Genomic DNA, 106,832 nt, shown 5'->3' on the forward strand with positions numbered 1-106,832 from the left:
AAATACAGAGCCCTTCCACACATAATGATCCCCTAAACTCCTTTACGGAAACATGAAAATCTGCATAATACTTTGATGACCATAGCGCGATAAAATCATCGTTATGATAAATCTTCCCAAATGCTTTCGCAAATGCACCGCTTGGAAAATGAATCCGGATCTCGTCACAGTGTATCCAATGAAGCACCTGCCTAACAATATGCTCCTTCTGGAAAATCTTGAAGTAGTTTCCATTAACACCACGGAATATTGAGCAATCATCGGATTTAAAAACAATCGAATGCCCGTTAAGCTTTTTTCCTGCTTCCAAACCTGTAAGCAAAACTATTTCATCCTGATATAATTTCATTTTTTGTGAATTTTAAGATTGATAAGTAAAAAGGAGGTAGACATACATCGCATGTACTACCGTATATATAGTCATCCCTCCTTTTTCAATTGTTATAGATCCATCCCGCAAATGGGGTCTTCGGGGTATGGGCTTGAAGAAGAATGTCTTTATTTAATCTTTGCAGAACAACCTCGATTTACCACTGCCCCATTAAAGTTTCGGCAAACCAGCATGATCAAGCACGCAAAGTTGAGCCAGAACGGAAGCTTTAATTTGAGCATATTCATCAAGGTTGATACAAAATTGGCGCATCGGTTTTAAATCCAACATTTCCTCCAAAGGCAGTACTTCTGGTTCCAAAGGAGCGAATGAGAAAAAAGGAGTGAATCCTAACCTAATGAACTTTTGCGCAAAAATCCATGCAACATTCTTTTCCTTTTTGGTGACCAACATAGCTGCTTTAATTGCTGATGAAAATAAGTGTCCATCAGAATACGCAGAAATTGTTGACCAAAATCGCCCAGGTGACATTTCAACTGGCCTACCAAAAATTTCTCCGCTAATAAATTCAATAAACTCGTCTTCTGAAGTCTCAAACTCTGGATGACAAATGAAATACCAGAAATCAAAAAACTTATTGCTTTTGTAAATACTTCCAAAGACATCAGCACAAAACTCATAAGGCAAATGCTTTCTTAGTTCTTCCTCGTTCAGCCAATATTCGACCTGTTCATAAAGAAAATTGATGTTGAACTTTAGATAGTGTTTACCATTCGACATCTGTTGAATGACCGAAAATTCTGATACTAGATCTATGCTGCCTTCAGATGCAAATGTGAAGTATTCTTCAGCATTGACCTTTATTATTTTTTTTGATGTTGTGACATGGTTTGTAAAGTGTAGGTTTTATAGTTGGAGAGACTATCCAGCTTGTTTGAGAGCCCAAGTTAAATCTCCCTTGACTTGAATAGTAGTCATAGAACCATCCATTTGCTGGGTCCTTCCCAGGATGGTGAAAAAAGGAGAATTCTTAGTTGTTAAGTATTCGTTCTTTTTCCTCCTCTGCCCTAATTTGAGCGCACATTTCTTCCATCTCGGTGTCCCTATCTACCATTTGGTCATAGGAACCTGGAAAAGTATGCCAGTCTGTAGCATACCATGCCAGAATTTCGAGTCCACGGGGTGAGTCAATCGGAATCTGCTTCCGATTGAGATGTCTGTCAAACAAACATGAAAGTTTGAAATAGTGGTGATTTGGATACTGACCAGGCTTTGGCTCATAGGTGAGGAACCTATACCCCTCTTCCAATAAGGAATCTGCCTTGCTTTTAGCGTAGTCATACCGAAGTATCCTACATTTGACTTTTGAACTATTTTTTATCATAAGTTATTTGACCTTATTCCCTGGTCATGGGGTTTTGATCTTTGTGACTTTTTTCAATTTTGGGTCTAAAAGGCCTCTATCGCTCAAGAATTTCGAGAAATAGGGAATTCCTGTTTTGGCAATTATTCTCGGGATAACCGCCCTTTTCCTTCCATTTCGATATTGTTCAGTTTGATAACTCATGTATTTAAACAGAAATTCTTCACAGGGCATATTATCTGGTTCCAATATCCCCTCATCTCTTAATAGAGCGATGAATTTGTTCTGGCCATACCTACTTCCCACCAGATCGACAAAGTATTTGATGGAAATTGTTCCCGGTTCGTACTGCTTCATAATGTTCGAATTTAGTTTTGAGAATAATTAAGTGCTGCGATTGCCACTTCGGCGTTGGTCATCCTTTTGTTCGAAGGCTGGAGTACAAAGTCCTCAAGCTCAGTTTTGTCAAAATAGACTTTACGTCCGATCTTGTAATAGGGCAGCTCTCCTTTGCTAACCTTTTGGTACACACTTCCCTTCGCCAGGTTCAAAAGCTCTGCAGTCTGCTCGACGCATAAAAGGCGGGAATGTGTATTCAAGCGATCCATGAAAGTGTCTTCAGGAAGTTTGCCATAAATGGCTGCCAAATGAATTAGCATCTCGTTAAGTTGGATGATTAAGGACTTTAACGCTATGCGGCCTATATCATCTGAAATCGTCTTTTTCTTCATAATTTCATTAAGAATTACAACACAAACCAAATCCAAATAACGCACAATTTCAATTTTTATAATATAAATATTTTTATGCGTTATTTATTTGTCTGACAAACAGTCATTTAACTTAAACCCATATTTTGGGAATACGAATATTACGTTTGATTCAGCTACACAATTGGTCGAGGATTAGTCCCAGAAGGACTTCACTTAAAAAAAAATCTCAAGTTGTTGGAATTAGTCATAAAAGACGCGTGCACTAGATAAATAAAGTAGCTACGTGACCTTCTTCATCGCATGGTAAAAATTGGTTTAAAGAAGGAAAAACACGATTAAAAAATATCTTGCGGATTACTAATGACGCTTCCTTGTTAGATAGGCCGCAGATTTCAGGATTTCTTCCCACTACCCATCGCGCCCCTTCGTTTCATTGCGTTCACAGACTTCAGCCGTTTCTTCAAAACTTCATACCCGTCACTTGAATCAAGAATTTCTGATTTGAAAATTCCTTCAGAGTAGTCGGAAAGGTTACGTGATAGTTCCTTCAACTTTTCGTGGGTCAAAGGAATATCACGGACCTGAATGTGACTACTAAGGCTTTTCAAGGGGAACCTTTTCAGGGTCAACTCCAAGTCGTCCTTGATTAACTTAAAAAAATGACCTAAGCGGGATGATGTAGAAAATGACACAACTTCTTGTTGCCCGGATGGTCTAAAAAGTGATAAAAAGGAGTCCTTCGATGAGTGCAGATAGCCATTTCTTACCAAGAAACGATATAATTCGTCAAAAATCGCCTCCAATCCTTCGATATTTTGGCATTCTATAAAAGGCTTTGTTTTCGGTTTTTTTTGAACGTTTCTCGTAAGGTCCAGCATCCCAATTTCATACCACCAAGGCATTGCTTCGAACGAACCAAATCCCACTGTGACAATCCTGATAATCTCTTCCATTGTCCGGAGCGAAAAAACTTCGTTGTCAATCGCATGATAGGCGGCAACAGTTTCTTTACTGTCAATTTTTATGGTTTTTACATTATCCTCCCTATAGGATTCTTGTTTGATCGTTTCCCAGTTCCCAAAAAAATAAGATTCGGATAATTCACGGGCATTCTCCAAATCTAAAAAATTCTCCGTTCTTGACCGAAGTAATCCTTTGAGTAGATTCCTATAGCCAATAATCCAATAAGATTTTACAGATTCTTCTAATAGTTTCTTTGAAAAGATGCCGTCTACGTTGTACACAAACCCCTCATTGGTGTCGTTTCCGAACTCGTATTTCACAACCTTTGCCTTTTTTAGGAAATCAAACAATTCCCGGAATGATTCCGCAATAAGTCCTGACACCATTTTATCCTCATCATTCATAGACCTTGTATTTTGATTTTTTCAACCGCTTCCCTCTTTTTCTCATCCAAAACTTTGGCGTATATCTGCGTGGTTCTGATGGATTTATGCCCCAATAATTTGGATATCACGTGTATATCTGTTCCCTTAGAGAGCTGCAACACGGCATGGGTATGCCTGGCGGAGTGAAATGTGATTTTTCTTTTGATCCCGGCTTTTCCCATCCATGCCTGAAGTTTATGGTTGTTCCAAGCACTGTAATGCAGTCCAGTGAAGACTGTGCCCTGATCCCTGTCCCTTTCTCCCATCAAACCGACTGCCTGGTCCGTGATCATCAGCGTTTCTTCTGCTTTTGTCTTTTGCTGTCTGAATCGGATGAAATGACCGTGACTGGAGCCATAATGCACATCTTCCCACCTGAGCCTATAAATATCGCTAAATCTGAGACCTGTAAGGCATGAAAATAGAAAAGCCCTTTTGAGTACATCCACTTCACATTCTGTAACCACCAAGCTCTCCAGTTCTTCCATTGTAAGAAACTCCCTTCTCGTTTCGGCAGGTTTAAAAGGGATCACCCTTTCTCCTGGATTGACAGGTATGATTCCATCTGTCTTCGCCTGTTTCAGGGCGGCCAAAAATCTGTTGAAATACGAAACCTTTGAATTTATAGATAAACTTTCCCCGTTTGACTTGGTAGCCCTAGTTAGGTGACGTTTGAACCCCTCAATGAACTCCAGCGAAACATTCTCAAAAGTTACTCCCGGATGGGCGTATTCCTTGAGGTGTTTGATCATGCTTTTCCAGTTTCCGTCGTTACCTGTGCTGGTGTTTTTGTTGACAGCCAATTTCTCCAAGTAAGGAATGAACAGTGACTTTTGCTTTTTGATATCATGGACGTTGTAAATGCCCGATAAAAAGTCCAGTTGTTTTTGGTGGCAAATCGCCTCGGCCAAGCGTAGTCTCTCTTTGTTGTTCGCGATTTGGGCGGGGGTCAACTTCCCCTTGTCGGGTTCGGGAACCAAATAAATATCCAAGTACTCAGTTTTCCTGAATCCTTTTTGGTAATAATCCAAATATAGGGCCACTCTGTTGCCCTTCTTGCGTCTTCTAAGTGTGACCTTCATAACCCGAGCATTTTATTGATACTTTCCCTTGGGACAATTACACGGTGTCCAAGCCTGACAACCTTGAGGTTTCCTGATGCAATGCTTCGCTCAATTGTCCTTTTGCTTACCCCCAGATAGATTGCCGATTCTGCGATGGACAGGTAGTCCCTTTTTTGGATCTCTTCGAACTTTTCCAAATCCGGTTTCGATTTATTCGTGTCCTCAAGGGGGACATGGCCGGCGACAGTACCGGAAAGAAATTTTTTTAGCTTTTCTTCCCGCTTTACCAATTTGTAGTGTTTTCGGTTACAATCATGGGAGCAGTATCTGGTTTGAAGTGTTCGTGCTTCAAATTCCTTCCCACAATGATGGCAAACTCTCCTTATTCTTAGATTTGAACTCATAGCTATTTGTTTCATTTGACCAACATAACATGCCAAAAAATGCCAATATATAACATGTACTGACATATACCGACATAATTTCCCACTATTTTGATTGGCAACAAAAATTGGGAATTTTGGCAACAAATTAGCAACAAAAAAACGTGAAACACTATCAAAATAAGTACAATAAAATGGGTTAAAAGAGCCAAAAATAAAGTAAAATCAAGCTTTGTCAAGGTAGCTACTTCCCGATGCAAAACTTCGAAAAAATATTGGCGAGGAGGTCGTCTGTCGTGATTTCGCCCGTGATCTCGCCGAGGTAGTGCAAGGACCTGCGGATGTCCATCGCGAGGAAATCATTGGTGACCTCGTGGTCGAGACCGGCGAGGACGTCGAGCAGGGATTGACGGGTCTTGACCAAGGAGTCGTAATGGCGGATGTTGGTAACGATGGTATTTCCGGTGCGGAATTTGTCCAAGTTGACCAATTCGAGGATCCGGTTTTTCAATAGATCGAGGTTTTCTTTTTGACCTGCCGAAATGAAAATGGTATCGGGATGTTTTTCCCTTAATTTGTTGATAAAGAGAGGATTCGCCTTATCTATCTTATTGGCCACTTTCAGAAAAGGTACGCCCAAATTCTCCAGCTTGTTGATGTCCCTATTGATCTCTACCATGTCGGTATCGCTGAGGTCAAAGAGGTAGAGAATCAGCGAGGCGGTTTTCATTTTTTCCTGTGTACGGCTGACCCCGATGGCCTCGATGGTATCTGTCGTCTCCCGAAGGCCTGCTGTGTCGATGAACCGGAAAATTACACCTCCGAGGTTGATTTCGTCCTCGATAAAGTCGCGTGTGGTGCCGGCAATATCGGATACAATCGCTTTTTCCTCGTTGAGGAGGGCATTGAGCAGGGTGGATTTCCCGGCATTGGGCTTACCGGCGATGACGGTCGGCACCCCGTTTTTGATCACGTTGCCAAGGTCAAAACTGGCGATCAACAGTTCGATTTCGCGCAGCAGCTTCTCCACCAATACCCGCAAATCCTGACGGCTGGCAAATTCCACGTCCTCTTCCGTGAAGTCCAATTCCAATTCGATCATGGATGCAAAGTGGATGAGCTCGGAGCGTAGGTGTTGGATTTCGTTGGAAAAACCTCCCCGCATCTGACTGATGGCTGCCTGGTGCGAGCTTTCTGAATCCGAATGGATCAAATCCGCCACCGCCTCTGCCTGCGCCAAATCAAACTGTCCGTGCAAAAATGCCCGTTGGGTGAACTCACCGGGTTTGGCGGGCCTAGCACCTTGGCGGATAAGCAACTTGATGACTTGGTTGACGATGTAGGAGGAACCGTGGGTGGATATTTCCACGACATTTTCCTTTGTAAAGGACTTGGGTGCAACAAATATGGAAACCAAGACCTCGTCGATGATTTTTTCCCCATCCCTGATGGTCCCAAAATGGATGGTATGGGACGCTGCTGTTTCGAGGTTTTTACCTTTAAATACTTGGTTGACGAGGCGGATGGCATCCTTTCCGGAAAGACGTATCACGGCAATCGCACCAACTCCCTGCGGGGTGGCCAAGGCTACGATCGTATCCTCTCGCTCATGCAGGGAAAAAGACATGCTATTTGCTGAATTTATTGACGATGCCGGAAAGTCCGTTCAAAAATGGGTTGGGTTCACGGTAGCCGGGATACTGCGTGATGTTTTCCATCAGCGGATCCATGATGATGAAGTTGGGATAGGAATTCACCCGCATCGCTTTGGCCATCGTGGCTTCGGTGTATTGCTTGCCCCGGAAGTCAAAGGACCGCTTTGTGTTCTCCGCGTTCATTTTGACCGCATAAAAATTCTCGTTGATATAGGCGATCACTTTGGGGTCGGAAAAGGTATCCTTGTCCATCTTCTTGCACCAGCCACACCAATCGGTGTAGACATCGACAAAGACCATCTTCGGGTTTTCGGCTGTTTTGGCCGCAGCCTCTTCGAAGGTCAGCCAATTGATTTTTTCCTGTGCGGAAGCAATTTGGGCGCTGATGAGGGTGATGAGCACCGCTCCAAATAACTTTTTCATAAGGGTCTGCTTTTCAATAACCCAAATGTAACGAGTTGTGGGGAAATCCAGTTCATTTTGAAGTACGAAGTTAGAAGGACGAGGGACGAAGTCGGAAGTATGAAGGATGAGGTTAGAAGTACGACGTATGCTGCTGCCAACAGAACCCTGCTATTGCCAACTGACCTCTGCCAACAGAACCCTGCTATTGCCAACTGAACCCTGCCAACTGAACCCTGCTACTGCCAACTGACCTCTGCCAACTGAACCCTGCTACTGCCAACTAACCTCTGCGCACTGATCCCTGCCACCGGCAACTGCCTACAACTTCGGTTCCCAGCCTTTCTCGTACTCCCTGGACCAGAGGGCCATGCCTTTTTTGTTTTGGATATGTCCGTTTCTCGGATCGCAGGCGAAGCTTTCACCGATGCGGTAGGAGATATTGGCCAAGTGACAAAGCAAGGTACTGGTGGCGCCTTCCTCGATCGTGGAGTTTTGCTTTTGCTTTCCGCGGATCGCTTCAAAGAAGTTGACCACGTGGTCGGTAGTATTGTCGCCACCGCCGCCGAGGTTGGTGCTTCCCTCCTCGCCTCGTGCCTTTGCTTCCTTGATGAGTTTACCGTTGCGGTCAAAATGCCTGTACAGGCCTCTGTTCACAAATACGGATCCTTCGGTGCCATAGATGATGGTACCCCTATCTGAACCGTAGGTTTGGTAATTGTTGCGGCTTTTGCCGTCCCAAAGGATGGTTTTGTCTCCGTCAAACTGGAAGGTGGCCAACATGGTATCGTACATGGTCCAGCCGTCGTCGAGGAAGTGGTATTTGCCCGCATCGACGTGCACGTGTTTCGGAAACTCTACCTGCAATGCCCATCGCGCTACGTCGAGTTCATGGGTGGCATTGTTGCCGGTTTCGGCGGTGCCATAATCCCAACCATACCAGTGCCAATTGTAATCCCAGGTGTCATGGGTGTACTTACGCCTTGGTGCTGGTCCTTGGAAAAGGTCCCAATCCAAGCCTGCAGGTGGTGCTTGTTCAACCTGCAGCGGAACCGGTCCGCGGCCGTTGGAATAGAAGGCGATCGCACGGAATGCTTTTCCAATGGCCCCTGCGTGTATTTCCTTGATGATTTCGATGGTATGAAAAGATGAGCGCTGCTGGTTGCCCATTTGGATCACCTTTTTATACTTGTTTTTGAACTCCACCAATAACTCCCCTTCGCGTGGATTGTGGCTGCAAGGTTTTTCGACATAGACATGTTTGCCGGCGGCTACCGCAAGCCATGTACCCGGGGCATGCCAATGGTCCGGCGTCGCGTTGATGAGGACGTCGATTTCCTTGTTGTCGATTACCTTCAGAATGCTGTTTTCGAGTTGGGGTGTGTAGTCGATATGCTTCGCAAAACTGGCAGCAGCTTTTTCCCTTTGGGACTGCATCACGTCGCACAAGGTGTGCAGCATGACATTGCTTTCTTTTCTCTTGATCGGGTCATAAAACGCGCCCAAACGTCTTCCAAGACCTGCGATGGCCACATTTAACCGTTCATTCGCACCGATGATGTTGCCATAGCTTTTGGCTGAAAAACCCAAGGCACCCAAGGAACTCAGGCCGATGGTTGCGAGGGTGGTCTTTTTGATAAAATCCCTTCTGGGTTGGTTGTTGGATTCCATGGTCATGGGGTTTATTTGAGTTTTTTGACTTTCAGGTTTTTGAAATGCACTTCATTGCCGTGGTCTTGGAGCAACAGGTGGCCTTCGGGCGCTTCACCGAAGTTTTCCCAAACCTTGTACTTGCTGATGGCCACCAAATCACGGAACTCCTGCGATCCACGTACATATTCCACGACTTTGACGCCGTTGAGGTAATGTTCGACGCGGTTGTCGGGATAGACCACGATGCGGCCTTTGTTCCATTCCCCGGGTCCTTTGACAAAGCGTGCCTGCTTGTTGGCCTTGATCAAATCATAGAGCGAGGCCAAGGTACGGTTGCCCTCCCGTCCCATCTTGGCATCGGGATGGCGCTCGTCGTCGAGGATTTGGTATTCCAAGCCGATTGCCGAACCGGAATTGTTTTCTTTCAAGGTGACAAAATATTTCACCCCGCTGTTGGCGCCTTCGGTAATCTTGAAGTCAAAGGCAAAATCAAAGGCAGCGTATTTTTCTTTCGTCACGATATCCCCAAAATTGGAGGATTCGCCACCATCGGTGCCTTCCACCTTCAAAATCCCGTCTTTGATTGTCCAGCCTTTTTGTGGAAAGGTCTCTTTGTAGGCGCCTACCCAGGCTTCTGTGCTTTTCCCGTCAAACAACAGTTTCCAGCCGTTCGCTTTTTCGTAGGCGGTCAGCTCGTTCAATCCTGTATTCACCACAAAGAGGTCTTTTTTGAAAGCCTTGGGTTTTAGGTTTTCCGTTTGGATGCGGATATTCCTGAAATAGGTCTTATTGCCGGCATCCTTGGCATCCGAAATGCTGTGTACCTGAAGTCCAACAAATCCACGGGCATCCATGTCGTCCACGACGTAGGCGACTTCCTGTCCGTTTATCCAGGTTTTGATTTCCTTTCCGATTACTTCGATCCGGTAACTGTTCCACTCTCCCATCTTGAAGGCTGATTTGGCCGCCGGATTGAGGTCTAAGGGATACAGCCAACCACGGCGCGCCTCGTCGTAAACTCCGCCCGACCAAGCCCTGGATGTTGGGTCTGCTTCGATTTGGTAGCCGAAGACGAGCCCTTGGCCTTCCCTGGCCTTGGGATCATACTGTCCGCGTGCCATGATGCCTGAGTTACTTGAGAGGTTTTCGATCTTCAGGTCCAATTCAAGGACAAAATCCCCAAATTGCTGTTCGGTAATCAAAAAGGTATTGGGTGTATTCGCTTTGGCATAGCCAACGATGATGCCATTTTCCACTTTGAATTCGGCTTCACCTGCCACTGCCTTCCACCCGCTAAGGTCCTTTCCGTTGAAAAGTGTCCGCCATTGGGTATTCTGGGCGATGGATTCGGTTTGGAATGATAGATAGGCAAATGCGAGGAGAAACAGCTGCGCTACCAAAAACAATGGTCTATTTCGGGGCATGGTCTTGATTTTATATGGTCCAAATTCCTGATTTAGGCAGGTTTATTCAACATCCTATAGGTGCAAATACGGAAACGATTGCGACTTCGAGGTACAATTCTCTCTTTTGATTCTTGAATTTATGGATTATCTTGGAAACATGCCTTCACAATGTGACGGCAGGAAAAATACAGAAACCCCTTCCGACAATAAATCCTCAAACCCATGAAGAACCTTTCCCTTTCGGCTTTGCTGCTTTTGTTTACAGCAATCCTATCGGTCCATGCACAACAAATCCAAACAAATCCCATCCTAAGTCCCTGGGCCGAAAAAGTGGACAAGCAGGCCCCCCACCCTGAGTATCCCCGGCCACAGATGGAACGCGGCAATTGGCAAAACCTGAATGGTGCCTGGGATTATGCGATTGTGGACAAAGGCGTGCGACCAAATACTTTTGAAGGAAAAATCCTAGTCCCCTACACGGTCGAATCCTATCTATCCGGAGTCGCCAAACCTGTCGGCGCTGCCAAAGAACTCTGGTACCAAAAGGCTGTTTCCGTTTCTTCGAAAAATAGAAAAGGTAGAGTGCTGTTGCATTTTGGAGCTGTCGATTGGGAATCGGAGGTATTTGTAAACGGAAAATCCGTAGGTACCCACCAAGGCGGCTATGACCCGTTTCAATTTGATATCACGGATTTTCTCCTCAAAGGCGAGTCCCAAAATATCCAAGTCCGAGTTTGGGATCCGAGCGACGATGGACCACAGCCCATTGGGAAGCAAACAAAGCGACCACGTGGTATTTGGTACACGCCTGTCACCGGGATTTGGCAGACAGTTTGGCTGGAGTATGTACCGCAGACCTACATTTCCCAACTCAGGATCACGCCAAATTGGGACCGGGGGTCTTTCGAAATTGAAACCACAACCGCGGGCAATACCGCTGGATTGGTCCTGTCCTTACTTGCAATGGACAATGGAAAAGAAGTCGGTAGGCTTAGCGGCGCTGTGGGCGAAAAGCAGGTATTGACGATCCAAAACCCGAAAAGCTGGACTCCCGATTCACCACAACTCTATGATTTTGTTATTGAATTGAAAAAGGGAAACAAGGTGGTCGACGCAGTCAAATCCTATAGTGCCCTGCGGAAAATCAGTGCCAAGCCAGACACAAACGGCATGCTGCGCATGGAATTGAACGACAAACCCCTATTTCAATACGGTCCGCTTGACCAAGGCTGGTGGCCTGATGGTCTTTATACCGCCCCCACAGATGAGGCACTGGCTTTTGACATCATCAAAACCAAGGAAATGGGCTTCAACATGATCCGGAAGCATGTGAAAGTCGAACCCGCACGTTGGTATTACCATTGTGACCGTTTGGGCATCTTGGTGTGGCAGGATATGCCAAGCGGAGATATGGGCAATGTCTGGGAACCGAAGCCGGGAATTCTTCGAAAGAACTTGGACAAATATCGAACGGCAGAATCCGAGGCTATCTATAAAAAAGAATGGAAAGCCATCATGGATGCTTTTCACCATTTCCCCTCTATCGTGGTTTGGGTTCCGTTCAATGAAGCTTGGGGACAATTCAAAACAGCCGAAATTGCTGAATGGACCAAAAAGCATGATCCTAGCCGGCTGGTCAATTCCGCTTCAGGGGGAAATTTCGAGTTGAATGGGAATAAGATCGCGGGGGATATTTTTGATGTCCACAACTATCCCGATCCGGTAATGCCCTCGCCGGACTTGTTTGGCAAAGTGAATATTCTGGTTCTGGGTGAATACGGTGGACTTGGGCTTCCTGTAGAAGGGCATACTTGGCAAAACAAAGACAATTGGGGCTATCAATCTTTCAAGACGGAGGCTGAATTGCTCGAGCGTTACAAATCACTGATCAAAGACCTCAAGGATTTGATCCCGAAAGGGCTTGCCGCCGCAGTATATACCCAAACCACGGACGTGGAAGTAGAAGTGAATGGCTTGATGACCTATGATCGGCAGGTTATCAAGTTTCCCGCAGCTGTACTCAAATCGCTGCATATGGAACTTTACCGATGATAAAATCCAACAAGGGTATGGAGCGATGAATCCAGAAGCAAATATTAACGAAAACTTGACAGGAAATCCTTGAGCCAACTAGCAATATCCCTTGAAAAAACAGTAATTTAGGGGTTATTAAAACACTTATTTTATGAAAAAACTCTTCTCACTTTCCGTTTTCATCCTGCTAATTGCCTTTGTAGGAACTGAGGCAAAAGCGCAAAAACTCAAAGTACCAGGTGCTGACCTTGCCACGCAAGTACTCGGCATACTCGACAAAACCGACGGTCTTGGATTAACTGCAGACCAAACATCAAAATTGAAAGCCAATAACAAGTCTTTTGTAGACGACGTGTTTGGCGTCCTCAACGGCAATCTTTCCGACGATGCCAAGAAAAGCAAGTTCCTCGATCTGAAGAAAATCCGGCAAAACTTCCTCATGGGCCTTTTGGGCCAGTCACTGTTGGGCAAGTACAACGGTAGTGTCAACAAGTTGCTCGGACCACTCAAAAGTCAGCTTGGACCCGCAGCCTTGGCGTTCTAAATGAACCTGACCAACCATTTTCAGAGCCATGAAATTTCACGTAATTTCATGGCTCTTTCTTTTCCCCATGAAGCATCTCCATAAGATTATCCTGATTCTAGCCATTGGCGTTTTCGGCTGCGATAGACCAACCAAAAACGCCCAGTTCTGGCTTACCGACCCATCCCAAGGAATACACTTTCTGCAACAAGACGATCTCTTGCTAGCTGAGATGTCAACCGAACTGCCCACCATCGAGCTCAATCACTCGATCAGCTATCAGGCGATGGATGGTTTTGGTTTTACTTTGACGCAGGGCAGCGCGAAGCACCTCCTAGGGATGACTAATGAATCGCGAAATGCAATACTCCAGGAGCTTTTTGGGCAAAATGTGGGGGAAATCGGTGTGAGTTATTTGCGCCTGTCTGTCGCCGCATCCGACCTCAATGAGTATCCTTTTTCCTATCATGATGTTGAGGACGGACATTTGGATTCGCTATTGACCAAATTCAGCTTGGGGCCCGATACCTTGGATATGATTCCGGTTTTGAAGGAAATCATGGCAATCAACCCGGAAATCAAGTTGATGGGCTCGCCTTGGTCGCCTCCGGCGTGGATGAAGGACAACAAAGACACGCGGGGCGGAAAATTGCTGCCGCAGTACTACTCCACCTATGCGCTTTATTTCGTAAAGTATATCCAGGCGATGGCGGATTTGGGTTTCAAGATTGATGCCGTCACCATACAAAATGAACCCCTGCATCCCGGCAACAACCCAAGCCTGCTGATGCTGCCCGAAGAGCAGGCGGAATTTGTGAAAAACCATCTTGGGCCTGCGTTCGAAAAAAACAGCATTTCCACCAAGATCATCATCTACGACCACAATGCCGATCGACCTGATTATCCGATCAGCATTTTGGATGATCCCGAAGCCAAAAAGTACATCGACGGATCTGCTTTCCATCTTTACGGTGGGCAAATCGATGCGCTTTCGGAAGTCCACCGTGCCCATCCGGACAAAAACATCTATTTCACCGAACAGTGGATTGGAGCACCCGGGGATCTTGCGGGCGATCTTCGCTGGCATGTCAAAAATCTGATCATCGGTGCGCCCCGCAACTGGGCCAAAACTGTCCTAGAATGGAACCTGAGCTCGGCACCGGACCTTCAGCCCCATACCGACCGGGGCGGCTGCGACCAATGCCTCGGCGCGATCACGATCAAAATCAACCATGTACTCCGGAATCCTGCCTACTATGTGATTGCCCATGCGTCGAAATTCGTAAGCCCGGGATCGGTGCGGATCGACAGCAACGAACCCGAGGGCTTGCCCAATGTGGCGTTTACCAGACCGGATGGAAAACAGGTATTGATCGTTTTGAATGATGGTCAAGCGCAACAAACCTTCGCAGTCAAAAACAACAAGTGGGTCGGTGCGGTGACGCTTTCAGCGGGTGCTGTCGCGACGATTGTATTTGATTAGATTAACCTAGCTTTGTCAAGTTAAACATTGAAAGGATTAAACTGACCGGTTATTTTCAAAGCCCTGAAAGGGCGATATAACCAAACGTAGGGTCTTGGCCCTACGATAGAAAGAGCTGAAAACCTCAACCTAGCCCTGAAAGGGCGTAATACCTTGAACATGGGACAGTCACTGGTTCAAAATTACCTTCACACCATATTCAGCACCAAGCATAGGCAACCACTGATCAAAGGTGCGATAGAGCAGGAACTACATGCCTATTTGGGGGGTATATGTAACAGATTGGAGTGCCAATCTATCATAGTGGGAGGATATGTAGACCACGTACACATCCTCTGTAAATTATCAAAGAAGATCGCACTTGTTAAGCTAATAGAAGAAGTGAAATCCCACTCATCCAAATGGATGAAGACAAAAGGTGGGGAATTTTCAGACTTTTATTGGCAGGATGGGTACGGTGCTTTTTCTGTTAATCCGTCACAGGTAGATGCCGTAGTTGACTACATAGCGAATCAGCACGAACATCACCAAAGGAAGACATTCCAAGATGAGTATCGGGCATTTCTGAAAAAGTACAGGGTTGAGTATGATGAACGCTTTTTGTGGGATTGACGATCCCGCCCTTTCAGGGCTTAGAGAACCTCATCCATTCTGACTGCACAGGGCTTCACCCTGTGTTAAGGTATCACCGCCCTTACAGGGCTATGTCCAAGAAAATTGTCTCCGCTCCTTTTAGGTGTCTATAGCTTTGCGAAATATTATAAAATAGGGTTGGAATTGGGAAGTTTCAAAGCCTCTTTCCCTCTCTTGAATTGGGTCCAATTGCGAGGGAACTATTGGCAAAACTAATAGTAATCTCGCATGACGGCAACCTAGCGCTTTACTAAAGCACTTGAATCCGGTTCAAGGGGATTTTGGTGAGAAAGGAACGGAAAATGTACCGAGTATCGGGAATGGGCTTTACTTTTTGAAGGCGGTCCAAGACGGCTTCGCTGCCAGAAAAATCTTCGTCCGTTCCAAGGAAGCCGTAGGCAGCAAACACCCCATCCAAAAAATACAAGGCTACCTGTTGGTCCTTCGAAATGCCTCGATCCTTGATCAGAATTTCCCCTTTTTGGGAAAATGAGCGGATTGCTTCGTCAAATCGGGCGGCATATTCCTCCGCGCTTTCGGCCCCACAACAAGCGCCGCGGCATTTCCCATCCGCAAAATCATAACAAGGTCCTGCGGTTTTCTGGATTCCTGACAGTTTGGGGCAAAGTTCGTGGGCTTCCACTTTTTCCTTGAGAAATTTCCAAGCCTCCGCGTGGTTCATAAACTCAGCAATGGGCTTCAGCGAAGCCGCATATTTTCCCACATGCAACCTATAAAAACCATTTCCATCCTGATAATGGTAAATGGCCCAAGAGGAAGATTGAAACTTGGATGCTTGGTTATACTTCGGCCAAATGCGTTTGATTTCGAGGATTTCGAGCAAATAAGCGAGCATTTCGCTTCCCGTCAGTGTCCAGGAAATGTCGTGGATTTCGGTCTTGAGTGAAAGTTTGTCTTTTGAATTACCCGAAAAATGACCCTTGAAGCGCTCCCGGATGTTGTTAGCCTTGCCGACGTAGATGACATGTCCTTGGCTGTCATGGAAATAATAGATACCCGTGGCCTCGGGGATTTCCAGGTACCTGCTGAGGGAGATGTTTGGCGGAAGAAATGAACCTCCTTGGTTTTGCTTCAGTGCGCCCAAGACAGCAGATGCATCCTTTTCCATCATCATCCCAAAAAGCGTCGCCGTAGCTTCCGCATCGCCTAGGGCCCTGTGGCGGTTTTCAATTTCGATGTGCAGGTGGCTGCAAATCCTTCCCAGACCGTAGGACCTCAATCCCGGGAAGACCTTCCGCGACAGCCGTACGGTGCAGAGTTTGCGGGCCTGGAAGTTCCTTCCCAGGGCCTCAAAAGCGGATCTGATAAAGGAAAAATCAAAATTGACGTTGTGGGCCACGAAGACTGCATCCTCCAAAAATTCCCACAACTCGTCCGCGATTTCCGCGAAGGTGGGCGCGTGTTCGACCATCTTTTGGTCTATGCCCGTGAGTCCCGTGATGAAGCCCGGTATTGGCCGCTGCGGATTGATGAGGGTATGATAGGTATCCACCACCCTGCTGCCATCATGCAGGATCGCGGCAATCTCCGTGATGCCACCCAATCCCGGGTTGCCGCCTGTGGTCTCGATATCTACGATGGCAAAAAGCATGTGTCAATGTTAGTGATTTTTAGGCTTTATTGGACAATCCAAGGCCATGGATGTCAATCATTGTCGGAGAAACAACAAGCAATACTTTGTGGAACAACAATGATTTCGCCAAAGAGGATCGGATCGAAGGCAAAAGATTTTCGATATTTCTACAACAAAACCTAAAGACCTTGAAAAGAAGAGATTTTGTAAAGTTGGGCGCCTTGTTGTCTGCATCGACGGTGCTCCCTATCATGGCGGGCACATCCGAAAAGCGGGTTTTCTCTGTGGGAATCTTGGGATACGGCGATCGCGGTTCCGGTCTTCACCGCGTACTCAACGGGATGCCGGATAAATTTTTGGTCAAGGCCGTTTGTGATGACCTTCCCTTACGGCTCGAACAGGCCAAGTCAAAATTTCCCACGGGTGTTTCGTTTTACGATGACTACCGGATGTTACTGGACCAAAAAGACCTGGACATCATTCTGGTCGCCACCCCCATCTACCTGCACTTTGAGCATGCAAAGGCTGTCTTGGAATCGGGAAAGCATCTTTTCCTGGAAAAAACCATGGTTTTTAATGTGGACCAGGCACTTTCCTTGAGCAAAATACGGCAGCAATACCCCCGTCAGGTGGTACAAGTTGGGCACCAATACCGTTATTCCCCACTTTATTTCAAGGTCAAAGAAATGGTACAGGACGGTTGGTTGGGAAAAGTCACCCAGGTGGAAGCCCGCTGGGACAGGAACCACAATTGGAGAAGGGATGTGCCGAGTCCTGAACTGGAGCGAAAAATCAACTGGCGGATGTACAAAGAGTATTCCGGGGGATTGGTGGCCGAACTGCTTTCCCACCAAATGGATTTCATTCATTGGGTGTTTGAGACAAGGCCCAGTTCGGTCTACGGGGTTGGGGGGATCGACTTTTTCAAAGACGGAAGGGAGACTTTTGACAATGTCCAAGTCACCCTTCGGTACGACAGGGAAGGCATGATCGGGAACTTTGGTGCTACCTGCGCCAACCAACAAGATGGATATTCCTTCAAGATCAAGGGCAACAAGGGCATGATTTCACTTTTGACCAACGAAGGGGTTTTCTACCCCGAACCTGAAACCCGCAAAGAATTGGAGCAGGTGGATGGGGTATCAGGTGCCACCCGGCTGACTTGGTCAAGCGACAAACAGGGGATCAAAATCCTCCCGCAGCCCACCCTTGATGGTTCGATTTATGCCTTGGAGGATTTTTATCGCTGTTTGGTGGAAAAAGCGGAACCGAATTGCAACGTCATCAATGCTGGAAGGACAGCCATCACAGTCGCACTTGCCAACGAATCCGTCTACACAGGCCAACGAATGGTCTGGAGACCGGAATTTGACCTGGTTTAAAATTCCTGCGCGTCGCGGGCGGAAAGGACTTGGCACCGGGGGATGACGGTACGAATTGATGCCAAATTCATGAAATGCCTCCTCCAGTCCTCACACTGCTGGATTTCCGGGATTTCTTCAACCCAGGAAATGCTTTAGTCTGTCATTTGGTTGCGCGAGCCTGTCCTCACATACTGCTCTATCAACTTCTCCGCACATCTTTCCCCGTCCATGGCAGCAGAGACAATCCCTCCCGCATAACCTGCGCCTTCCCCGCAAGGGTAAAGACCTTTGATGATCAGGTGTTCAAAGGTTTCCCGGTCGCGGGGAATCCGCACGGGAGATGAAGTCCGACTCTCAACGCCGATGATTTGGGCATCGTTTGTCAGGTAGCCTTTCATCTTTTGCCCGAATGCCTTGAAACCTTGCCTCAAGCGTTCGGCGATGAAATCAGGCAAAACCGTATCCATATCCACCGAAAGCAAGCCTGGCTGATAGGAAGTATCCAACAGGTCAGCCGAAACCTTCTTGTTGACAAAATCCAGCATTCGCTGTGCAGGAGCCGTTTGGGTTTGACCGCCGGCAAGCCAAGCCTTTTGCTCCACTTCGGCTTGGAACATCATGGCGGCAAGGGGACCATACTTTTCATATTGCGGCAAATCCTCCAATTCCACGGCGGCAACGATGCCCGAGTTGGCAAACTTGCTATCGCGTCGGCTGGGGCTCATCCCGTTGACGACGATCTCCCCTGGGGAAGTCGCAGCGGGCACGATGAATCCACCGGGACACATGCAAAAGGAAAAAACGCCCCGTTGTTTCCCTTGCCATTGGGTTTGATGGACCAAAGCGTACGCGGAAGCAGGCAAATAGGGTCCGCGGTCTACTTCGCAGTGGTATTGGATACGGTCAATGAGGTTTTGGGCATGCTCGATCCTGACACCAAGGGCAAAGGGTTTCGCTTCAATGAGGATGTTTTTTGATTTTAATAGATGAAAAATGTCCCGCGCGGAGTGGCCTGTAGCCAAGATAACACCTTGGCCAAGGATTTTTTCTCCATCCTGGGTGATGACACCTTTGATCTCGTTTCTGTCCAAAATGAGGTCCACTACTTTGGTCCCGAAGAGCACTTCCCCACCCGCTTGAAGGATGCTGTTGCGGAGTTCTTCCACAAGCTTGGGAAGCTTGTTGGTACCGATATGTGGATGGGCGTCGACGAGGATTTCTTCGGTGGCACCGTGGGCAACCAAGATTTCCATGATGCGCCGGATATCCCCGCGTTTTTTCGAACGCGTATAAAGTTTTCCGTCGGAATAGGTCCCCGCCCCTCCTTCTCCAAAGCAGTAGTTGGACTCGGGATTGACGATATGGTCCTTGTTGATCGCAGCCAAATCGCGCCGCCTCGCCCGTACATCCTTGCCTCTTTCGATCAAGATGGGTTTCACGCCGAGCTCAATTGCCCGCAAAGCGGCAAACAAGCCTGCGGGTCCTGCGCCGACGATGATGATTTGGGGGGCTAGGCTGACGTTGGGGTAATCTCTGCCCTGTTCCAACAAGGGCGTTGGAGGCTCGTGGACAAAAACTTCCGCTTCGACCAAAACTTTCACTTGCCGCCCACGGGCGTCTATGGAACGCTTTGTTTGTCGTGCAAAAATTTGTGGATCGGCGACTGGCAATTTCAGCCTTTTCAAAACTGTCTCGCGAAACAAATCTGAGTCATAAGCCTCAGCCGGGCTCAGTTGGAGCTGCAATTCTTTTTTCATGGTAAGGTATTTATCCTTAAAGCATTGCAAAGCTACGAAAAAGCGGACGGGATTTACTCAAGACATCATAATCCGGTCCAGACCGATAGACGCTGCAACAGTTTGTCCAATCAATACTTATTCTTATCCTTAAAAATGGAGTAGCCCATCTGCAGCTCAAAAATGTCCGCCTTGAATGCATGGGCTTTCAAGGTAATGGCAGTGAACAATTTGTTTGAAAATCGGTATTTGACACCAATGCGCTCATAGTACCAATTCGGCTCGTCGTTGGCCGGATTTCTGTGGGCATATACTCCAATACCCAGGGGAATAAAGAGGTTGGGTTTAAGGACCAATTCACCGGATAAAACAAAAGCTAGGGAAGCCTTATCCCAAAATGCATCCTTCTGCCAATTTGGGTCCATCGATCCGCCTGGCGCATAAAAAAGGTCCATCCCGAGGCCGTAACGGAATTTGTATCCCGCCTGCCTTAGGAAATTCACACCAAGCGCATACTTGACGTATCTTTCACTGCCGGGCAGATAGTTTTTTCCGCCCACAGTACCCCATATATTGACTTGGTTGTTGCGAATAAAGGCGGGAATCTCAGGCTTGGTATTTTGCTCGGGATACCATTTTTGCAGATTGGTGCGAATCCCTATTGAAAAGGGAATAAAGTTCAGCCCTGAGTTAGGCTTTTGAAAGGAGCCGTTGGAGAAGTGTTTCAATCCCAAGGATCCATCCAAAGAAACCCACTCATTGACGCGATAGGTCACCGTGCTCGCCACATGGACGTAGCCGTTGTTATAGGAGCCGATGAATTGATTGAGAGGATTATCCTCGGCATCCCATGGTTTGAAGTTAAAGGCCAAACCAAATGCCAGATAGACACTAAAGCTTAGTCTGTTATCTACAAAGGTTCGTCCGATTGGAAGCTCCCCAAACATGTACACCGCGTTGGGTTTTCCGATAAAGTCGTTTTTGAACGTGGTACGGAAATAGCCAAACCCATATGTCGGATATTTGTAAATGACATTGTAGAGTTTGGGCTGGGTGTTTCGGAACCCCAGGCGTAAATCAATCGCCGAAAAATCAATTGTGCTACCCACCTGCTGACCCCATTCGGTGTTTTTGGGAAGCATAGGCCCTTGTTCCATGATGAAGCTGAACTGTTTTTGGAATTTGGGTTGCTTCTTGGTTTTATTGACAGAAACTGAATCAGAACCGCATACGGGAAATGCCAAAACAGCAAAAATCACGAATGAGAACAGAAAGGCTTTCCACATGAAAAAAAATTTCATTTTTTTTTGCGTCAAAGTTGATCAACTCATTGTGAAATTCAAAGCGATTAGGCGAATTAAACAAAAAAAACCGTCCAATAGTCAGGACGGCTTTTTTTCACACTTTTGTCAGAAGATCTTATTTCTCCATCCAATCCTTGCCGAGGATAGAGATCAATTTTTGGTTCATTTTCTCAGCCTCAGCGGTATTCTTTAGCCTACTGTGGATGTTGAAAAGGATTTCCATGATGTCTGTGCTCTCAGGTTTGATAGCCAAAGCCTTGTCGAAATAAGGAACTGCATCTTTGTACAATTGGTCAGCCTCTTTGCCCATACCTTCAGCTCTTTTTTCCCATTCAGCGTCGGAGAGATTGTTCACTTCAGCCAAGATTTTTCTGGCTTTGTCCAAATAAAGCGCACCCGTGTAGTAGTTTCCTTCGAAGAACTCTGGATTTGCCTCTACAGATTTCTTGTATTGAACAAATGCACCGTCGATGTCCCCGGATTGCTCCAACAAGTAGCCATATCTCAAGAGCAGACCAGCATTGTTAGGGTCGCCAGCCAAAGCTGCCTTCACAGTAGTCATCGCTTCATCCATTTTGTCCATTTGGAGTAGCAACTGTACTTCAAATTCAGAAAGCGTCTTGTCTTCAGGATAGTCTTTTCTAGCCTTGGTCACATAGTTATATGCTAATTCCGGATTCTGGTCTTCAGAACTTGCAATTTGGATCAAGAGGTAATATGCATTCAGTTTGTTGTATTCAGGAATTTCTATCAACCTCTCGAAATATTTCTTTGCTCCTGCATAGTTTCCGATATCATTTGCCAAATAACCTGCATTGAATGCAGAAGTCGTATCCGTTGGATCGATGTCGGCAGAGAGTGCAAAAAACTCATATGCCATCTCATAGTCGTTTTCATTGTAGCGGTTGATCGCTTTGTTAAATGCGTCATTTCTCAATGACATCATGGAATACGGCTTCAGGTTTTCTGGCAATGGAATTGAAGGATCTTCATTTTTGTAGACTTCTTTTCCAACTTTGCTTTCCTTGTCATTTCCGACCATCTCCATGGTCTTGTTGAAATTGTCGAATGCATTTCTACCGGTTTCTACACTTGCAGCAGAATACGAACTATCTTGGATAAACTGCTTGGTTTGGATTCTCGCCTTCAGTAACCTGGTATTTGGGTCATCCTTGGTTTCCGGATTTTCGAGTGCAGCATCTATCTCGGTCAAGGCGGTTGTTAAGTCTCCTTTCTTGAAGTTCTTTTCAGCTGAGCTAACTACCTTCTTTTGGGCAAAAGCAAAAGTCGCCGAAGCCACCAATGCCATTGAGAGGATTAACTTTTTCATTTTGGTTTTGATTTGTCTATTTGTTTGGTTCGTTTAAGTTCAATATCCCTATTCATTGGCGGGAGCCGGTGCCGGGGTCTGCCCCTCTTCTGCTTCCTCCTCTTTCTTTATTTTCTCTACCGAGGAAATCTCATCTCCTTCGCTCAGTTTGATGAGCCTGACGCCTTGTGTGGCACGGCCCATTACCCTAAGGTCAGCGACGGGAGTCCGGATCGTGATGCCTGATTTGTTGATAATCATCAGGTCATCGCTGTCTACCACTTCCTTGATTGCGACCAAGTATCCGGTCTTGTCCGTAATGTTCATGGCTTTTACACCTTTTCCACCACGGTTAGTGATGCGGTATTCATCAAGCGGAGAACGTTTGCCATAGCCCTTTTCGGAGACCACCAACAGGCTGGCATCTTCCCGTTGTGCACAAACCATGCCAACCACCTCGTCTTTAACATCACTTAACGTGATCGCCTTCACGCCTGTAGCTGTGCGGCCCATCGGTCTTACCGTAGATTCGTGAAAATGAATGGCCCTTCCAGATTTGGCTGCAATGATGATGTGCGAGTCGCCATCTGTCATGTCCACGCGGAGCAGCTGGTCATCCTCCCTGATATTCAGGGCGATGATGCCATTGGTGCGAGGTCTGGAATATTCTTCCAAGGTGGTCTTCTTGATGATGCCTTGCTTGGTAACCATCACCAAATAATGATTGTTGATATAATCCGCGTCGTTGAGGTCACCGACTTGGATGATCGAGCGGATCTTATCCTCAGAATCAATATTGATCAAGTTTTGGATCGGCCTTCCTTTCGAAGCTTTGGAGCCCTCCGGAATGGCATAGGTTTTCAGCCAAAACAGTTTCCCGTGGTCGGTGAAAATCAAAAGGTAATTGTGCGTTGAAGCCGTAAACAGGTACTCTGTCCAATCGTCTTCCTTGGTCACCGCGCCCCTTGAACCGACTCCTCCCCTTCCTTGGGTCCTATACTCGGTAAGGACGGTACGCTTGATGTATCCCTGGTGGGAAACGGTGATCACCACTTCCTCATTCGGGATCATATCCTCGTAGCTGAAGTCCTCGGCATTGTGCTCGATGGTGGTCCTACGTGGGTCGTTGTATCGCTCCTTGATCTCAGTGAGTTCGTCCTTGATGATCTGCATCCGCTTTTCCTCGCTTTCGAGGATGCTTTTCAATTCTTCGATCAAGGCCATGATCTCCTTGTATTCTTCCTGAATCTTCTCGCGCTCCATGCCGGTGAGGCGCTGGAGTCGGAGATCCAAAATGGCCCTGGCTTGGATTTCGCTCAAGCTGAAGCGCTCCATCAAGCCGTTTCGGGCAGTCTCAGGGTCGCGGGAATTTCTGATCAGCGTGATCACTTCATCCAAATGGTCCAAAGCGATCAGGTAACCTTCCAAGATATGCGCCCTTTTCTCCGCTTCCTTCAGTTCAAACTCAGTCCTTCTGACGACCACCTCATGTCTGTGGTTGACATAATGAAGGATCAAATCCTTCAGGTTGAGCGTTTGCGGACGCCCTTTTACCAAGCAGACGTTATTGACTGAAAATGAGGTCTGTAGCTGTGTTTGCTTGTACAGGTTGTTCAGTACAACGTTGGCAATTGCATCCCGCTTCAGTTCATAGACGATCCGCATCCCTTGTCTGTCGGATTCATCCCTGATGGCTGAAATGCCTTCTATCTTTTTCTCGTTGATCAGCTGCGCGGTCTTTTCGATCATGCTCGCTTTGTTGACCAAGTAAGGAATCTCGGTGATGATGATTGCCTCACGACCGCCTTCCTTGGTTTCTACTTCGGCCTTGCCGCGGAGGATTACCCGTCCACGTCCGGTTTCGAATGCCGCCTTTACGCCATTGTATCCATAAATAATACCTCCCGTTGGGAAATCCGGGGCAGTGATGTGCTCCATGAGTTCCGAAACGGTAATATCCTTGTTGTCAATATAGGCAATGATGCCGTCGACGATTTCTCCGAGGTTATGTGGGGCCATGTTGGTGGCCATACCCACGGCGATACCCGAAGTTCCGTTGAGCAGCAATGCAGGAATCTTGGCGGGAAGAACGACCGGTTCTTTGAGCGAATCGTCAAAGTTAAACTGGAAGTCAACCGTCTCTTTGTTGATATCGGTAAGTAACTCTTCCGCAATTCTCTTCAGCCTTGCCTCGGTATAACGCATGGCCGCAGGATTGTCACCATCGACCGAACCAAAGTTCCCTTGGCCATCTACAAGTGGGTACCGCAAAGACCAAGGCTGCGCCATCCGCACCATGGTTTCATATACTGCCGAGTCGCCATGTGGGTGGTACTTACCCAAGACTTCCCCAACGATCCTTGCTGACTTCTTAAATGGCTTGTTGTGTAACACGCCCAACTCCTGCATTCCAAAAAGTATCCTGCGGTGAACAGGTTTCAATCCATCCCGCACATCTGGGAGGGCTCTCGACACGATAACCGACATCGAATAATCGATGTACGCGCCACGCATTTCCTCCTCTATGTTAATGGGAATAATATTCTCGTTTTCTCCTTGCGCCATATTTTACTGGTGATCAATAGGCGGGCAAGTTACTCAAAAAATACTGTTTTAAAAAGATTATTCGGCCATAGGAACTACCGAAAACAGCCTGTCAATACCATTGGCCGATCTTTCGGTTCTGTGGACTGAAGATGGAACTCCCCCGGTATTCGATACCGTCGTGTAAGTGCTTCATTACCACCCCGCAACCCGGCACCTTGCAGCGTTTGGTACTTGGCAGGCTGATGGATATTCCAGCCTGCACGAAATATAGATTTTGTGTGAACGGCATGATCTCGGCAGCGGCTTCTGCTTTGTATTCAAAGTTCCTGAACTCGACGCCTCCCTTTACGAAGAACCGCGCATATTCCGAGAATTCTTTGTCGACACGAAGTCCTATGTTGTAAAAAGGATCGACCGAAGGAGTTACATTCTCATCAAATGTCTGGCGGATAAACAATTTCCCAAAATCGGCTTCGGCAGTAAACTTCCAAGGATACAATTGACGAATGCGTTGCTTCGCTTCGGACTGCATGTAAAGGTTGTTGGAATCGTACCTTTTATAGCGCCAGGCCAGGAACTTGGCACGTTTAGAAGCGTCGTACAGCACCAATCCGACCGACCCAAAAGCCTTATCAATGGTGTAGGAATTGTTTTGAAACCGAAACTCAAAATCACCTCCGGCTGGGTTTGTCATATTTCCCCACTCCCGACCATAGCCTGCACCAATGGTGAGTGTGTTGAAAAGATTGATGCGCGCTGCCGCCTGTATCGGAATCGCATAGCTGCTTGCCCTGAATGCCACTGTATCATCCGAAGTTATCGATTGGGGATTTTCCAAATTCTGGACCTGAAATAAGGGGTATTGCGAAGGGTTTTCCGAATGAAAATCGAATTGTGTTGTATGGAAAGCCCCACCTCCGGCAAATTCAAAGCTCACGTTTCCAATGGCATTTCTAAAGGTATTCCCAAATCCACTCTTGGCCTTTCTGGTTTTGTCCTTGGATTTGGTATCCAGCCCGAATATATCTTCCTGTGCGTAGCCTGACAGGCAAATGAGCAACAGAAGGGAAACGATCAAACTTTTTCTCATACAAACTCTTAACGAAGACGAAATTAAAAACAATACCTCGAGGAAAACAAAAATGACCTTCTTTTTGGGAAGGCCATTTTGATATTTAGGATTCCAATTTCAATCAATCGACGACACCGCCACCTTCAGCAGCACGTTTTTCCTTCAGCATGGCGATCGCCTCAGTTACTTTCTTCTTCAATTCAGGGTCTGCACTCATGGCCCTGTTCACTTTGTTGTATGTCGCGGCACCCAAAACCTCAGGGTTTTTGATCTGCTCCAATTTGAACTCCTTAACTTGGTCCGTCATGGAGTTGATGTAGTCCTGAACCTTTTGAAAGGCCGCGCGCTCGGCATCGGTGATCTTAATTTCGGCGAGCTTATCTTCCTTGCCCCATGCAGCTTTGATTTCGTTGTACCTCGCAGGTCCACCCAAAGCCTCATCATTCTTCACCATTTCGACTAAAGCGTCCTGTTTTTCCTGTAGAAAATGTGCCACGGATTCCTCCATTGCGGCAAATTTCATGATTTCCTCCTCCGTTACAGGTTCAGCCGCAGCGTCTTGTGCTTTTGCCTGCATGTTCAACATTCCCAAGCTTAGGAAAGCCATTACGATCAATCTTTTCATCATCATTTTAAGGTTGTTAGTGAATACTTGATTTTACTTTAACTTTCAATTAATCAATTTTCGGACCTAAATCATACCCAAAAAATGTTAAAATCCCCAAAATATGTTCAACGGGGAAATAGTTTGGTCAGTGGCGGATACTTTGGATTCAGGGAACAATTGCTATTCCATACAAAAAATCAACGCCATCCCTGTCAAATAGACTTCGTCTACTCAAAAATGAGCATTCCAGAGAATAGTTGATAAAAATCTCAAAGGAGTTTCAAATCCTGGATCGTCCCGATTGGATTGGAGGAGCTAAAAACAAAGTTTCCAGCCACCAACACATCCGCTCCCGCCTCAACGAGCAATGGGGCATTCTGGAGGTTTACACCTCCGTCGATCTCGATCAGGGCCTTGGATCCCGAAATGTCAATCATCGATTTTAGCTTCCTCACTTTATCAAAAGTCCTAGGAATAAACTTCTGTCCACCAAAACCCGGATTGACCGACATCAGGCAGACGAGGTCCAAATCCTCGATGATATCTTCCAAAAGGGAAACGGAAGTATGCGGATTCAGCGCCACGCCGGCCTTGCATCCCAAGGCCTTGATGGCTTGGACCGTGCGGTGCAGGTGTGTACAAGCCTCCAAGTGCACCGAAATGACCGTAGCCCCCGCGTTTGTGAAAGCCTCCAAATACCGATCCGGGTCGACGATCATCAGGTGGACATCAAGGGGTTTGGTGGCATGCCTGTGGATGGCTTCCGTCACGGGTAGGCCAAAAGAAATGTTGGGGACAAACATCCCGTCCATGATATCCACATGGATATAGTCAGCTTGGGAAGCATTGAGCATCTCAACCTCTCTCTGGATATTGGCAAAATCTGCTGCTAAAATGGATGGGGCGATCTGAACGGACATGGCGGATTATTTTGCTGCAAAGGAAACAAAAAAACACCAACACTTTCCCCTTTGCCCAGGGTTTTGAAACCCCGATCGAAAGAAAATTCGGGAAATCGCTAGCGCTTCAACAGCTTGGAACGGTTGATCTCCCTTCCTGACTGCATCTGCACCAAGTACATGCCGCGCGGGATGGTCTCCAAAAATACATTGAAAGGCTCCCGTACCGAATTCCGCGACACTTCGATTTTTTGGATCGTATTTCCCTTCAAGTCGATCAGGGAAAACTCCCCCTTCAGGTGATTTCCAAATTGGACAAACAAGTCGGTACCCTCAATAGGGTTGGGATAGATTTTCCAATCACTTTCTTTTCCCGGAAGGCTAATAGCCAATATCTCTCCATGGAAAGCATTGAAGAAATCGGGAATGCCGTATCCGAGTAGGTTATCGGGGTTCTCGTATTGCGTGGAACTCTTCAGGATAAACTCAATCAGTTCGTCTTTTGTCCATTCTCGCCTTCCTTGCCATAGGCCTGCTGCCAAGGCCGCAATCTGCGGCGCGGCGAAACTCGTCCCGTTTGCGGGACCCAAGGTTCCGTTGGAACGAATCAGTTGAACCGAAGCACCGAAGGCGGCGACTTCTGGCTTGAACCTGCCATCCGCCGTGGCGCCCTGCGAACTAAACGAAGACCTTGTCAGGTTTGAACCCACCGAACCAACTGACAGGATACCCCTTGCATCAGCTGGCACGGTCAATGAACTTTGACCTCGGGTCCCATAATTGCCCACGCTGTTGACGATCAAAATGCCCTTATTGGCCGCAATTGTCGCTCCTTTGGTGACCGCTGCGGTTTCACCATCCAAATCGGCAACCGTGTAATTCATGCTGGGGTCATCGAAATCCCAATAGCCAAGCGAACTGTTGATGATATCCACTCCAAGGCTGTCGGCATATTCGGCTGCCCTGACCCAATTGTATTCCTCAATCCAATATTCTGTAGGCACATCTTCGGTGATACACAAGATATAATCTGCCTCGGGTGCCCCCGCCACCAATTGCTCAGGCCTGTTGGCTGCGATCAGCGACAGCACGTTAGTGCCGTGTTGGTGGTATGAATAGACGTTGCTGTTGTTGAGGTGGACAAAATCCCGGGTTCCTTTGATTTGTCCATTGGTAAAAAGATGCGCAAATGCTGGAATGGTATTCACGCCGGGAAATCCAGCATCAAACACCGCGATTCGGATACCTTTTCCTTTGAGGTTTTCTTCATGCATCTGTGGAATACCCAACAGTTCGTTCTGGAAATCATAGGCCGTAGCCGTTTTCGACAATAAATCCACCGGATATCCCTGCCCTACCGAAGCCCTGTTTCCAAATTCCAAGCGACTGTCGTTGAGTCCCGGTGCCACCAAGACCACTTTCTCCACAAAAGGGAGTTCGGCCAGGCCGGCGATATTGCCCGGTTTGGCGACGACCACGGATGCATTCAGCCAATTGCTGCTGTACAGCACATTGTCCACCAAAGGCGCTATTCCGGCAATATATTTCTCGGAAACAGGCAAATCTAGGCTATCCAAGGCTATGCTTTGGCGGGTACGGCGTTCGATGGACTCCGCAGTCAAAAATTCCGTAGGCCTGTTGAGTGAAAAAGTCTGTTGGGGTTTGAACTTGAAATACACCGCATACCGGTTTTGGGCAGTCGCCAAACCAGCCTGCAATGCCAAAACAAGCACCAACAATCGCTTAAAGTTTACCATATGCCGATAATTTCATGTGGGTCTTACGGCCCGAATCCAATAACTTTTTCCCCAAGCAATCATTTCTGGAACAATAGGTATGCACTTCGTAATAATGCTCCACCAAGCCTACGCCGCGGGCAAATACTTCATATCGATTGTCCCTGAAGGTAATCTCATCATCTTCCTCTTCCTGTAGCACCCTTACCACTTCTTGGTAATTCCGCCCGTTGAGGCTTAGGTTTCCGACAAACACGACCTCAAACTCGTCCGATTCATCGGCGTTGTAGATTTCCGCGTCCCAGGTTTTTTCCAACCTTGGAGGGAAAACCAATGGAATCTGCTTCTTGTTTTCAAATGTCCGCAGCAATGCCTGATTGGTCCTTTGGATACCGTAGGTAGTCACTGCCGTCCAGTTGGTCCCGTCGGTGGATTTGTCCCGGTTGACCACAAAGACTTCGTCCCCTTCCGCATTTCTGAAGGTGTATTCGATTTTGTCCCGCAGCTGATAGGTACTTGACTCTTGGTCGTTTTCCCCAAACACGATGGTTTCCTCAACTGCATACTGCCAAAACAAACCCACTTGGAGCGGCTGAAATTCAAAACCAAAATCTGTTTTTGGTCTTTCTGTTTCTTGGCAAGCGAAGAGAAAAAATAGGACTGATAAGAGATAGATAGGGTGATAGACTCGATTCATACGAGGTAAAGCATTGGTCAAAAATACTATTTTCAATGTAAAAAGTTTACCTTCGCCCGAAAAATCAACAAAAAAAGCCATGAGTCTCAGTGCTTTTGTCAAAATAAATGCCGTCAACAACCTCAGCGACGCAAGGTACTGCGCAGGAATGGGGGTTCAGTTGATGGGATTCTGCCTCGAACCGGGCCATTCAAAATCCATCACCGCCGACAAATACAGGGAGATGACAGGTTGGATTTCAGGCGTCGAATTGGCCGGGGAATTTGAACACAGCCATCCGGAACAAATCCTCGAAATCGTGCAGGAATGTCCCGGATTGGGGTATGTCGAAGTCAGGGAAGAAGCGTTTCTGCCCATGCTGATGCATGCCGGATTTCAATTGATTTGGAAAGTCCAAGTCGAGCATCCCGAGCATCTGGATGCACTGATGCCAAAAACCGGCTACCTCAACACCCACAATATCATGCTTCACCTCGTTTCGGAACACCTGCTGCTGGATGATTCGGTGGTTGAGAAAGTCGGTCATTTGTGCAGAAACTGCGAAGTTCTTGTTGGCTTTGACATCAATGCAGCAAACGTCCTAGACCTATTGGAAACTGCCCAACCCAAGGGAATATCCCTCGAAGGCGGCGAGGAAATCAAGCCGGGGTTCAAGGATTTCGACGAGCTGTCCGAGATTTTAGAAATATTGGAGGAGGAAGAATGATGCAGGAAAACACCAAAGTGCTCCTCGACAAGGATTTGATTGCGAAGGAATTCAAGGAAATCCAGGACCATATCTGCCGGGAATTGGAAGCCGAAGATGGCCTTGCCAAATTCAAGGAAGACCTTTGGGAAAGACCCGAAGGAGGAGGCGGGCGTACCCGAATCATTCAGGATGGGGCAGTCTTGGAAAAAGGCGGCGTGGCGTTTTCAGCCGTGTCAGGACCTACGCCCGAAAAGATCCTCTCCAAACTCGAACTGGAGCAGGCTGACTTTTTTGCGACCGGCGTATCGATCGTCATCCATCCCAAAAGCCCCATGGTGCCGATCATCCACATGAATATCCGCTACTTCGAAATGAGCAATGGCGTGTGGTGGTTTGGCGGGGGAATCGACCTGACGCCCCATTATGTGGATTTGGCTGATGCACAATACTTCCACCAACAGGTCAAGGATTGCTGCGACCAATTCGATCCAAGCTACTATCCGAAGTTTAAAAAATGGGCGGATGATTACTTCTTCCTCAAACACCGGACCGAAACCCGGGGTGTTGGGGGAATATTCTTCGATAGGTTAAATGCCCAAACCAAAGCCGAGGCAGAAAAACTCCATGCTTTCGTGAAATCCGTGGGCTACCTTTTCCCAAAAGTCTATCGCCACTTGATGGCAAAAAACAAGGCCCTGCCGTTTGGCGAAGCCGAGAAAAAATGGCAATCCATCCGACGCGGCCGCTACGTGGAGTTCAATTTGGTATGGGATGCAGGGACCAAATTTGGATTGGATACCAACGGCAGGACGGAAAGTATCCTCATGAGTATGCCGCCCATGGCCCAATGGGAATACATGCACAGCGTCGCAGCCGGATCAAAGGAAGAATTCACGCTCAAGCATCTCAAAAAAGGGATCGATTGGATGAATATCCTCTAATTTTGAATTTCAGTCAAAAGAAGTTTTCGCCAAAAACACTATGCTCGATCAAATCGCCAAATGGGATGAGGAACTCTTTCTCTGGCTCAATGGATTCCATGTGGATTTCCTTGATCCCGTGATGTTGTTCCTTACAAAAACCTACCCATGGATTCCCATGTATGCGTTTCTGCTTTTCTTGGTCTTCAAGACCTATGGAAAAGCCTCTTGGTGGGTGGTATTGGCGATCGGATTGACGATTTTGTTGGCGGACCAAACGGCTTCGGGCTTGATGAAGCCCTTCTTCGCCCGGCTTCGGCCCTGCCATGAACCAATGTTGGAAGGCATGATGTACAATTATGGGGGCTGTTGGGGAAGGTTTGGATTTGTGTCTTCCCATGCTGCCAATAGCTTTGCCGTCGCGACTTTGATGACCTTGACCTTGGGTCAACAGTATCCCAAGATCAAGTGGCTGTTTCTTTGGGCGGGGATTTTTACTTATACGCGCATTTACCTCGGTGTACATTATCCGGGCGACGTAATCGTCGGTGCCATGGTAGGTGTATTGTCGGCGATCGTTGCTTTTTACCTTTTCAGGTGGGTGTATTCCTTGGTTGCAAAAAAACAGGCGGCTTAATTCCCAAAGAAAACGTTCAATTTATCGCTTTCTTATTTTCCAAAAATCCCCGTTTGCATACCAATTACCAACCAAATTTTCACGCAGCGAACGCAGCCGGCTCGGGAAGGTTATTTTCCGAATCTGAAACTGCACAAAGTATTTGGTTAGATCGGGCGCGGGGAATGAAAGTCCGCCGGGCCGGCCGGGGCCTTGAGCGATGGCCTAGGATTGGACTTTCTTGTCTCCCGATAATTATCGGGATTGGTTACTTTTTTTGACAAGAAAAAAAGTAACATCGGAATAAAACGCTGATGGAAAGACCAGGGTATGGCGACACAATCCACGTTTAGGATCAATCCTTCCCGGTTTTTGGTGAAAACCCAAATTGATTCTTAAACTTTCCTCTCCCAAAAACAAATGCTTCGCTGATTTCCTTTTCCCCGGTCCACGATGATTATCGGGAAAAACCCGGGGCTATTCATGGTTCCACCCCCTTCGGGATGGAGTTCCCAATTACCCTGCGTTTCTGACGGTGGGATACCCATTGAAGGATGATTGTAGGATCAATCCTCTGATTTTACGAAGGCTTCACTTCGTCATTCCGAGTTTTTAAAATTTGGCATCAACAAAAAGGCAATGACAAATGGGTTCACGCCGCGGACGCAGCGATTTCGCAGCGAACGCCGCGAGAACATTTTCGAAGTCGATGGTGGGTCCCGATTCTTGTTGGTGAAAGGAGTGTCCCAAAAATTAGAGATGCTTCCCTCCGCAAGCTACGGTTCAGCATGACGGGACGAAACCTTATGCCTTCGGTTCCGTGTCTTGCCTCTTGTCTCTTGCTTCTTGGTTCTGAAGTCTTGCGTCTTGTGTCTTGAGTCTTGAGTCTCAATTCCCCTGATACCCCCTTATAATCCTCTGGATGTATTTTCCCACGATATCAAACTCCAGATTGACCTCATCGCTGACCGTCAAATCATGGAAATTGGTATGCTCATAGGTGTAAGGAATGATGGCGACGCGGAAGGAACCGTTTTTTGAGTTGAAGCATGTGAGGCTGGTGCCGTTGATGCAAATGGAGCCTTTTTCAACTGTGACATTGCCCGTGGCCGGATCAAAGGAAAAATCAAAAAGCCAAGAACCGTCCTGTTCCTGAATCGCTTCTACCCTGCCTGTTTGGTCCACGTGACCTTGTACAATGTGCCCATCAAAGCGTCCATTGGCAGGCATGCAGCGTTCCAAATTGACTTTCTTTCCCGGTTTCCAAGACTTCAGATTGGTCTTTTGGAGCGTCTCATCGATGGCCGTGACGCGGTAGCTGTCGCCATGGATTGCGACAACGGTCAGGCAGACGCCATTGTGCGAGACTGACTGGTCCACCCGCAACTCATGCGTGATGGGAGACACGATGTCAAAGTGGAAATTGCTGCCCTCTTGTGTTACTTGGGCGACGGTGCCGAGCGTCTCGATGATTCCTGTAAACATACTGCAAAACTAAGTGGAAGACTTTCAGCGGAAATGCCAAAAGCCCTTAAATTCGGGGCAAATTAAGCCATTTATTCGCTTAACTTCGCAGCCAAAACAAAAGTTTCCCATACCACCCATGCTCAAGCTTGAGGATACCTACCGCCACAAAGGCCAAAGAAAAGAACTCGTCAAACTCCTCCGCAGCAAAGGCATCCGGGACGAGAAGGTCCTCGAAGCCATCAACACCGTCCCCAGGCATTTTTTCTTCGATACCGCCTTGGATTCCCATGCCTATGAGGACAAGGCCTTTCCCATCGGCGAGGGGCAGACGATTTCCCAGCCCTTTACGGTGGCATTCCAAACACAGCTGCTGGAGATTAAACCCGGCGACCGCGTCCTCGAAATAGGCACAGGCTCCGGCTACCAGGCAAGTATCCTTCACCTTCTTGGTGCAGAGGTCCATACGATCGAGTACCAAAAGAAGCTGTATGAAAAGACCAAGAAATTCATGGCGAAGTTGGGAATCCACATGCATTTCTATCTGGGTGACGGTTCACAGGGAATCCCCGAAAAATCCCCCTTTGACAAAATCATCGTCACTGCCGGCGCACCCATTGTGCCCAATTCCCTACTCAAGCAACTCAAGGTCGGCGGCATCCTCGTCATCCCGGTCGGTGACCGCAAGACCCAAAAGATGCTCAAACTCACCAAAAAGACCGCCACGACCATCGAACAGGAATCCTTCGACAATTTTGCTTTTGTGCCATTGCTTGGGACGGAAGGTTGGAAGGGATAAGGAAGAAGTACGAAGTTTGGAAAGCGAATGGAAAAATTCAAAATGATCAATGATCAATTCACCTCTCCCCGACCCTCCCCTTCAGGAGAGGGAGCTGATGCAAACCGAAGGTATCTCTTTTGGAATGAGGGATTCAAGTCCCATCGGGACGCTCTAATTGTAGAAAAAACGGCAAGTATTTGACCACGAGCCCCAGAGGGGCGATTTGATGAAAAACAAGGTAGATTTCTCGGTCGTTCCTCCCTCCCCACCTGCGTCGGGCAGGGAAATCACAAAAGCAAGCCCTTTTTCTCCCAAATCCCTTTCTTGCCTCTCGCCTCTCGCTTCTCGTCTATTGTCTCTCGCTTCTTGCCTCTCGCCTCTCGCCTCTCGCTTCTTTTGTCTTGTGTCTTAAGTCTTTTGTCTTGCGTCTTGACTCTCGCCTCTCAAACCCCACCTATTTCCTCCTCACCAAGGTTCCACAAATCAAGTCATGCAGGGCTTGACGATGAGGGTTGATATCGATCATCAAAATGCCAACTACCGTAGCTGCCGAAACAATCTTCAGCGGAAATCTCAAAAAAGACTGGAGGAAGATAATCTTTGATCCCTCCTTGTTCGTGACATGGAGCCTAAACAATCGCTTACCGAGGCTGCCACCGGCTTTCCATTCCATCACTGAGAAATAAAGCCAAACGGCAATGAGAATCGGTAAAACAAACAGGGGCTCATACACGGAATCCCAGCCAAAAACCAACACGAAAACAATTCCGATAAGCGGGACAAGGGTCAAGTCCAAAATGAAAAAATCCACGATTGCCGCCAATACGCGGGATCCTAGCATCAAGCCCGTTCTACTAACCTGAGATTCCTTTCTGAAGGAAATCCTTCTCGCCGTTGTTTCCATTTCCAAACTAGTTTCTTATTTTTTTGATTCGTTCGACAATGAATGATTTATGACAATCAATCAGAGAGCTTAAACCTAATGGGAATACGAAAAATGGATTCCTCTGTTTTCCCATTGAATGTTTGGGGAGTAAAATGATAGGGGTATTCCCTGACAACTCTCTTAGCTTCTTTCACTAGATCAGGATAACAAGTGTCTTCATTTAAACAGTAGACTTCTGATATTTCACCGATATCTGTAACGACAAACATCAGGTAGACTGTGCCTTCCTCTCCCTTCTTTCTGGAGGAAATTGGATATACTAGGTTTTTAGACAAATACTCGTTCCAGCCGTTCAAACCTCCCTTTGCACTGGCTTGAAAATCCAGCACGGCTGGCACCACATTTCCTTCTTCATCATAGGACTTTGTTTCCACTATATCAAAATGATGAAGCTTCTGTTCGGTCCTTATTTTCCCATTTTCATAATAGTACTTCCAGTCAAAGATGTTGGTTCGGTAATCAAAATCATACTTTCTCTTTAATTTCTCATTGACATCATATTCTAGGTGCGTCATAAAGAGCTTTTCCCCATTTGCATCTTTCACAATGGTAATATCAAACACGATGACACTATCCATCGTGTAGGTCTTGGACCTTAGTTTGCGGCCAACTTCCTTATCAACCTCAAAAAATACGGGAACGGTATCACGCAAGGAATCAAATTCTAGGTGTCTCGCATTGAGATACCTCACCGTCTCCTGCCCAAATCCAGCAGTCTGGACAAGCATAAAAACAGCAAATACGAACAGCAATCGAACCATATTTATCGAAAAGGATACAAAACTAAATTTAAAGACTTATCCTTTCGGTTGTATGTGGCTGAAGAAAAAAAGTTTCAATAATGCATATGCTGCTATTGATGAATAAATGATAAATGCGCAATGATAAATGATCAATTCACCTCTCCCCGGCCCTCTCCTTCAGGAAAAGGAGCTAATGCAAACCGAAGGAATCTCTTTTGGAATGAGGGATTCAAGTCCCATCGGGACGCTCTAACTGTATAAAAAACGGCAAGTATTTGATCACGAGCCCCATCGGGGCGATTTGATGAAAAACAAGGTAGATTTCTCGGTCGTTCCTCCCTACCAATGACAGGTTGGTGAACCGTCACCCTGAGGTCCCGATCGCTATCGTGGAGAAGGGTCTCCTCAATTTGGGCGATGCTTCTCCCGTACGGCTGTCGGGATCCGCAAGCTACGGTTCAGCATGACGGTAAGCAGCTGACATTCGCTTTCTGTAAATGCCAAATTTTAAAAACTCGAAATAACAAAGGAAGGCCCTTTTCTCCCGAATCCCTTTCTTGTTTCTTGTCTCTTGCCTCTTGCCTCTTGTTTCTTGCCTCTCGCCTCTCGCCTCCCCCCTCTCGCTTCTCGTCTCTCGCTTCTCGCTTCTTTTGTCTTTCGTCTTGCGTCTTGCGTCTTGCGTCTTGTGTCTCAAATCTCATTTCTCACACCTCAAATCTACCACCAAAACCCAAATATTATTCCGAATCCCCACTCCTCCCATTTTCATCTTTGCACAATTATTCGGTATTTTTGGCAAAAATTACATTTTCATGACCAAGCAAAAGACTGCCAAGCAATCCGAAGTGGTGATGACCGAAATGGTTCTCCCCAATGATACCAACACGCTCAACAACCTCATGGGTGGCAAACTCATGCATTGGATGGATATCGTGGCGGCCATTGCGGCACAAAAGCATTCCAACCGGATCGTGGTGACAGCCTCTGCCGACAGCATTTCCTTCAAGCATCCCATCGCCCTCGGCAACGTGGTGACGCTCAAGGCCCAAGTCACCCGCTCGTTCAACTCCTCCATGGAAGTATTTATCGAAGTTTGGGCCGAGGATATACCCGCCAACAAAAAGACGCAGACCCACCGGGCATTTTTCACCTTTGTGGCCGTGGACCAAAACGGCCGTCCGATCGAAGTTCCCGAATTGGTTCCCGAAACGGAACAGGAAAAAGAACTCTACGAAGGCGCCCTCCGCAGGCGCCAACTCCGTCTCATCCTTGGCAAGCGCATGGATCCCAAGGACGCCGTCGAGCTCCGCGCGATCTTCGAACCGGATTTTGGGAAAGAAGGGAATAGAGAGTAATCGGTTAGGGGTGTTGGATCAGCGACAGATTTTAGAATAGAATCTGCCTTCCCTTTGTCATTCCGAGGAACTTTGTCATTCCGAGGTACGAGGAATCTGGCTTGTGACATAGGCCCTCGCCACGACAGGGATCAAGGGACCAAAGAAAAGTTCGCTTTGTCATTCCGAGGAACGAGGAATCTGGCTTGTGACATAGACACCTCCTCCGTCGGGGTGACAAAGAAAAGCCAATCCTCCAAACCCAACATCCAATCAGTCGATTGCTTGCCTTTCCTGCACCCAAGACCTCCCCTTGTCATTCCGAGGAACGAGGAATCTATTGTATCCCCCCCAGGCTGTAGACCCCTCTCCACGACAGGGATCAAGGGACCAAAGAAAAGTTCGCTTTGTCATTCCGAGGAACGAGGAATCTACAACAAAGAGGTAGCAGTTAAAAGACCCCTCCTCCGTCGGGGTGACAAAGGAAACTCGTTCTATGACCTAGAGCTTCAAAGAGAAAAAAGCCTCCCCTTTGTCATTCCGAGGAACTTTGTCATTCCGAGGTACGAGGAATCTATTCTTACTCGTGTAATAGACCGCTCTCCACAATACCAATCGGGATCGGGGTGACAAAGAAAAGCCAATCCTCCAAGCATTAGGTTTCTTTCCATTTCTTCCCTAATTTGAAAGTGAAAATTTTTCATTCCGTTCAACCTATTTCCTTTCAAACCATGACAAAGAAATCCTACTCCAACGGCGAAGTCACCGTCACCTGGGAACCTTCCAAATGCACACACAGCGGCAATTGTGTCCGCGGACTCGGCCAAGTCTTCAAACCCAAGGAACAACCCTGGATCAAAATCGACGCCGCATCGAGCGAAGACATCATCAACCAAGTCAAGAAATGCCCCTCCGGCGCACTCGGCTATTTTCTCAACAAGGAATCCGAATAAGCCTTTCCCGCAAACCCACGAGGCCGAAAAGCCTAAGCCAGACCCAAGATCCCTAGATTCTAGACTCTTGTGTCTTGTGTCTTGTGTCTTGTGTCTTGCGTCTTGACTCTTGTTTCTCGGCTCTCGCTTCTTGTCTCTTGATTCTTGTCTCTTGATTCTTGACTCTCATGCGTAAAATCCTCGTCCTCCTTGCCCATCCCAAGTACGAGCATTCCCATGTCAACCTACAGCTGACCAAGGCCATCAGCGGCCTTGACAACGTCGACATCCGGGATCTCTACCAACTCTATCCTGACTTCGACATCGACGTGCAGGCAGAGCAGGAAGTGCTCCTCCTCTCGGATGTCATCGTCTGGCAACATCCCCTCTATTGGTACTCCTGCCCGCCCCTGATGAAGCAGTGGATCGACCTGGTGCTGGAGTTTGGTTGGGCGTATGGACCGGGCGGGATTTACCTCAAAAACAAACTCGTCCTCAGCAGCATTACCTCCGGAGGCACAGACGCCGCTTACTCCAAAGAAGGCAGGCATGGCCATACGCTGGCCGAATTTCTCCTTCCCCTGCTGCAAACGGCCAAGCTCTGCAACATGCGCTACCTGCCACCCTTTCATGTCGGGGGCACACACCGCATCCAATCGGAAGAACTCCGGGAAGCCGCAACGCAGTACCGCAACACCATCCTTTTTCTTCGTGATTCGCCCGAGATTCCTGCCGAACTGGGTGATTGGAAAACCCTGACAACCTATGGAAGATAGCTTTTTGTTCCAGGCGATCATCTACCTCGGTGCCGCCATCATCTGTGTCCCCATTGCCAAGAAGCTGGGGATGGGCTCCGTCCTCGGCTACCTTATCGCCGGTATCCTGATCGGGCCCTATGTCCTGGAGTTTGTGGGCGAAGAAGGGGAAGACATCATGCACTTTGCCGAATTCGGCGTGGTGATGATGCTGTTCCTTATCGGCTTGGAGCTCGAGCCGGCCAAGCTCTGGCAAATGCGCGCCATGATTACCCGCGTGGGACTTTCCCAAGTGCTCATCACTTCGGGCCTGCTCTTTGCCGCCATGGTCCTGCTGGGCCTGGACTGGAAAGTATCCCTCGCGATCTCGCTCTCCCTTTCCCTCTCGTCCACGGCCATCGTACTGCAGTCACTCAAGGAAAAGAACCTCCTCAACAGCTCCGCAGGCAAGAATTCCTTTGCCGTGCTCCTTATGCAGGATATCGCCGTCATCCCGATCTTGGCCGTGCTGCCGCTCTTGGCGGTCGCCAGTCCCACAGGCGGGGATGGACACCATGAAAGTTTTATCTCCCAAGTCCCGGGCTGGCTGCAGACCCTCCTCGTCATCGGCGCGGTGGGCCTTGTCGTCCTCTTGGGAAGGTACGCCATCGTGCCGCTGCTGCGCCTGATTTCCCGGACGCGCCTGCGGGAACTCTTCGTCGCCTGTGCCCTGCTGATCGTGGTCGGCATCGCTTTCCTGATGGAAGCGGTCGGCCTCTCCCCTGCCTTGGGGACTTTCCTCGCAGGTGTGATCTTGGCCAACTCGGAGTTCAAGCACGAGCTGGAAAGTGACCTCGAGCCCTTCAAGGGATTGCTGCTCGGGCTTTTCTTTATCGCCGTGGGCGCTTCCATCAACTTCGGGCTGATCTTCGACCAAGCCCTGCTCGTGATCTCCATCATGCTCGGCATCATGCTTGTCAAGACCCTCGTGCTCTTCGGCATCGGCAAGACCAACAAAATGGGCCTGGACCAAAACCTCATCTTTTCCATCAGCCTCAACCAAGTCGGCGAGTTTTCCTTCGTCACGTATTCCTTTGCCAGCCAACTCCAAATCCTCGACCAAAACACCACGGAAATGATGATGGCGGTGACGGCCCTGAGCATGACCCTGACGCCCCTGCTGATCCTGGCCAACGACAAACTCCTCCTGCCCCGCTTCGGCACCTTGGAAAAGACCGAGCGCGAGGCCGATGCCCTAGAGGAAAAAAACCCCGTCATCATCGCGGGATTCTCCCACTACGGGAGCACCGTCGGGCGCTTTCTCCGGGCCAACGGCATCCATGCCACCATCCTCGACCATGATTCCGACCGGGTGGACCTGCTGCGTCGGATGGGCTTCAAGGTCTACTACGGCGATGCCACCCGTGCCGACCTGCTCGAGTCCGCGGGCGCACACGAGGCCAAGATCCTGATTTCCGCCATCGACAATCCCGAAACCAACCTCCTCCTCGTGGAGACGGTGCACAAGCACTTCCCCCACCTCGAGCTGATGGTGCGGGCCAAGCACCGCGGGGATGCCTACGAACTGATGGAAATGGATGTGCCGCATATCTACCGCGAGCACCTCGACAGCAGCGTGCGCATGGGCAAGGACGTGCTTACCAAGCTCGGCTTTCGGGCACATACCGTCCACCGTCTCGCGCAGAACTTTATCAAATACGACGAAGCTGGCCTGCAGGAACTCGTCAAGTACAAGGACAACCAACAGGAATATATCTCCATGGTCCGGCGCAATATCGAAATGCAGGAAGACCTCCTCGCCTCGGAACTCAACCGGAAGTTTTCCCTCAACGACCACGCCTGGGACTCCGACCAAATCAAGGAAGGACTCAAAAATGCGGAGGGGAAGTCTTAATAGTGTCCAAAAATTAAATTTATCGTCAATTCCTGTCAGAGGGATTTGAGGAATGGGAAGGGTTTTATGGGCGAAGACAATTTGCGTTAGTGAAGCTATCGTTAAATGTTAGTAAACTAATAAAATATTTCATTAAAAGATTCGGTAACGCTTTAAATAAAGGTCTCATCTTTCTCGAAAAACATAAGTCGAAAAAATAAATCGGTAACTAAAGCATCATATGACAAATTGGGCGCAAATAAAGCTTGAAATAAAGAAGGAAACGCAAAGAGTTTTCCAAAATATATCAAATTTCAATATAGTCGAAACAATAGATTTGTTTGAAAAAGTAATACTGTATCCATTAAATCGGCCTGAACTAAAACTTGACGGTTTAGAAACAAGAGTGCCAAACGCGTTAGAAAAGATATTAGTTGATGGATTAAAGAAGGCTGATAATCTTTCTTACTTCCCTGATTTCGCTAAGGTAGAGCCGTTTTTAAGGAAAATTCTATATATCTCGGATCCAGCTAAGCTTGCAGATCTTGAAAACAAAAAGGCAGGATTAGGAGCATTCATAAATGTTCTCAGGTTGAATCCCAGTAGAATAGACTTCGAGAATGAAAAAATTGAAAATCTTTATGGTTCTCCAAATTTTGGTGAGCATATTTTTAGAACATATAATCTTCGAAATATCGAAAGTCATCAATGTGAAAATTGGACAAACAGAGAACTTTATGAAAATATTGAAAGTGTTTTGACCATATACCTTTACGCAACAAAGCAGTATGCTAATTCCCTGAGACCAATTGTAGAGGTTCCATTCAAAGAAAAAGAACCCGATTTCAAGACCTACTTAGAAAATGTTAAGGAAAATTTCAGATCACGAATTGGCAGGTTCATCCATATCAGAGGAAAAGAAAACATTATGCTTTCGCAAGGATACGTAGTTGAGAAAATTTCAAACCATGAATCTGAAATAATTGAACGTAAAGGGACTGTTAATGATCTACGAAAAAACCACGTGAGTGAAAAAAGAATGATACTCTGGGGTGATGCAGGAATGGGCAAAAGTACAACACTAGAGTACTTAGCATATGTGGACGCAGAGGAAAAACTACGGGACAATAAGGCTAAACTTCCCGTGTATATCCCATTGGGTTTGCTTACAGACAAGAATATTTCACTTAAACAAACAATCTTTAGTAAAATAAATGTTGATAATAACTTCGGTGAAAAAATGTTAAGAGAAGGGAGAATAAATCTCTTTCTTGACGCAGTGAACGAAATTCCAAGAGACGACAATAATCAATTAAAAACACTACGCTATCGAGAAATCCAGAACCTACTGAATGAGTACAAAAACACGTTCATTATCGTTTCTAATCGTCCGCAGGACGAAAATATTTTTTTAGGTGTTCCTGTCTTTCAGCTCCAAAAAATGGATAAGGAACAGATTACACTGTTTTTGAAGAAGTACACGGAAGGAAATGAGGTTATTGCAAAGCTCATACTTAATGAGATAGAAAAAGATTTGAGGCTTGAAAAAATTGTTAAAACACCATTGATGCTTTCAAGACTCATTGAGATTGTAAAAGCAAAGGGAGAAATACCAAAAAGCGAGGGTGAAATTATTGAGAAATTTATTTTTAGTCTTTATCAAAGGGAGAAACAGGAAAAAAAAGATGCGAATTTCAATATCAAACAGATTCATCGGCTTTTACGCTATCTCGGTTATGAAAGTCTCGAAAAAAAAGATACTAATTCGGGAATGACAGAGGATGAAATTTTAAACTACTTTGTAAAATGCAAGGAGAAGTACAGTTTTATAATTGACACGTCTTACGTGATTGAAATTGCCTCACAATTAGGAATTTTAGAAAAACGGGACGAAATGTACACTTTTGCGCACCAGGCATACCAAGATTACTTTCACGCGCAAGAAGAAAAAGCCATTTTGGGAGTATGATACGGAATTTAGAACACAAGGCAAATGATGAAAAATACTTTAAAAGCATCCGGTACTTTTCTCATAGCCTAAAAGGAGACAAAAGACGCGAGTTCATTGAACTGGTGGCTGAATACAATATATACCTTGCAGCGCAATGCATAATGTCTGCAGAAAAAGACGAAGACCTTGAAAAAAGGCTAATTGGAAAAGCTGAATACTTCGCTCAAAATTTCTTACAACCTGAAAATTCGGCGAAAGGATTTCTTGCTCTTGCCGAGTTTGAGAGCTTAAAAACAATAGTTAATCTCTTCTCCAACATCAAACATCCGAATAACGCACATCTACAAGTAATTTCAAAAATCTTTGAAAATAGACAGCCTGATATTTTTTGCTCCTTTTTATCAATATTCACAAAAACTGATAAGACGATTCTAATCCAGTTTGCCATAAACACTTACAATGGAGAATTGCCAATAAACAATCAAATTAAAGATCAATTGAATCTGATTTTCAAACATCTCTTAGATAAAAAGCTGTTTGGACTTTTGGATACTTTTATCGAAAAATTCAAATTACACAGTGACTTCTCTTATATTCTTGGAGATAATACCGAAAATATTATCAGACAAATTTCAAACGAAGGATTTAACGGTTTAAAGTTAGGCTTTAAATTAGCTAAGTCAAATGAACTGCTGTCAGTCTTTACGGTCGATTTCTTTATTAAGAAAGCTGCCGAAAGATCCTCAAAAAAGTCATTTTTATTTGCAATTACTACCGCGAATAAATATAATGTCAAAAAACTAAAACAAATAGATTTCGCGATAGAACGAGCGCTGGAAAGTCATGGGAAGAGTGGTAAAAATAAAATTAAGGCTATAGGCAAACATGCTTTGCTTGAGTACTCAAGTGAGAACCCACAGCTCTCAAATAAAGTTTTGAGTTATTATGATTCCTTTTGGAGTGACGGGACTGATGCACAAGCTCTTCAAAGAACGAAGGAATATGAAAGAAAGGACGAGGAGAGACTAATATATAGTTTAAAAAACCTTGATGTGTATTTGGATTTTTTGTTCGAAAAAAACAAGCGTATTCCGATTGAAAGGCAGATATACGAAATATTGAATAATTTCGACACCAATCTAATTGAACTCTCTCACAAATTGAGAAGATTTGAATTGCAAGGAACTGTGAAACATATTCTAGACTATGGCTGCTATGTTAAACCTAGTTCATTTAGAACAGAAAAGCTGCTATTTCTTCATAAAAATCAAATTACAGAAAAAACAGAAGTAAATCATCCAAACGAATTTTTTAAAAAAGGTGCATTAATTTCATTCAGAATAATCGGTATTAATCGACAAAACCACAGACTGAATATATCTTGTTTAGATAGTTTTAAACCCGAAAATCATTTGTCTCCACCGAGTGAGTCCCGCTCCGATTGAAGAGCGCCACGACGCAAAGCATATCCGCGAATGCTGTCGGTTTTTTTTCTGCTTTCCTTTTTTTTGAGTTTATAACTCATTCAATTCTCGGTTAAAGCTTCTGAGGGAATGTTCCAAAAAAATAGAATTGAAAATCCGTGAACCTTTGTGACTATTTTCTATTTTATTGCCAATCATCATTTTTACTATTTTTGTAGTTTTTTAATATATCTTTCATTAATTCATCTACTGTAATATCTAATGAATTTAATATTAAACTCATGGCATGTAAAGTAGCAATTTCTGGTTTCTTTAAATTATTTGAGTTTTTTAAAGTCTTAAACTTATCAATATATTGTTTATCAATTTTACTATTCAATTCAAGCGTTCCATTCATATCAATTGCAGATTCAAACTTAAAATTTGTTATTGTCACTCTGATTCTGTTTTCTTTTGATTCTATCGTTAATGTATGAGAAACTATATAAGTTGTAGTGGTTGGCTTGTATCCCATAAATACATAATAACTTTCTAAAGTCATTGGTAAATTACCCTTCACTACTATTGTACCACTTTCGACATCATTTAAATCAATTACGGATTTTGAACTTCTATACAGATCACTTATACTTTTCAAGCCAGTAGAATGAAGATTTTCCTTCGTACCTTCTATTTCAATTATCTCTCTGTATATTATTTCATTTGATTCTATTACAAAATCTGGTAAGGGAAGTGGTTTCAAATCCGAATCTTTTATTTGCCCAAATGATTGAAATGAAAATAGTATGAATATTGTGATTAAGGTAGTTTTCATATTTTCCATTGTTTTTAGTGTGTGTATAGAAATATGTATCCACTTTCTCAAAAATCGACTTTTAGTAGATTATTTTCAATCTTTTTTTGAACGTTTTATTCTTCTTCTTTTTTTATAATTCTTTTTTCTGGACTTACTTTTCTTCCTTAGGCTCTTTGTCTACTCTTTTTGTGCTACGCCCGTCTGGGTGGGATTTGTAATTTCATTCCAGGAAGTCTGCTCCACATAATCCAATTCATTTCCGCAGCCGGCTTCCTTGTGGAGGATATCGTCGATAATTTTAAAGGTTTGTTCAAACATGGGTAAAACTTGTCTACATGATCCCTTTGGCCTTGGTGTCGTAGACAAAGGATTTTTACCAGGCCAATATCTTAAGTTATCCGGTATGCCGCTATCCCTTGATCGGGGTATTTTTTAGGTTTTGCCACAAAAAGTCGGGGAATTTGGGGTTTGGGGAAACGGTGGGTTTGGGTCTTACAAGAGGTGTGAGCTCTTATTCAAATCCAAGACTAGGCTATAACACTTGATTTAAAGGAGCGGGAGTCAAGGGTTTGTTTGTTAGTTGCTGGATTTTTCATTTTTTCACTATACATTTGTAACTCATTTCAGCGAGATAGATGTGTGGCCGGCTATTTTAGCGTTTTAGGACGCAAGTCAACCAATCATAAAGGTGAATTAAACAAGGGTAATGCATCTATCTTCTGAAATGAACACTATAAAACCATAATTTTTCTCTTCTATTTAATTTGTTCATTTTCCGCTGAATAATTACTTGAACAACTTGTTCTCCAGTAATCTTGTCCTGATAGCGGGCTCTAATACCAATTTTCTGTTCAAATTCTTTAAAAGTTTCGTTTTGATTGAGCAGAAAATACTTTCCTTCCTCTACCTCATGAATTATCTGTTTAGCTACTCCAAGAAGTCTTAAAGAATTTACTCTTCTTTCTTTACCACGACTTGAAGAGAGAATATGGTTCCAACCAGTTTTTGAAACACGAATTTGTTTTTTTAATGCAGAGCATATTATTATGTTTCCATTTTTCCAATTTTTGTAAAAATTTCGGGCATCGTCTTTTAGTTGAATAGAATTTATTAATCCTTTACTTTCTGAATTAAGTTCAATTAATGGTAAATCACTATTTGAAAGAAGCGGTTTGACAAGTTTTATAAAGCTCCCCTTACTATGCTCACCAAACACGTTATTCTTTGGAATAGATAACAACGTTTTTGTCCCCTCAACTCTCAACTTTTCACTTTTAAGGTCAACCCACCAAGCTTTTGCGTTTAACCTACTTTCCTTCCAAACTATTCGTCCTTTATCGTCCTTAATTAAATTTCCTTTTTTGTCAAAAGATGGCTTTGATGGGTTCACGAACACAAGTATTGCTGGTTCAGCTTGTTTTCTCCAATATTCTAAATGTTCGTTTAAACCTTTTTGATCGTCGATGGAAATCCGAATTTCGTTTTTTGTTTCGCTTGAAATATACTTTGGACCACATTTAATTTGAACATTGATTTTGACCCCTAGATCAATATTTCTTTTCTTCATTAATATTAGGCCATCAATTCCTTTGTCGTTTCTCGCATCAAAAGGTTGCCATCCACATTCCCAAAATTCTTGTACGTATTGAGCAACAACCCTCATTCCAGTTGCTTCATTTTTTGTTCTAATTCTATTTGCAAAATCACTCATAGTGTCATTTAATGTCTTTTTTTTAACCTAGGAGCTATGTTTCATATTGAACTAAAGACTTTCAGATTAAGTTTGTTGTTTTGAAGCAGCTATGCCCTGTTTTTTATTTCGCACATCTAAAACAAATGGAACCTTCATCTATCGCCGCCAAGCCGATGGGTTGTTGAGATCATCTCAAAAATGACCTTGGTCTTTGTAGTACGAATCTGAAAAGTCCACATGCCGACAGAAAAAACTCAGCCTCATAAATTAGACTAAAAATTCTGTAAAAGGCAATACCCTCAAACGAAAAAATCTGGATACCCCCTCTGAGTGTAGAAAGCGACGACGCTAAGCGGAATTTGTAATTCCGCTTTTATATTTCTTTGAATTTGCAATTCACCCTTTTCCAGGCTCAATTTTCCACAAGAGAGTTCATAAAAAATGAAATTCAAATTCCGTCAACCTATGTCACGACCTTTTGAGGGGTGATTGTGACCTAGTAATTTTATCCGAATACCAGAGAAGGACATTTAGAAACTAAAAATTTCCTGATCACTATTCGCACTAATCAACAAAAGGAAATGAAATATGCTCTAAACAACGGCGCAAGAATTGAGGCGTCTAAAGGCACTAGGGGCACCTGTCCATGTTGTGGTTCAGAGTTGATCGCAAGATGTGGAGACATAAAGATTCACCATTGGGCGCATAAAAGTAGCTGCGATCCATGGTGGGAAACCGAGACGGAATGGCATCGACTATGGAAAAACAGATATCCTCCTAAATGGCAGGAATTTTTGACCCTTGATGAAGAAACTGGTGAAAGACACATTGCTGACGTAAAGACAGAAGCTGATCTGATTATCGAATTCCAGCATTCTGCAATAGATCCGCAAGAGCGATTACAAAGGGAACGACATTATAAAAATTTGATTTGGGTTGTTGACGGAACACGCCTAAAGAGGGATTTCAAAAGATTTTCAAATCAATACAATGAGTTAATAAAGACAAATAAACCTGGGATTTTCTTAATTGATCATGATGAAGGCATTTTCAACAAGAGCTGGCTAACTAGTTCGGTACCGGTGATTTTTGATTTTAAAGGAATAAATCCAACTGATGGAGATCACGATATTCGAAACAGTTTGTATTGCCTGCTTCAAATAAAACTAGGGAGATACTCAATAATAGCCGAATTTAGTAGGGAAGCGTTTATAAAATCAACGATAAACGGAACATGGTCGATTCATATCCAAAACTTCATTAATGCAATTTCGCCAAAAAAAGCACCTGATTCCCACCAAAACCAAACTAATCCTACGAAGCCAAAAGATGGCAGCCATTTCTTTGATCCAAAGAGTGGAAAATGGAAAAGGCGAACCCGGTGGTAATCCGAAAAGACGAAATCAAACCTATATCAAATAACAAAATATGAAGACAAGAATGCGGTCAACCGACCTTTCAACTGATCAAAAAAAGCTATTAAGAGACTTTATTAAGGAATTTCTGCCCAAGCGAGGAAACAAGAAGAAGTATACTGGAAACGAACTAGGATATATAGAAAGTACCCTTAACCTTGTCTTCGTACAAAACTTTGGATACAATATCGACGATATGGATTTGATTGATGCCTTCACAGAATTGGAATATGACATTTATACAAAACTGGGGGAATGGGATCCTGACCATAAATATATAAAGCCATCGACTAAGGGAGACATTAGGATTATGGGAGGTGCATATTCCGATTTTGATGCGGCTTTCATTTATATCGATGTTGAACCAAAGATTTTGCGGAACCTTATGTTGACTGTAAAAAAGTTGCCAGATTATACGAACCAGACAAAAATTGACGCTGAAAAAGAAATGGCTGAAAGAATTAATCGGTTTAAAGCAAATTATTTCAAATCTTAGTCGGAGTTGGATTGCCGTTTTTGCCGTAATTGAAGTTTGTATCTTCCTTTTCTAGTTATCACAATTGGTTGAAAATGAACAAAATTGAGCCAGTTTGGGAAATCAAAAAGCCTCAAGTTCTCGCACTATGGGATTTTGAATCAAATATGAGATTTGAAATCACTGAAGAAAATCCGATTGATTTGATTTTAAGTAAACTGAATGATCGATATCTGAAAACACGTTTCACCTCTGAAGGCCTCAGAAACCCCTACTTAGAACAAGAAAAAATCAGGGGAATTTTGGAAAGATGGTCAAATAATCTTCCAGTAGACCCTCCTCGTTTGCTCTGGAGTATCGCGATTGGTTCATTGAAGACGGAATCCATAGATTGAATTGTGCGATTTCGCTAGGCGCATCAACTGTACCACTGATCTTTACACGATATGACTATCCACTTTGGACAGGTTAGTATAGACGGGGCAGTCCCAGCCCGGGTGTGGGTCCGCGGCTGTCGTCAGGATGTAATCCCACCCTTCTATCGATGCCGATTTGTAATTGGCCTTTTCAAATACCTCTCTTAAGGTCTTGGCGAGTCGATTCCTATTCGCGATCTTGGCATCTTTATTTTTTCAGGGCTTGTTAGTCCAATGCTCCCTATACCAAATCCCCTGCATCCTCGTATCAAAGTAGATGATGTCCTGATGATGTCCTGGGAATGACCCTATCATCACCCGGTGCTGAGGAGACCCTTCTCCAGTCCATGCCCAGTCTAACTCCAGTCCAAGTCCAGTCCAACTCCTGTCGGAGACTGCGCATACAATGCCCGAACACACTTCGAAACCTGTGTCAATCGGTCCACCGATGGTCTGAGTCCCCCAATGGGTCCGCGGCATCCTTCGGGATGTAATCCCACCCTACTATCAATGCCAATTTGTAATTGGCCCTATCAGACGTAATGATCCTGCGTCCGGAAATGTAGGAGAACGGTGAAATCCACCCCGAAGTGGGTGGAACGCTCAATAGCCCCGGGTAAGGTGCTTCCCCTCTCCTTATCTCTCGGAAATGCCTGATGCACCGCAACCCGGGGAAAAAGGAAGCAGCGACGTATTGGATTTTTGGTTGCGGAAAGTTCAAGAATCAATGCAGCTTCTCTCCAAAAACCGACTAGCGTAAGAGTGGTTGATTATTTTCCCAATCAAAACTGGATTTACACCCTACCCCCGTTTGTTTGAGGTCACAGATTGTGACCTCAAAGAATCAAACCGGTCACAGGTAGTGACCAGTTCATTGAATTCATTGTCATTCAGCTGAAATCTAAAGTTTTCAGGAAATCGGGAAATATTCCGCTTTACAGCTTGATTAAGGACCTTCGTTTCGATTTGGTACAATTCAGCCAAATCACTGTCTATCATCACCTGCTGATCTCGAAAAGTGAAAATCCGGTTTTCGATATGCTGTAGATCCTTAGTCATGACACAATTTCGTTAAGCTATTTTCCCCACAGATTGAGGTCACAATTTGTGACCTTGAATTTTGGATTCTATGTTGTGATCCCAAATGTCCAAACCTGTCGCAATTTGCAAGCAGTTCAGATAACTCATTTTTATTCAGCTGAAATCGAAAAGATTCAGGAAAACGGGAAATATTCCGCTTTTCAGCTTGATTAAGGACCTTCGTTTCGATTTGGTACAATCCAGCCAAATCACTGTCTATCATCACCTGCTGATCTCGAAAGCTGAAAATTCGATTTTCGATATGCTGTAGATCCTTAGTCATGACGCCATTCTTTTAAGCTATTTACACACTTTTAGGGATAGTTTCAACGCATCTTCGGTTGTTGCCATTCCCCTACTATTAGTTTAGAATGCTGTTTCGCCAAGGACCCACGACATTCGTCAGGTTGAAATTCCCTCCCAGTCGGCATATACCCAAATGGTTTCCTTTGGCCCCCGCCATCAATTTTGTCTCTTGGGAGCACGCTTTTTTGTGATCAGTTGTGCGTCTTGCAGTTTACCTGTATGAGCGTGTAATGGTTGTATTGTAGTGACTAGGTGTACACGGTCTGTGTCCATAGACCATTCTAACTTTCTCTACTGCTCCCCGACCTACGGAGACAAAAAACGACACGATGGATGCCGTCCCTTCAGCAAGGGGCGATACCCCTTGCTGCGGGATTACGCCCCCTTGGGGCTTTTCTGTTTCGGGGAACACATCTCTCTAGCCCTGAATATCTCACAAACATGGTTGTAGGCCATGTCTGAAATATGGATGACGCCCCCTTGGGGCTTGGGAACCATGTCTCCATTATTCGCAAGGGGCGATACCCCTTGCTGGGGGATTACGCCCCATTGGGGCTTGGGAACCGTGTCGCCATTGCGGATTTGTATTTTCTTAACCGAAAAATTATTTCCATCTACAACCGATTGTGCTTAAATTGATAACCTAATCTGATTTTTATGAACCAAAATTTCACTTCCACTACCCTGACCGATTCCCGCCAAGCTGAAGCCACCACGGTCAGCCGCGTGATTCCGACTTATGTCTATGCGACGGTTTTTGCTTCCTTGTGCATCGCGGTGGGATTGCAGTGGGATATTTCTTGGCACATGAGTGTGGGACGGGACGGTTTGTTTTCTCCGCCCCATATTCTGATCTATCTGGGGGCGGTGATTGCAGGTTTGTTTTCAGGAATCAAGGTTTTGAGGACCAGCTTTTGGGGTTCCAAGGAAGAAAAGTCCCAAAGCATCAAGTTTTGGGGGATTTTCCACGGATCCCTTGGTGCGATGTTTTGCGTATGGGGAGCTTTTGCGATGCTGACCTCTGCTCCTTTTGACGATTGGTGGCACAATACCTATGGACTTGATGTCAAAATCCTCTCTCCTCCCCATGCTTTGTTGGGGCTCGGGATGATGATGATCCAATTTGGGGCCATGATTTCGGTGATTGCAGCACAAAATAAACTGGGAGAAAAGATGGATGCCCGGACCAAATCCCACCTCCAATGGATGTATGCCTTGTCCGCAGGGTTTCTGTTGGTGATGGTCTATACCCTCGTGTCTGAGTATTTCTTTTTGAATATGCTGCATGGGGTTTTGACTTATCAGGTGGCCGCTTTGATGTTTCCTTTGTTTTTGATTTCGATTTCATTTGCTTCTCCCTATAAATTCGGGGCTACCAAAATGGCCTTGATCTATACCTTTGCCATGGCAGCCATGGTGTGGATCATGCCTTTGTTTCCTGCCGAACCCAAGCTCAGTCCGGTATTCAATTACATCACGCGGTTTCAGCCCTTTCATTTCCCGATCCTTTTGATCGTCCCCGCGGTAGCCATAGACTATGCAATAGAAAGATGGAGGCATACCAACAAATGGCTTTTGGCAGGCATGCTTTCCCTGATTTTTGTGATCTTCTTTACCCCTGCACAATGGTATTTTTCAGAAATACTGATTTCTGAGACCGGCAGAGGATGGTTTTTTGGGAGGTTTTCATGGCCCTATTTTGCCAATCCGGATTATGAATTCCGGTTCCAGTTCCATCCCGATTCCACCTCTCATGGATGGGATTTGATCAAAGGCTTGTTGATAGCGGTAGGCATCGGGACGCTGACTTCAAGGGTCGGTCTTTCATGGGGCAATTGGATGAAGCAGGTGAAGCGATAAGCCATGAGAAAAAAACTTGTATTGCCCTTTCTTATCTTGCTTTGGTGTACCGCAAGCAGCCATGTGGGAAGTCCGGGCGTCATCTTTGAAGGTCTATTGGGACCTTACCGTATCCTCGCCAATATCATCCCTGCCGAAGTCGTCCCGGGAATTGCTCGGGTGACGATCATCCTTCCCGAAAATCCTCAAAATATTACCCTGGAGGTTCGTCCGGTTTATTGGTCAGCGGGTCTGAAAGGAACTCCCAAAGCCGACCCGATGGTAGCAGTGCCGGGGGAACCAGGAAAATATGAAGGGGAATTGTGGTTTATGAATTCGGGAACTTCCAGCGTGCAGGTGATCATGCAATCCAAGGGAGAGACTTTTGAAGCGGTCGTTCCTGTCATGGCCTGGCCCACAGCCAAAAATTCCATGACCTCAGAGTTGGGCATTCCGCTGACGATTCTGGGGATTTTCTTGGTCGTCCTGATGGTGACCATCATCTCCTCGGCGATGAGTGACAGCATCCGGGAACCCGGAAAAGAAAGGAATCCTGCTGTGGAAAAAAGAAGAAAATATGGAATTGCCATCGGGTCAGTCATCATGCTCTTGATCCTTTGGGGAGGAAAAACCTGGTGGGATGCCGAATCGAAGAATTATGACGAATACCTTTTCAAGCCCATAGAGGCCAATTCGAGGATAGAATCAGCAAACGGTGAAAATTACCTGCATATGGAAGTCGACACCGCCACGCTCCGTCAGGGAAAGCTTTCCCGAAAACTCAGCCTCATCGTACCGGACCACGGCAAATTGATGCATTTGTTTTTGATCAGAAAGGGCGATCTGGATGTGTTTGCACACCTGCACCCGGAGCGGTTGGATTCCTTGAACTTCAAGGTAAAGCTACCTCCCATCCCGGCAGGGGATTACCATGTGTATGCAGATATCACCCGGTTTACTGGGTTTTCAGAAACGATCATTTCGGATTTTACTATTCCAGAAACGTCAGGATTTCAGCTCATTTCCAATACAGAAGTTGCATTGGGTCGGGACGATACCTATACCTTTTCCAATCCTGTTTCGGGTAAAAAGACCTCCTTGGATGGGGATATCATGATCTGCGGCAAACCCGGTATAAAAACGGATTTGCCGGGAGGATACTCGGCAGTGTGGGAAACTGAGGGGGAAAAGTTTGAAACCGGAAGCCTTTACAACCTTGATTTTGCGCTTTTTGATCCGGAGGGAAATCCTGCCAAACTCGAACCCTATCTAGGGATGATGGGTCATGCCGTGGTCCTGAAATACGACGGGTCAGTGTACATCCACCTCCACCCTACAGGCAATTATTCCATGGGATCACAGCAGATGCTGCTCGAGCGGTTTGAATCAGGCAAAATCGGCATGCAAAATCTGCCCTCAGTGCTCAGCTTTCAAGACAGCATCGATAGGGTGATCAAGGTTTTGGATCAGATGCCCGAATCGGAGCGTGACAGCCTTCTGATGGGAAATATGGTCCACCTCGACCCAGCCGATCCTGATCACATCGAACACAGCATGGTCAGCTTCCCCTATGCCTTTCCCCAACCGGGAAACTACCGAATCTGGGTGCAGGTAAAGATCGATGGAAAAATTGTGAACGGAGCTTTTGATGTGGAAGTGGAGTAAGCAGAAGAAAAAATCAAGGAAAGTAAAGACCGCGAATGGGGCAAACTTTCAATAGCCATGGGTGTGGATAGTAGGGTTCGATTTATGCCACCTGTTTCGGTCTGATAGTGCAAGCCGTTTCGGTTCAAACTGTACCGGTTTTCCTTTTCCAAGGTCTGTGTCTCCCCCTCCATGGTCTATGCCCCAAAGACCATTTTAACTTTCTCCACCACTCCCCGACCGACAAAAACAAAAAACGATACGATGGATGCCGCCCCTTCAGCAAGGGGCGGTACCCCTTGCTAGGAGATGTCGCCCCGTTGGGGCTTTTCTTTTTCGGGGAACACATCTATCCTAGCCCTGAAAGGGCGTAATACCATAGACATGGCTGTAGGCCATGGCTGAAAGGGCGCAATCTCATAGACATGGCTGTAGGCCATGTCTGAAAGGGCACCATCTCATAGACATGGTTGTAGGCCATGGCTGAAAAATGGATGACGCCCCCTTGGGCCTTGGGAACCATGTCGCCATTATTCGCAAGGGGCGATACCCCTTGCTGGAGGATTACGCCCCCTTGGGCTTTTTTTTCCGGAAACACATCTCTTTCTAGCCCTGAAAGGGCGTAATCCCATAGACATGGCTGTAGGCCATGTCTGAAAGGGCGCAATCTCACAGACATGGTTGTAGGCCATGTCTGAAAGGGCATAATCCCATAGACATGGCTGTAGGCCATGTCTTTTTACCGGATTGTGTCAAATTGAGACAACAGGCGTACAAAAACCCAAGATGTTTTCATGACTATTTTTGATAAAATGTTGAAAATAAGTCAGTTGATTTTTTGGCCCAAGCATTGTCATGTTAGTTGGGATTGAGGGGCCGACCCAGTATTTGGCGGATTTTTCATTTAAGATCAAAAATTGAAGGTATGATTAGGACCAACCTAAAAATCGCAATACGGATACTCTGGAAAAACAAACTGTTTTCATTGGTGAATATTCTGGGTTTGTCATTGAGTATGGCGGTAGGTGTCATACTTTTCACAGGTCTGAAAGCCACCTATGATACAGACCACTTCCATCCGAAATTAAATCAACTTGTACGGATACTGACCTTAGAATCTATCGAAGGGGTACAAACCAAATGGGCAACGGCCCCATTTCCATTGGCGAATCAAATAGAAAGCATCTCCTTTGTTGAAAAAACGGCACGGCTACGTATGTCAGGAGCGCATAACCTGCAAACCGACAAAGGAGATGTACCGATCGATATCAAATTTACAGAGCCTTCTTTTTTTGATGTATTTGGCTTTAAAATATTGTCAGGCAATGTACAGAGCCTTGCGGATAATCCCACGGCCATTTTTCTCTCCGAAAAAACGGCGAAAAAAATATTTGGAAATACCAATGCCGTAGGAAATACTGTTCAAATTGAAAACTTGGGTTCCTATACCGTTGAGGGAATTATCCAAGACCCTCCGTTTGAGACACATCTACCCATTGAGGCAATTGGTTCTATCAAAGCCGCTGAAATTCTTGAAAAAGAGGGTGTAATCGGGAATGTTAGTGAAAATTGGGAAAACTTTAAGAGCTCCGCCATTTACGGAAGGTTAAAATCAGTGGATGATTTGGAGCAGCTCAATGCAACGCTGCAGACCTACAATAGGAAGTTCGACAAGAGCAGCATACAGTTCCTGGCACAACCGATAGAAAATATTACGCCCAGAAACAAGGATATAATCAATGACACCAATGCGGGCGTCGATGAAGAGGGAATAAAAGTACAGCTGATCTTAATTTTTACCCTTACCCTTTTGTCTGCGTTCAACTATATCAGTTTGTCCTTGGCGCGTGCCTTCTCCCGGGCGCATGAAGTTGGTATCCGCAAGACGGTGGGCGCAAAAAGAGCTGAAATCATGGGGCAATTTTTAACCGAGTCTACCCTCGTTGCCCTATTGGCCTTGTTTTTTACAGTGCCGTGTGTGAACATTCTAATGCAAAATATCCCCGATATGGATATGGATTTCTCTTGGGATCCCATCTTTATCCTGGGCTTGGTAACCTATGCGGTAATTACCGGCTTGGTAGCGGGAGCATTTCCCTCATGGCTTTTGTCCGCATTTCAGCCTATTCAGATTTTGCGAAAAATGAAGAATATAAAGCTGTTCCAGGGTGTCGCGATCTACAAAGTTTTGATTGTCCTGCAATTTTCAGCAAGTATCATGCTGATGGTAATCTTTGTGACATTAACCGACTACGTCATAAAGGAAAATGCTAAGATTAGCTCCACCGTGCCACCCCATGTCCTGACACTTGATTTGAAGGGCGAGAGGTATGAAAAACTGCAGTACGAGATAAGTCAGTTGAGTCAGGTTGAAACGACTTTTGCGACAAACTGGTATTTTGAACCAATAAAGATGGGCAAATCTTCTGTTACATTTAATGATAAATCCCTGATAATAAATCATGTAAGTATCGACCCAAAAACAATTGAAACAGAAGGTATCAGATTAACATCCGGGCAAAATTTTCCCGAAAATATGCCCCATAGTATTGAGCAATACGTGTTGGTCAACGAATCTGCCGCAAAATTACTGGATCCCAAACTTGAAAATATTGTAGGCCAAAATCTACTGCTGGACTCTGTCTATGTACAAGTCATTGGCGTCATGCCCAACGAAACCATTGGCAAATCAATTCCTTTGGTCTATCGGTATTTGCCCAGTGAAATCAGCGCATTGACGATAAAAATAAAGCCAGGAACAGAATTGATGGTAACCCAAGCGATTCAGAACTTATGGAAAAACCATGTTCCTGATAAGACGGCAAATATTCAAAACTTGGAAGAACGTTATTCAGGAGAAGGCAATAGAGAGAGAATGGGTTTCTTTGGTGGCTTTGCGCTAATAATTATGATAATCGCAGGTTTGGGCATTCTAGGCATCGCCAGTTACACCACAGAAATACGCACCAAAGAACTGGGTGTAAGGAAAGTATTGGGAGCAAGCAACATAAAATTGGTGTGGACAGCTACCGGAAAGTTCGCCGTGCTCATCCTCATTGCTGGATTAATGGGGGTACCGGCAGGTATTTTTGGCGCTGATTTATTAAGAGAGGATATGGGAAGTCAGTTGGATTTGGGTCCAATCAATGTAGGCATCGGTTTTGGTGTGGTGGCGGTACTTGGTTTATTGACTGTTTTATCCCAAACCATTCGAGCAGGAAAAATTGAACCGGTAAAGGTTTTAAAGGCCGAGTAAAAAAGCCAGAATATTCACTGGAAGGCTGAGAGGATCGCCTTTCAATTAACGCTTCCCCCCTTTCTCGAGGCAGCCGTTTCAAGCGCTGACAAAGTCGATTTGGATCAAAAAATGATCCCACAGGAATCATATATGGGCAGGTCCTTCTAAGGAACGCAACCCGGGGAGAACAATCCACAAAACATCCCGAGCTTGTGGCCGAAATAATGTCAAATGTGCATTGGGCTTTCCGCTAAAAACAGCGAAGGTTTGACCAAAGTTAATTTCCAAATTATGAAGCCTCTAAAATTTTATTGAAATCCTGGTTGCTCAAAGGCTTGTGATAGAACTTTTTGACGCAGGCATATTGTCCTGCTCTTTCTATGTCACTCTTGTCTGTGGACGAGGACAAAATGTATAAGGTAATATTGGCGGAAGTACTCCATTGGCTTGCCTGCATTGCTTCCAAAAAGCCCCATCCATCCAATACGGGCATATTCAGATCCAACAGAATAATGCTTTCGGCATCGTCTTCAAGGTGGTCATTCAACTTTTCCAGGCCTATTCTCCCATTTTCGCATGGAAAAAACACAAGGGAATTATCAATGCGGCGCATCATCCTCTCTACCATTAAGCGAAGGACACCATCATCATCAATCAAAAATACATTTTTGCTCATTGGTTTAGTTATCTTTGATATATTGGGCATCTTTGATGATAGTTTTGATGATTTCATCCATTTCCTCAGATGAAATTTTCAATTGATCGAGCCAATACATCAAGTCGTCAAGACTGTCTTTCTGGGTTTCAATGAGATTGATAATACCCGAAATCCTTGCCAAAGGTGCACGGACAAGATGCGATTGGGTCCAGGCAATGGATTTGAGCTTTTCATAGGCCTCTTTGATTTTTTCCTCTGCCAGTTTTTTTGCAGTGATGTCTATGCGTAAGGCTAAAAATTTAATGGGAGAGCCATTTTCATCCAAAAAAGGAACGATGGTCGTATCTACCCAATAAAAAGTCCCGTCTTTTTTCTTGTTGCGCACTTCACCCCGCCATATTTTGCCGGATTTGATGGTCTGCCAAAAATCCTTAAAAAATTCTTTTGAATGATATTGGGAATTTATCATCCTGTGCGTGGAACCTATCAACTCTTCACGGGAATACTGGGAAAGCTCCGAGAATTTATCGTTCACGTCGATAATGACACCATGAGTGTCAGTAATGGTAAAAATTGCAGATTGGTCCACAGCATATTGATAATCCTGAAGCATTTTTAGACTTTGTGCCAGTTCGATTTCAATGGTCTTGTAGGCATGAATATCCTGAAAGCTGCCAAGGATTCGCTTACACTGTCCGCTTATCATATCTGCCCGTCCAATGGCCCGCACCCATCTCTCGTTATTCTTGGCAGTAACAATCACAGCCTCAAAATCAAAATTTTTCCCTTTCTCTAGGCATTCCTGAACAGATTGGCGTACCATATCCCGAAAATCCTCCCGGTAGAATTCTATACTTGTCCCCAAATCAGGAACAAAGGTGCTCGGATCTGTTTCGTGAAGCTTATGTGTCATATCTGACCACAGAATTTTATTATTCACAAAATTCACCTCCCAACTACCTATCCGCGCCAATTGTGTTGCCTCTGAGAGCAGTTCTTCATTTTTTGTTTCATTGGTAATATCCAACACAAATGAGTTGAAGAGTATTGTGCCATCTGCCAGAAAATTGGGCGAGCCTATGCCCAGAAATCGGCGCAAATCACCGTTTGGCATAATACTCCGGTACCTTGACATCCATTGTGACTTGGCACTTATTGCTTTCACGATATCTTTTTTGACCCGCTCATCATCTCCGCCTGCTTTGGTTTGATTCCAGACCAGATTGATATCCCGCTCTACTTCCTCCGGGCTATAACCCCAAAGCCGATAGGCACCTTTACTTACAGAACGTAAAGCATCTGTACCATCAGGAAACAGAAGGTATTGGAAAACTACTCCCGGTAAATTATCCGCCAGGTCCTTTAGGCGAAACTCCGCCATTTTGCGCTCAGTAATATCTTCGCAAATGGCCACTGTTTTGTTAGGCTTCCCATTCTTGTCCCTAATGAATGCAATATGGAGTCGCACCCAGATGATGGTGCCGTCTTTTTTGATGTAGCGCTTTTCGTTTCTATATTCCGCTTCGCCCCGGGCTGCTTTACTGAATATTTCCCAATCCTTACCCCTATCTTCAGGGTGAGTCAGCTCGAGAAATATCATATTCCCAAGTTCTTCGGCAGTATACCCGGTAATCGTTTCATAAAAAGAGTTGATCAGGATGATTCGGCCATTGGTGGGATCCACTTGGGCAATTCCGAGTGAAGCGATTTCGAATATTGATCTGAAATTGGCTTCACTTTTCTGTAAGGAATCTTCGGCCATCTTCCGGTCGGTGATGTCTTCAGAAAGTATGGCGATTTCATCATTACCTATCGAAACAATCACGAGACGTAGCCAGGTCTGCATGGAAACAATTTCACCTACATATACATCTTCCAGAACTGTAGTATTACCTGTATTCGCTACATCCACATAGGCTTCGAAAACTTCGGAATCACGATGGGAGGGAAACACTTCAAGAAGCCTCATGCCGATGATTTGATCACGGTCCGTATTATTGATCTTTGCGATTGCCTCGTTTTCATAAATCCACTCAAAATCAACAATAATCCCTTCCTTGTCCCGCACAGGCTTCAGAATGGTGAAGCCATCCGGAGACATTTCCTGAACGAGTCTAAATCGCTTTTCGCTTTTTTGGAGCTCCGCAGTGATCTCCAGTAAACGGAATTCCGTTTCCTTTTTTCTGGTAATGTCCTGAATAGCACACTCGAAAGCATAGGGACTGCCCGTTTTATCTTTAAGCAAACTCCCCTTTTGCCTTACCCATTTAATTCTACCGTCCGGTAAAATGATCCTATGTGCAAAATCAAGTGTTTCCTTTCCTGCAAATGCAGCACTTTTTGCTTTTTGAAAGGCTTCCAGATCTTCAGGATGTATAGATTGCTCAAAGTCGTTGAAGTTCAATTCAAAATCTTGCTTATTTCTGCCCAAGATTTTGAACACCTCTTCAGTACAAAAAAGGACGTTACTATCTAATTTCAACCTCCAATAACCGATTTTCCCAAGAGAGGAAATTGCTTCAAGCTGCTTGCTTTTTTCTTGTAGCAAACCCAATTGCTTTTCATGCTGGGTTACATCCTGACAGGTCACCAGTACACAGTCAAGGTCGTCAAATCTTAATTTATAACCGTCAACTGCAAGGCGAAGCTGCTCGCCACTCTTCTTTTGAAATGTAAATTCCCCAAAGTAATTACTCCCGTCAGTATTGACCGCAATTCCATGGGCTTCCAGAAATGCAGGAATTTCATTTTCGGGCATAAGGTCTTTTTGGCTAAGCAAAAGAAATTCATCTTTTGAAAAACCATAAAGATCCAAAGCAGACTGATTGACCTCAAGAATCTGAAAACTTTTCAGGTCATATATCCAGGATGGATGTTTGTTGTGGTAGAATAAGCTACTATAATCGGGGGACTTCCTCAAACTTGACACATTTGGTTGGCATAAAATCTTTCACTTTGTCTTTACCTTATCACTCATATGACACATATCTGCTTTTCTGAAAAACCTGTCAGTTTTCGTCAGCTATTTTTTTAGCTATCTAAAGAGTTCATTATCAAACCAATTCCAACTCTTTTGTTAATTAAAAAGTAGCTTTCTATTTACCGGTTTTGAATAGATAACTAAATTCACCCTTAATCTAAGGAATAAATCTAACAAATTCTAAGAAAAACAACAAACATCAGGATTAAGGTTTTCGCTTTATCCGATGTTCATAAAAATTGATTGCGGTGTTATTGATTACTCACTGGGAACAGAAACAACACTTCAAGCCACAAAACTCCCAACATAATTTTGAAAAAAATGAAATTTCCATCTTTTGATCGAAAATTTCGTCCTTGATGGGAATGGTTCGTGTTGAAATGAAAATGTTTTTTTCCTTTTTGGGGAGACTTACTTCCTGATAAAGCTTGTTAGATACTCGCAATACCATATCCAACACACTATCGAGAGTTTTTTTCTCCCACTATGGTCTGTGTCCACAGACCATTTTAACTTTCTCCACCTCTCTCCGACACACTCCTCTTGGAATGGGAGAAATATTAAACAAAGAAAATTCCGTGCAGATCAAGAATTGATCAGCCCCTAAGGGGCACTTTGATTGTAGCAGAAGGGATTTTTTCGGGAACACGAGCCTCAGAGAGGCGATTTCATGATTGGGTTGCTATGAAGGAAACTTCTTTTACCGCATAGTTCACCGTGGACTCCCAGTCTTTTTAACGTCGAACTGCTTCAAAACCATTGATTGCAGGTTGGATTATGGCACTTGTGGTATGACCATCCCTTACAAGCTGATTCGCATAGCGCACAAAACTATTGTTTAATGCCTCCGCTTGAGCCGTAGAACCTTCTTGCTTGGAAGCCTCTTCTACCATCGTTTTCAAACCTAATTTCAGCAAGTCTTTTGCCACTCCCGTCAATGCCCCGCCACCTGGCAAGGTTCCCCACACGGTATCGAATATATTTGAAACCACTGCCTGGTTAAACTGGATCTGAATGGTTTCTTGGGTAATCGCATATCTGATTGTTCTGCCCGCATTTCTGACCATTTCGTAGGCGGTGGCCAATGAAGTTTCACGTCGTAATTGATCGGTCAAATTGTTTGCAGTAACAGCCATATCAAGCGCTTTCATCGCTGTTGCTCCAGCATTATTGATAATACTCATCATCACACCCCGTGAAAGAACATAATCAGCATTGGTTTCATCGACAATAGCCGCAACATTGGACTCGGGTATCACATTGCCTTGTTCGGAAAATTCCTGGATAATGAAACCTTGATAGCGGGAAATCAATGTGGCAATCTGTTCTCTTAAAGAAAGCCTAAAGGGCCCTCCTTCATCTCCCCAACCTCCATCGGGAAGATCTAAGTCTGAGCCTACACTATACAAAGCTCTCATGAAATCCAGTATTTCTTCACGATTTGGGGCACGGTCAATATGATTTACATAATCTGGCCACCCATTTGGATGGCTAGTCTGATTGGCTATACCTGGATTAATCGCGCATTCCAAGAATCCTTGAACTTCCCGATATTCACTTTCTTCATCAAGGTTTCTAAGCCGAGCTTCCCATTCTGGTTGGGTGAGTGCAATTACACTTCTATGGATGGTACGTCGTCCCATAAATGTTGAGGTCCAAGAATGATACCCCAAATCAGTCCGTAGCTGGACTATATTCTTTGATGTACTTTGGATCGTGTCGGCATGCGCTGCACCCTGCTGCAGGGTATGTGTTAGTTCATGTGCCAGTAACTTTTTGCCATGTAGAGAAGAAGGATCATATTGTCCTTGGTTAAAATGAATATCATTGCCGACAGTAAATGCTTTAGCCCCTAGTTTTTCGCTCATATGAGCAGACTGAACTCCCGTATGGATCCGAACTCCGCTGAAATCCGCGCCAAACTTCCGGCTCATCGTTGATTGGATATCTCGGTCCATTGGCATGCCGCCACCTTTACTATTGTTGATTTGGTTTTCAAGTTGAAAAATGGCCTTGTCTTGCTCTTGGAAAAATTTCCCTTGAATCGGGTGCGTTACATCAGAAATCGGGGAGAAATTATTTTGTGTTGGCGTTATTTGGGAAGTGAAGCTCCTATTTGTCGCGAAACCTTCTTGTTCATTTTTACTATCCGAAAATCTTGTTTGCTCTTTTTTACTCTCGGGCATTTTTACCACCTGCTCAGCAATATCGTCGGCTTCTGTCTCATATTGGTCATTGGGTTGACCAATGGTTAACTTGGGCTGTATGGCTGTCGGCCTGAAAAATGAATCCTTCCTTTTTTTCGAGAAAAAACCACCCACCCCGTTTTGTCTTTGGTCGCTGGATTTAATATCCGTATTAGGCGATGTGAAAAAGCCCATGGTTTCACCAAAAAAAGTTTGATCCCTCACTCCGGGTTCCATAGCTGGTTCATTTTCTGATTTCTTTTGAAAAAAAGGTTGATTGGCGCTTACCCTGCTAACCAATTTTCCGTGGTTTGAAGAATTTTCTTTCATGATTTTCTAATTTTGGTGAACACCAACCGTTTTGTTGCTGCATAATTATGCTATCGATCCACTAAAAATGGATAAACCGGACCAGGTTTTTGTTTTTCGCCTGTCTAAATATACGTTTTTTACCCCACTCAAAAAACAGTCTACCAATAGATCCGATACTGCATTATCTGAGCAAAAACCCATTTATGTTAATCCTTCACCATGGTCTGTGTCCCCACAGACCATTTTTTCCTTTTTCACCTCTCCCCGACCCTCTCGTCTTGAAATGGTAGAAGTAGGGAACAAAGAGCAACCAGCGCAGATCAAGAATTGATCAGCTCCACAGGGGTGCTTTGATTGTAGCTGAAGGTATTTTATCGTGATCACGAGCCTCGGAGAGGCGATTTCATGATATCATTGCTCCTAAGCCGCATTTATCCATCCCTGGAACGCGAGAGACAAATTGTTGGCCCCAGACACGATGCTAGTCGGTCTGAAGCCGGTTATTTCGTTGCTTCCATGATCCATGTTCCCACAGTACCCGGCTTTTTTCTTATATTCATTGGCAGAAATCTATCCCTTCCATCCATTCAACACACAGCATCGCTACCATGGCCACCAACACCGTCACTCTGCACCGGGTGCTCACTGCGGCACCTGAAAAAGTCTTCCGCGCGTTCTCCGACCCCAATGCCTATGCCACGTGGATTCCTCCCTATGGATTCATCTGTACGGTCCAGCAGATGGATTTCCATGAAGGAGGTCGTTTCCAAATGACCTTCACAAATTTCTCAACGGGAAACAGCCATTCGTTTGGCGGGCAGTACCTGCAAATCATCCCCAATAGTTTTATCAAAAACTCGGACAAATTCGACGATCCAAATCTTCCCGATGTCATGACTACGAGTATCTGGTTGACAAAGGTGTCCTGTGGGACCGAGATAAAGATTGTACAGGAGGGAATACCTGCGGTCATTCCCCCGGAAATGTGCTATCTGGGGTGGCAGGAAAGTCTGGAAAAATTGAAGCGCTTGGTGGAACCCGATATTCCCGATGCATAGGTTTTCAAATCTTGGCCAAACCTGATAACCTCCTCCCATTGGCAAAAGATGAATCGTTTTCCGACCAACCAAAACCCAATATACCAGTACCCATGAAATCGCTATTCCCCTCCCTCCTCTTGGGTCTTATCTTGTTCACTTCAGCTTTTTCCCAAACCCATCCGACAGAAAGCGGAAAGAAATTAGGCATTGCCTACAACATCCACATTCCGGATACCACGAAAGATGATTGGGAAATCATCCGCATGAACTTTGATGGTTCTGGCAAGAAGAACATCCTCAACAACGACGACGTCGCTTGGACCTACACGGCTTATAGAGACCGCCTGTTTTTCATCAGCGACAGGGATACGAGTTACCGTCATTTTTTCCTTTACGAAACCGACGCAGACGGGAACAATATCAGAAAGATCAGCGATCTCCGCTTGGAAGACAGTTGGATGGATACCCGCAACGAGGGGAAAGAAATGATTGTGGCAGGAAGGATAAGCAAGGAAGTCCGATTCCAGCTTTTCCTGGTCGATACCAAGACAGGTGCCTACCGGCAAATCACAAATGATACGGCGGCAATGTACCGTGACCCGGCTTTCTCTCCGGATGGGAAAAAGATCGTCTTCAGCTATCAAAAAAACAAGCGGGACAAGTCCACCCATGAGGAACTGTTCCTGATGGACGCAGACGGCAACGGCATGATACAGCTTACCCACTATCCAGAAGACAATCCTTCCGCAAAGGACTACGGCTACCGTGCGGGGTCGGCACGCTGGCACCCGACGGAAAATTTCATTTCCTACATTTCCCTACAGGATGGCCGGCACAGCATTTTTGCAGTGAGTCCTGATGGAAAAAAGCAATGGAAGCTCCTCGACAATCCTGATTCGGAAGGCTGGCACGATTGGAGTGAGGACGGAAAATGGCTGGTATTCAACAGTAGTGACAAAGCCGAAACGCAATACCACATCACCCTGATAAATTGGCAAACCAAGGAAAAGAAGCAACTTACCGACACAACCTACAAATCCCAATTGTCGCCGGTTTTTATTGAGTATTAGGATTTTTTCAAAAAGGAAATCATCGCAGACTTTGGTCTGAGTCCTCACAGACCATTTTATCCTGCTCCACCTCTCCCCGACCCTGTCCTCTCGGAGCGGGGGAAGTAGAAAACAAAGAGCATCCCTAAATATCCCAGTGATTTTTCCCCAAGCCACCTAAAAAATCTTATCTTGGTTCCAGAACAAAAACCGACACAAATTTCTACCCCATGAAAATCCGGAATTTTGTACTTGTGCCTGTTTTTTTCCTGAGCGTGTTTGGCTGTGTCCCGGAGGAAGAGGAAATGGTCGTGGAATCCTGTGAGGGCTTTGATTTTACCATTCCCGCGCGGGATTGGATGCTACTGCTTCCCGGGCCGGATTATGTATTCCGAAGCGGTGAAAAAACACGCAAGGTAATCTCGGAATACAGGATCTCCGAACCCTTCTTGGTCAGCACTGACCCCGACAGGATAAAAGCGGGAGAAAGCAGATGCCATGGCCTTTATAGTTCAAATCACAGGACGGAGGATAACACAGTCTATATCTTCAATGAAGTCGGCTACGGGAAATCCTCAGGCTTGGGGCACATGAATGTGGGTTTCCAACAGATGATGTTCAGTTTGGAAATCGTCAACGATACCCTTGTCGGAAAGAGAATCAACTACACCGTGGATGATCCCGAGGATTACCTTTTTAAAAATTACCCCAGTTTGGTTTTGAACGGAAAGAAGTACGACAAAGTATTCAAAATCAGCCAATCCAACCCAAATACCCAGCCCCAGGAAATCTATCTGGCTAGCCGTCTGGGTTTGGTGGCATTTGTCATGAAAGACAGCCTGTGGATTGTGGATTAAGACTCCCCGGAATGTATGAATCGTTCAGGCAAAGACGCCAAAAGCGCAAAGCTCAGAGGGCAGTCGCGAACCAATCGTGCATTCATGTTTTTTTTCGACCAAGGACTGAGCGATTTTGCGTATTTTAGGAATCCTCCCCCGCTTTCCCTTTTTACATGAATAGTCACACCTGACCCATGCTTAAGAATCACCTCCTGACCGGCCTCAGCTTTGGATTATCCCTCTCCATCGTCTCTTGGATGGTCGGAATCATCGGCAACGCCCTGCTGCTAAAAACAAGCTATTATGAAAAGCTGTCCCACCTCAATTTCATCCCAAGCAAAGCCCTGAACAAAACACTCGGTATCGGACAGTTCAAATGGATTGTGAAAAACACCTTTTTCAGATTCCTCAATCAGGGAATCAAGGTAGAAGGCAAAAACACCGATTTGACCGCCATTCGCCATCAGATGACCCTTGCCGAGGTCAGCCACCTGATCGGGTTTCTTTTCGTGGCTGCCTTTGCACTCTTCCAGACATTCAACATAAGCCTTGTTTTCGGACTCAGCATGATGATCCCAAATGCCATTTTCAACGCCTACCCCTCCCTACTTCAGCAAGAAAACAAAAGGAGAATCGACCAAGTCCTTGGACGTCAAAAAGTAAAATAGCAGCTATTTCGGATCATTTATGTTCAACGCAACCTGAGTAACCATTCCTGCTTAGTCGCTTGAATGGTCCAGTTTCCAGTTGAAAGAATTAACCGTTTTCTGAAAAAGATGATGCCATCGCTTAGAATTCTTGGCTCAAGTAGAAGCTGGATGCGGGATTTTGCAGGCAAAAGAATATGTCCGTCGAGAAGTTTGGAAAACGAAATCATTGTAGATATCTTTTTCGCTTGATAATTCCTTCGCATATGATTACGCGCCTTTTGATTGTCTTTTTGGGCTTGGGGCTTTTCTCATGTATCAGTACCCCTACTCCTCCCCCAGACCCGATGGAGGAGGTCCGGTTTATCGGACGGACCCAAGTTTCCTTTCTCAACAGGGAAGCCACCCTCCTCCAACTCGAACTGCGTTCCGAAGACCTCAGCAGCCTTCGCCGGGTTGAAGTTCGCATCATGAAGCCTTCCACTCCCTCCAAAGGTGCTCTGGTGCTGAGTTCCGGCGGGTTTGGTACAAACTTCTATGGCATCGGCTTGGAAACCAATACCACCTTGGACTTTGCGCTTAACCTTGGTCTGGAGACTTTTGAGATTAGGTGGCTGGGGTCCGAAGGTTGGGGAACGGGAATCGCAGGCGCAGGCTATCCGAAGGCGGTAAGGGCTTATGGCGTCATCCTCCGCTATTTGAAGACAAGTGAAATGACAAAGCCCGACAATATCATTGCCCATGGAGGAAGTGGCGGTTCCTTCCAGATCGCTTATGGATTGAGCCGTTTTGCCTTGGAAAATGATATACAGCATGCCATCCTCGTCGCAGGTCCACCAACGGCGGATCTGCCAAAGGGGATTTTTGGAGACAAAAATGGGGATGCATTTTGGCCGGATGGATTGGGAGGATTCCGAATCACCGACTATATCCACGGCTGGGACGGTAACGGCAACTATTGCCAAAACCGCAACCAAACACCTCCCCAATTTGTGTTGGATGCCCTCGACGAATCCTCGCTTCTTTCTACCCGCATTCCGCCCGAATTGGACTACAGCACCAACCTCATCTTCATCAACACCAATGATGTGACTAACGCCGACGGACAGGGACGTCTGTTCTTTGATGCCGTCAAAAGCAAAAAAGAATGGCATTTTCTTCCCGAGGAGACTTCCCATGATGTAGCGGGCATCCCAGCCGGCGCCCAAAAAATCAGGCAGGTGTTACAGGAAATTCTTTAAAATATTCCGCTCCATTCCGATGAAAATTCGCTTTAATCTGTTTTTAGCCTTCATTGCAGCTATCCAAATCTGTAACGGACAAACGACCCCCGCCAAGGAGTTCCATGACGAGGACTTCAATTGGACCATTTTGATTCCCGAAAACTTCCAAACCGTCAGCACTGAGGAATGGACCAAAATGCAGAACCGGGGAGCGGAAGCCATTGAGGATACCTTTGGAGAGGAAATCATCAATCAAGCCAAGACGATTTTTGTGTTCCGAAGCAACCAATTCAACTACTTCGAGGCAAATTATCAGCCATTTGATCCCGAAGTAGACGGTGATTATATCGAGTCCTGCAAAAATGTCAATGCACTGATTTATGAGACATTTGCAACCCAAATACCGGATGCCAAAATCGATACCGCATCTTCGGTGGAAAAGATCGGCAAACTCGAATTCCAGACCCATAGCATGAAAATCGTCCTTCCCAACAAGATGGTGATGCACCAGATCATGTACAGCCGCCTTTTTGGAAAGCGTGAGTTTTCGGTCAACATCATGTTTGTCGACCCGAAAAAAGGACAACAAATGCTCGATGCTTGGAAGAATTCAAGGTTTTCAGACTAAATTCAGAATCCTGGGTCCGTCCAAGGCTATGATTCGATTTCGCTTTGTAAAAAGTTAATTGGTAAATGACGGATGTGTTTTCGAGCCGAAATCCTCCAAATGTCGGTTGATTAGGCGATGGAATTCCCGATTGATTATGCTCATAAACTTTAGAAAAAACTGTATGAAAAAAAGTCTAACAGTCATTGCCTTCCTTGTTCTCCAGCTGATTAACTCAGCCTATGCCCAAACGATCGAATCCTTGGCGAAGGAACTCCCGCCCTACTTCTCCATCCTGACTACTTGGGGGGTGAGACCCGAATGGGATGAGAAATCGGAAAATATCTATTTTTTGAATAAGCTCGTCGGTGACGTGTTTAAAATCAACATAGCCACCAAAGAGGTTTCCCAAGTCACCTCCGGGTTCTATCACGGCGGCATCCACCGCGTATTGTGTCTTTCTAATGGGGATTTGCTTTTGGCGATGGGCTCCAACATTTTTGACGCGACCAATCCCGAGAAGGACAGGCATGCGGGACTCGGACTGTACATTCTCACCAAGGAAAACCCAAGCAATCCCTATCCGCTGAATGCCTTTTGCGACGAGGGTCCCGCGGTATCAAAAAATAGCCTGAAGATAGCTTGGACACTTCAGGGACAAAGGGAAATAAAAATGGGGGAAATACACTATGTGGACGGTGTCCCACAGCTGAAGGACGTAGAAACGATCATCTCCTACAATGACTCCTCAGCCTATGTTAGGCTGGAAACTCAGGATTTTAGGCCAACCAATGACGAAGAATTGATCTATACCCACTATTGGGGAGATGAAAGAGATCAGTACTTTAATTCCCAGGTGTTTGGATTCAATTTGGTTACAAAGAAGACAACCAAGTATACGGACCTTCCGAAAAGCTACAATGAAGCAGAAGGGATATTCCCAGACGGAGAATACATGGTAATCGAAAGTGATCGGCACCAGCCCATGGAGGAAAGGAACAAGTATAAACTCGATATATACAAACTAAAACTGGATGGCAGCGGGGAAGTTGAGCGCTTGGCCGATTTTTCCACCCGATATTTCAACAAGATCAAATCGGATAATCCTGTGGTCAACAAACATGGAAACCTTATCGCCCACCAGTTCGGCTATCAGAAAGGCGCGGGAGATGGACGGGGTATCTTCCTTTTTGATCTCGATGCATACGAAAGGCACAAGATGAAAAAGTGAGATCGAAGGCTAATAATGGCAACAAAATCCCCATCATGGTCTGTCTCCCAAAGACCATGAAAGTCTATACCCCGCACTTGTATTGCACGAGCAAATCATCCTGTGGGGATGATGTTGTTTTGCTTGTTTTCAAGCACCCAAGAAACCTGGTTTGGGCAAATTTTCCGAACGAATCCCTCCTATGCGGAAACCACGGCAGGCTCTGTTATTGGTTTTTTCCCTAGCTCTTTGAGCATTCTCGTATGCGCGACAATGGCTTGGGCAAAAGTACCTTTCGATTTGTAAGGCAATCCAAATTCCCGCGCGGTGCGTTCCACGATCTTGGCAATTTTCCGGTAATGCACATGGCAGATATTGGGAAACAGGTGATGTTCAACCTGGTAATTGAGCCCGCCGACATACCATGAGAATATCTTATGTCTTTGGCCAAAATTGGTCGTCGTATGGAGTTGGTGGATCGCCCAATTGTTTTCAAGATTGCCCTCCATATCGGCCACAGGATATTCTGTTCCCTCAACCACATGTGCAGGCTGGAAGATGATGGCGAGAATAAATCCTGCCACAAATTGCATCAGCAAGAAGCCCAACAAGACATGGCCCCAACCTACCGGAAGCAGCACCATGGGAAGTATGACCACGTAACCCGCGTAAATCAATTTGCTGATGAGCATTACCGCCCATTCCTGCCGGATGGATGAATTTTGGCGTTTCACGAAACCTTCTTGGTTGTATCGAGTGAGCCGTTGAAAATCCTTAAACGTGATCCAAACCAAGGTAAGCAAGCCGTAGAAAAACCAGGCATAAATGTGTTGCCAACGGTGCATCGGCTTCCAATCAGAGCCTGGCGCCATCCGCAGGACACCCCTTGGACTGATATCTTCATCCACGTCGTGCACATTGGTATAGGTATGATGCAATACGTTGTGTTGGATTTTCCAGTTGAAAGCATGACCGCCGACAACGTTCAGGGAAAAACCGAGCAGGTTATTCACCCAAGCCTTGTTGGAATAGGCTCCGTGGTTGGCATCGTGCATCACCGACAAACCAATACCGGCTGTGCCTAGGCCCATGATAAAATAGAGCCCATAGAATACGGGCAGGTTTGGGAATGTTCCTGTGATCAGGAAAATGTATGGAACAAAAAACAACGCAAACATAAACACAGTTTTTACCACCATTTCGGTATTGGCAGTACGTTGGATGTTGTTATTCTTGAAATACGCATTCACGCGTTGCGTAAGCGTGGCATAAAACTCGGACTGCCCTCGGGCAAACTTAGGTGTATTCTTCATTCGGATGATTAACTTGACTAGCAAGGTAAATAAAACCGCAACGATATTTATCAGTTGGAAAAAATAAATAACCGAGCCTGCGGTTAAGGTCAAAAAGTAGTTCTGGATTGAGTCTGTCTCGAGTCCGTATCCAATCTGCCAATACTACTTCATTCGTCAATTAGGAGCCTTTACTGTGGAAATAGAAGTAGGCCCGTCCATGTGTATGGAATTTACCAAAACAAATACGAGGAACTTCTCCAATACCATTCACAACGGGTTAATGGAAAATGCGTCCCCCCTAATGGCTTTGAAGATGAATATGCCTCAACCGTTTTTCATTTGACATGATTTCATCGACAGGGCTTTTGCTTTGGTCTTGGCATACCATCTCGCTGAGGGTGTAGAATCCTTTTTCCCATTTATATTTACAAATCCCCAGAAAACCATTTTCGCCAAAAGGCTGAATCCTATGCAAAAATCACTTCTCTTTACCCTTCTTGTTTTTGTCGCGTTGTCTTGCCAAAGGGTCCTGAAACCTTCGGGCTGGGACACCAGCCAAATCGAAATCGTGCGGGATGAATTTGGGGTACCACATATTTTTGGAAAGACGGACGCCGATGTGGCTTATGGCTTGGCCTGGGCACATGCGGAAGATGATTTTGAAACCATCCAAAAGACCGTCTTGGCCGGAAAAGCATTGTTGGGACGGGTCTACGGGGAGCAAGGTGCGGGTGTTGATTTCTTTGTCCACTTACTCGAAACCAAGCAAATTGCCGAGGAAAAATATGAGTCAAGCTTTTCGCCCGCATTCAAAAAGGTGCTGGAAGGCTATGCCGCGGGCCTCAATGATTACGCCTTGTCCCATCCAGATGAAGTACTCTATAGTCCAGCTTTTCCGATCAATCCCCGGGAGATGCTATCCGCCTATATCCTTTCGCTGGCCCAAATGTCTGGTGCTGACCGCGCCGTCCAGCAGATTGTCGGCGGGACTGTTGACTTGATTCCCGAAGACCAGAATCCCAAAGGCTCGAATGCCATCGCCGTCCATTCGTCCAGGACCGTTTCCGGGGAGACTTTCCTTGCGATCAACTCCCATCAGCCATTGGAAGGACCCGTGGCATGGTACGAAGCACATCTGCAATCAGAAGAGGGATGGAACATCGTAGGGGGACTTTTCCCAGGTGGCTCGATGGTATTCCATGGCGTAAACGAACATCTGGGCTGGGCGCATACCGTAAATACACCTGACTTTCTCGACCTGTACCAACTTGAGATCAATCCAGAAGATAACGATGAATACATGGTCGACGGGGAATGGCTTAAAATGGAATCCAAATACGTCTGGCTGAAAGTGCGGCTTTGGGATTGGATCACGCTACCAATTCCGAAGAAAGTCTGGAAAAGCATCTATGGACCAACTTTGGTCACGGAGCAGGGTGCATTCTCCATACGTTTTGGAGCGTTGCAGCAAGTCGGTGCACCCGAACAGTGGTGGAGAATGAACAAGGCGAAGAATTTTGCCGAATGGGAAGCTGCCATGAATACCATGCAGCTCACCAATTTCAATACCGTCTACGCCGACAAGTACGACACGATTTTTTATGTCAGCAATGGTCTGCTACCGAAGCGAAAGCCTGGCCATGACTATTCAGGGACTGTCCCTGGAAATACCAAAGAGACGCTTTGGACCGAATTTCATGCATTTTCCGAGCTTCCCCAGCAGGTAAATCCTCCGTCCGGGTACCTTTTCAATACAAACCATTCGCCATTCCGAGCCAGCGCTTGGTCGGATAACCTTGATCCAGAAAACTTCCCAAAAGAAATGGGCTTTGTTGATCGGGACAATAACCGCTCCCTGAGATTTCGGGAACTGATGCCCGAGGAGGGAAGCATCAGCTATGAGGTTTTCGAACGGATCAAATTTGATCAGACCTTGCCTCACAAACAGGCCTTTCGGACGGATATGGAAATCTTGTTCCAATTGGACACGGCAGCATATCCGGATTTGAAGGAACAAATCCTGACGCTCGCGACCTGGGACAAATCGGCTGGAATAGAGAGCGAAGGAGCGAGCCTTTTTGCCTTTATCTACTATTACTGGTGGGATGAATTTGCCAAAGCAGGCAGAAGTTTCGACACCATCCTGACCGAAGAAGAAGCCATTCAAGGTATCAAGGCCGCGAAATCGCATTTTGAAACACATTTTGGAAAATCCTTGGTCCCTTTGGGAGCATACCAAAAATTGGTGCGTGGAGACAAGTCCTTGCCTCTGTGGGGAATTGACGATGTGTTGGCGGCCATGCGCTCATCCCCTTGGGAAAATGGCATGCGGAAAGGTATACAGGGGGAATCTTACATCATGATGGTGCGGTTTGGCGACGGATTACCGGAAATCGAAACAATCAATGTCTTTGGGGCAAGCAATCGTCCCGAAAGTCCCCATTATTCAGACCAGATGGCGCATTTTTTGAATCGCGAACTCAAACCCATGAGTTTGGACAAAACTACCGTCCTGAAATCCGCGAAAAGAAGGTACAGGCCCGGAGGGGATGTTTTTTCCGCCCGGCAACACTAACGGCACGAATGCACCAAATCCGAAAACATGTATATTTGGAAGCTTTTTGAATCGTAATCCATGACCACACGACAGCCTGCAGAGCCTTCAAGACTCGGAAACCTCCTACTGCAGGCGGGAGTTGCACTCATCAAATCGGGTGCTGGCAGCAGCAGGGTGGTGAGCAACTTGTCGCGATTTGCCATGGCCTATGGGTATGAAGCCAATATCGATATGGGCACCCGCAATATCTCGATTTCCCTCCACCTGGAAAATCAGGAAAACATCTTCTCCGGCTCGCGGAGCATAGCCACACTTCCCGGAGCCAATTTCAGGGTTGTCTCTGCGATCAGCAAACTCAGTTGGGATGTGATCGAGGAAGACATCAATATGGATATGGTAGAAGAAAGACTCAAGAAAGCCAAGGAAATGCCCATGTACAACCGGTATTTGATCTTGCTGTTGGTAGGATTGGCAGGTGCTGCGTTTTGTTTCACGTTTGGCGGCAACGCCACGGAAATGGCGATCACGTTTGCTGCCACTTTTATCGGATTATATCTGAAGCAGGAATTGGTCCGCAAGAAGTTTAACCCCTTTTTGGTCACTTACGCCAGTGCGGTAGTTGCTGCCACGGTCATCGGTATCTTTTGGAAGATAGGCGTGGATTCTAAATTGGACCATGCCTTTGCCACCTGCATCCTGTTTTTGATTCCCGGGGTGCTCATGATCAATGCATTCATCGACCTACTGGACGGATATATCATCAATGGTCTCGACCGCGGGATCAATGCCCTGATGCATGCATTTGCGATCGCCTCCGGCTTGGCGACGGTACTCTATATTTTTGGTGCAAGGTGATGGTGGATTGGCTGGACATAGTCTTGAAGGGTTTTTGGTGTGGTGTGGCAGCCATGGGATTTGCTGTACTTTTCAATGCACCGACTCGCGCCTTGCTGTCCATTTTCCTGTGTGCATTTGTAGCTGGGCTAATCAAGTTCTCAATATTCAATCCTATTGTAGGCGGTGGCATTATCCTGGCCTCGGCTTTGGCGGCGACTGCGGTAGGTTTTGCGAGCATTCCCGTTTCCCATTGGCGTCATGTGCCTCCCGTGGTGATCGGGATACCCGCAGTAATTCCTTTGATCCCAGGTTCCTTTGCCTACAGAACGATCTTGGGTTTGATCAATTTTATTTACAACACAGAGGTGGAGGTGTTGACCAGGATGGTTCACAACGGACTGATGACGCTATTCATTATCCTGGTACTGGCCTTGGGCGTGACACTTCCCATGCTTTTGTTCAGGATAGAAAGTGTCAAGAATTTCAGGCTTTCCACATTTTTTAAAAAAGGTCAATAAATCGGCCCGCATGTCTTTATATTTATCAGATGTAGGCTGTTTTACTTTGTATTTTTAGTAACTTTCATATTGTCCGTCTGTCGACTTTATCCATTAAAAGCATGACAGTTATCATATTTCTCCAAAGGTTTAATCATAATCTTCCCGTATTCGAAAACCTACATTTGGACAATGGATGATTCTTTCAGAAAAAGTGGAAATCACGATAAACTGATTATTTGAACAAAAACACAACAACATAAACCATTGAAGACAATGAAAAAGCCAATTATTTTGATCTTATTGATGTTGATGGGCGGATTTGGATTTGCCCAGGGTCTCCGTATCAACACGTATGCGGGTTATGTATTCCCCGACAGTTTTGACAATTATTATTCCGCCAATTCCTACGCCTCGGGACAAATCCAGGACGGTTTCCGATGGGGCGTGGGTCTGGAATACGCCATTCCCGGCAACCGTGCCATAGAACTCCAGTACAAAAGGCAGGACACCAACGTCCCAGCCACCTATCGGGATCCAGGAATCGGTGGCGGTGGTCTTAATACCGCGAATTTTAATTTGGGTATAAATTGGATCATGCTGAATTTCACCAATTATATCCCTGTCAATGAAAAGGTAGAACCATTTCTGGGAGGTGGTTTGGGTATGGGGATTTTTGATGTGGAAAACCCAAACAATGGAAACCGTAACAATGCCACAAAATTCGCTTGGAATATCCGTGGTGGAACAAATATCTGGGTGGCCGAGAATGTCGCCCTTAGGATTCAGGCTTCGCTGTTTTCCGCGGTTCAATCAATGGGGGGCGGATTGTATTTTGGCACAGGTGGTGCAGGTGCCGGTGTGACGACCTTCTCCACCATGTACCAGTTTGGCTTTGATGGAGGCTTGGTGTTCAGGCTTCCGGGGAAATAGGGGAATTGAGAGAAGACATTTGAGACCGGGGAAAGCGGATAATATCCAGTTTTCCCCGGTTGTTCGTTTTACGGAGGAACTACCAAAAATCAGGCTCTTCCCAACCACGCTGTTCAATCCCCGATTCAAAAAGTTTGTTCCATCGCCAAATTGCCCAACAATCATTCCCCTTAAACTCCGAACCGAGAATTCTTATTTGAGGAAATCGTCTTACAGTTTGAGTATCGGATTCTAAAATCGAAATTCATTAAACCCTTTATCAACCATGAAAACTCGTTTAATCGTCATTATGGCGTTTTGCGCCATCAGCTCAAGTTCAATCGGGCAGAATTTCGGCTTCGCGAGGGTATTTGATGCAAATGGGACAAAGATCGCAAAAGGCAGGGTCATTTCCGTGACAGAGAGCGTCCTCCAACTAGCTAAAAATAATCAGATGATCGATGTACCGGTTTCGGATATAGGCACGATCAAAACAAAGCGGTCTGAATATCACAACATCGCCATCGGTGCAGGCTTCGGCGCATTGACAGGGGCATTCCTGGGAATAGCGAGTGCCGATGAAGATGCATTTTTGGGTTATAACGAGATAGAAGGTGCCTTGGGAGGAGCAATTTTGGGAGCGCCAATTGGAGCGGCGGTCGGAGGCCTTACTGGGCTATTCAAAGGTTCTAGGACCTTTGACATTGGAGGGGATGGAGCAAAGATGAAAGCATTCGAAACCTATTTGCTCTCAGTCAACAAATAACTCCAACTGGCATCAATACTCATTGATAATCAGCTTTTTTCCAGTGGCTTTCGGATCTATTTCGTAGGCACGATTTTCCCTGGAATATCCCAAATCATTCATGAACATTACAAACTTCCTCCCTCCCTCAACGGTAAACACCTGCCAATCAAGGATAGATTTGGGATCATTGGCACAGGGCCAGGAAAGTGCGGGGAAAAAGTATGGATCCTCATTTGCCCAAAACTGGAGATGGAGCTCTACCATCTGTTCATCCGCTTTTTCAAGATCGAGATTGTCCTCAAAATGTAGCTTGCTGATCGCACATTTTTTACCTAGAAACTCCTTGACCAAATTCAAAGTGGCGTCATCCTGCACTAAGGATACATGGTTTTTGGGAGGAAGGGTCCGAAGGATTTTTCCCTCTCCCCGCACTTCGATTTGCATCAGTGCAAAATAAATGACCGTATCATCCTGTCGCTGATAATCCGTAGCATTCGCATCCACATGCACGCCGAAGAGTCCCAGCAAAGAAAGGCCTGTTTCCGTAGAAGCGCGGAATTTGGACTTCCGGTATTCCATGGGAACGGATTGCCGAAATGCCGCTACCCTATCGCTGAGCCTTTTGTCAATGGATGCATTTTGGTCTGCCCACAGGAATGTCTTGTCCTTTAGATTGAATGTCCCCAATACTTTCGGCTGCGCGATGACCTCCAAGCCCTTTTCCTCCACGGTATAGGTCACGGTACCCATGTCCTGGTCAAAAAGGTATGGATTCAATGGCGACATACCCCAGGATATCGTGTGGTACATGTTTCGTAGGCCCATCTCCGCCGCAGCGCCTGCCGTTGCAGTTTCCAGTTCAGCTTGTCCTTTGGCAGGAATGCCAGAAATAAGCAAGATGAGGGTACCTAGAATTCGAATGAAAAACATGGAAATAGTGCTGTAAGTTGCTTGGGAATATCAAAGGTTTTGCGCGATGACGCAGATGGCAGTCAAGTTCGGGAATAATCAAATTGAGGGCAAATGGTAATGGGTAAGGGTCAATATGGGATATTCCTTCCCCAGTCTCGGACTGTGAAGGGAAAATGAGGAAAAAACATCCGAACCACTATCTTTGATTGCAAGTAAAAAGTAAAAACCATGAATACAAAACTATTGATGATGGCAAGCGCCATACTCATGGGCATCGCCGGCATCGTGTTGAGCTTTGGTCCACAAGAGGTTTTGGTAGGACTTGGCCAAGATTCCAACCAGTTATCCGTCATTGCGCTTCAACTAATGGGTGCACTTTATTTTGGTTTTGCCATCACAAACTGGATAGCAAAAGGGACAATTATTGGCGGTATTTATGGCAGGCCGATCAGTATTGGAAACTTCACGCACTTTTTTGTCGGGGGACTCGCACTTGCCAAAGCCTATATGAATGGAAGCAAGCTCCCCTTGATTATTCTATTGTTGGCCATCATCTACCTGGTTTTTGCGATCCTTTTTGGATACGTCCTACTTACCCACCCAAAAAAACAGATGTAAGAATGCAGGTTGCTGCCTCTCTCCTTTCTCCCTGATTGCGACTTTCTGGTTTCCGGCTCTCCGGAAATACTTAGCCTCATTTCTTCATGGGCTTGGACCGATACAGTTTCCTTTGAACCTAAGTCAGGCTCAGATTCGATATCGTTGGCAAAAATCCCAGTCCGTGTTTTTGGAGAAAAATCAAATTTTGATACTTTTAAGTGAAGGGCTTTGGGTCGAATCACCAAACTTTCCCGTTCGGTTTGATCTTCACTTTATCGATCCTGTTTGGCTGGCCTGCGTGAATTTGTAAATATGAGAAACGAGGTATTTAAAAACAGACAACACGACCCACGGATCACTTACCGTGGCAACAGCGCGTCCCGGCTTGACAACCTGACCGATGCGGTGTTTGGCATCGCCATTACGCTGCTCATCTTCAACCTATCAAACCCCAATTCCTTTGCGGATTTGCTGACCTTTACCAAAACACTACCTGCTTTTCTGATCAGCATATCCTTCATCGTATTGATCTGGAGCGAACATCTGGAATTTTCCGAGATCTACACGTTGAACGATTCGAAACTGACAGTACTCAACACGATATTCATCGCCTTGGTGATTTTCTACGTGTATCCGCTGCGGTTTTTGACGCTTTTCCTCACCAACTTCTTTTTCAGCACCGATATCGCGGTGAGTATACGCGGTGACCAAGTCCCCTACCTGATGGTATACTACGGCTTTGTGGCGTTTGCGCTCTATTTTGTCCTCTACCTCTTTTATCACCGGGCCCTTAGGCTGAAAAACGAACTGGAATTGAACCCCTTTGAGGAGTTTTACACTTCATCCCAAAAGAAAAGGCTGCTCATACTATTTTCTGTGCCGCTTTTGTCGATCGTCGTGACGCTTCTTATCAATCAGTTTTCATTCGTCTGGGCCTCCGTTTTTGGTGGAGTCACCTACTTTCTGTACACGCCCTTGATGCTATGGTGGCACAAGGACTTTTTAATGAAATCCAAGGAATTCGAGTATGTATAACTTTGTGAATTCTTCCCTCGGTTGGTTTCACCTCGCGTCCTCGGTCGTTGCAATGATAACCGGTGCATATGTCCTGTTTACTGCAAAAGGTACCAAGACGCACAAAAATATCGGCTATGGCTATGTTTTATCCATGGTCTTGGTATGTGGCTCAGCTTTGGGAATTTACAACCTTACAGGCCGTTTCGGCATGTTCCATATTCTGGCTTTTGTGGGTTTTGCGACGCTGGTCGCGGGAATGTTGCCATTGTTGATCAAGGGTATCCGGAAAGACTTTCGCGTCCTTCACCTTTGGTTTATGTATTATTCCGTATTGGGACTCTATGCGGCTTTCGCATCAGAATTGAGCGTGCGCGTTCCCGAAAAGCCCTTCTACACGATGGTGGGGATAGCCACGGGAAGCATATTTGTATTGGGCTCTTTTTTCATTTTTTGGAAAGAAAAAGTTTGGAGCCGGTACTTGTTGAAATAGCAGACTTTGTCCGGACAAAAAAACCAACCTTCCTCATTCCTCAAGTGAAAATCTGAAGTGAACTATTGTAATCCACTATAAATCAGGGTAATATATTTTCACCCCCTGCTTTTTTATGATTATCTTTCTGCATCAGGTCAAAACATTATTTCAGTGATGTCTTCGACAGCTTTCATGAATTTTCTTGATTAGATTGAAAATGATCAATTGTATGTCCAGAAAAACCAACCTTTCGATTTTAGGCCTTTTGCTCGCAACCTTTTCTGTATGCCTCGGACAGCAGGTCAAGAGCTTCGACAGCGGTCCCTACAAACTCTTTTATGAGGAATTTGGCGAGGGCCCTCCCATGTATATACTATCGGGTGGACCAGGCGAGTCACCCGACCATCCCTACCGGCAAATCGTCGACAGCCTCAAGTCGAGCTATACCTGTATCCTTGTGCACCAAAGGGGAACAGGCCTGTCGCGGGATATCCCAATCAATGAAAGCACCATTGGCATTGAGCACTATACACAAGACCTCGAACTCTTGCGCAAAGCCCGTGGGGACAAGAAAATCTCATTGTTGGGAATTTCCTGGGGCGGTATGCTTGCGATGAATTATGCGGCTACCTATCCGGAATTCGCTTCAAACCTGATTTTGGTCTGTTCAGGACCGCCCTCCTACCACCTTTGGAACGTGCTGTATGACAATCAATTCTCCCGACGCTCGGTCGCTGAACTGGATTCCATGAACCAACTCCAAAAAGTATTCTCAATCAAATCCGAAAAAGAACTCGACTCTCTCAAGATAGCCTGTCCGGACTGCCCTGAGGTCTCGGCGTACAAGGAGTTCATACTCTTCCATGTTCGGGCAATGTATTACGACCGGAGCAAAGTATCCCGTGCCTTGTACGAGAAGGAATTCTATGATTTCAACTTTCAGGTGATCCCAATCATCGACAAACAAATCGTTGAATCACGATTTGATATCCGGGAAAAGCTCAAGAACCTGGAAATCCCCGCTCTGATCGTCTACGGGCGTCAAGATGACCAAGGGGAATCGACGTTTTTCGAACAAATAGAAAGCCTGAAGTTGGCCGAGGTACATGTCATAGAACAATGTGGACACGAAATCCTCGAAGAAAAACCACTTGAGTTCTTCAGGATTTTGAAGGACTATGTGCAGCGGACAAGGGATTGAAGGACACATCAATGAGGTCAGGTATCCTGGCGACAACCATCGAAAAAGAAAACAAGTAAGGCTACAGCTCGTTATTCTTCCAAAAAGCAAAAAACAATCATGAAGACGAAGATTCAGTTTGTCGTATTTCTGTTGGGAATGCTTTCTGCCATTACTGGCTTTTCGCAGTCAAATGTCTATTATCGCGACGCCAACGGAATCATCAAAGATCAAAAAACCTACAACGAACAAAAGGATAAGGCCTTGGCGTCGATGCGGGAATTCTCAAAGTCCATGAATATCTATGAAGAACTGGATCAGGAATTCAACCGAAACGACTCTTTAGTCTATTCATACAAATGGCATTTTACAGATAATGTCGACCGGACCAAGGCAGAAATCGAAAGGAAGAAAGCACTGATAGGGAAAGTGTTTCCGATAAATGCCGTAAAGACCTTGGATGGCAGGGTTGTCAGCATCGATGATTTCAAAGGCAAGCCCACACTCGTCAACATGTGGTTTACCACCTGTAAACCATGTATCGAGGAAATGCCCGTATTGAATCAGATGCAGGCCGAAAACAGTGATCGATTTAACTTTTTGTCGATCACCTTCGAATCCGAATCTGCAGTCCGAAAGTTTTTGAAGCGGTTTGACTTCGAGTTTGAACATATCGTGGACTCCGATGAACTGACTTCGGACCTTGGATTCCAGAGTTTCCCGGTAAACCTCTTTTTGGATAAAGAAGGCAGACTTCGTGTGATCGAAGGGAATATTCCCTACAAGAAAAATGAGAACGGAGAGCTCGAAATCTCCGACGGCGCAGAGTTTTTGGCGATCCTAGAGGGGCTTTTGTAAGGAATCAGGGCTTTGTTTACCACTCCCATGTGCATTCCTAGAAACAACTGAGCTGTTTTCCCCACCACGTGCGGATTCTTAAAGAAAATGAGAAGGTTCACCTTGGAGACCATTTATGCAGATAAGGCATCAATTGGTCATTGATTACAAAACCAAAATCGGAAAATTGTACTGCGTGCAACCCGTTCCCACTTTTTTCCATCTCTTGGGAAAATCAAATCCCAAGTTTTATGAAAAATCGAATCCATCTTTTTGTCGGAACCGCTGCGATTGCATTTGCCCTTGCATCCTGTAAATCCAATGTGGAAAAAGAAACCACGACATCGCAGCCTGAATCAAACACCAAAACCGAATTGGATACCAAAGTGGCCTTGGGCAAGCACTTGGTTATGATCACAGGCTGCCATGACTGCCATACGCCAAAGAAAATGGGACCAAAGGGACCTGAACTGGATATGGATCGCGCGCTGTCCGGACATCCCGCCCAACAACCGCTTCCAGATCTGGATCGCAAAGAACTTGAATCCAAAGGAGTCGCAGCTACCCAAGGACTTACAGCTTGGATCGGACCATGGGGCGTTTCTTTTGCCTCCAACATCACTTCTGATGCCACGGGTATCGGCAATTGGTCTGAGGAACAGTTTTTCCGTGCCTTGCGTGAAGGCAAATCCAAAGGCATTTCCACCAACAGGCAGCTGCTCCCGCCGATGCCTTATGAGATGTTTGCGCACATGACCGATGAGGAAATCAGCGCCATTTTCGCCTACCTCAAAAGCACCAATCCGATTGACAACATCGTCCCACAGCCACTTCCGCCAATGAGCGCTCCCATTTAATCCACTTCTATAATTAAACCAACTATGAAAACAACAATCACATTAATCGTCCTTCTGCTGGCAATGATCTGCAAGCTCGATGCCCAGCAACTCCAGCAACCCTTGGAAGATTTCCCCATGTCCAACAGGGGCTATGCATTGCTCAAATCAGGTGAAGTCATCGAGGGGAGAATCATCAATTCGAACAGTACACGTGGCATCACCAAAATGAGTTTGGAGGACATGTCCGGAACAAAACACAAAATCAACGCGGAGGAAATCTTTGAATTCGCCATTGCGATGAACGACGCTGTGAGGCTCCAATACATTATGGAAAGAGGTTCATCGGTGAAAAAACTCCTGTCAAAAGACCATCCGACAGCAAAGCCCAAGGACTTCATCATTTTCCGCAACACAAGCGTAAACGGACAGAAAGAACTGCTACTGCAACTGCTCAATCCAGATTTTGATGAGGTATTCGAAGTGTTTTACGATCCTTTTGCCAGAAAAACCACTTCCCTCGAAGGAGAATATATCAGATGGACAGGCGACAAACACAGGGCTTTCTTTATCTCAAAAAATGGTGGACCATTGATGAAAGTGAAAAAAGGCAACTATAAGAAAGCCTTTGAAGTGCTTTTTGGGGATTGTCCACAGGTGCTTTCGGACGTCAGAAAACCCAAACTCGAAGACCTCGGCAAGCATATCCTTTTGTACCAAAACTATTGCACCTTAAACTGACCTAAGCCATGAATAAGCTTAATAAATGGGTACTTTTCACCCGCATTTACCTTGGTTTTTCGCTCCTTTCCCTGCTATCGGTGAGCATGATGGCGCTTTTCGATCCGCAATCCGTGATGGATCTCGTCGACGTCCAACTCAGCAACACCGATGCCTTGAGTTCCATTCGCGGTGTGTATGGTGGAGTCGGCATCACGATTTGCCTGAGCATTCTCTACCTGCTGATCAAGCATCCCGAGAAGGGCGCAGGTTTCCTGAGCATATTTTGGGGAGCCTATGCTTTCTCCCGACTCATTACCTTGATCTCGGACGGTCCATTGGGCGATTTTGGAAGCCAATGGCTGATCATCGAATCCATCATGGCACTGATTGGATTGGGGCTTTGGCTTACCCTGAGTTCGGGCAGGAGAAAGCAGAAATTCATCTTGAATCCTAGCTTATAAACAATCATATTCGCTCACAAAAACCGCTTCGGTAAATATTTCCGAGGCGGTTTTTTTCACGTTTTCACAAAACCATGGAACGGAAAACCATCCTTTACATCGCCGCCAGTCTGGACGGCTACATCGCCAAGCCGGGCGATAATCTTGACTTTCTCGAAGCTGTCGCCCAAGAGGGAGAGGACTACGGCTATGGGCAATTTTACGGGCAGATAGATACCGTGATCTTGGGCAAACGAACTTACGATTGGGTAATGGGTCAAATTGGTGAATTTCCCCATCAGGGAAAAGAAACCTTTGTGCTGACACGGGAACGTCTACATGTCATCGCCACGGTCCAATTCTTTTCGGGTAACCTTTCCGAACTTGTTTCCAACCTGAAATCCAAACCGGGAAAAGACATCTTCGTGGATGGCGGCGCAAAGACCGTTCATCGGTTTTTGGAAGCCGGTTTGCTCGATGAGCTGATTGTTTCCTTTGTTCCTGTCCTTCTCGGGGATGGAATCCGCCTATTTCAGGCAGGTTTTCCAGAGCAAAAGTTGGAGTTGATCAGGTCAAGAAGTTATCCATCTGGTTTGGTGCAGGTTCACTATCGGGTAGTGAAGTAATTTCGGGCCGGTTCAAAGACGGGCCGGCCTATTTTTTTTGATATAAAAAAAGCCCAACATCCTTACCTATTCGGACTCGGAAAGTTGGGTTAGATTGAATGCTTTTTCAGGGTTAATTTAACAAAGCCCAATCCAACCTCTAGTCGAACATTAAAAAAAGGAACGGGAAAAAGTCCCATTCCTTTGAAATGCTTATTGATAAAAGAAGGCCTAAATCCGCAACTCGGTAAAATCAACACCAAGTAATTGTCACTCTGGCCTGGCTTCGGAACCCGCCAATATCCCACCATCCACATTGAGCTCGATTCCCGTGACATACTTGGATTCTTCGGACGCGAGATACAATGCAGCGTAAGCAACGTCCTCCGGTTCACCAAAATGGCCGAGAGGAATTCCAGCCTCCACGCTTTTAATGATTTTTTCCCGCATCTCTCCTTCGCCGAGCATGGCATCCCACATCGGGGTCATGATAGCAGCAGGATGGATGGAATTGCAGCGGATGTTGTAGCGCTTTTCGGCGCAGAGCAGGGCAACGGACTTGGTATGGTTTCTTACCGCAGCTTTGCTTGCAGCATAAGCGGCGGCCCCGGGAATTCCCACAAGGCCGCTGCGTGAAGAAATATTGATGATGCTTCCATTTCCCTTCCGCTTCATCAGAGGAATGGCATATTTACATCCCAAAACCGTCCCGTTGAGATTGACCCGCATGACTTGCTCAAAGGAATCCATATCTGGATTTTCCGCGTCAAAAGGCCCTTTACTCTCCAGGAATCCTGTGATGCCGGCATTATTCACCAAAATGTCAAGCCCTCCGAACTCCAGCAACAGCTTTTGGTACACGAGCCTCCAATCGTTTTCATTCGCTACATCCAGATGGGTATAGCATGCCATTTCTCCCAGTTCTTGGGCAAGAGCTTTTCCCTTTTCATCCAGAATGTCTGAAAGAATGACCATCGCACCTTCCCGATGAAAAACGCGGGCAATGCTTTCTCCGATGCCTCGGGCTGCCCCGGTAATCAAAGCGATTTTGTTTTCCAGTCTTCCCATAAAAGATCCACTAATTTTCCAACAAGATACTCAAAGCACGAATCAAAGCACGGTCTGTACCATTCGACACTTCCTCAGGTGTATTGATCACGACCTCATCCGGCTCCAATCCGATCCCTTCGTAACTAATACCGCTTTGGTCCCGGAAGTCGCCAGTACTCATCGCCACAATCCATCCGTTTGGCAATTCCCACTTGGGATTGTCTGAAAAGGCACCAAAGGTGAAGTCGCCGACGATCTCTACGTTTTCGTTTTGGCGCATGGCCAAGGTGAAGGTCTCACCCGCGCTGCCTGTTCCCCGGTCGGTAAGCAGGACTACTGGCTTGGTATAGGCCCCTGATCTCGGAGCCAATTGCCAAAGTATCCAATCCGAAAAATCACCCGGATTTGCGCTTTGTTTGAAGCGGGTCTTCATGTACAGCTTCCTCTCCTCGGCAAAATAACTGGCCACTATTTGGGCAGAACGGTCATCGCCTCCCTCGATCCCCCGCGCATCAAAGACCAATTCATCCGTACCCGCCAAAGCTGCCAAGGCGGTACGTATATGGTCTTCATAGAAACCCGGAGCTTGACCCAAATGGTCCAAATATAGATACCCAATATTGGTGTTTTTGAATTTGCCAAACAGCACCAGAGGATTGTCAGCGGGACCAAAAGACGTCTCTTCGGAGAGGCTTTCCCGAATCAGGTCCAAATCAAAAGTCCCATCGGGAAAACTCGGCCCACTGTCAAATCGGCGGAAACCCGGATTGGGTTTGACCATCCATACATGGCCGTCGTTGAGGCGGGAAAGCATTTCGGAGAAGAGGTCAAAGAGCTCATCAGCGCTCATTTGGTCATTCACTTTCGTTGAAAATTCGGCATGGACTTCATCCCAATCCAATTGCTTCACTTCAAAAAGCCCATAATGGTCATCAAAAGTCGACCAAAGATACTCGAATGTAGAGACAGGGCCCTGGCTGGGTTCTTCGCCCAACATGAGTTCGTTGCAGGAAACCAGACCAAGTCCACAGACGAAAAGGCTGGCGAATAGAGAAGTTTTGATTAATTGTTTCATGGCGTGTTATTTTGCTGGAGAAAATTGAAAATGGTAAACCCAGGAAAGACCCAACTCATGGTTGGATTTCTTGATGGTTTGGGGCTTGGAATAATGCAGCCAGTCATAGGAATAACCCAGCTCAAGACTGCTGCGACGGGCTAGGCGGTATCGATACGCAATGCGGATTTCAGGTTGCTGAAATTGGTTGACGGAGGTGAATGTACTTCCGGACATAAAGGACTTGAATTGGGACGTTTCGGGTTGCGAAACCACGTTGCTGAAGGGCATCCTCGCAACAAAGGCGAAAATGGGGAGTTGGAAATCGCCCAGAATCTGATGCTTTGTTCCCAATTTGAGCAGGTGGGTATACCTGACCCCCAATCCCAACAAATTCATCGCCCAGGTATTCATGGCCAATCCATCGGCATAGTGAATCTGATTGCGGAGATTGACACCGAGATAGGTTTCCTGTTTTTCATTTTGAATCAACCCCCGCTGATAGCCGGCCCTGATCTCCCCGAAATACTGCGTGGGAATAAGGAGAAATCCCTCTCCTCCTTCCTCAAACTGAAATTCCCGAGTTCCCAATGCCGGAGCGATCATAGATCCTGTTTTGGCTTCCGAGCCAAACTCCCAGCGATTGCGGCCCTTCATCCGCTTGTAGTCCAGATTGATGCCGTTATAATCGGTGAAGTACATCATCGGCGATGCCTGCAAATCATGCAGTTTCTGCGTTCCCCGAAGGTAAGAAACTGTCAGTTCGGCACCGGGATTTTCACTTTTTGTTTGTGAAAATCCCAAAGTCGTTCCTCCCAGCAAGCATCCCGCTGCCAGTAAGTTTTTCAATAGTCTGTTCATAATTTTTGGTTTAGTGGTTGGGTCTGACGACCAGTTCAAGTGCTTTTTCCATCACAGGGTCCTTTCCATTGACGATATCTGCCGCAGTCGGAACGATGGGATGATTGGGTAAAATCCCGCGATCCCTAGGCATTGCCGGATTCAGGTTTGCCATATGGAATCCCAGCCGGGGAATTCCAAGATCAATCTTGGAATGCGGCAGGGTGACGATGGTGAAAAATCCGCTGCTGTTGACTTCCGCTCCTCCGGCAGTTTCTTCCCCCACAAAATGCGCCCGTCCATCTGCCTGGACTCGGGCGGATAACTCCGTCGTCACCGAGAAACTCTGCCCATCCAGCAACACGATCAGATTGCCATCAAATCGGTTCTTGTGGGATTTGTAGGTTTTCAGCCCGGGAGCTTTGGTGAATCGGAAGACTCCATCTTTCTCCTTTGAAAATGAATTCAGCATACGGAAAATCTTGGAAGTATGGCTTGGATAGTCTGTTTTCTGATTTCTCCTTGTCGTTACATAGTCGTAATATTCAAACTGATCTTGGGCGAGGTAACGGTACAGTTCTATCCCCAGCTTCTCAAATCCTCCTTCATTTCCCCTGAGGTCAAGAATCAGGTTGCAGATGTTTTCTTCTTCGAGTGATTTGAATGAGTTTCTCAAAAACCGCTTGAAATCAGGCTCATGCTTGTAGGAGAAAAAGCGGTTGATCTTCATGATTCCCGTCCAGCCATTGGTCATGCGAAAGGAAAAAGGGGTGTCTTCGGTCTTGAAGTTTGCCTCTATTTGGTCCTTTTCAACGCCATTTCCCTTCCAGGTTTGGAGCTTCCCATCGTGGAGCAATTCAACTTCATAGCTGTCATTCAGGCCATATTCAAAGGCATGAAGGGCCGAAAAGTAGCGGTTGAGCTGGAATCTCTTTCCCCCATCGCTGTCTCCATCCCCAAAGCTCAATCTTTTCCATATCGCATCTTTGATGGAGGCAATCGGCCTGCCGTTGATACTGACTACTTCGGCGAGGACCGGGACGTTTTCGTCACCGAAATGAGCAAGAACTTTCACCTTTTCCGCCTCAAAATGGAGTTGCAAGGGAAAAAGGCCAGATGCAAAAGCCCCATAGTGCTGGTCTTCGCCCTGGATTATCCATTTGATATGGCCGTCTTTCAAGGCCGCGAGGGCGGGACGCATGGTCTGATAAAATTCCAACTGATCCATAGGCCGGTCAAGTTGGCGTTCGATATCAGAGAAAACGACCTGAAAACCAGACTCATCCGTATATCGGTACATTTCAGGATGGAAGCGCTCAAGGGCATCCCTAAAGATTCCCAAATCTTCCTTGAGCTGATCGGGCTTGAGCGTTTGGGCCGGGGATTGTGGCGAAAATGCCTGTAGCCCAAGAATAAGTGTGAGTAGTCTTTTCATAGTCGTCTGAGTTAAATGGAAATTTATTTCTTGTTTTTCTACTTCCCAGATGGGGCTATCGGCTCTGAGGTTGCTTTGTCTTCACCCACATAATGATGTGATTTGAGGGAAAATGAAGCGCGATTTTCGTCCCCAAATGCCTATTTTTAGCTTAACAAAATGAAAAAAGGACTCTTACTTCTTCTCTTCACGATCAGCTGCTGGCACCTCCATGCGGAGACCAAACGGTTTTATGTGACCAATTTGAGGACATCGGATGGTTTGGCTTCCAACCAGGTCTTGACGGTATTCAAAGACAAGCACAATTACCTTTGGATCGGGAGTTCCAATGGATTGCAGCGGTTTGACGGGCGGAAATTTATGACCTATCAGATCGATACGCCGGAAGGACGCCAACCCACCCAATCTGTATCTGAGATTTTGGTCGACCGTAATGAAAAGATGTGGCTGAGGGTAGGCGATCAATACGGCAGTTACATCCCCGAAAAGCAGGAGTTTACCCCCGTTCCATTCGAAAAGAATGAAAACCGCTTTCAGGGCGAATCCCTATGGATGGACAGAAAAGGAAATCTTTTTGTGATCTTGAACAACAACAAGTTGCTCTGGATCGATCAAAAAAAGGGCAAAATCACCGATCAAAACCTACCGGTAAAAGTGCCGGACGGCTGGAGAGCTAGGTCCATTTTCGAGGACAAAAGGGGGTTGTATTGGGTTAGCAACATCGAAGGCATCAGCGTTTACAATCCCAAGACCAGAGAAATCTACACCCACGCCTCGAATCCTTTAGGGCTGGAAGTACTCAAAAAGCCGGATTTGACCTATGTGTTCAATGTATATGAAGACTCCGAGAGCATCTTTTGGGTCAATTATTGGTCACCTGATGAGAGGTTACTTTCATACGATCCCCTGACCAAAATATGGCGAAACCACAAAAGCGAGATTTCTCCCCCAAACACCAACTATCAGGAAGCCTATGGCAGCCTGGAATTGCCCCATGCGGAAATCTGGAGGTATGGGATTCAGACCCTGGCCAGCTATGACCGAAGATCAAAAACCTTTACCCCACTCATTCAGAGTGATATCCGGTTCGACAAGATCACCAAACTGATATGGGATGATGCAGGCGGCATTTGGATGGCTACGGACGCGGGGCTTTACTTTCTGCATTTTGACACGCCGAGCATATATTTTCAAGAGCGCAGCTCGCAAGACGGCAACTTTGAATTCCAGGCCGTGGAGGAAGTCATCCACCGCGGAGATACTAGCGTATGGCTGGGAAGTTGGGGCAAAGGCATCGGAATCCTTAAGCCCTTGACTGGGGAGTTGGACTCAAAGTGGATATACAAGGGGTTACCAGATGCCATCGAGACCTATCAGGTTTGGGACCTGCACCATGACAAAAAACGCGAAGTGGTATGGGTTGCACTTCAAAAAGGCCTAATCCAAGTCATTGAGCTTGATTCAAAAAAGGTTCAATACTTTTATCCAGAGGCCTTTGAGGGATCTACCATCCGGACAATTGCCGAGGATGCCGAAGGAAACTTGTGGTTTGGAACCCAAAATGGGAGCATCATCAAATACGAAGGTGAAGGAATCGACCAGGGGGGATTTCGCAGGTACCGCAGATTTCAGGGAAGAATTCCAAAAATACTCATCAGCAAAGACCAACATCTCTGGGTGACTACCACCAACGAAGGCGTTTACGAACTTGATCTTGAAGAAGGAAAAATCCTGAGACACTTGGATAATTCCATCCTGAATTCCAACAACAACGAACAGCTCCTACAGGTGAATGACAGCATTTTCCTGATCGGCTACGAACTGCTGAACAAATTCAACACCCGCACGGGCAAAAACGAAGTCTTCTCCTACTCCGACGGAATGCTCAGCAACACGATTTTCGGTTTGGAAATGGATGCGGATGGATTGGTTTGGATTTATACACCCAATGGATTGACCCGATTTGATGTCAAAACCAATACATTCTATTCTTTCGGCAAGAATCATTTTTTTTCAAACATCCCAAATGACGGCCGAAGTGGGACCCGATTCGCAAATGGGGAATTGGCCTTTGTGAGCAACAACGGGATCATCATTTTTGACCCTATGCAATTTTCCCGAAACCTCCCCCCTCCCGTCCCGACGATTACCGGCATCGAACTTTTCGGACTATATATAGGAGATGGATCTTTACCTGAAATGAGACGGGAATTCACTTCCCAGGAAAACAGCCTCACTTTTGATTTTAATATCCTCAATTTTTCAAAACAAGACAGATTCTCCTACCAATATCGATTGGTGGGCGCCGACCCCGATTGGATTAATGCAAAAAGCAATTTCCAAGCGGTCTATTCCCTACTTCCCCCCGGAGAATACCAATTTGAAGTGAGAAGCATCAATGAATCGGGAGTTTATTCAGAACCTGCCGTCTATGCCTTTGAGATCAAACCCAGCCTGGTGCAGACTTGGTGGTTCAAGGCATTTTTGGGATTGCTGTTTTTGGGGATCGTGGCGCTGATCTACCGTATGAATGTCAACCGCATTTTGGCAGTAGTCAAACTTCGAAGTCGATTGGCACGTGACCTGCATGATGACATGGGGTCCACCCTCAGCACGATCAATATCCTGAGCTCCATGGCCAAAACCAAACTCGGGACGGATCCTGCCAAAACCAGCGAGTATATTTCCAAAATCTCGGAAAACAGCCAACGGATGATGGAATCCATGGACGACATCGTGTGGAGCATCAAGCCACAGAATGATTCCATGGAAAAGCTCATCGCTCGCATGCGGGAATTTGCCAATCAGGTGCTCGAAAGCAAAGACATCGTGTTTTCCATGGAGGTGGACGACCGGATCTTGGGTATGAAACTGAGCATGGACGCGAGAAGGGATTTGTTTTTGATCTTCAAGGAAGGAATCAACAACGCGGCCAAATACTCTGGGGCAGCCCGGGTGTTCATCTCCTTTGGCTTGGAGGGACACCTCTTTACCATGCGGATCAGGGATTATGGAAAAGGCTTTGATATGGCGGAAATAGACGAAGGCAACGGATTGGAAAACATGAAAAAAAGAGCTTCCAATCTCGGGGGTAACTTGGAAATCAAAACTGAAGCCGAAAAGGGCACCGAACTGACGCTCCGGGTACATCTCTGACAAAACCACCTCAATATGTGATTGATAGCGTATCAGCATGACCTTACCTTTGTATTGCTAAACTGTGAAAACCATGATCAAGCTCCTGATATACGAAGACAATCCCCAACTCCGAGAGGGGCTCACCATGCTGATCGACGGCAGTGAGGGATTCAGCGTGTTGGCGGCATTCAAGAACTGTACAAACGTAGCCCAAGAAATCAGGACTTTCCGCCCGGATGTCGTCCTGATGGACATCGACATGCCGGGAGTCAATGGATTGGAAGGATTGAAAATCATTCGCCAAACAGACGATCAGGTCAAAGTGCTGATGCTGACAGTCTTTGATGACCATCAAAACATCTTCGAAGCATTAAAAAGCGGTGCAAATGGCTATATCCTGAAAAAAACACCTCCCGCCAAACTTTTGGAATATATCCAAGAAGCTTCCACCGGTGGGGCACCGATGACTTCCTCCGTTGCGGCTCAAGTGCTGAAAATGTTTTCGCAACTTCAGCCTACGGTCGAAAACGATTATAACCTTACCGACCGGGAAAAAGAAGTGCTGCAATGGCTCGTCAATGGTTATTCCTACAAAATGATTGCCGCCGAGATGTTCATCGCCATGGATACTGTCCGCTCCCACATCAAGAAGATCTACGAAAAACTCCACGTCAACTCAAAAAGTGAAGCGGTAGCCAAGGCATTTAGAGATAAGATTGTTTAAGCGGAAAAAACAGCATGGACTAGACCTGACAGGATACCCGAAACCTGTCAGGTCTTTTTTTTTTACAAAGATCCGGCTCACATCATTTTCACCTTTTGGAGCCATAAGCCACTATTTTCCACCCATTTATGTGATTTACATGCCTCGTTTTTTGATGCAATTTTGTCCTGTACTTATTGATAATCAAGACAATGAAAACTTTTTGGAAAATCACACTTCTTATCTGGGCCTTGACTGTTTGCGTGGAGGGAGAAAAAACAATACAACCTCCTCTGGACGCAAATGGCCGCTTGGACCTGGCACAAAAAACCACACATTCATGTGATGCCCAAATCACATCTTCTGGCAAGGGTATGACGTGAAACACAATCAAACACTGTCCTTTTCGGAAAATGAAACCAACTATTATAAACACACCAACCAACTTTTATGAAAACCACAAGAATAAAACAACCTTCGGGAAGCCACCTTTGCCGACTCCCGATCGACCAACTCTTTTTGGGTTGCTTGGCCCAAAATCCCCGCACCCAGCGTGAGCTTTTTGACAGGCTATATCCAAAGATGCTTGGACTTTGCCTCCGTTACATCAAAAACAACGCGGCTGCTGAAGATGTCGCGCTTGAATCGTTCAGAAAAGTGTTTTCGCGCATCGACCAATTCAAGCAAACGGGAAGTTTTGAGGGATGGATCAGAAGGATCGTCGTCAATGAATGCTTGATGCACCTGGAGAAACAACGAAACCTCTACCGTGAAATCGGCCTGGAAAGCATCTATCCCGAAGCCAACCAAGCAGGGCCGAGTGATCACCTCGACTGGGAGGATTTGCGGAAAATGCTTCAACACTTACCCAAAGGGTATAGGCAGGTTTTTGAACTGTTTGCCTTGGAGGGATTGAGCCATGAGGAGATCGGACAAAAGCTGGAGATCTCCGAAAGCACCTCGAAGTCCCAGCTTAGCCGCGCCAGGATTCAGCTTCAGCGCCTGCTTGACTTTCGAAACCACAACAACTGATTCTGATGAAAATCAATCATGTCGCCATTTGGACAGCGAATCTGGAACTGCTTAAGGATTTCTATTGCCTTTGGTTAAATGCACAGGCAGGTCCAATTTACCTCAATCCAAAAAAGGGGTTCAGCAGTTATTTTCTGAGGTTTAATTCCGGCGCGAGGTTGGAACTGATGCACAGTATGCATTTGAAAACCGATCTTCGGCCAAGGGAATCTATTTACGCTGGATATGCCCATCTGAGTCTTGAAGTTGGGAATGTCGCCGAAGTCAATCTTTTTGCCCAAAGGCTGAAGCAGGGAGGTCTGCCGATTTTGGATGGACCCCGATGGACAGGGGATGGCTATTACGAATTCGTCACCGAGGATCCGGAAGGAAACCGAATCGAACTCATGGCATCCTGCCACTAAAACTGAATCATGATGACAGAAGAATTCAAAAATCCACACCAATCTATCCAGAGAACCCCGATGCTGATCGTGGGTTCTCATCTTTTTTACCAACGGGCTTTCCCGGAAAAAATAAAAGACCATTTTGAGCCCCATTTCTTTGACCACAAGGGATTTGTCCAAAATGAACAGCTCAGGGATAGTGCGTACCAAGGTTTGGAGGCCATCGTGGCTGACATCGAAGCCTTCAGGCTAAAACTTGGCCTCGACAGATTTCTTTTGTTTGGACACAGTGGGCACGCTTACATGGCCTTGGAATATGCGAAAGCCTTTCCTGAACGGATCATGGGCCTGATTCTTTGCGCCTGCAGCCCGAACCTGAGCCAGGAATCCCATCAAGCCGCCGAGTCCTATTTCCTTGAAATGGCAGATGGGTACAGGCAAGAGCTATTTGGGCAGGATATGGCAGGCCTCAGGGATAAGATACACGCCGATCCCTACAGGAGGTTCGTACATTTTGTCCTGTCCCAAAAGGCCAAAAACTGGTTTGACCCGACTTACGATGCTGCTTGGCTGTGGCAGGATGTTCCCACCCACTTACCCACCTTGGATTTTGTCTGGGGAAGACTTTTTAGGGATTATCAAGCAGACCGAGACCTGGAAGAAGTCAGTTTCCCGGTATTGTTTCTTCAGGGGAAATATGATTTTGTCGCTGGTCCGCATGCAAGATGGGCGGGTATTGCTGCCAAGATGCCTAAGGTAACTACAGTGATTTTTGAAAAAAGTGGCCACTACCCAATGGTCGAACAAGCCGACGAGTTTTTGAGTGGAATCTGTACTTGGCTGGGAAAATTGAATAGGGCTTAAGGTCAAATTTTTCATGATTGCCCATCCTGCTAATGACTTTTGGGCTTGCTACAAGTGCTTTCAGCCGACTAAAGTCCCTTAATCCGCATTGAAGGGATATCGGCTTTTGGTACCAATCGCAAACAAAATCTTCCCGATGCGCTCATTACGAAATTGTAGCGGGCGCTGGATGAAAAATATTTTCATTTGGGGGTTTGTAGTCAACATCACTTACTCGGCTTTTTTTAAACAAGCTCAAGGCGAAAAATCCAAACCCGGAAACCCCGAGTGGACAGCTCATATTTTGATTTTCTAGACTTCTTTCCAAGTCAAACCTTTAAGAAAAGATAAAAACCTCTGCCCTATTCAGGCAGAGGTTTCGACTCATAATTTCCAGATACTTTTACCAAACGTGAATATTTGATCCTGCAATGTCCTCAAAGTTGACATTGATGGCTTTCAACCTTTCCTCGAATACCTTGTTTACTGCAATGCCATGTTGCCCTGATTGCGCAATTGTGGAATTCTTGACGGTCAATGCCCCCACAGGTGCGTTGGTAACATGAATTGCAGCGGAGAAACGATCCTGTACGACCATACCTGCGTGCAGGATTTCCGCGTAGTCAAATTGGTTGTGATCACTCGTCGTGGAAATTCGGATTCCGTGCCAAGATCCAGGAGTTTCGTCCATTCCCTGAATCCTGACAGGTCCACCCTGGATTCCAGCCAATTTCAAGTAAGACTCACCCGTATTTCCGGGAAGAACTGAGATTCCGGCTCCCGGCATCATTTTCAGGATAACTCCCGCTTCCAGTTTCAGGCCAGATTTGATGATCAGGTTATGGTTGCCATGACCTTTTACCAAATAAGGAACCCGCTGCACAAACCCCTTCCAAGTAACCGCCCTCATTCCGAAATCAACAGAAAATTGGGTATCAATCACTACTTCAGGTTTTGAATTATCTTCAAATCGGGTTACATAGGCCAGTTTTTCCACTTGAGCGGTCGATACGATGATGGGATGTCCCTCATGATTGCTGACTAAGTTTTGATCAAATTCAAGGATACTGGCCTCCGCTTTGGCGACCAAGCCATTTGCTTTCCCCATATCCAAAACGGATCGCTCCAGGGTTAACCAACCTTGTTTTCCTAGATTCACGGTGGCGGATTCATTGCCTGTGACAACTGGACCGCTACCCGCGTGGCGAATTTCCGCATAGAGGATATTGCTTTGGTTACTTCCGGAGTTTTCCACATGGATTCCTTTCCAAGATCCTTTGGACTTGGTGATGCCCTCGATGACCACAGGTTTGCCCATTTCACCCAAAAAAAGCAAGCGGGATTCCTGAATGGCACGAATGCCTGCATTTTCAGCCATGTTGATATGGGCTCCGTCGGAAATAACCCAAGACGTCTTGTTATATACCACCATATCCGAAAGGATGTCGTAATGAGCATCAAAAGTCGGCCAAATGTGCTCCGTGCCATCGTTGAGGCGGGTTTCGATCACCTGGATTATTCCGGGTCCGATTTGATTGATGGTAGAAATATCCCGCACCAAGTTGGCGGAAATCCGGACATGGGCGGTGGTGTTGTTTTCTATCTTGTTGGAAATAAACTCCGAGAAATAACCACCAATTGCCACATCCAAACCAACACCGCGATTGGAATGTATATGATTCTTTATCAATTTAATATGCCCTTCCGCTTCAATCATCACTGCGGCACCCAAAGGACCCTGACCAGCATTTTTGATTTCCACACCACGCAGCAGGTTTGCGGGACTTGCTGATTCAATCAGGAGACCTTCCCAGAATCCCAGGGTATTTTCCTTTCCCTGAAATACGATACCTGTGTTGTCCATGGGTGCATCGGCAATGAGCGTTCCGGAGGGCGAAATCGTCATCCGCGCATCCTGTTCAAACCCGATCCGTACACCCGGCTTCACGGTAAGGATAGCTCCTACTTTGACATCCTTCGTCACAATGTAGTCAAATAGCAGGTCCTGATCGACGAATACATTCTCAAGTACCCGATGCTGAAGGATATCTTCGGAGATCAGGATGGGGCCTCCATTACCGCCCGCGGGCGTTACGGTAAGCTCTATCAAGTCCGCGGAGGAATTCGACTGCACCTTGACCGTCAGTTTAACCAAGTACTTGCCGACTTTGTCGGGTTTGAAATTGGCAACAGCATCATCCGGAAACCGGATTTCGGCGACGCTCCCCTCGGGCTTTTGGATAATCTCCCAGCTAAATTCCATGGCTCCTCCCAGTTCGTTAACTGAGCCGGATCCATCGAATTGAGCCGTGTTGCCCAATTCAATTACCTGGTCTTCACCTGCCTTGGCTTCCAGCTTGGAAGCAGGTCCCTCGACCACGATGATTTTAACTGTATCGGTGTCCGACCAGTTTTGATAGCTCACCGTCAATCTGAAGATATACTCGCCCGGCTTATTTGTTGAAAACTGAACCGCAACCTGATTCAAGGATGAGGTCAAGACCTCTGCTCCTTCAGGTTTTTGGATCAATTCCCATCGGAAACTAATGGGCGCTCCGGTGGAATTTGAGGATTGACTGCCGTCCAAAAGCGTGACAGCATTGGGCACCAATTGCTGTTCCTCACCCGCTTCTGCTTTCAGGGGATTTTTAGGATTCTCGACTGGGTCTTCACAGCCTGTGGCCAACATGGCAAAAAGGCTCAATGCTAGGCCCAAAAATTTTAAGTTTCTCATGGTTTTGTTGGTTTAGTTTTAGGGATATGATTCCCTATTCTTCCCCCATGAGATTGGATTTTCATATCTAGGGTTGCATCTACGAAAAAAAAACCAAGAAGGCATTCGTGGGAAAATTGAGGGTTTCCAGTTCCTGTATCATCGACTAGGGGCGCGAAAAAATTGGTCCTCGAATAATCAAGGATTTATTTTCCTAAAGTATAATGACCTATCCAAACGGTGAATCGTGAAGAATTCCGTAAGTTTGAAGATTGTACCTTTTTGACAAATCCCAACCACGAACACCATGGACCGCATTCAGATTATCCAAGAAATCTTCAGCAAGACGCCTTACACCAACTATCTCGAAATAGGCTGCCACAAAGGGAAATCCTTTCTACCCATCCGTGCCGAGCGCAAAATCGCCGTAGATCCAAACTTCATCATACCCATTACCAGAAAGCTTCATTGGCTCGCCAAATGGCCTTCAAACCGCAAAAACACGTATTTTGAGGAGACAAGTGATGCGTTTTTCAACAAAAGAGGAGAATTTCTAAAGCAATTCGGGCCATTGGATGTAATCCTTGTCGATGGGCTGCACAATTACCGGACTTCCCTCAGCGACGTGCTGAACACCCTCAAATATTTCAACCCCAAAGGACTGATCCTCATGCACGACTGCTATCCGCCCGACGAAGCAGCCGCTTATCCCTCTGAGTTTTTCCCGAGCAAGGAAGAGCAAAAGAACATCAAAGGTTGGAAGCACGAGTGGTGCGGTGACGTTTGGAAAGCAATCGTCTACCTGATGAAAAAACACTCCGACGTCCTCGAAGTGGGCGTACTGGATACCGATTATGGTTTGGGATACGTGATGGCAAAACCTGGATTCAAAAACGGGGATTTCAAGATTGATGAGGAATTGTTTTCCGAAATCGACAAACTCACCTATCAGGACATGATGAAAAATCCTGGTGCAACCATCAACCTCAAGGACGCCAAGCATGCGGAAAAGATCATTGCCAAGATCGTAACGGATTCGAAATGAAGGCCAGTTCATTGGATACTTATCGTTTGAATGTGAGCTGATTAAAGAGCACATCAGGAGTCAAAAGGTGCGATAAGACGCTTTGATTGAAGCCAAGGAAAGAGGCTTTTTGCTATTTGAAGTGGGTATGTCTACCGTACACGTAAATCCCGCTTAATGAGAATCGAAAAGTGATTGGATATCTTTATTTTCAATCCTCAACCAACAATTAAACCCTCTAGCCTATGAACCTCAAAAAGACAGCCTTTTTGGCAGTGCTTTGTACCGTCACCGCTTCCGCAATCGCACAGGACGGGACCATCTATCCACTCGAAGCCCCCAAAGAACCCAACGCCATTTTGCTCGGTACAGGCGGTGTCGAGGGACAAACATCCCCGGAAACATGGTTCCGCCAATGGGGTGACCCCATGGCACGCAACATTTCGACCGCAACCCTGACTCCATTCCTCCCCGAGCCGGGCAAAGCCAATGGCACTGCCGTCATCGTCGCGCCTGGAGGCGGTTTTAGTTGGTTGTCTATGGGTAATGAAGGTTGGGAAGTCGCCGAAGCACTTGCCAAACAGGGGATTGCGGCTTTTGTGCTGAAGTATCGCCTCAATCCAACGCCCGCCTCTTTGGAGGATTTTTCAGCTTGGATGAACCGTCCGCGACCAACTCCTCCCCCTGCTGCTGATCCATCCAAAGGAACCCCTGCTCCGCCCCCACCGCCACAGCGGGACCTTTCCAACCAACTCGCGGATGCCGAAGCTGCTTATGCCATGATCGTCAATCGTGCCAAGGAATGGGGCGTAGATACCAACAGAATCGGTATGATCGGTTTTTCGGCCGGTGCCGGACTGACGATGCATTCCACCTTGCATTCAAAAACCATGAAGCTGGCCTTTATCGGCCCGATCTACGGCGGTATGGGTCCGGTGGAAGTTCCACAGGATGCTCCCCCCATGTTCAATGTCATTGCCACGGATGACTTTCTGTTCCGCGGACAGTTTGGGGTCATCGAATCTTGGTTCAAGGCGGGCAGGCCCGTGGAATTTCACCTCTACCAAAACGGCGGTCACGGTTTCGGACTGGGCAATCCCAACCGCACGAGCAATAAGTGGTTTGACGCCTTTGTCCATTGGCTGGATGTGAATGGATTTCTCAGCGCCAAGGCCGGGAAGTGATCCTAGAAAACAAATCTGATGATCCAAAACCCCTATTACTGCAAGAAGCGGAATAGGGGTTTTTCATTCTGGTTGATTTTTAAAAACTAGCGTCCCGTGTTTCGCTGTCAGGGTATTGCGCACCCTGCATGGATTGGCTTTCGAATAATTTTCCGGCAAGGGGTATGCAGCATAGCGAATCTTGGTTTTTTTCCCCAAATTCAGAGATAAAGTCAACCAAACCTCCAACCCATGAAAAAATGCTTTTTTCTCGGCATGATGCTGTTCATGTCCCTCTATGTTTTTGCGCAGAGAGGGAAAACCGCCGCGCCACCGCCACCCACATTTGACGCCACGATTTTCGAAGGTCTGAAGTGGCGCAATATCGGCCCCTTTCGGGGCGGCAGAGCCAACGCCGTTTCAGGTTTACCTGGTAATGACCAAGTCTTTTTTGCCGGATACACCGGCGGAGGGCTTTGGAAAACCGTGGATGCGGGTATCTCCTGGCACAACATTTCAGACGGTTTCTTCAAGACGGGATCCGTCGGCGCCATCGCCGTCAGTGAAGCCGACCCCAACGTCATCTATGTCGGCATGGGCGAACATGCCATCCGCGGCGTCATGACATCCTATGGGGATGGTGTCTATAAGTCCACAGACGGGGGTAAAACCTGGAAAAATGTCGGCTTGGAAAAGACCCGCCATATTTCCGACGTGGTCATCCATCCCTCCAATCCTGAGATCGTATTCGTGGCAGCCCAAGGAACCGCCCACGGCCCCAACGAGGACCGGGGAATTTTCAAAAGCAGCGATGGCGGGAATACCTGGAAAAAGGTCCTGTTCGTCGATGCCAATACGGGGGCTGCTTCCCTGAGTATGGACATCACCAATCCCAGAATCCTGTATGCCGCAACTTGGGAACACCGCAGGTTGCCTTGGCAGGTGCAAAGTGGCGGACCAGGCTGTAGCATCTGGAAATCAGTAGACGGTGGAGATACTTGGTCCAAGATCAATACAGGCCTTCCCGCCGAAATGGGAAAAATCGGCGTGAGCGTGTCCCGCGCAAACCCGCAAAGGGTCTATGCAATCATAGAAGCTGAAAAATCAGTGGCCGGCCTGTACCGATCTGACAACGGCGGCGATACCTGGGCCCATATGACCAACAACGCACTGCTGACCTCGCGCTCTTGGTATTATACCGAAGTCGAGGCCGATCCTGTCAACGCCGATGTGGTCTATGTCCTCAATTCACCCCTGACCAAGTCGATTGATGGAGGGAAAAACTTCAGCGTAGTGCCCGTAAGGCATATCGATACCCATGATCTTTGGATCAATCCCAAATATCCCAACAATATGATTTTGGGAGATGATGGCGGCGCGGAAATCACCTATGACGGAGCCAAGAGTTGGTCTACCCAAGACAATCAGCCCACCTCCCAGTTCTACCGGGTCATCACCGACGCCGTATTTCCTTACAAGGTATATGGAGGGCAACAAGACAATACCTCTGTGATCATCGCCAGCCGCAACAATTTCATTGGCCTTACGGACAAAGACTGGTCCATAGGCCCCGGCTGCGAATCCGCATTTGTCGCTTTTGACCCGAACAACCCCGTGCTGCTCTACGGCGGTTGCTATCAAGGGATCATCGATGTCCTCAATACCGCGGATGGCCACGTCAAGGACATCCGGCAGTACCCGGCCAATATCCTGGCCTACGATGCCAAGGACATGAAGTACCGCTTCAACTGGAATGCGCCCTTAATAGCTTCCCCACATGATTATAGCACCATCTACCATGGCGGCAATATCCTGTTCAAAACCACCAACGGCGGACTCTCCTGGGAGGAAATCAGCCCCGATCTAACCCGCGATGACTCATCAAAACAGGGACCCGGAGGAGCACCCATCACCAATGAAGGCGCAGGGGGTGAGAATTACAACACCTTGAGCTATGTCATCGAATCCGTGCATGAAAAAGGCGTGATCTACACTGGAAGCGATTGCGGACTGGTACACATTACCAAGGACGGAGGAAAGACCTGGCAAAACATCACACCTGCCGGACTTCCCGAAAGCCTGATCCAATCGATAGAGGTTTCGCCACACGACAAGGGCACTGCCTTTATCGCTGCCACCCGCTACAAATTCAATGACTATTCCAATATGTCATTCAAGACCACCGACTACGGAAAAACCTGGACCAAAATCGACGCCGGCGTGGAGAAAGATGACTTCATCAAGGTCATTCGCGAAGACCGAAAAGTAAAGGACCTGCTATACGCCGGAGCGGAGCGCGGTTTCTATGTTTCCTTCAATGGCGGTACCAACTGGCAAAAGCTCCAGTTAAACCTGCCGATTGTACCGGTCACCGACATCACTTTTGCAGAAAATGACCTCGTTATTTCCACCGCCGGTCGGGCATTCTGGATATTGGATGATATCAGCGCCCTACAGCAATCGAAGGGGAATTTTGCGGGCCTCAAAGTCTTTACCCCTAAACCTACCTACAAGTATGAGGGATATACGCCTTCTTGGATGGACGTTCCTCATGGTATCGGAAAAAACCCCATGCCAGGAGTGATTTTGGACTATTACCTGCCTGAGGCAGCAGACAGCTTGGAGGTGAAATTGGAAATTCTCGATGCTTCCGGGAAGGTCATCCGAACCTATTCATCGATCAAGGACGAGGAATTCAAGCCATTCCCTGGCGGCCCCGCACCGGCACAGGTGATTCCCGCCAAGAAAGGCATCAACCGTATTGCTTGGGACTTTAGGGGCGAAACGCTCTTGGCAATACCCAATGCCTTTGTGTACGGGGACTACAGCGGACACCGCAGGGCACCCGGGAAGTACAAGGCAAGGCTGACTTTCAAAGGCGCCGTTGCTGAGGCGGAAATCGACTTGCGCCAGGATCCCAACCTCAAGAATATCAGTGCACAGGATTGGGCCGCCCAACAGGCTTTGTTGGAAAATGCAGCAAAGTCACTGACCGAAATCCACCAATCCGTCATCGATATGCGCAAGGTGAAAAGCCAAATCGAACACCATAACGCCCTACTGAAGGACAAAGAAGAGGCCAAGGCCCTGTACCAAGCTGGCCAAGACCTGATCCAAAAGTTGGTGGACTGGGAGGCCAAACTGGTGGAAACACGCCAAAAGAGCTTCCAGGACGTCATCAACTTCCCCAGCCAACTCAATGCGCAGTACTTTGACCTGAGGGCAGCAGTGGACGTGCACGACCCAAGACTCACCGCCGGTGCCAAACAGCGATTGCAGGATCTGGACATGGAATGGGCAGGTTACAAGACGGCGATGAATCAGCTCATCGAAAAAGACATCGTTGAGTACAATCAAAAATTCAAGGCCCAAAACCTTCCTGCTGTCATCATGAAGTAATCGGCTTCGGTTGGGCCATGATGGATGGCAGAATCGCTCCGCAAAATTTAAAAGATCAAATGGATTTGCCCATAAAGGTGTCAGCATCAAGCGAGGTGCTGGCACTTTTTTTGGACGCGCTCGCAAACAGTCACGGATTCCCCAGAAATTAGAAAATAAACCACTTTTTCCATCCTTCTAAACGGGCCTGATGCTACATTTGGATCATTGGGGAAACGCATTCCCTTACATTCCCATGAAAATCCACAGCAGGTCTTTTTTCAAAAACGAGGTACAGGACAGAGCCGAGTTTGAATCTTGGGTAGCAAAGCTCGAAGCCCATAATGGGCGAAAATACGAACGGTTTGAACTTAAAACCGCACTCGGCAACACCGTCGTTTGGGGCTTGAATGCAGGTCAAAGCAGCGACCCAACTTTAGTGATCTTCCCCGGTGCGAGGACCACTTCCCTGATTTGGGATTTTGACAGGGGCCTGGACCAGCTTGGCCCAAATGTGCGCATCTTCCTGGTCGAGACCAATGGACTCCCCAACCTCAGTGAGGGCGCGACACCCGACATCAAGTCCCTCGACTACGGTCATTGGGCAGCGGAAGTGTTGGTCCAATTGGGTATCCAAAAAGCCTATGTGGCAGGTGCTTCCTTTGGGGGATTGATTTGCATGAAGCTCGCAATCGCGGCACCGGAAAGGGTTATATCCGCGATTTTGCTCAATCCCGGTTGCCTGCAGCCCTTTTCCTTGGGAATCAAGAACCTGTTTTACAACATCCTCCCGATTGTCAAACCAAGCAGGAAAAACGTTTCCCTGTTTTTGGACAAGGCAATTTTCTGCAAACCAAGCCACCAAATGTCGGCTTTCGCAGAAGGGATGTTGGTAGACTATGAGGTGTTTGCGATCTCCCGGTACAAAGACAATACCCAAAAACCCTATTACATGGGCGCGGAATTGGGAAAGACCGAGGCGCCTGTGTACGTACTTTTGGGTGATAAGGACCTGCTTTTCCCCTTCCAAAAATCAATCGACAATGCCAAGCTGCATATCAAAAACCTCAAGGAAATAAAAGTCTATCCAAATGTCGCCCACGGCATTGAGACCTATGCCCCTGCCATCCAGAAGATCCGGGAAATCCTTGAAACCAGCCACTAATTGAGAATTCATAATTGACAATTCACAATTCATAATTGAGAATTCATAATTGAGAATCCATCATTTTTAATTCAAAATTCATTACCCACCCCATTTCCTCCCCAATTCATCCCATTTTTTTTCGGATCAGCGTGGACTGGACTATTCTTGTAGCATAGAAACCAGCGGATTTCCATGAAAAGCAAAAAGACATTCCTAATCCTGATATTTGTGGCTTTGCTGTACCAACTTTGGGAATACCAAGCCCACAAGAAACGACAAGAAAATTTGAATTCTAAACCAACTATTACTACCCTATCCGCCAAGCAGCCATGAAAGAACGCCCCTTACCCTTTAGACAAATCGAATGGTGGGTGATGACCGTCCTCTTTGTCACGATCATCCTCGCCAACATCTTCCAGACCAACTTCTATTACTTTGATCCGAACAATTCAGAACTGGCAAAATACTTCGCCAAGATTCTGATCCCAACGGTCTTGTATTTGGCCTTTTTCCTACACCATCAATTGTTGATTCCCAAAAAGGAAACAAGAAAGAGAAAGCCCATGCACTACCTCCTTTCCTTCGTGATACTGTTGGTGTGCTTCGTGTTGGTCGGGGCATTTTCCCTGATGGGCGAGATCACGCTCAACTTTGCAACGCCTTATTACTTCAGTTCCGTGGGTTTGTATATTGGATACCTGCTTCTCGGCGATGTGCTCGAGCAGATATTTCCAAGGTCCGAAACCAAGGATTTTATGGCTTACAATCTCATCAAGTTGGGGACGATCTTCGCCTTCTCCATGTTATTTTTGTTCGGCCTTCAGGAAGTCGTGCCCAATTGGATACCGGCGGTATACAGTGTATCGATTCCAACCTTGTTCGGAATCTTGGTGTACAATTACTTCTTGATCTACCGCAACAGGCTCCGAAACAGAAAAAAACTGGCCAATTTCAGCTACTTCTTTCTGATCGCTGCTATTGTATTCTTCTTTGTCGTTGTCGCAGCAGAAAACAACAATGAAGGCCTCTTGGTACTTGGCTTGGCGGTTTTGATTACCGTTGCAGGCTTGATACTTCCTTTTTCCAACCTGTTTTTCAAGAAGTATGACCACCTCCTTGGCCAAATCCACTCCCTCAGCTATCGGGTCGATGAAGGTTCGGCCAAACTCTCCCTCCTGCGGATGCAGATCAATCCGCATTTCCTCTTCAATATCCTCAACACGCTCTATGGTACGGCCCTGCAGGAAAACGCCGAAAGAACCTCGGAAGGCATCCAAAAGCTCGGCGACATGATGCGCTTTATGCTGCATGAAAACAGCATGGACAAAATCCCCCTCGCCAAGGAAAAGGAATACCTGATCAACTACGTCGACCTGCAAGTCCTGCGCATCAAGTCGCAGCCCAACATCGACATCGATTTCCGCCACAGCGAGGAAAACTGCAGCGGGCAGATTGCGCCGATGCTGCTGATTCCCTTTGTCGAAAATGCCTTCAAGCACGGCATCAGTTTCCAGAAAAAATCCTGGGTCAAAATCAGCCTGCGCTGTACCGACGGCGTCGTGTACCTCGATGTCAACAACAGTATCCACCGCAGCGATGAAGAGGACCCCGAATCCAAGGCTTCCGGCATCGGCCTCGACAACGTGAAGCAGCGCCTCCAACTTCAATATCCCGGCAAGCATGAGCTTGTCATCCGGGAAAACGAGGTGGAATATTTTGTACATTTAACCATCCAACTCTCCTGACATGCTCCGCGCGATAGCCATAGATGACGAACCGATGTCCCTTGAGGTGATCAAGTCCCATGCTGCCAAAGTCCCATTTCTCGACCTGAAGGCGGTCTACACGGATGCGATCCTGGCCCTGGAATTTATCAAAAACGAGCCCGTCGACCTAATTTTCCTGGATATCAAAATGCCCGACATCTCCGGCATGGAACTCGCCACACTCGTACCCAAGGAAACCATGATCGTGTTTACCACGGCCTATTCGGAACATGCAGTAAAAAGCTTCGAACTCGATGCCCGGGATTATCTGCTCAAACCTTTCAACCTCGGGCGCTTCCTCAAGGCCTGCCAAAAGGCCCTAGAATGGCATGAACTTAAAAACGGCAACTTGGCCGGCACGATGTTTATCAAGACGGGCTACGAACAGGTCAAGGTCAATTTCGAGGAACTGCTCTTCTGCGAAGCCAATGGCAACTATGTCAACTTCCAGCTACCCAAGGAGAAAATCCTCAGCCGTATGACTCTGGGGGAAGTGGAAAAGATTCTGCCAAGCGGTTTTGTGAAAACACACCGATCCTTTATCGTCAACACCCAACACATCCAAAAAATCGAACGCCACCAACTCACCGTCGGCGACAAACTCGTGCCCATCAGCGTCAGCTATCAGGAGGGCTTGATGGATCGGTTGAAATGAGTTTAAGTACGAGGTACGAGGTACAAAGTACGAAGTGTGCATGCCTGATATAGGTTGACAA

96 protein-coding genes (1 of these 96 cut by a window edge) are annotated in these 106,832 nt (G+C 46.2%); 54 read left to right on the top strand and 42 right to left on the bottom strand.

The genetic code is table 11. The annotated features are described in order from the left end of the window. From C943_RS07165 to C943_RS07210, 10 genes are all read right to left on the bottom strand, one after another. Positions 1–349, bottom strand: partial view of a hypothetical protein gene (locus tag C943_RS07165; RefSeq protein WP_040479462.1) — the 5' portion only. 320 nt of this gene lie to the left of the window's left edge; the window shows 349 of its 669 coding nt (coding positions 1–349); it begins with the start codon at positions 347–349; its stop codon lies beyond the left edge, outside the window. 192 nt (positions 350–541) lie between these two features. Further along, positions 542–1,111 carry a hypothetical protein gene (locus C943_RS07170; protein WP_008625933.1) on the bottom strand — a complete coding sequence of 190 codons (570 nt, stop codon included), beginning with the start codon at positions 1,109–1,111 and terminating at the stop codon, positions 542–544. A gap of 250 nt (positions 1,112–1,361) precedes the next feature. Beyond that, complete coding sequence (locus tag C943_RS21995) at positions 1,362–1,715, bottom strand: hypothetical protein (RefSeq protein ID WP_008625937.1); 354 nt, start codon at positions 1,713–1,715, stop codon at positions 1,362–1,364. 24 nt (positions 1,716–1,739) lie between these two features. Further along, on the bottom strand, positions 1,740–2,051 hold the full coding sequence (locus C943_RS07180; RefSeq protein ID WP_040479468.1) for a hypothetical protein: 312 nt from the start codon (positions 2,049–2,051) through the stop codon (positions 1,740–1,742). A gap of 11 nt (positions 2,052–2,062) precedes the next feature. Further along, on the bottom strand, positions 2,063–2,425 hold the full coding sequence (locus C943_RS21330) for a helix-turn-helix domain-containing protein (protein WP_051069532.1): 363 nt from the start codon (positions 2,423–2,425) through the stop codon (positions 2,063–2,065). A 374-nt stretch (positions 2,426–2,799) separates the two neighbouring features. Further along, positions 2,800–3,774 (bottom strand): hypothetical protein, encoded by a 975-nt coding sequence (locus C943_RS07190; protein WP_008625940.1) that lies wholly within the window; start codon positions 3,772–3,774, stop codon positions 2,800–2,802. Next, positions 3,771–4,877: a site-specific integrase gene (locus C943_RS07195; protein WP_040479470.1), complete on the bottom strand. Its 1,107-nt coding sequence runs from the start codon at positions 4,875–4,877 to the stop codon at positions 3,771–3,773. The genes C943_RS07190 and C943_RS07195 overlap by 4 nt, the downstream gene beginning before the upstream one ends. Further along, the gene (locus C943_RS22000) at positions 4,874–5,056 is read right to left on the bottom strand and encodes an excisionase family DNA-binding protein (RefSeq protein ID WP_157198465.1); all 183 of its coding nucleotides are present in this window, start codon (positions 5,054–5,056) and stop codon (positions 4,874–4,876) included. Before C943_RS22000 ends, C943_RS07195 begins: the two co-directional genes overlap by 4 nt. Positions 5,057–5,486: 430 nt before the next feature. Beyond that, positions 5,487–6,869: a tRNA uridine-5-carboxymethylaminomethyl(34) synthesis GTPase MnmE gene (mnmE, locus tag C943_RS07205; protein WP_008625945.1), complete on the bottom strand. Its 1,383-nt coding sequence runs from the start codon at positions 6,867–6,869 to the stop codon at positions 5,487–5,489. A 1-nt stretch (position 6,870) separates the two neighbouring features. Then, a complete protein-coding gene (locus C943_RS07210; RefSeq protein WP_008625946.1) occupies positions 6,871–7,320 on the bottom strand; it encodes a thioredoxin family protein in 450 nt (149 codons plus the stop codon). Between the two features lie 57 nt (positions 7,321–7,377). Here C943_RS07210 and C943_RS22005 point away from each other — a divergent pair, with 57 nt between their 5' ends. After that, positions 7,378–7,518 carry a hypothetical protein gene (locus C943_RS22005; RefSeq protein WP_008625947.1) on the top strand — a complete coding sequence of 47 codons (141 nt, stop codon included), beginning with the start codon at positions 7,378–7,380 and terminating at the stop codon, positions 7,516–7,518. A 102-nt stretch (positions 7,519–7,620) separates the two neighbouring features. On the opposite strand, the gene C943_RS07215 is transcribed toward C943_RS22005, so the two are convergent. Together C943_RS07215 and C943_RS07220 are read right to left on the bottom strand one after the other, a co-directional pair. Beyond that, positions 7,621–8,976 (bottom strand): Gfo/Idh/MocA family protein, encoded by a 1,356-nt coding sequence (locus C943_RS07215; protein ID WP_008625948.1) that lies wholly within the window; start codon positions 8,974–8,976, stop codon positions 7,621–7,623. Positions 8,977–8,981: 5 nt separating this feature from the next. Then, complete coding sequence (locus C943_RS07220) at positions 8,982–10,376, bottom strand: 3-keto-disaccharide hydrolase (RefSeq protein WP_051069534.1); 1,395 nt, start codon at positions 10,374–10,376, stop codon at positions 8,982–8,984. A gap of 204 nt (positions 10,377–10,580) precedes the next feature. Between C943_RS07220 and C943_RS07225 the strand changes: the two genes are divergently transcribed. From C943_RS07225 to tnpA, 4 genes are all read left to right on the top strand, one after another. Further along, the gene (locus C943_RS07225) at positions 10,581–12,410 is read left to right on the top strand and encodes a glycoside hydrolase family 2 protein (RefSeq protein ID WP_008625950.1); all 1,830 of its coding nucleotides are present in this window, start codon (positions 10,581–10,583) and stop codon (positions 12,408–12,410) included. A 133-nt stretch (positions 12,411–12,543) separates the two neighbouring features. Beyond that, positions 12,544–12,936 carry a hypothetical protein gene (locus tag C943_RS07230; protein ID WP_008625951.1) on the top strand — a complete coding sequence of 131 codons (393 nt, stop codon included), beginning with the start codon at positions 12,544–12,546 and terminating at the stop codon, positions 12,934–12,936. 28 nt (positions 12,937–12,964) lie between these two features. Continuing rightward, complete coding sequence (locus C943_RS07235) at positions 12,965–14,398, top strand: glycoside hydrolase family 30 protein (protein WP_008625952.1); 1,434 nt, start codon at positions 12,965–12,967, stop codon at positions 14,396–14,398. A gap of 159 nt (positions 14,399–14,557) precedes the next feature. After that, positions 14,558–15,010 carry an IS200/IS605 family transposase gene (tnpA, locus tag C943_RS07240; protein ID WP_040479473.1) on the top strand — a complete coding sequence of 151 codons (453 nt, stop codon included), beginning with the start codon at positions 14,558–14,560 and terminating at the stop codon, positions 15,008–15,010. A 271-nt stretch (positions 15,011–15,281) separates the two neighbouring features. Here tnpA and C943_RS07245 read toward each other — a convergent pair whose 3' ends face one another. Beyond that, positions 15,282–16,643, bottom strand: a complete 1,362-nt coding sequence (locus C943_RS07245; RefSeq protein ID WP_008625956.1) for an exonuclease domain-containing protein — start codon at positions 16,641–16,643, stop codon at positions 15,282–15,284. 50 nt (positions 16,644–16,693) lie between these two features. Between C943_RS07245 and C943_RS07250 the strand changes: the two genes are divergently transcribed. After that, on the top strand, positions 16,694–18,007 hold the full coding sequence (locus tag C943_RS07250; RefSeq protein ID WP_008625958.1) for a Gfo/Idh/MocA family protein: 1,314 nt from the start codon (positions 16,694–16,696) through the stop codon (positions 18,005–18,007). A 134-nt stretch (positions 18,008–18,141) separates the two neighbouring features. On the opposite strand, the gene C943_RS07255 is transcribed toward C943_RS07250, so the two are convergent. From C943_RS07255 to C943_RS07295, 9 genes are all read right to left on the bottom strand, one after another. Next, positions 18,142–19,746 carry an NAD(P)/FAD-dependent oxidoreductase gene (locus tag C943_RS07255; protein WP_008625960.1) on the bottom strand — a complete coding sequence of 535 codons (1,605 nt, stop codon included), beginning with the start codon at positions 19,744–19,746 and terminating at the stop codon, positions 18,142–18,144. Between the two features lie 110 nt (positions 19,747–19,856). Then, the gene (locus C943_RS07260) at positions 19,857–21,026 is read right to left on the bottom strand and encodes an acyloxyacyl hydrolase (RefSeq protein ID WP_008625961.1); all 1,170 of its coding nucleotides are present in this window, start codon (positions 21,024–21,026) and stop codon (positions 19,857–19,859) included. A 118-nt stretch (positions 21,027–21,144) separates the two neighbouring features. Further along, a complete protein-coding gene (locus tag C943_RS07265; RefSeq protein ID WP_008625962.1) occupies positions 21,145–22,359 on the bottom strand; it encodes a tetratricopeptide repeat protein in 1,215 nt (404 codons plus the stop codon). A 48-nt stretch (positions 22,360–22,407) separates the two neighbouring features. Then, entirely contained in the window at positions 22,408–24,903 is a 2,496-nt protein-coding gene (gene gyrA, locus C943_RS07270) for a DNA gyrase subunit A (protein WP_008625963.1), read from the bottom strand. Between the two features lie 91 nt (positions 24,904–24,994). Further along, entirely contained in the window at positions 24,995–25,975 is a 981-nt protein-coding gene (locus C943_RS07275; protein WP_008625964.1) for a hypothetical protein, read from the bottom strand. Between the two features lie 103 nt (positions 25,976–26,078). After that, positions 26,079–26,582, bottom strand: a complete 504-nt coding sequence (locus C943_RS07280) for a hypothetical protein (RefSeq protein WP_008625965.1) — start codon at positions 26,580–26,582, stop codon at positions 26,079–26,081. 251 nt (positions 26,583–26,833) lie between these two features. Then, entirely contained in the window at positions 26,834–27,484 is a 651-nt protein-coding gene (gene rpe, locus C943_RS07285; RefSeq protein WP_008625966.1) for a ribulose-phosphate 3-epimerase, read from the bottom strand. Between the two features lie 98 nt (positions 27,485–27,582). Continuing rightward, entirely contained in the window at positions 27,583–29,220 is a 1,638-nt protein-coding gene (locus tag C943_RS07290) for a S8 family serine peptidase (RefSeq protein WP_008625968.1), read from the bottom strand. Beyond that, positions 29,207–29,896: a hypothetical protein gene (locus C943_RS07295; RefSeq protein WP_040479555.1), complete on the bottom strand. Its 690-nt coding sequence runs from the start codon at positions 29,894–29,896 to the stop codon at positions 29,207–29,209. Before C943_RS07295 ends, C943_RS07290 begins: the two co-directional genes overlap by 14 nt. Positions 29,897–29,975: 79 nt before the next feature. Between C943_RS07295 and C943_RS07300 the strand changes: the two genes are divergently transcribed. The 3 genes from C943_RS07300 to C943_RS07310 are packed head-to-tail and all read left to right on the top strand — an operon-like array spanning position 29,976 to position 32,141. After that, entirely contained in the window at positions 29,976–30,602 is a 627-nt protein-coding gene (locus C943_RS07300) for a beta/alpha barrel domain-containing protein (RefSeq protein ID WP_008625970.1), read from the top strand. Further along, positions 30,602–31,525 (top strand): oxygen-dependent coproporphyrinogen oxidase, encoded by a 924-nt coding sequence (hemF, locus tag C943_RS07305; protein WP_008625972.1) that lies wholly within the window; start codon positions 30,602–30,604, stop codon positions 31,523–31,525. The genes C943_RS07300 and hemF overlap by 1 nt, the downstream gene beginning before the upstream one ends. 40 nt (positions 31,526–31,565) lie before the next feature. Then, positions 31,566–32,141, top strand: a complete 576-nt coding sequence (locus C943_RS07310) for a phosphatase PAP2 family protein (RefSeq protein WP_008625975.1) — start codon at positions 31,566–31,568, stop codon at positions 32,139–32,141. A gap of 867 nt (positions 32,142–33,008) precedes the next feature. Here the strand turns inward: C943_RS07310 and C943_RS07315 are convergent. Further along, positions 33,009–33,605 carry a riboflavin synthase gene (locus C943_RS07315; protein ID WP_008625981.1) on the bottom strand — a complete coding sequence of 199 codons (597 nt, stop codon included), beginning with the start codon at positions 33,603–33,605 and terminating at the stop codon, positions 33,009–33,011. Positions 33,606–33,723: 118 nt separating this feature from the next. On the opposite strand from C943_RS07315, the gene C943_RS07320 reads away from it, so the two are divergent. Continuing rightward, positions 33,724–34,383: a protein-L-isoaspartate(D-aspartate) O-methyltransferase gene (locus tag C943_RS07320; RefSeq protein ID WP_008625986.1), complete on the top strand. Its 660-nt coding sequence runs from the start codon at positions 33,724–33,726 to the stop codon at positions 34,381–34,383. A gap of 436 nt (positions 34,384–34,819) precedes the next feature. Here C943_RS07320 and C943_RS07325 read toward each other — a convergent pair whose 3' ends face one another. Both C943_RS07325 and C943_RS21335 read right to left on the bottom strand, forming a co-directional pair. Beyond that, positions 34,820–35,269, bottom strand: coding sequence for an RDD family protein (locus C943_RS07325; protein WP_008625990.1), 450 nt, complete (start codon positions 35,267–35,269; stop codon positions 34,820–34,822). Between the two features lie 56 nt (positions 35,270–35,325). Next, the gene (locus C943_RS21335) at positions 35,326–36,063 is read right to left on the bottom strand and encodes an energy transducer TonB (protein ID WP_008625992.1); all 738 of its coding nucleotides are present in this window, start codon (positions 36,061–36,063) and stop codon (positions 35,326–35,328) included. Between the two features lie 803 nt (positions 36,064–36,866). On the opposite strand from C943_RS21335, the gene C943_RS07340 reads away from it, so the two are divergent. From C943_RS07340 to C943_RS07375, 6 genes are all read left to right on the top strand, one after another. After that, positions 36,867–37,409 carry an acyl-CoA thioesterase gene (locus C943_RS07340; protein WP_008625995.1) on the top strand — a complete coding sequence of 181 codons (543 nt, stop codon included), beginning with the start codon at positions 36,867–36,869 and terminating at the stop codon, positions 37,407–37,409. Positions 37,410–38,119: 710 nt separating this feature from the next. Then, positions 38,120–38,341, top strand: coding sequence for a (4Fe-4S)-binding protein (locus tag C943_RS07355; RefSeq protein ID WP_008625997.1), 222 nt, complete (start codon positions 38,120–38,122; stop codon positions 38,339–38,341). Between the two features lie 167 nt (positions 38,342–38,508). Beyond that, a complete protein-coding gene (gene kefF, locus C943_RS07360; protein WP_008625998.1) occupies positions 38,509–39,096 on the top strand; it encodes a glutathione-regulated potassium-efflux system oxidoreductase KefF in 588 nt (195 codons plus the stop codon). Continuing rightward, positions 39,086–40,969: a monovalent cation:proton antiporter-2 (CPA2) family protein gene (locus C943_RS07365; RefSeq protein ID WP_008625999.1), complete on the top strand. Its 1,884-nt coding sequence runs from the start codon at positions 39,086–39,088 to the stop codon at positions 40,967–40,969. Before kefF ends, C943_RS07365 begins: the two co-directional genes overlap by 11 nt. Positions 40,970–41,189: 220 nt before the next feature. Beyond that, positions 41,190–42,917: an NACHT domain-containing protein gene (locus tag C943_RS07370; RefSeq protein WP_008626000.1), complete on the top strand. Its 1,728-nt coding sequence runs from the start codon at positions 41,190–41,192 to the stop codon at positions 42,915–42,917. Then, positions 42,914–44,344: a S1 domain-containing protein gene (locus C943_RS07375; RefSeq protein WP_008626001.1), complete on the top strand. Its 1,431-nt coding sequence runs from the start codon at positions 42,914–42,916 to the stop codon at positions 44,342–44,344. Before C943_RS07370 ends, C943_RS07375 begins: the two co-directional genes overlap by 4 nt. Positions 44,345–44,507: 163 nt before the next feature. Here the strand turns inward: C943_RS07375 and C943_RS07380 are convergent, their stop codons facing one another. From C943_RS07380 to C943_RS07385, 3 genes are all read right to left on the bottom strand, one after another. Beyond that, the gene (locus C943_RS07380; RefSeq protein ID WP_157198466.1) at positions 44,508–45,137 is read right to left on the bottom strand and encodes a DUF4468 domain-containing protein; all 630 of its coding nucleotides are present in this window, start codon (positions 45,135–45,137) and stop codon (positions 44,508–44,510) included. Positions 45,138–45,296: 159 nt separating this feature from the next. Next, positions 45,297–45,437, bottom strand: a complete 141-nt coding sequence (locus C943_RS22010; RefSeq protein ID WP_008626009.1) for a hypothetical protein — start codon at positions 45,435–45,437, stop codon at positions 45,297–45,299. A gap of 394 nt (positions 45,438–45,831) precedes the next feature. Then, complete coding sequence (locus tag C943_RS07385; protein ID WP_008626016.1) at positions 45,832–46,830, bottom strand: DUF4365 domain-containing protein; 999 nt, start codon at positions 46,828–46,830, stop codon at positions 45,832–45,834. A 563-nt stretch (positions 46,831–47,393) separates the two neighbouring features. Here C943_RS07385 and C943_RS07390 point away from each other — a divergent pair. The 3 genes from C943_RS07390 (at position 47,394) to C943_RS07400 (ending at position 49,097) form a co-directional block, all read left to right on the top strand. After that, on the top strand, positions 47,394–48,200 hold the full coding sequence (locus C943_RS07390) for a competence protein CoiA (RefSeq protein WP_008626017.1): 807 nt from the start codon (positions 47,394–47,396) through the stop codon (positions 48,198–48,200). Positions 48,201–48,240: 40 nt separating this feature from the next. Further along, on the top strand, positions 48,241–48,723 hold the full coding sequence (locus C943_RS07395; RefSeq protein WP_157198467.1) for a hypothetical protein: 483 nt from the start codon (positions 48,241–48,243) through the stop codon (positions 48,721–48,723). 74 nt (positions 48,724–48,797) lie between these two features. Continuing rightward, a complete protein-coding gene (locus C943_RS07400) occupies positions 48,798–49,097 on the top strand; it encodes a hypothetical protein (protein WP_008626019.1) in 300 nt (99 codons plus the stop codon). A 237-nt stretch (positions 49,098–49,334) separates the two neighbouring features. Here the strand turns inward: C943_RS07400 and C943_RS07405 are convergent, their stop codons facing one another. The 3 genes from C943_RS07405 to C943_RS21705 all read right to left on the bottom strand — a co-directional run bounded on the left by C943_RS07405 (position 49,335) and on the right by C943_RS21705 (position 50,481). Then, on the bottom strand, positions 49,335–49,598 hold the full coding sequence (locus C943_RS07405) for a hypothetical protein (protein WP_040479491.1): 264 nt from the start codon (positions 49,596–49,598) through the stop codon (positions 49,335–49,337). 321 nt (positions 49,599–49,919) lie between these two features. Continuing rightward, on the bottom strand, positions 49,920–50,177 hold the full coding sequence (locus C943_RS07410) for an ORF6N domain-containing protein (RefSeq protein WP_008626020.1): 258 nt from the start codon (positions 50,175–50,177) through the stop codon (positions 49,920–49,922). After that, on the bottom strand, positions 50,170–50,481 hold the full coding sequence (locus C943_RS21705) for an ORF6N domain-containing protein (protein ID WP_081610459.1): 312 nt from the start codon (positions 50,479–50,481) through the stop codon (positions 50,170–50,172). The genes C943_RS07410 and C943_RS21705 overlap by 8 nt, the downstream gene beginning before the upstream one ends. A gap of 680 nt (positions 50,482–51,161) precedes the next feature. On the opposite strand from C943_RS21705, the gene C943_RS07415 reads away from it, so the two are divergent. Together C943_RS07415 and C943_RS07420 are read left to right on the top strand one after the other, a co-directional pair. Continuing rightward, a complete protein-coding gene (locus tag C943_RS07415) occupies positions 51,162–52,364 on the top strand; it encodes a hypothetical protein (RefSeq protein WP_008626022.1) in 1,203 nt (400 codons plus the stop codon). Positions 52,365–52,367: 3 nt separating this feature from the next. Next, the gene (locus C943_RS07420; protein ID WP_040479493.1) at positions 52,368–54,008 is read left to right on the top strand and encodes a hypothetical protein; all 1,641 of its coding nucleotides are present in this window, start codon (positions 52,368–52,370) and stop codon (positions 54,006–54,008) included. A 328-nt stretch (positions 54,009–54,336) separates the two neighbouring features. Here the strand turns inward: C943_RS07420 and C943_RS07425 are convergent, their stop codons facing one another. Next, positions 54,337–54,720 carry a hypothetical protein gene (locus tag C943_RS07425; RefSeq protein ID WP_040479496.1) on the bottom strand — a complete coding sequence of 128 codons (384 nt, stop codon included), beginning with the start codon at positions 54,718–54,720 and terminating at the stop codon, positions 54,337–54,339. A gap of 192 nt (positions 54,721–54,912) precedes the next feature. Between C943_RS07425 and C943_RS07430 the strand changes: the two genes are divergently transcribed. Then, positions 54,913–57,243, top strand: coding sequence for an ABC transporter permease (locus C943_RS07430; RefSeq protein ID WP_008626027.1), 2,331 nt, complete (start codon positions 54,913–54,915; stop codon positions 57,241–57,243). Positions 57,244–57,514: 271 nt separating this feature from the next. Here the strand turns inward: C943_RS07430 and C943_RS07435 are convergent, their stop codons facing one another. The 3 genes from C943_RS07435 to C943_RS07445 all read right to left on the bottom strand — a co-directional run bounded on the left by C943_RS07435 (position 57,515) and on the right by C943_RS07445 (position 63,379). Next, positions 57,515–57,901 carry a response regulator gene (locus tag C943_RS07435; protein ID WP_008626028.1) on the bottom strand — a complete coding sequence of 129 codons (387 nt, stop codon included), beginning with the start codon at positions 57,899–57,901 and terminating at the stop codon, positions 57,515–57,517. 4 nt (positions 57,902–57,905) lie between these two features. Next, the gene (locus tag C943_RS21340) at positions 57,906–60,803 is read right to left on the bottom strand and encodes a PAS domain S-box protein (protein WP_008626029.1); all 2,898 of its coding nucleotides are present in this window, start codon (positions 60,801–60,803) and stop codon (positions 57,906–57,908) included. A 794-nt stretch (positions 60,804–61,597) separates the two neighbouring features. Then, a complete protein-coding gene (locus C943_RS07445) occupies positions 61,598–63,379 on the bottom strand; it encodes an eCIS core domain-containing protein (protein ID WP_008626031.1) in 1,782 nt (593 codons plus the stop codon). A gap of 590 nt (positions 63,380–63,969) precedes the next feature. Between C943_RS07445 and C943_RS07455 the strand changes: the two genes are divergently transcribed. From C943_RS07455 to C943_RS07485, 7 genes are all read left to right on the top strand, one after another. Beyond that, positions 63,970–64,419 carry an SRPBCC family protein gene (locus C943_RS07455; RefSeq protein ID WP_008626032.1) on the top strand — a complete coding sequence of 150 codons (450 nt, stop codon included), beginning with the start codon at positions 63,970–63,972 and terminating at the stop codon, positions 64,417–64,419. Between the two features lie 92 nt (positions 64,420–64,511). Continuing rightward, positions 64,512–65,471, top strand: a complete 960-nt coding sequence (locus C943_RS07460; protein WP_008626037.1) for a TolB family protein — start codon at positions 64,512–64,514, stop codon at positions 65,469–65,471. Between the two features lie 209 nt (positions 65,472–65,680). Next, the gene (locus C943_RS07465; RefSeq protein WP_008626038.1) at positions 65,681–66,307 is read left to right on the top strand and encodes a hypothetical protein; all 627 of its coding nucleotides are present in this window, start codon (positions 65,681–65,683) and stop codon (positions 66,305–66,307) included. Positions 66,308–66,483: 176 nt separating this feature from the next. Next, the gene (locus tag C943_RS07470) at positions 66,484–66,957 is read left to right on the top strand and encodes a glycosyl-4,4'-diaponeurosporenoate acyltransferase CrtO family protein (RefSeq protein WP_008626039.1); all 474 of its coding nucleotides are present in this window, start codon (positions 66,484–66,486) and stop codon (positions 66,955–66,957) included. A gap of 245 nt (positions 66,958–67,202) precedes the next feature. Beyond that, positions 67,203–68,177, top strand: coding sequence for a hypothetical protein (locus C943_RS07475; RefSeq protein WP_008626047.1), 975 nt, complete (start codon positions 67,203–67,205; stop codon positions 68,175–68,177). A 19-nt stretch (positions 68,178–68,196) separates the two neighbouring features. Beyond that, complete coding sequence (locus tag C943_RS07480) at positions 68,197–68,787, top strand: hypothetical protein (RefSeq protein WP_008626050.1); 591 nt, start codon at positions 68,197–68,199, stop codon at positions 68,785–68,787. A 163-nt stretch (positions 68,788–68,950) separates the two neighbouring features. Further along, a complete protein-coding gene (locus C943_RS07485) occupies positions 68,951–69,997 on the top strand; it encodes a TolB family protein (protein WP_008626054.1) in 1,047 nt (348 codons plus the stop codon). A 179-nt stretch (positions 69,998–70,176) separates the two neighbouring features. Here the strand turns inward: C943_RS07485 and C943_RS07490 are convergent, their stop codons facing one another. Beyond that, positions 70,177–71,289 carry a fatty acid desaturase family protein gene (locus C943_RS07490; protein ID WP_008626056.1) on the bottom strand — a complete coding sequence of 371 codons (1,113 nt, stop codon included), beginning with the start codon at positions 71,287–71,289 and terminating at the stop codon, positions 70,177–70,179. 451 nt (positions 71,290–71,740) lie between these two features. Here C943_RS07490 and C943_RS07495 point away from each other — a divergent pair, with 451 nt between their 5' ends. The 5 genes from C943_RS07495 to C943_RS07515 all read left to right on the top strand — a co-directional run bounded on the left by C943_RS07495 (position 71,741) and on the right by C943_RS07515 (position 76,840). Then, a complete protein-coding gene (locus C943_RS07495) occupies positions 71,741–73,846 on the top strand; it encodes an acylase (RefSeq protein ID WP_008626058.1) in 2,106 nt (701 codons plus the stop codon). A gap of 60 nt (positions 73,847–73,906) precedes the next feature. Further along, a complete protein-coding gene (locus tag C943_RS07500; RefSeq protein WP_008626059.1) occupies positions 73,907–74,683 on the top strand; it encodes a threonine/serine exporter family protein in 777 nt (258 codons plus the stop codon). Beyond that, on the top strand, positions 74,683–75,183 hold the full coding sequence (locus tag C943_RS07505; RefSeq protein ID WP_008626060.1) for a threonine/serine exporter family protein: 501 nt from the start codon (positions 74,683–74,685) through the stop codon (positions 75,181–75,183). Before C943_RS07500 ends, C943_RS07505 begins: the two co-directional genes overlap by 1 nt. 255 nt (positions 75,184–75,438) lie before the next feature. Continuing rightward, positions 75,439–76,095, top strand: coding sequence for a hypothetical protein (locus tag C943_RS07510; RefSeq protein WP_008626061.1), 657 nt, complete (start codon positions 75,439–75,441; stop codon positions 76,093–76,095). A 265-nt stretch (positions 76,096–76,360) separates the two neighbouring features. Then, positions 76,361–76,840: a hypothetical protein gene (locus C943_RS07515; protein WP_157198469.1), complete on the top strand. Its 480-nt coding sequence runs from the start codon at positions 76,361–76,363 to the stop codon at positions 76,838–76,840. 12 nt (positions 76,841–76,852) lie between these two features. On the opposite strand, the gene C943_RS07520 is transcribed toward C943_RS07515, so the two are convergent. Further along, positions 76,853–77,752 (bottom strand): DUF6882 domain-containing protein, encoded by a 900-nt coding sequence (locus C943_RS07520; protein WP_008626063.1) that lies wholly within the window; start codon positions 77,750–77,752, stop codon positions 76,853–76,855. A gap of 210 nt (positions 77,753–77,962) precedes the next feature. Between C943_RS07520 and C943_RS07525 the strand changes: the two genes are divergently transcribed. The 9 genes from C943_RS07525 (at position 77,963) to C943_RS07565 (ending at position 84,465) form a co-directional block, all read left to right on the top strand. Next, positions 77,963–78,352, top strand: coding sequence for a hypothetical protein (locus tag C943_RS07525; RefSeq protein WP_040479506.1), 390 nt, complete (start codon positions 77,963–77,965; stop codon positions 78,350–78,352). 294 nt (positions 78,353–78,646) lie between these two features. Continuing rightward, entirely contained in the window at positions 78,647–79,369 is a 723-nt protein-coding gene (locus tag C943_RS07530) for a TMEM175 family protein (protein WP_008626076.1), read from the top strand. After that, complete coding sequence (locus C943_RS07535) at positions 79,362–79,841, top strand: DUF2306 domain-containing protein (RefSeq protein WP_040479509.1); 480 nt, start codon at positions 79,362–79,364, stop codon at positions 79,839–79,841. Before C943_RS07530 ends, C943_RS07535 begins: the two co-directional genes overlap by 8 nt. Before the next feature lie 211 nt (positions 79,842–80,052). Continuing rightward, positions 80,053–81,024 carry an alpha/beta fold hydrolase gene (locus C943_RS21345; RefSeq protein WP_008626079.1) on the top strand — a complete coding sequence of 324 codons (972 nt, stop codon included), beginning with the start codon at positions 80,053–80,055 and terminating at the stop codon, positions 81,022–81,024. Positions 81,025–81,123: 99 nt separating this feature from the next. After that, positions 81,124–81,861: a TlpA family protein disulfide reductase gene (locus tag C943_RS21350; protein WP_008626085.1), complete on the top strand. Its 738-nt coding sequence runs from the start codon at positions 81,124–81,126 to the stop codon at positions 81,859–81,861. 230 nt (positions 81,862–82,091) lie between these two features. Beyond that, entirely contained in the window at positions 82,092–82,697 is a 606-nt protein-coding gene (locus C943_RS07550) for a cytochrome c family protein (protein WP_008626087.1), read from the top strand. Positions 82,698–82,721: 24 nt separating this feature from the next. Next, positions 82,722–83,417: a hypothetical protein gene (locus C943_RS07555; protein WP_008626090.1), complete on the top strand. Its 696-nt coding sequence runs from the start codon at positions 82,722–82,724 to the stop codon at positions 83,415–83,417. A gap of 8 nt (positions 83,418–83,425) precedes the next feature. Further along, positions 83,426–83,860 (top strand): DUF4345 domain-containing protein, encoded by a 435-nt coding sequence (locus C943_RS07560; protein ID WP_008626091.1) that lies wholly within the window; start codon positions 83,426–83,428, stop codon positions 83,858–83,860. Between the two features lie 74 nt (positions 83,861–83,934). Beyond that, positions 83,935–84,465 (top strand): dihydrofolate reductase family protein, encoded by a 531-nt coding sequence (locus C943_RS07565; RefSeq protein WP_008626093.1) that lies wholly within the window; start codon positions 83,935–83,937, stop codon positions 84,463–84,465. 249 nt (positions 84,466–84,714) lie between these two features. On the opposite strand, the gene C943_RS07570 is transcribed toward C943_RS07565, so the two are convergent. Genes C943_RS07570 through C943_RS07585 form a run of 4 tightly spaced genes read right to left on the bottom strand, consistent with a single transcriptional unit; the run spans position 84,715 to position 88,823 of the window. Then, positions 84,715–85,512, bottom strand: a complete 798-nt coding sequence (locus C943_RS07570; RefSeq protein WP_008626096.1) for a glucose 1-dehydrogenase — start codon at positions 85,510–85,512, stop codon at positions 84,715–84,717. A 10-nt stretch (positions 85,513–85,522) separates the two neighbouring features. Next, complete coding sequence (locus C943_RS07575) at positions 85,523–86,569, bottom strand: S41 family peptidase (protein ID WP_008626097.1); 1,047 nt, start codon at positions 86,567–86,569, stop codon at positions 85,523–85,525. A 6-nt stretch (positions 86,570–86,575) separates the two neighbouring features. Then, positions 86,576–87,409 carry a hypothetical protein gene (locus C943_RS07580; RefSeq protein ID WP_008626098.1) on the bottom strand — a complete coding sequence of 278 codons (834 nt, stop codon included), beginning with the start codon at positions 87,407–87,409 and terminating at the stop codon, positions 86,576–86,578. A gap of 10 nt (positions 87,410–87,419) precedes the next feature. Continuing rightward, complete coding sequence (locus tag C943_RS07585) at positions 87,420–88,823, bottom strand: S41 family peptidase (protein ID WP_008626099.1); 1,404 nt, start codon at positions 88,821–88,823, stop codon at positions 87,420–87,422. A gap of 159 nt (positions 88,824–88,982) precedes the next feature. Here C943_RS07585 and C943_RS07590 point away from each other — a divergent pair, with 159 nt between their 5' ends. The 5 genes from C943_RS07590 to C943_RS07615 all read left to right on the top strand — a co-directional run bounded on the left by C943_RS07590 (position 88,983) and on the right by C943_RS07615 (position 94,946). Then, positions 88,983–91,979: a sensor histidine kinase gene (locus C943_RS07590; protein WP_040479514.1), complete on the top strand. Its 2,997-nt coding sequence runs from the start codon at positions 88,983–88,985 to the stop codon at positions 91,977–91,979. Between the two features lie 73 nt (positions 91,980–92,052). Further along, positions 92,053–92,685, top strand: a complete 633-nt coding sequence (locus tag C943_RS07595) for a response regulator (RefSeq protein WP_008626101.1) — start codon at positions 92,053–92,055, stop codon at positions 92,683–92,685. A 429-nt stretch (positions 92,686–93,114) separates the two neighbouring features. Further along, the gene (locus C943_RS07605) at positions 93,115–93,696 is read left to right on the top strand and encodes an RNA polymerase sigma factor (protein ID WP_008626107.1); all 582 of its coding nucleotides are present in this window, start codon (positions 93,115–93,117) and stop codon (positions 93,694–93,696) included. Positions 93,697–93,701: 5 nt separating this feature from the next. Further along, entirely contained in the window at positions 93,702–94,100 is a 399-nt protein-coding gene (locus tag C943_RS07610; RefSeq protein ID WP_008626109.1) for a VOC family protein, read from the top strand. Between the two features lie 9 nt (positions 94,101–94,109). Beyond that, positions 94,110–94,946 (top strand): alpha/beta fold hydrolase, encoded by an 837-nt coding sequence (locus C943_RS07615; protein WP_008626111.1) that lies wholly within the window; start codon positions 94,110–94,112, stop codon positions 94,944–94,946. Positions 94,947–95,328: 382 nt separating this feature from the next. Here C943_RS07615 and C943_RS07620 read toward each other — a convergent pair whose 3' ends face one another. Beyond that, entirely contained in the window at positions 95,329–97,659 is a 2,331-nt protein-coding gene (locus tag C943_RS07620; RefSeq protein ID WP_008626117.1) for a PKD domain-containing protein, read from the bottom strand. 286 nt (positions 97,660–97,945) lie between these two features. Between C943_RS07620 and C943_RS07625 the strand changes: the two genes are divergently transcribed. The 6 genes from C943_RS07625 to C943_RS07650 all read left to right on the top strand — a co-directional run bounded on the left by C943_RS07625 (position 97,946) and on the right by C943_RS07650 (position 106,771). Further along, on the top strand, positions 97,946–98,683 hold the full coding sequence (locus C943_RS07625) for a class I SAM-dependent methyltransferase (RefSeq protein WP_008626119.1): 738 nt from the start codon (positions 97,946–97,948) through the stop codon (positions 98,681–98,683). Between the two features lie 224 nt (positions 98,684–98,907). Beyond that, positions 98,908–99,846 (top strand): alpha/beta hydrolase, encoded by a 939-nt coding sequence (locus tag C943_RS07630; protein WP_008626124.1) that lies wholly within the window; start codon positions 98,908–98,910, stop codon positions 99,844–99,846. 231 nt (positions 99,847–100,077) lie between these two features. Beyond that, positions 100,078–103,224: a VPS10 domain-containing protein gene (locus C943_RS07635; RefSeq protein ID WP_008626126.1), complete on the top strand. Its 3,147-nt coding sequence runs from the start codon at positions 100,078–100,080 to the stop codon at positions 103,222–103,224. A 190-nt stretch (positions 103,225–103,414) separates the two neighbouring features. Further along, a complete protein-coding gene (locus tag C943_RS07640; protein ID WP_245545521.1) occupies positions 103,415–104,368 on the top strand; it encodes an alpha/beta fold hydrolase in 954 nt (317 codons plus the stop codon). A 311-nt stretch (positions 104,369–104,679) separates the two neighbouring features. Further along, positions 104,680–106,095, top strand: coding sequence for a sensor histidine kinase (locus tag C943_RS07645; RefSeq protein WP_008626131.1), 1,416 nt, complete (start codon positions 104,680–104,682; stop codon positions 106,093–106,095). 1 nt (position 106,096) lies between these two features. Beyond that, the gene (locus C943_RS07650; protein ID WP_008626133.1) at positions 106,097–106,771 is read left to right on the top strand and encodes a LytR/AlgR family response regulator transcription factor; all 675 of its coding nucleotides are present in this window, start codon (positions 106,097–106,099) and stop codon (positions 106,769–106,771) included. Positions 106,772–106,832 lie beyond the last annotated feature (61 nt).

This window comes from Mariniradius saccharolyticus AK6 (genome assembly GCF_000330725.2).
GTDB lineage: Bacteria > Bacteroidota > Bacteroidia > Cytophagales > Cyclobacteriaceae > Mariniradius > Mariniradius saccharolyticus.

Coding starts and splice junctions, on each gene's coding strand:
- C943_RS21350 (WP_008626085.1), top strand. CDS start 81,124: ATGAAGACGAAGATTCAGTTTGTCGTATTTCTGTTGGGAATGCTTTCT.
- C943_RS07585 (WP_008626099.1), bottom strand. CDS start 88,823: ATGAAAAGACTACTCACACTTATTCTTGGGCTACAGGCATTTTCGCCA.
- C943_RS07425 (WP_040479496.1), bottom strand. CDS start 54,720: ATGGCCTACAGCCATGTCTATGGGATTATGCCCTTTCAGACATGGCCT.
- C943_RS07430 (WP_008626027.1), top strand. CDS start 54,913: ATGATTAGGACCAACCTAAAAATCGCAATACGGATACTCTGGAAAAAC.
- C943_RS07630 (WP_008626124.1), top strand. CDS start 98,908: ATGAACCTCAAAAAGACAGCCTTTTTGGCAGTGCTTTGTACCGTCACC.
- C943_RS07570 (WP_008626096.1), bottom strand. CDS start 85,512: ATGGGAAGACTGGAAAACAAAATCGCTTTGATTACCGGGGCAGCCCGA.
- C943_RS07395 (WP_157198467.1), top strand. CDS start 48,241: ATGAAGACAAGAATGCGGTCAACCGACCTTTCAACTGATCAAAAAAAG.
- tnpA (WP_040479473.1), top strand. CDS start 14,558: ATGGGACAGTCACTGGTTCAAAATTACCTTCACACCATATTCAGCACC.
- C943_RS07220 (WP_051069534.1), bottom strand. CDS start 10,376: ATGCCCCGAAATAGACCATTGTTTTTGGTAGCGCAGCTGTTTCTCCTC.
- C943_RS07310 (WP_008625975.1), top strand. CDS start 31,566: ATGCTCGATCAAATCGCCAAATGGGATGAGGAACTCTTTCTCTGGCTC.
- C943_RS07235 (WP_008625952.1), top strand. CDS start 12,965: ATGAAATTTCACGTAATTTCATGGCTCTTTCTTTTCCCCATGAAGCAT.
- C943_RS07420 (WP_040479493.1), top strand. CDS start 52,368: ATGAGAAAAAAACTTGTATTGCCCTTTCTTATCTTGCTTTGGTGTACC.
- rpe (WP_008625966.1), bottom strand. CDS start 27,484: ATGTCCGTTCAGATCGCCCCATCCATTTTAGCAGCAGATTTTGCCAAT.
- gyrA (WP_008625963.1), bottom strand. CDS start 24,903: ATGGCGCAAGGAGAAAACGAGAATATTATTCCCATTAACATAGAGGAG.
- C943_RS07650 (WP_008626133.1), top strand. CDS start 106,097: ATGCTCCGCGCGATAGCCATAGATGACGAACCGATGTCCCTTGAGGTG.
- C943_RS07505 (WP_008626060.1), top strand. CDS start 74,683: ATGGTGGATTGGCTGGACATAGTCTTGAAGGGTTTTTGGTGTGGTGTG.
- C943_RS07410 (WP_008626020.1), bottom strand. CDS start 50,177: ATGACTAAGGATCTACAGCATATCGAAAACCGGATTTTCACTTTTCGA.
- C943_RS07290 (WP_008625968.1), bottom strand. CDS start 29,220: ATGGTAAACTTTAAGCGATTGTTGGTGCTTGTTTTGGCATTGCAGGCT.
- C943_RS21995 (WP_008625937.1), bottom strand. CDS start 1,715: ATGATAAAAAATAGTTCAAAAGTCAAATGTAGGATACTTCGGTATGAC.
- C943_RS07210 (WP_008625946.1), bottom strand. CDS start 7,320: ATGAAAAAGTTATTTGGAGCGGTGCTCATCACCCTCATCAGCGCCCAA.
- C943_RS07225 (WP_008625950.1), top strand. CDS start 10,581: ATGAAGAACCTTTCCCTTTCGGCTTTGCTGCTTTTGTTTACAGCAATC.
- C943_RS07500 (WP_008626059.1), top strand. CDS start 73,907: ATGACCACACGACAGCCTGCAGAGCCTTCAAGACTCGGAAACCTCCTA.
- C943_RS07170 (WP_008625933.1), bottom strand. CDS start 1,111: ATGTCGAATGGTAAACACTATCTAAAGTTCAACATCAATTTTCTTTAT.
- C943_RS07620 (WP_008626117.1), bottom strand. CDS start 97,659: ATGAGAAACTTAAAATTTTTGGGCCTAGCATTGAGCCTTTTTGCCATG.
- C943_RS07455 (WP_008626032.1), top strand. CDS start 63,970: ATGGCCACCAACACCGTCACTCTGCACCGGGTGCTCACTGCGGCACCT.
- C943_RS07590 (WP_040479514.1), top strand. CDS start 88,983: ATGAAAAAAGGACTCTTACTTCTTCTCTTCACGATCAGCTGCTGGCAC.
- C943_RS07315 (WP_008625981.1), bottom strand. CDS start 33,605: ATGTTTACAGGAATCATCGAGACGCTCGGCACCGTCGCCCAAGTAACA.
- C943_RS07535 (WP_040479509.1), top strand. CDS start 79,362: ATGTATAACTTTGTGAATTCTTCCCTCGGTTGGTTTCACCTCGCGTCC.
- C943_RS07370 (WP_008626000.1), top strand. CDS start 41,190: ATGACAAATTGGGCGCAAATAAAGCTTGAAATAAAGAAGGAAACGCAA.
- C943_RS07575 (WP_008626097.1), bottom strand. CDS start 86,569: ATGAAACAATTAATCAAAACTTCTCTATTCGCCAGCCTTTTCGTCTGT.
- C943_RS07300 (WP_008625970.1), top strand. CDS start 29,976: ATGAGTCTCAGTGCTTTTGTCAAAATAAATGCCGTCAACAACCTCAGC.
- C943_RS07555 (WP_008626090.1), top strand. CDS start 82,722: ATGAAAACAACAATCACATTAATCGTCCTTCTGCTGGCAATGATCTGC.
- C943_RS07245 (WP_008625956.1), bottom strand. CDS start 16,643: ATGCTTTTTGCCATCGTAGATATCGAGACCACAGGCGGCAACCCGGGA.
- C943_RS07180 (WP_040479468.1), bottom strand. CDS start 2,051: ATGAAGCAGTACGAACCGGGAACAATTTCCATCAAATACTTTGTCGAT.
- C943_RS07340 (WP_008625995.1), top strand. CDS start 36,867: ATGACCAAGCAAAAGACTGCCAAGCAATCCGAAGTGGTGATGACCGAA.
- C943_RS07640 (WP_245545521.1), top strand. CDS start 103,415: ATGCTACATTTGGATCATTGGGGAAACGCATTCCCTTACATTCCCATG.
- C943_RS07460 (WP_008626037.1), top strand. CDS start 64,512: ATGAAATCGCTATTCCCCTCCCTCCTCTTGGGTCTTATCTTGTTCACT.
- mnmE (WP_008625945.1), bottom strand. CDS start 6,869: ATGTCTTTTTCCCTGCATGAGCGAGAGGATACGATCGTAGCCTTGGCC.
- C943_RS07580 (WP_008626098.1), bottom strand. CDS start 87,409: ATGAACAGACTATTGAAAAACTTACTGGCAGCGGGATGCTTGCTGGGA.
- C943_RS07635 (WP_008626126.1), top strand. CDS start 100,078: ATGAAAAAATGCTTTTTTCTCGGCATGATGCTGTTCATGTCCCTCTAT.
- C943_RS07230 (WP_008625951.1), top strand. CDS start 12,544: ATGAAAAAACTCTTCTCACTTTCCGTTTTCATCCTGCTAATTGCCTTT.
- C943_RS07295 (WP_040479555.1), bottom strand. CDS start 29,896: ATGAATCGAGTCTATCACCCTATCTATCTCTTATCAGTCCTATTTTTT.
- C943_RS07625 (WP_008626119.1), top strand. CDS start 97,946: ATGGACCGCATTCAGATTATCCAAGAAATCTTCAGCAAGACGCCTTAC.
- C943_RS07565 (WP_008626093.1), top strand. CDS start 83,935: ATGGAACGGAAAACCATCCTTTACATCGCCGCCAGTCTGGACGGCTAC.
- C943_RS07550 (WP_008626087.1), top strand. CDS start 82,092: ATGAAAAATCGAATCCATCTTTTTGTCGGAACCGCTGCGATTGCATTT.
- C943_RS07275 (WP_008625964.1), bottom strand. CDS start 25,975: ATGAGAAAAAGTTTGATCGTTTCCCTTCTGTTGCTCATTTGCCTGTCA.
- C943_RS07480 (WP_008626050.1), top strand. CDS start 68,197: ATGAAAATTCGCTTTAATCTGTTTTTAGCCTTCATTGCAGCTATCCAA.
- C943_RS07610 (WP_008626109.1), top strand. CDS start 93,702: ATGAAAATCAATCATGTCGCCATTTGGACAGCGAATCTGGAACTGCTT.
- C943_RS21705 (WP_081610459.1), bottom strand. CDS start 50,481: ATGACTAAGGATCTACAGCATATCGAAAATCGAATTTTCAGCTTTCGA.
- C943_RS07355 (WP_008625997.1), top strand. CDS start 38,120: ATGACAAAGAAATCCTACTCCAACGGCGAAGTCACCGTCACCTGGGAA.
- C943_RS22010 (WP_008626009.1), bottom strand. CDS start 45,437: ATGTTTGAACAAACCTTTAAAATTATCGACGATATCCTCCACAAGGAA.
- C943_RS07595 (WP_008626101.1), top strand. CDS start 92,053: ATGATCAAGCTCCTGATATACGAAGACAATCCCCAACTCCGAGAGGGG.
- C943_RS07380 (WP_157198466.1), bottom strand. CDS start 45,137: ATGAAAACTACCTTAATCACAATATTCATACTATTTTCATTTCAATCA.
- C943_RS07255 (WP_008625960.1), bottom strand. CDS start 19,746: ATGAAAAAAGAATTGCAGCTCCAACTGAGCCCGGCTGAGGCTTATGAC.
- C943_RS07320 (WP_008625986.1), top strand. CDS start 33,724: ATGCTCAAGCTTGAGGATACCTACCGCCACAAAGGCCAAAGAAAAGAA.
- C943_RS07195 (WP_040479470.1), bottom strand. CDS start 4,877: ATGAAGGTCACACTTAGAAGACGCAAGAAGGGCAACAGAGTGGCCCTA.
- C943_RS07435 (WP_008626028.1), bottom strand. CDS start 57,901: ATGAGCAAAAATGTATTTTTGATTGATGATGATGGTGTCCTTCGCTTA.
- C943_RS07645 (WP_008626131.1), top strand. CDS start 104,680: ATGAAAGAACGCCCCTTACCCTTTAGACAAATCGAATGGTGGGTGATG.
- C943_RS07470 (WP_008626039.1), top strand. CDS start 66,484: ATGCTTAAGAATCACCTCCTGACCGGCCTCAGCTTTGGATTATCCCTC.
- C943_RS07365 (WP_008625999.1), top strand. CDS start 39,086: ATGGAAGATAGCTTTTTGTTCCAGGCGATCATCTACCTCGGTGCCGCC.
- C943_RS07405 (WP_040479491.1), bottom strand. CDS start 49,598: ATGCCGCGGACCCATTGGGGGACTCAGACCATCGGTGGACCGATTGAC.
- C943_RS07415 (WP_008626022.1), top strand. CDS start 51,162: ATGAACCAAAATTTCACTTCCACTACCCTGACCGATTCCCGCCAAGCT.
- C943_RS07445 (WP_008626031.1), bottom strand. CDS start 63,379: ATGAAAGAAAATTCTTCAAACCACGGAAAATTGGTTAGCAGGGTAAGC.
- hemF (WP_008625972.1), top strand. CDS start 30,602: ATGCAGGAAAACACCAAAGTGCTCCTCGACAAGGATTTGATTGCGAAG.
- kefF (WP_008625998.1), top strand. CDS start 38,509: ATGCGTAAAATCCTCGTCCTCCTTGCCCATCCCAAGTACGAGCATTCC.
- C943_RS07215 (WP_008625948.1), bottom strand. CDS start 8,976: ATGACCATGGAATCCAACAACCAACCCAGAAGGGATTTTATCAAAAAG.
- C943_RS07250 (WP_008625958.1), top strand. CDS start 16,694: ATGTCAATCATTGTCGGAGAAACAACAAGCAATACTTTGTGGAACAAC.
- C943_RS07385 (WP_008626016.1), bottom strand. CDS start 46,830: ATGAGTGATTTTGCAAATAGAATTAGAACAAAAAATGAAGCAACTGGA.
- C943_RS07280 (WP_008625965.1), bottom strand. CDS start 26,582: ATGAAAAGATTGATCGTAATGGCTTTCCTAAGCTTGGGAATGTTGAAC.
- C943_RS07615 (WP_008626111.1), top strand. CDS start 94,110: ATGATGACAGAAGAATTCAAAAATCCACACCAATCTATCCAGAGAACC.
- C943_RS07525 (WP_040479506.1), top strand. CDS start 77,963: ATGAATACAAAACTATTGATGATGGCAAGCGCCATACTCATGGGCATC.
- C943_RS07560 (WP_008626091.1), top strand. CDS start 83,426: ATGAATAAGCTTAATAAATGGGTACTTTTCACCCGCATTTACCTTGGT.
- C943_RS07495 (WP_008626058.1), top strand. CDS start 71,741: ATGCAAAAATCACTTCTCTTTACCCTTCTTGTTTTTGTCGCGTTGTCT.
- C943_RS07475 (WP_008626047.1), top strand. CDS start 67,203: ATGATTACGCGCCTTTTGATTGTCTTTTTGGGCTTGGGGCTTTTCTCA.
- C943_RS21330 (WP_051069532.1), bottom strand. CDS start 2,425: ATGAAGAAAAAGACGATTTCAGATGATATAGGCCGCATAGCGTTAAAG.
- C943_RS07490 (WP_008626056.1), bottom strand. CDS start 71,289: ATGAAGAATACACCTAAGTTTGCCCGAGGGCAGTCCGAGTTTTATGCC.
- C943_RS07530 (WP_008626076.1), top strand. CDS start 78,647: ATGAGAAACGAGGTATTTAAAAACAGACAACACGACCCACGGATCACT.
- C943_RS07375 (WP_008626001.1), top strand. CDS start 42,914: ATGATACGGAATTTAGAACACAAGGCAAATGATGAAAAATACTTTAAA.
- C943_RS07260 (WP_008625961.1), bottom strand. CDS start 21,026: ATGAAATTTTTTTTCATGTGGAAAGCCTTTCTGTTCTCATTCGTGATT.
- C943_RS07515 (WP_157198469.1), top strand. CDS start 76,361: ATGAAAACTCGTTTAATCGTCATTATGGCGTTTTGCGCCATCAGCTCA.
- C943_RS07605 (WP_008626107.1), top strand. CDS start 93,115: ATGAAAACCACAAGAATAAAACAACCTTCGGGAAGCCACCTTTGCCGA.
- C943_RS07520 (WP_008626063.1), bottom strand. CDS start 77,752: ATGTTTTTCATTCGAATTCTAGGTACCCTCATCTTGCTTATTTCTGGC.
- C943_RS21345 (WP_008626079.1), top strand. CDS start 80,053: ATGTCCAGAAAAACCAACCTTTCGATTTTAGGCCTTTTGCTCGCAACC.
- C943_RS07325 (WP_008625990.1), bottom strand. CDS start 35,269: ATGGAAACAACGGCGAGAAGGATTTCCTTCAGAAAGGAATCTCAGGTT.
- C943_RS07390 (WP_008626017.1), top strand. CDS start 47,394: ATGAAATATGCTCTAAACAACGGCGCAAGAATTGAGGCGTCTAAAGGC.
- C943_RS07190 (WP_008625940.1), bottom strand. CDS start 3,774: ATGAATGATGAGGATAAAATGGTGTCAGGACTTATTGCGGAATCATTC.
- C943_RS07465 (WP_008626038.1), top strand. CDS start 65,681: ATGAAAATCCGGAATTTTGTACTTGTGCCTGTTTTTTTCCTGAGCGTG.
- C943_RS07265 (WP_008625962.1), bottom strand. CDS start 22,359: ATGAAAAAGTTAATCCTCTCAATGGCATTGGTGGCTTCGGCGACTTTT.
- C943_RS07510 (WP_008626061.1), top strand. CDS start 75,439: ATGAAAAAGCCAATTATTTTGATCTTATTGATGTTGATGGGCGGATTT.
- C943_RS07400 (WP_008626019.1), top strand. CDS start 48,798: ATGAACAAAATTGAGCCAGTTTGGGAAATCAAAAAGCCTCAAGTTCTC.
- C943_RS07485 (WP_008626054.1), top strand. CDS start 68,951: ATGAAAAAAAGTCTAACAGTCATTGCCTTCCTTGTTCTCCAGCTGATT.